Source organism: Streptomyces sp. NBC_00457 (assembly GCF_036014015.1).
GTDB lineage: Bacteria > Actinomycetota > Actinomycetes > Streptomycetales > Streptomycetaceae > Streptomyces.
This window is the reverse complement of the sequence record NZ_CP107905.1, coordinates 4015800-4131142: the sequence shown is the minus strand read 5'-3', so window position 1 is coordinate 4131142 and position 115343 is coordinate 4015800. Positions and strand designations below refer to the sequence as shown.

The 115343-nt window shown below is 69.9% G+C and carries 109 protein-coding genes (1 of these 109 only partly in view); 62 read left to right on the top strand and 47 right to left on the bottom strand.

What is annotated here, in order from left to right; genetic code table 11:
* Positions 1-137: 137 nt before the first annotated feature.
* Entirely contained in the window at positions 138-389 is a 252-nt protein-coding gene (locus OG828_RS18565) for an exodeoxyribonuclease VII small subunit (protein ID WP_328438752.1), read from the bottom strand.
* 9 nt (positions 390-398) lie between these two features.
* Positions 399-1619: an exodeoxyribonuclease VII large subunit gene (xseA, locus tag OG828_RS18560; RefSeq protein ID WP_328501754.1), complete on the bottom strand. Its 1221-nt coding sequence runs from the start codon at positions 1617-1619 to the stop codon at positions 399-401.
* 64 nt (positions 1620-1683) lie between these two features.
* Between xseA and OG828_RS18555 the strand changes: the two genes are divergently transcribed.
* Together OG828_RS18555 and ppgK are read left to right on the top strand one after the other, a co-directional pair.
* Positions 1684-2742: a 4-hydroxy-3-methylbut-2-enyl diphosphate reductase gene (locus OG828_RS18555; RefSeq protein WP_328357698.1), complete on the top strand. Its 1059-nt coding sequence runs from the start codon at positions 1684-1686 to the stop codon at positions 2740-2742.
* A gap of 29 nt (positions 2743-2771) precedes the next feature.
* Positions 2772-3518: a polyphosphate--glucose phosphotransferase gene (ppgK, locus tag OG828_RS18550; RefSeq protein ID WP_328501753.1), complete on the top strand. Its 747-nt coding sequence runs from the start codon at positions 2772-2774 to the stop codon at positions 3516-3518.
* Positions 3519-3534: 16 nt separating this feature from the next.
* On the opposite strand, the gene OG828_RS18545 is transcribed toward ppgK, so the two are convergent.
* The gene (locus tag OG828_RS18545; RefSeq protein WP_443060150.1) at positions 3535-3954 is read right to left on the bottom strand and encodes a DUF6542 domain-containing protein; all 420 of its coding nucleotides are present in this window, start codon (positions 3952-3954) and stop codon (positions 3535-3537) included.
* A 326-nt stretch (positions 3955-4280) separates the two neighbouring features.
* Here OG828_RS18545 and ychF point away from each other — a divergent pair, with 326 nt between their 5' ends.
* Both ychF and OG828_RS18535 read left to right on the top strand, forming a co-directional pair.
* Positions 4281-5369, top strand: coding sequence for a redox-regulated ATPase YchF (gene ychF / locus OG828_RS18540; protein ID WP_328357689.1), 1089 nt, complete (start codon positions 4281-4283; stop codon positions 5367-5369).
* A gap of 609 nt (positions 5370-5978) precedes the next feature.
* Positions 5979-6386, top strand: a complete 408-nt coding sequence (locus OG828_RS18535) for an ATP-binding protein (RefSeq protein ID WP_328438749.1) — start codon at positions 5979-5981, stop codon at positions 6384-6386.
* Positions 6387-6561: 175 nt separating this feature from the next.
* Here the strand turns inward: OG828_RS18535 and OG828_RS18530 are convergent, their stop codons facing one another.
* Genes OG828_RS18530 through OG828_RS18520 form a run of 3 tightly spaced genes read right to left on the bottom strand, consistent with a single transcriptional unit; the run spans position 6562 to position 9928 of the window.
* Positions 6562-8091 carry an acyl-CoA synthetase gene (locus OG828_RS18530; protein ID WP_328501752.1) on the bottom strand — a complete coding sequence of 510 codons (1530 nt, stop codon included), beginning with the start codon at positions 8089-8091 and terminating at the stop codon, positions 6562-6564.
* 26 nt (positions 8092-8117) lie between these two features.
* Positions 8118-8690: a flavin reductase family protein gene (locus tag OG828_RS18525; RefSeq protein ID WP_328501751.1), complete on the bottom strand. Its 573-nt coding sequence runs from the start codon at positions 8688-8690 to the stop codon at positions 8118-8120.
* On the bottom strand, positions 8687-9928 hold the full coding sequence (locus OG828_RS18520; RefSeq protein ID WP_328501750.1) for an acyl-CoA dehydrogenase family protein: 1242 nt from the start codon (positions 9926-9928) through the stop codon (positions 8687-8689). The genes OG828_RS18525 and OG828_RS18520 overlap by 4 nt, the downstream gene beginning before the upstream one ends.
* 228 nt (positions 9929-10156) lie before the next feature.
* On the opposite strand from OG828_RS18520, the gene OG828_RS18515 reads away from it, so the two are divergent.
* The gene (locus OG828_RS18515; protein WP_328357675.1) at positions 10157-11056 is read left to right on the top strand and encodes a LysR family transcriptional regulator; all 900 of its coding nucleotides are present in this window, start codon (positions 10157-10159) and stop codon (positions 11054-11056) included.
* A gap of 6 nt (positions 11057-11062) precedes the next feature.
* Here OG828_RS18515 and OG828_RS18510 read toward each other — a convergent pair whose 3' ends face one another.
* From OG828_RS18510 to OG828_RS18480, 7 genes are all read right to left on the bottom strand, one after another.
* A complete protein-coding gene (locus tag OG828_RS18510) occupies positions 11063-12100 on the bottom strand; it encodes a maleylacetate reductase (RefSeq protein ID WP_328504890.1) in 1038 nt (345 codons plus the stop codon).
* 38 nt (positions 12101-12138) lie between these two features.
* On the bottom strand, positions 12139-13017 hold the full coding sequence (locus OG828_RS18505; protein ID WP_328501749.1) for an intradiol ring-cleavage dioxygenase: 879 nt from the start codon (positions 13015-13017) through the stop codon (positions 12139-12141).
* A gap of 6 nt (positions 13018-13023) precedes the next feature.
* Positions 13024-14781: an FAD-dependent oxidoreductase gene (locus tag OG828_RS18500; protein WP_328501748.1), complete on the bottom strand. Its 1758-nt coding sequence runs from the start codon at positions 14779-14781 to the stop codon at positions 13024-13026.
* Positions 14778-15875 (bottom strand): alpha/beta hydrolase, encoded by a 1098-nt coding sequence (locus tag OG828_RS18495; protein ID WP_328501747.1) that lies wholly within the window; start codon positions 15873-15875, stop codon positions 14778-14780. Before OG828_RS18495 ends, OG828_RS18500 begins: the two co-directional genes overlap by 4 nt.
* 123 nt (positions 15876-15998) lie before the next feature.
* Positions 15999-16121, bottom strand: a complete 123-nt coding sequence (locus OG828_RS18490; RefSeq protein ID WP_328501746.1) for a hypothetical protein — start codon at positions 16119-16121, stop codon at positions 15999-16001.
* Positions 16122-16791: 670 nt separating this feature from the next.
* The gene (locus OG828_RS18485) at positions 16792-17184 is read right to left on the bottom strand and encodes a type II toxin-antitoxin system VapC family toxin (protein WP_328357660.1); all 393 of its coding nucleotides are present in this window, start codon (positions 17182-17184) and stop codon (positions 16792-16794) included.
* Positions 17184-17435 (bottom strand): hypothetical protein, encoded by a 252-nt coding sequence (locus OG828_RS18480; RefSeq protein WP_328357657.1) that lies wholly within the window; start codon positions 17433-17435, stop codon positions 17184-17186. The genes OG828_RS18485 and OG828_RS18480 overlap by 1 nt, the downstream gene beginning before the upstream one ends.
* 147 nt (positions 17436-17582) lie before the next feature.
* On the opposite strand from OG828_RS18480, the gene OG828_RS18475 reads away from it, so the two are divergent.
* Positions 17583-19763: a DEAD/DEAH box helicase gene (locus OG828_RS18475; protein ID WP_328442353.1), complete on the top strand. Its 2181-nt coding sequence runs from the start codon at positions 17583-17585 to the stop codon at positions 19761-19763.
* Positions 19764-20720: 957 nt separating this feature from the next.
* On the top strand, positions 20721-21131 hold the full coding sequence (locus OG828_RS18470) for a DUF1330 domain-containing protein (protein WP_328501745.1): 411 nt from the start codon (positions 20721-20723) through the stop codon (positions 21129-21131).
* A 149-nt stretch (positions 21132-21280) separates the two neighbouring features.
* On the opposite strand, the gene OG828_RS18465 is transcribed toward OG828_RS18470, so the two are convergent.
* The 5 genes from OG828_RS18465 to OG828_RS18445 are packed head-to-tail and all read right to left on the bottom strand — an operon-like array spanning position 21281 to position 26339.
* Positions 21281-22396: a PDR/VanB family oxidoreductase gene (locus OG828_RS18465; RefSeq protein ID WP_328501744.1), complete on the bottom strand. Its 1116-nt coding sequence runs from the start codon at positions 22394-22396 to the stop codon at positions 21281-21283.
* 32 nt (positions 22397-22428) lie between these two features.
* Positions 22429-23352, bottom strand: coding sequence for a metal-dependent hydrolase (locus OG828_RS18460; protein WP_328501743.1), 924 nt, complete (start codon positions 23350-23352; stop codon positions 22429-22431).
* A 17-nt stretch (positions 23353-23369) separates the two neighbouring features.
* A complete protein-coding gene (locus tag OG828_RS18455) occupies positions 23370-24287 on the bottom strand; it encodes an alpha/beta fold hydrolase (protein ID WP_328501742.1) in 918 nt (305 codons plus the stop codon).
* A complete protein-coding gene (locus tag OG828_RS18450; RefSeq protein WP_328501741.1) occupies positions 24284-25423 on the bottom strand; it encodes a hypothetical protein in 1140 nt (379 codons plus the stop codon). Before OG828_RS18450 ends, OG828_RS18455 begins: the two co-directional genes overlap by 4 nt.
* A 4-nt stretch (positions 25424-25427) precedes the next feature.
* Positions 25428-26339 (bottom strand): SDR family oxidoreductase, encoded by a 912-nt coding sequence (locus OG828_RS18445; RefSeq protein WP_328501740.1) that lies wholly within the window; start codon positions 26337-26339, stop codon positions 25428-25430.
* 155 nt (positions 26340-26494) lie between these two features.
* On the opposite strand from OG828_RS18445, the gene OG828_RS18440 reads away from it, so the two are divergent.
* The 5 genes from OG828_RS18440 to OG828_RS18420 all read left to right on the top strand — a co-directional run bounded on the left by OG828_RS18440 (position 26495) and on the right by OG828_RS18420 (position 30662).
* Complete coding sequence (locus OG828_RS18440; protein WP_328501739.1) at positions 26495-27136, top strand: TetR/AcrR family transcriptional regulator; 642 nt, start codon at positions 26495-26497, stop codon at positions 27134-27136.
* Positions 27137-27482: 346 nt separating this feature from the next.
* Positions 27483-27803 (top strand): hypothetical protein, encoded by a 321-nt coding sequence (locus OG828_RS49555; protein ID WP_443062415.1) that lies wholly within the window; start codon positions 27483-27485, stop codon positions 27801-27803.
* Positions 27804-27926: 123 nt separating this feature from the next.
* Entirely contained in the window at positions 27927-28739 is an 813-nt protein-coding gene (locus tag OG828_RS18430; RefSeq protein WP_328504889.1) for an oxidoreductase, read from the top strand.
* A gap of 65 nt (positions 28740-28804) precedes the next feature.
* Positions 28805-29317, top strand: coding sequence for a nuclear transport factor 2 family protein (locus OG828_RS18425; protein ID WP_328438730.1), 513 nt, complete (start codon positions 28805-28807; stop codon positions 29315-29317).
* Positions 29318-29510: 193 nt separating this feature from the next.
* On the top strand, positions 29511-30662 hold the full coding sequence (locus OG828_RS18420; RefSeq protein WP_328501738.1) for an L-dopachrome tautomerase-related protein: 1152 nt from the start codon (positions 29511-29513) through the stop codon (positions 30660-30662).
* 403 nt (positions 30663-31065) lie between these two features.
* On the opposite strand, the gene OG828_RS18415 is transcribed toward OG828_RS18420, so the two are convergent.
* Positions 31066-31665, bottom strand: coding sequence for a TetR/AcrR family transcriptional regulator (locus OG828_RS18415; protein WP_328438728.1), 600 nt, complete (start codon positions 31663-31665; stop codon positions 31066-31068).
* Positions 31666-31750: 85 nt separating this feature from the next.
* On the opposite strand from OG828_RS18415, the gene OG828_RS18410 reads away from it, so the two are divergent.
* The gene (locus OG828_RS18410) at positions 31751-32806 is read left to right on the top strand and encodes an aldo/keto reductase (RefSeq protein ID WP_328501737.1); all 1056 of its coding nucleotides are present in this window, start codon (positions 31751-31753) and stop codon (positions 32804-32806) included.
* 132 nt (positions 32807-32938) lie between these two features.
* Here OG828_RS18410 and OG828_RS18405 read toward each other — a convergent pair whose 3' ends face one another.
* Genes OG828_RS18405 through OG828_RS18390 form a run of 4 tightly spaced genes read right to left on the bottom strand, consistent with a single transcriptional unit; the run spans position 32939 to position 35105 of the window.
* Positions 32939-33109: an SDR family NAD(P)-dependent oxidoreductase gene (locus OG828_RS18405; protein ID WP_328357617.1), complete on the bottom strand. Its 171-nt coding sequence runs from the start codon at positions 33107-33109 to the stop codon at positions 32939-32941.
* Positions 33102-33302 carry a low temperature requirement protein A gene (locus tag OG828_RS18400; RefSeq protein ID WP_328357614.1) on the bottom strand — a complete coding sequence of 67 codons (201 nt, stop codon included), beginning with the start codon at positions 33300-33302 and terminating at the stop codon, positions 33102-33104. Before OG828_RS18400 ends, OG828_RS18405 begins: the two co-directional genes overlap by 8 nt.
* A gap of 58 nt (positions 33303-33360) precedes the next feature.
* A complete protein-coding gene (locus OG828_RS18395; protein WP_328501736.1) occupies positions 33361-34323 on the bottom strand; it encodes an LLM class F420-dependent oxidoreductase in 963 nt (320 codons plus the stop codon).
* A complete protein-coding gene (locus tag OG828_RS18390) occupies positions 34320-35105 on the bottom strand; it encodes an ABC transporter ATP-binding protein (protein ID WP_328501735.1) in 786 nt (261 codons plus the stop codon). Before OG828_RS18390 ends, OG828_RS18395 begins: the two co-directional genes overlap by 4 nt.
* Before the next feature lie 254 nt (positions 35106-35359).
* On the opposite strand from OG828_RS18390, the gene OG828_RS18385 reads away from it, so the two are divergent.
* The 4 genes from OG828_RS18385 to OG828_RS18370 all read left to right on the top strand — a co-directional run bounded on the left by OG828_RS18385 (position 35360) and on the right by OG828_RS18370 (position 38279).
* Positions 35360-36385: an ABC transporter substrate-binding protein gene (locus OG828_RS18385; protein ID WP_328501734.1), complete on the top strand. Its 1026-nt coding sequence runs from the start codon at positions 35360-35362 to the stop codon at positions 36383-36385.
* A 91-nt stretch (positions 36386-36476) separates the two neighbouring features.
* Positions 36477-37166 carry an ABC transporter permease gene (locus tag OG828_RS18380; protein WP_328501733.1) on the top strand — a complete coding sequence of 230 codons (690 nt, stop codon included), beginning with the start codon at positions 36477-36479 and terminating at the stop codon, positions 37164-37166.
* A gap of 58 nt (positions 37167-37224) precedes the next feature.
* On the top strand, positions 37225-37812 hold the full coding sequence (locus tag OG828_RS18375) for an ArsR family transcriptional regulator (protein WP_328501732.1): 588 nt from the start codon (positions 37225-37227) through the stop codon (positions 37810-37812).
* Positions 37812-38279: a hypothetical protein gene (locus OG828_RS18370; protein WP_328501731.1), complete on the top strand. Its 468-nt coding sequence runs from the start codon at positions 37812-37814 to the stop codon at positions 38277-38279. The genes OG828_RS18375 and OG828_RS18370 overlap by 1 nt, the downstream gene beginning before the upstream one ends.
* A 66-nt stretch (positions 38280-38345) precedes the next feature.
* Here OG828_RS18370 and OG828_RS18365 read toward each other — a convergent pair whose 3' ends face one another.
* A complete protein-coding gene (locus OG828_RS18365) occupies positions 38346-39251 on the bottom strand; it encodes a LysR family transcriptional regulator (protein WP_443062414.1) in 906 nt (301 codons plus the stop codon).
* 94 nt (positions 39252-39345) lie between these two features.
* On the opposite strand from OG828_RS18365, the gene OG828_RS18360 reads away from it, so the two are divergent.
* From OG828_RS18360 to OG828_RS18320, 9 genes are all read left to right on the top strand, one after another.
* Entirely contained in the window at positions 39346-40176 is an 831-nt protein-coding gene (locus OG828_RS18360; RefSeq protein ID WP_328501729.1) for an oxidoreductase, read from the top strand.
* A 228-nt stretch (positions 40177-40404) separates the two neighbouring features.
* A complete protein-coding gene (locus OG828_RS18355) occupies positions 40405-41967 on the top strand; it encodes a S8 family peptidase (protein WP_328501728.1) in 1563 nt (520 codons plus the stop codon).
* Between the two features lie 124 nt (positions 41968-42091).
* On the top strand, positions 42092-43276 hold the full coding sequence (locus OG828_RS18350) for a DUF4190 domain-containing protein (protein WP_328501727.1): 1185 nt from the start codon (positions 42092-42094) through the stop codon (positions 43274-43276).
* 147 nt (positions 43277-43423) lie between these two features.
* A complete protein-coding gene (locus OG828_RS18345; protein ID WP_328357584.1) occupies positions 43424-44176 on the top strand; it encodes a GntR family transcriptional regulator in 753 nt (250 codons plus the stop codon).
* A 368-nt stretch (positions 44177-44544) separates the two neighbouring features.
* Entirely contained in the window at positions 44545-44736 is a 192-nt protein-coding gene (locus tag OG828_RS18340) for an SPOR domain-containing protein (protein ID WP_301983744.1), read from the top strand.
* 27 nt (positions 44737-44763) lie between these two features.
* Positions 44764-45168 (top strand): (deoxy)nucleoside triphosphate pyrophosphohydrolase, encoded by a 405-nt coding sequence (locus OG828_RS18335; protein ID WP_328501726.1) that lies wholly within the window; start codon positions 44764-44766, stop codon positions 45166-45168.
* A 141-nt stretch (positions 45169-45309) separates the two neighbouring features.
* Positions 45310-45753 (top strand): ATP-binding protein, encoded by a 444-nt coding sequence (locus OG828_RS18330; protein WP_328357574.1) that lies wholly within the window; start codon positions 45310-45312, stop codon positions 45751-45753.
* 249 nt (positions 45754-46002) lie between these two features.
* Positions 46003-48678: a SpoIIE family protein phosphatase gene (locus tag OG828_RS18325; RefSeq protein ID WP_328501725.1), complete on the top strand. Its 2676-nt coding sequence runs from the start codon at positions 46003-46005 to the stop codon at positions 48676-48678.
* Positions 48679-49073: 395 nt separating this feature from the next.
* Positions 49074-50285 carry an RNA-guided endonuclease InsQ/TnpB family protein gene (locus tag OG828_RS18320; RefSeq protein WP_328438712.1) on the top strand — a complete coding sequence of 404 codons (1212 nt, stop codon included), beginning with the start codon at positions 49074-49076 and terminating at the stop codon, positions 50283-50285.
* 83 nt (positions 50286-50368) lie between these two features.
* Here OG828_RS18320 and OG828_RS18315 read toward each other — a convergent pair whose 3' ends face one another.
* A complete protein-coding gene (locus OG828_RS18315; protein WP_328501724.1) occupies positions 50369-52582 on the bottom strand; it encodes a hypothetical protein in 2214 nt (737 codons plus the stop codon).
* An 85-nt stretch (positions 52583-52667) separates the two neighbouring features.
* On the opposite strand from OG828_RS18315, the gene OG828_RS18310 reads away from it, so the two are divergent.
* Both OG828_RS18310 and OG828_RS18305 read left to right on the top strand, forming a co-directional pair.
* Positions 52668-53801 (top strand): hypothetical protein, encoded by a 1134-nt coding sequence (locus OG828_RS18310; protein WP_328501723.1) that lies wholly within the window; start codon positions 52668-52670, stop codon positions 53799-53801.
* 140 nt (positions 53802-53941) lie between these two features.
* Positions 53942-54868 (top strand): class I SAM-dependent methyltransferase, encoded by a 927-nt coding sequence (locus tag OG828_RS18305; RefSeq protein ID WP_328438708.1) that lies wholly within the window; start codon positions 53942-53944, stop codon positions 54866-54868.
* On the opposite strand, the gene OG828_RS18300 is transcribed toward OG828_RS18305, so the two are convergent.
* Genes OG828_RS18300 through OG828_RS18285 form a run of 4 tightly spaced genes read right to left on the bottom strand, consistent with a single transcriptional unit; the run spans position 54860 to position 58741 of the window.
* Complete coding sequence (locus OG828_RS18300; RefSeq protein ID WP_328357563.1) at positions 54860-55636, bottom strand: succinate dehydrogenase/fumarate reductase iron-sulfur subunit; 777 nt, start codon at positions 55634-55636, stop codon at positions 54860-54862. The genes OG828_RS18305 and OG828_RS18300 overlap by 9 nt on opposite strands.
* On the bottom strand, positions 55633-57561 hold the full coding sequence (locus OG828_RS18295) for a fumarate reductase/succinate dehydrogenase flavoprotein subunit (protein ID WP_328501722.1): 1929 nt from the start codon (positions 57559-57561) through the stop codon (positions 55633-55635). Before OG828_RS18295 ends, OG828_RS18300 begins: the two co-directional genes overlap by 4 nt.
* On the bottom strand, positions 57561-58397 hold the full coding sequence (locus OG828_RS18290; protein WP_328357557.1) for a hypothetical protein: 837 nt from the start codon (positions 58395-58397) through the stop codon (positions 57561-57563). Before OG828_RS18290 ends, OG828_RS18295 begins: the two co-directional genes overlap by 1 nt.
* Before the next feature lie 53 nt (positions 58398-58450).
* Positions 58451-58741: a hypothetical protein gene (locus tag OG828_RS18285; protein WP_328357554.1), complete on the bottom strand. Its 291-nt coding sequence runs from the start codon at positions 58739-58741 to the stop codon at positions 58451-58453.
* Positions 58742-59006: 265 nt separating this feature from the next.
* Here OG828_RS18285 and OG828_RS18280 point away from each other — a divergent pair, with 265 nt between their 5' ends.
* From OG828_RS18280 to OG828_RS18245, 8 genes are all read left to right on the top strand, one after another.
* Positions 59007-61154, top strand: coding sequence for an ABC transporter family substrate-binding protein (locus OG828_RS18280; RefSeq protein ID WP_328501721.1), 2148 nt, complete (start codon positions 59007-59009; stop codon positions 61152-61154).
* A 249-nt stretch (positions 61155-61403) separates the two neighbouring features.
* Positions 61404-63311 carry a translational GTPase TypA gene (gene typA / locus OG828_RS18275; protein WP_328357548.1) on the top strand — a complete coding sequence of 636 codons (1908 nt, stop codon included), beginning with the start codon at positions 61404-61406 and terminating at the stop codon, positions 63309-63311.
* A gap of 618 nt (positions 63312-63929) precedes the next feature.
* Positions 63930-65555: a peptide ABC transporter substrate-binding protein gene (locus OG828_RS18270; protein ID WP_328501720.1), complete on the top strand. Its 1626-nt coding sequence runs from the start codon at positions 63930-63932 to the stop codon at positions 65553-65555.
* A 138-nt stretch (positions 65556-65693) separates the two neighbouring features.
* Positions 65694-66626 carry an ABC transporter permease gene (locus OG828_RS18265; protein ID WP_328438703.1) on the top strand — a complete coding sequence of 311 codons (933 nt, stop codon included), beginning with the start codon at positions 65694-65696 and terminating at the stop codon, positions 66624-66626.
* A complete protein-coding gene (locus tag OG828_RS18260; protein ID WP_328501719.1) occupies positions 66619-67569 on the top strand; it encodes an ABC transporter permease in 951 nt (316 codons plus the stop codon). Before OG828_RS18265 ends, OG828_RS18260 begins: the two co-directional genes overlap by 8 nt.
* An 11-nt stretch (positions 67570-67580) precedes the next feature.
* Complete coding sequence (locus OG828_RS18255) at positions 67581-68630, top strand: ABC transporter ATP-binding protein (protein ID WP_210577176.1); 1050 nt, start codon at positions 67581-67583, stop codon at positions 68628-68630.
* Complete coding sequence (locus OG828_RS18250) at positions 68623-69771, top strand: ABC transporter ATP-binding protein (RefSeq protein ID WP_328357533.1); 1149 nt, start codon at positions 68623-68625, stop codon at positions 69769-69771. Before OG828_RS18255 ends, OG828_RS18250 begins: the two co-directional genes overlap by 8 nt.
* 70 nt (positions 69772-69841) lie before the next feature.
* A complete protein-coding gene (locus tag OG828_RS18245; RefSeq protein ID WP_328501718.1) occupies positions 69842-70225 on the top strand; it encodes a VOC family protein in 384 nt (127 codons plus the stop codon).
* Here OG828_RS18245 and OG828_RS18240 read toward each other — a convergent pair.
* From OG828_RS18240 to OG828_RS18220, 5 genes are read right to left on the bottom strand one after another with little or no spacing between them, the layout of a single operon-like run.
* The gene (locus OG828_RS18240; RefSeq protein ID WP_443062413.1) at positions 70218-71246 is read right to left on the bottom strand and encodes an oligopeptide/dipeptide ABC transporter ATP-binding protein; all 1029 of its coding nucleotides are present in this window, start codon (positions 71244-71246) and stop codon (positions 70218-70220) included. The two genes, OG828_RS18245 and OG828_RS18240, sit on opposite strands and share 8 nt — an antisense overlap.
* Complete coding sequence (locus tag OG828_RS18235) at positions 71210-72175, bottom strand: ABC transporter ATP-binding protein (protein WP_328501716.1); 966 nt, start codon at positions 72173-72175, stop codon at positions 71210-71212. Before OG828_RS18235 ends, OG828_RS18240 begins: the two co-directional genes overlap by 37 nt.
* A complete protein-coding gene (locus OG828_RS18230; RefSeq protein ID WP_328438698.1) occupies positions 72172-73065 on the bottom strand; it encodes an ABC transporter permease in 894 nt (297 codons plus the stop codon). The genes OG828_RS18235 and OG828_RS18230 overlap by 4 nt, the downstream gene beginning before the upstream one ends.
* The gene (locus OG828_RS18225) at positions 73062-74090 is read right to left on the bottom strand and encodes an ABC transporter permease (RefSeq protein WP_328438697.1); all 1029 of its coding nucleotides are present in this window, start codon (positions 74088-74090) and stop codon (positions 73062-73064) included. Before OG828_RS18225 ends, OG828_RS18230 begins: the two co-directional genes overlap by 4 nt.
* Positions 74091-74095: 5 nt before the next feature.
* Entirely contained in the window at positions 74096-75838 is a 1743-nt protein-coding gene (locus tag OG828_RS18220; RefSeq protein WP_328442352.1) for an ABC transporter substrate-binding protein, read from the bottom strand.
* A gap of 362 nt (positions 75839-76200) precedes the next feature.
* Between OG828_RS18220 and OG828_RS18215 the strand changes: the two genes are divergently transcribed.
* The 5 genes from OG828_RS18215 (at position 76201) to OG828_RS18195 (ending at position 81890) form a co-directional block, all read left to right on the top strand.
* Positions 76201-77832: a peptide ABC transporter substrate-binding protein gene (locus OG828_RS18215; protein ID WP_328438696.1), complete on the top strand. Its 1632-nt coding sequence runs from the start codon at positions 76201-76203 to the stop codon at positions 77830-77832.
* A gap of 6 nt (positions 77833-77838) precedes the next feature.
* On the top strand, positions 77839-78762 hold the full coding sequence (locus tag OG828_RS18210; RefSeq protein WP_210577185.1) for an ABC transporter permease: 924 nt from the start codon (positions 77839-77841) through the stop codon (positions 78760-78762).
* Complete coding sequence (locus OG828_RS18205) at positions 78755-79732, top strand: ABC transporter permease (RefSeq protein ID WP_328438693.1); 978 nt, start codon at positions 78755-78757, stop codon at positions 79730-79732. Before OG828_RS18210 ends, OG828_RS18205 begins: the two co-directional genes overlap by 8 nt.
* A 159-nt stretch (positions 79733-79891) precedes the next feature.
* The gene (locus tag OG828_RS18200) at positions 79892-80866 is read left to right on the top strand and encodes an ABC transporter ATP-binding protein (protein ID WP_328501715.1); all 975 of its coding nucleotides are present in this window, start codon (positions 79892-79894) and stop codon (positions 80864-80866) included.
* Positions 80859-81890: an ABC transporter ATP-binding protein gene (locus OG828_RS18195; RefSeq protein ID WP_328501714.1), complete on the top strand. Its 1032-nt coding sequence runs from the start codon at positions 80859-80861 to the stop codon at positions 81888-81890. The genes OG828_RS18200 and OG828_RS18195 overlap by 8 nt, the downstream gene beginning before the upstream one ends.
* Before the next feature lie 121 nt (positions 81891-82011).
* Here OG828_RS18195 and OG828_RS18190 read toward each other — a convergent pair whose 3' ends face one another.
* Positions 82012-84129 (bottom strand): S9 family peptidase, encoded by a 2118-nt coding sequence (locus tag OG828_RS18190; RefSeq protein ID WP_328501713.1) that lies wholly within the window; start codon positions 84127-84129, stop codon positions 82012-82014.
* A 156-nt stretch (positions 84130-84285) separates the two neighbouring features.
* Here OG828_RS18190 and OG828_RS18185 point away from each other — a divergent pair, with 156 nt between their 5' ends.
* The 8 genes from OG828_RS18185 to OG828_RS18150 all read left to right on the top strand — a co-directional run bounded on the left by OG828_RS18185 (position 84286) and on the right by OG828_RS18150 (position 92091).
* Complete coding sequence (locus OG828_RS18185; RefSeq protein WP_210577190.1) at positions 84286-84480, top strand: hypothetical protein; 195 nt, start codon at positions 84286-84288, stop codon at positions 84478-84480.
* A gap of 23 nt (positions 84481-84503) precedes the next feature.
* Positions 84504-85352, top strand: a complete 849-nt coding sequence (gene mshB, locus OG828_RS18180) for an N-acetyl-1-D-myo-inositol-2-amino-2-deoxy-alpha-D-glucopyranoside deacetylase (RefSeq protein ID WP_328501712.1) — start codon at positions 84504-84506, stop codon at positions 85350-85352.
* The gene (locus tag OG828_RS18175) at positions 85349-85765 is read left to right on the top strand and encodes a DUF6113 family protein (protein ID WP_328357489.1); all 417 of its coding nucleotides are present in this window, start codon (positions 85349-85351) and stop codon (positions 85763-85765) included. Before mshB ends, OG828_RS18175 begins: the two co-directional genes overlap by 4 nt.
* Positions 85766-85927: 162 nt before the next feature.
* Positions 85928-88546 (top strand): hypothetical protein, encoded by a 2619-nt coding sequence (locus OG828_RS18170; protein ID WP_328501711.1) that lies wholly within the window; start codon positions 85928-85930, stop codon positions 88544-88546.
* A 95-nt stretch (positions 88547-88641) separates the two neighbouring features.
* Positions 88642-89556, top strand: a complete 915-nt coding sequence (locus OG828_RS18165) for an ABC transporter ATP-binding protein (RefSeq protein ID WP_328501710.1) — start codon at positions 88642-88644, stop codon at positions 89554-89556.
* The gene (locus OG828_RS18160) at positions 89553-90293 is read left to right on the top strand and encodes an ABC transporter permease (RefSeq protein WP_328501709.1); all 741 of its coding nucleotides are present in this window, start codon (positions 89553-89555) and stop codon (positions 90291-90293) included. Before OG828_RS18165 ends, OG828_RS18160 begins: the two co-directional genes overlap by 4 nt.
* Entirely contained in the window at positions 90290-91480 is a 1191-nt protein-coding gene (locus tag OG828_RS18155) for a sensor histidine kinase (RefSeq protein ID WP_328501708.1), read from the top strand. The genes OG828_RS18160 and OG828_RS18155 overlap by 4 nt, the downstream gene beginning before the upstream one ends.
* Positions 91477-92091, top strand: a complete 615-nt coding sequence (locus tag OG828_RS18150; RefSeq protein WP_328501707.1) for a response regulator transcription factor — start codon at positions 91477-91479, stop codon at positions 92089-92091. The genes OG828_RS18155 and OG828_RS18150 overlap by 4 nt, the downstream gene beginning before the upstream one ends.
* A gap of 75 nt (positions 92092-92166) precedes the next feature.
* Here OG828_RS18150 and OG828_RS18145 read toward each other — a convergent pair whose 3' ends face one another.
* Together OG828_RS18145 and OG828_RS18140 are read right to left on the bottom strand one after the other, a co-directional pair.
* Positions 92167-93018, bottom strand: a complete 852-nt coding sequence (locus OG828_RS18145; protein ID WP_328357471.1) for a transglutaminase-like domain-containing protein — start codon at positions 93016-93018, stop codon at positions 92167-92169.
* 17 nt (positions 93019-93035) lie between these two features.
* Entirely contained in the window at positions 93036-94085 is a 1050-nt protein-coding gene (locus tag OG828_RS18140; protein ID WP_328438682.1) for a GNAT family N-acetyltransferase, read from the bottom strand.
* 140 nt (positions 94086-94225) lie between these two features.
* Between OG828_RS18140 and fdxA the strand changes: the two genes are divergently transcribed.
* Both fdxA and OG828_RS18130 read left to right on the top strand, forming a co-directional pair.
* Positions 94226-94546, top strand: coding sequence for a ferredoxin (gene fdxA / locus OG828_RS18135; RefSeq protein ID WP_003985062.1), 321 nt, complete (start codon positions 94226-94228; stop codon positions 94544-94546).
* Between the two features lie 107 nt (positions 94547-94653).
* Positions 94654-95796, top strand: a complete 1143-nt coding sequence (locus tag OG828_RS18130; RefSeq protein ID WP_328438681.1) for a bifunctional succinyldiaminopimelate transaminase/glutamate-prephenate aminotransferase — start codon at positions 94654-94656, stop codon at positions 95794-95796.
* 188 nt (positions 95797-95984) lie between these two features.
* On the opposite strand, the gene OG828_RS18125 is transcribed toward OG828_RS18130, so the two are convergent.
* Positions 95985-96434 (bottom strand): ATP-binding protein, encoded by a 450-nt coding sequence (locus OG828_RS18125; protein ID WP_210577201.1) that lies wholly within the window; start codon positions 96432-96434, stop codon positions 95985-95987.
* 354 nt (positions 96435-96788) lie between these two features.
* On the bottom strand, positions 96789-97778 hold the full coding sequence (locus OG828_RS18120) for a heavy metal transporter (protein ID WP_328501706.1): 990 nt from the start codon (positions 97776-97778) through the stop codon (positions 96789-96791).
* Positions 97779-97862: 84 nt separating this feature from the next.
* Here OG828_RS18120 and dapE point away from each other — a divergent pair, with 84 nt between their 5' ends.
* Together dapE and OG828_RS18110 are read left to right on the top strand one after the other, a co-directional pair.
* Positions 97863-98942, top strand: coding sequence for a succinyl-diaminopimelate desuccinylase (dapE, locus tag OG828_RS18115; protein ID WP_328501705.1), 1080 nt, complete (start codon positions 97863-97865; stop codon positions 98940-98942).
* Positions 98943-99042: 100 nt separating this feature from the next.
* A complete protein-coding gene (locus OG828_RS18110; protein WP_328357456.1) occupies positions 99043-99801 on the top strand; it encodes a TIGR00730 family Rossman fold protein in 759 nt (252 codons plus the stop codon).
* Between the two features lie 180 nt (positions 99802-99981).
* Here the strand turns inward: OG828_RS18110 and folP are convergent, their stop codons facing one another.
* On the bottom strand, positions 99982-100842 hold the full coding sequence (gene folP, locus OG828_RS18105) for a dihydropteroate synthase (protein WP_210577205.1): 861 nt from the start codon (positions 100840-100842) through the stop codon (positions 99982-99984).
* Between the two features lie 138 nt (positions 100843-100980).
* On the opposite strand from folP, the gene OG828_RS18100 reads away from it, so the two are divergent.
* Positions 100981-101328 (top strand): DivIVA domain-containing protein, encoded by a 348-nt coding sequence (locus OG828_RS18100; RefSeq protein ID WP_328501704.1) that lies wholly within the window; start codon positions 100981-100983, stop codon positions 101326-101328.
* Complete coding sequence (locus tag OG828_RS18095; protein WP_328501703.1) at positions 101325-101912, top strand: DNA-3-methyladenine glycosylase I; 588 nt, start codon at positions 101325-101327, stop codon at positions 101910-101912. The genes OG828_RS18100 and OG828_RS18095 overlap by 4 nt, the downstream gene beginning before the upstream one ends.
* A gap of 69 nt (positions 101913-101981) precedes the next feature.
* On the opposite strand, the gene OG828_RS18090 is transcribed toward OG828_RS18095, so the two are convergent.
* Entirely contained in the window at positions 101982-102785 is an 804-nt protein-coding gene (locus OG828_RS18090) for an enoyl-CoA hydratase/isomerase family protein (protein ID WP_210577208.1), read from the bottom strand.
* Between the two features lie 382 nt (positions 102786-103167).
* On the opposite strand from OG828_RS18090, the gene OG828_RS18085 reads away from it, so the two are divergent.
* Complete coding sequence (locus tag OG828_RS18085; protein ID WP_003966491.1) at positions 103168-103335, top strand: DUF3117 domain-containing protein; 168 nt, start codon at positions 103168-103170, stop codon at positions 103333-103335.
* A 123-nt stretch (positions 103336-103458) separates the two neighbouring features.
* Here the strand turns inward: OG828_RS18085 and OG828_RS18080 are convergent, their stop codons facing one another.
* A complete protein-coding gene (locus OG828_RS18080) occupies positions 103459-104157 on the bottom strand; it encodes an O-methyltransferase (protein WP_328371948.1) in 699 nt (232 codons plus the stop codon).
* A 235-nt stretch (positions 104158-104392) separates the two neighbouring features.
* Here OG828_RS18080 and sigE point away from each other — a divergent pair, with 235 nt between their 5' ends.
* The 5 genes from sigE to OG828_RS18055 all read left to right on the top strand — a co-directional run bounded on the left by sigE (position 104393) and on the right by OG828_RS18055 (position 110068).
* Positions 104393-105094, top strand: coding sequence for an RNA polymerase sigma factor SigE (sigE, locus tag OG828_RS18075; protein WP_328357438.1), 702 nt, complete (start codon positions 104393-104395; stop codon positions 105092-105094).
* Positions 105091-106071, top strand: a complete 981-nt coding sequence (locus OG828_RS18070) for an anti-sigma factor family protein (RefSeq protein ID WP_328357435.1) — start codon at positions 105091-105093, stop codon at positions 106069-106071. Before sigE ends, OG828_RS18070 begins: the two co-directional genes overlap by 4 nt.
* 470 nt (positions 106072-106541) lie before the next feature.
* Positions 106542-108413, top strand: coding sequence for a trypsin-like peptidase domain-containing protein (locus tag OG828_RS18065; RefSeq protein WP_443062506.1), 1872 nt, complete (start codon positions 106542-106544; stop codon positions 108411-108413).
* Positions 108414-108653: 240 nt separating this feature from the next.
* Positions 108654-109103, top strand: coding sequence for a sec-independent translocase (locus tag OG828_RS18060; RefSeq protein WP_328357429.1), 450 nt, complete (start codon positions 108654-108656; stop codon positions 109101-109103).
* Positions 109104-109405: 302 nt separating this feature from the next.
* Positions 109406-110068, top strand: a complete 663-nt coding sequence (locus tag OG828_RS18055; protein ID WP_210577253.1) for a hypothetical protein — start codon at positions 109406-109408, stop codon at positions 110066-110068.
* Positions 110069-110216: 148 nt separating this feature from the next.
* Here OG828_RS18055 and OG828_RS18050 read toward each other — a convergent pair whose 3' ends face one another.
* The 3 genes from OG828_RS18050 to OG828_RS18040 are packed head-to-tail and all read right to left on the bottom strand — an operon-like array spanning position 110217 to position 113260.
* A complete protein-coding gene (locus OG828_RS18050; RefSeq protein ID WP_210577213.1) occupies positions 110217-111350 on the bottom strand; it encodes an Mrp/NBP35 family ATP-binding protein in 1134 nt (377 codons plus the stop codon).
* A gap of 43 nt (positions 111351-111393) precedes the next feature.
* Positions 111394-111984, bottom strand: a complete 591-nt coding sequence (locus tag OG828_RS18045; protein WP_210577214.1) for a DUF1003 domain-containing protein — start codon at positions 111982-111984, stop codon at positions 111394-111396.
* Positions 111974-113260 carry a magnesium transporter MgtE N-terminal domain-containing protein gene (locus tag OG828_RS18040; RefSeq protein ID WP_328357421.1) on the bottom strand — a complete coding sequence of 429 codons (1287 nt, stop codon included), beginning with the start codon at positions 113258-113260 and terminating at the stop codon, positions 111974-111976. The genes OG828_RS18045 and OG828_RS18040 overlap by 11 nt, the downstream gene beginning before the upstream one ends.
* Before the next feature lie 226 nt (positions 113261-113486).
* Between OG828_RS18040 and OG828_RS18035 the strand changes: the two genes are divergently transcribed.
* Complete coding sequence (locus OG828_RS18035) at positions 113487-114248, top strand: hypothetical protein (RefSeq protein WP_328501702.1); 762 nt, start codon at positions 113487-113489, stop codon at positions 114246-114248.
* Between the two features lie 7 nt (positions 114249-114255).
* Here OG828_RS18035 and OG828_RS18030 read toward each other — a convergent pair whose 3' ends face one another.
* A complete protein-coding gene (locus tag OG828_RS18030) occupies positions 114256-114768 on the bottom strand; it encodes a hypothetical protein (RefSeq protein ID WP_328438673.1) in 513 nt (170 codons plus the stop codon).
* Between the two features lie 23 nt (positions 114769-114791).
* Positions 114792-115343: the 3' portion of a magnesium and cobalt transport protein CorA gene (locus OG828_RS18025; RefSeq protein WP_328501701.1), read on the bottom strand. Its footprint extends 564 nt past the window's final position; only the last 552 of its 1116 coding nucleotides appear in the window; its start codon lies off the right edge, out of view — the gene reads right to left on this strand; it ends in the stop codon at positions 114792-114794.

The window sequence follows — 115343 nt, the reverse complement described above, 5'->3', positions numbered from 1 at the left end:
GTGAACCTTCTGGGTGTGTGCGTCGGCCCCGGAAGCGGACCGTGGACCGGTTGACGTTCTCGACGGTACGCGAGTGAAGTTCAACGTTCAACAAAAAGCGGGGCGTGGTGATCCGCTTCACAGTTCACCCAGGCTTTTTACTTGGAGTCGCCCTCGGTCCCGGCCGCTTCCTCCTCGGCCAGCGCCGCGTCCAGCCGGGCCCGCGCGCCGTCCAGCCAGCGCCGGCAGACCTTCGCCAGCTCCTCGCCCCGCTCCCAGAGCGCGAGGGACTCCTCCAGCGTCGTACCGCCCGCCTCCAGCCGCCGTACGACCTCGATCAGCTCGTCCCGAGCCTGCTCGTACCCCAGCGCCTCGCCCGCGGCCACGCTCTCCTCCACCTTGCTGGTCATGCGCCCACCCTATGCATCGCTTCGTGCGTCGACTCGTACGGAGAACTCACCCTCGGCGACCCGCGCGCGCAGTGCCTCGTCCGCCGTCACCTCACCGGGATCCCGGACCACATGCCCGTCGGCCTTCTGCAGCACCGCATAGCCCCGCTGCAGGGTCGCCGCGGGGGAGAGGCCCACCACACGCGCGTGGGTGTGCGTCAGCTCCGAGTCGGCGCGGTCGAGGAGGTGGCCGAGGGTGCGCCGGCCGCGGTCGGTCAGGGACGCGACATGGTCGGCCCGCTCGTCGATCATGCGGTGCGGATCCTCTATCGACGGCCGGGCCAGCGCATGCGCCAGCCCCCGCTCCTCCCGCTCGATGAACGCCTCGACACACCGCCGGGCACGGTCACGCAGCAGCCGCACCCGCTCGTATTCCTCTCCCACGTCCGGTACGACCTTCTTGGCGGCGTCCGTGGGAGTGGAGGCGCGCACATCGGCGACGTAGTCGAGGAGCGGGTTGTCGGGCTCGTGTCCGATGGCGGACACCACGGGCGTACGACAAGCCGCGACCGCCCGTACGAGCTGCTCGTCGGAGAACGGCAGCAGATCCTCCACGCTGCCGCCGCCCCGCGCGACGATGATCACGTCCACGTCGTCGATCGCGTCCAGGTCCTTCACCGCCTGCACGACCTGCGGCACGGCGTGCACGCCCTGCACGGCGACGTTGCGCACCTCGAAGCGGACGGCCGGCCAGCGGTGCCGGGCGTTCTCCAGCACATCCCGTTCCGCGGCGGAGGCCCGCCCGCAGACCAGCCCGATGAGCTGCGGCAGAAAGGGCAACGGCTTCTTCCGCTCGGCAGCGAACAGCCCTTCCGCTGCGAGCGCCTTCTTCAACTGCTCGAGCCGCGCGAGCAGTTCCCCCACTCCCACGGGCTTTATCTCGGCGGCCCGCAGCGACAACTGCCCCCGCGGCGCGTACCACTCCGGTTTCGCCAGTACGACGACCCGGGCGCCCTCACTCACCACATCGGCGACGGCATCGAACACCTGGCGATAACACGTGACGCTCACGGAGATGTCGTACGACGGATCCCGCAACGTCAAGAACACGACCCCCGCCCCCGGCCGCCGCGACAACTGCGTGATCTGCCCCTCGACCCACACCGCCCCGAGCCGGTCGATCCAACCCCCGATGAGCCGCGACACCTCACCGACGGGCAGCGGCGTTTCCGCGGACGTGTTCAAGGCCATGCCGCGAGCGTAACGGCCACCGCTGACAGCACACCTCGCCAGTCGTGTCGAGCGCGGCCTTACGATGGGACGCATGACTGCTTCGCCTGGCCGCCGTGTCCTGCTCGCCGCCCCCCGGGGCTACTGCGCGGGTGTGGACCGCGCCGTGATCGCCGTCGAGAAAGCCCTGGAGCAGTACGGGGCTCCCGTCTATGTCCGGCACGAGATCGTCCACAACAAGTACGTCGTGCAGACCCTGGAGAAGAAGGGCGCCATCTTCGTCGAACGGACGGAAGAGGTCCCCCCGGGGAACATCGTGATGTTCTCCGCGCACGGCGTCGCCCCCGTCGTCCACGAAGAGGCGGAGCGCGGCCGGCTCGCCACCATCGACGCCACCTGCCCGCTCGTCACCAAGGTCCACAAGGAAGCCGTCCGCTTCGCCGGCGAGGACTACGACATCCTCCTGATCGGGCACGAGGGCCACGAAGAGGTCATCGGCACGTCCGGCGAGGCCCCCGAGCACATCCAGCTGGTCGACGGCCCCGAGGACGTCGCCAAGGTCGAGGTCCGCGACGAGTCGAAGGTCGTCTGGCTCTCCCAGACCACGCTCTCCGTCGACGAGACGATGGAGACCGTCGACGCCCTCAAGGAGAAGTTCCCGCAGCTCATCTCCCCGCCCAGCGACGACATCTGCTATGCCACGCAGAACCGTCAGCTCGCCGTGAAGGAGATGGGCGCGCAGGCCGAGCTGGTCATCGTGGTCGGCTCCCGGAACTCCTCCAACTCCAAGCGGCTCGTCGAGGTCGCCAAGCTCGCCGGCTCCCGCGAGGCCTATCTCGTGGACTACGCCGACGAGATCGACGAGGCGTGGCTCGAGGGCGTGTCCACGGTGGGTGTCACCTCCGGCGCCTCGGTGCCCGAGATCCTCGTCGAGCAGGTGCTGGAGTGGCTGGCCCAGCGTGGCTTCGAGGACGTCGAGTTGGTGAAGGCGGCCGAGGAGTCCATCACCTTCTCCCTGCCGAAGGAACTCCGCCGTGACCTGCGCGAGGAGGCGGCGACGCTGGTCGCGGAGCGCGGCGGGGCGGGCACGGAAACGGGCACCGGGACCGGCGCCGGCACCGGTTCCGGCACCTCCGGGGAGTGACCGTCAGTCCACCGTCGTAACGTAGGGCCATGCAGATCTTCGGCGTGGACATCGGTGGATCCGGGATCAAGGGCGCCCCTGTGGACCTGGACAGGGGCGACCTCGCTCAGGAGCGCCTGAAAGTGCTCACTCCCCATCCGGCGACGCCCGACACGGTGGCCGACGGGGTGAAGGAGGTCGTCGACCACTTCGGCTGGACGGGCCCGGTCGGCATCACCTTCCCGGGCGTGGTCACCGGCGGGGCGACGATCCGCACCGCGGCCAACGTGGACAAGAGCTGGATCGACACCGACGCGCGCGCACTGCTGGGCGAGCGGCTCGGCGGCCTCCCGGTGACCGTGATCAACGACGCGGACGCGGCGGGCGTCGCCGAGATGCAGTTCGGCGCCGGCCGCGACCGCCGGGGCACGGTGATCATGCTCACCTTCGGCACCGGCATCGGCAGCGCCCTCTTCATCGACGGCGTCCTCGTCCCGAACACCGAGCTGGGCCACCTGGAGCTGGACGGGCACGACGCGGAGAAGCGCGCCTCCAGCAAGGCCAAGGAAGACCACGACCTGTCCTGGGAGCACTGGGCGCACCGGGTCCAGGCGTATCTCGCCCATGTGGAGATGCTGTTCTCCCCGGAGCTGTTCATCATCGGCGGCGGTGTCAGCCGTAAGTCGGGCAAGTTCCTGCACTTCGTCGAGGGCATCAAGGCCGAGATAGTGCCGGCGCAGCTGCAGAACAACGCGGGGATCGTGGGAGCGGCGATGCGGGCGGCGAAGGAGGGCTAGGGCCGGCGGGAGGGCACTACACCCGTCGGCGGTGGCGCACCCAGCGGACCCTGCGCACCGTCACGATCACACCGGCGATCAGCGTCCCCCCGTACAGCCACCCCGCCTCCGTGGCGAGCGCCGTGACGAACCCCATCAGCCGCCCGTCGGCCCCGTCGCTCCCATCGGCGACGGGCAGCAGCCCCACGGCGAAGGCGATCGGCACCACGACCGGCGCCGTCACCAGGTCGGCCTTGCGGATCCATACCGCCGTCAGCACGCACACCGGCAGGAACAGCACGCCGTACACCGTCGTCGACGACCCGAACAGCAACGAGTCGAGACAGCCGGACGCCAGCATCAGCACCCCGCAGAACAGCCCGCCGCCGAGCCCGGTGAGCCGGGGGTTCGGCATCCGGCGCACGGCCCGGGCGATCCGCCGCACGGCCAGCACCACCGGCGGAGCGGGCCGCCGTACGCCCGCCCCCGGCGGCCGCCCCTGAGGCCGGCCACCCGGGCCCCGGCCCTGCGGGGGCAGCCGGGGTGTGCTGCGTGGCGTTCCGTCTCGGGGGGACCGCGTCCTGTGTTGCTCCACCGGACCAACCTAGGTCGGTTTATGTGCCGAATAGCCCGTCAGACACGCCGTTGGACAGACGTTGGCCAAGCGTTCGATACGACGCCGATACGGGGTGCGGCAGCCCGTAGACTGGTGGATCGGCCCAGGTCTCCACGCCTCAGTCCCCTCAGATCCCTCAGGTCCTCTCACGTACGGGAAGTCGCAACGTGTCGCTCACGATCGGAATCGTCGGTCTGCCGAATGTCGGCAAGTCGACCCTGTTCAACGCCCTGACCAAGAACGACGTGCTGGCGGCCAACTACCCGTTCGCCACGATCGAGCCGAACGTGGGCGTGGTCGGCGTCCCCGACGCCCGGCTCACCAAATTGGCCGAGATCTTCTCCTCCCAGCGCATCCTCCCGGCGACCGTCGACTTCGTCGACATCGCGGGCATCGTGCGCGGTGCGAGCGAGGGCGAGGGCCTGGGCAACAAGTTCCTCGCGAACATCCGTGAGTCCGACGCGATCTGCCAGGTCATCCGCGCCTTCAAGGACGAGAACGTCGTCCACGTCGACGGCAAGGTCTCGCCCAAGGACGACATCGAGACCATCAACACCGAGCTGATCCTGGCGGACCTCCAGACCATCGAGAAGGTCCTTCCCCGGCTCCAGAAGGAGTCGCGGATCAAGAAGGACGTAGCGCCGAAGGTCGCCGCGATCGAGGCCGCCAAGGAGATCCTGGACAAGGGCGACACCCTCTTCTCCCAGGGCATCGTCCAGGGCAGCGAGCGCGCGGAGCTCCTGCACGACCTGCACCTCCTGACCACCAAGCCTTTCCTCTACGTCTTCAACGTCGACGAGGACGAGCTGGTGGACGAGGACTTCAAGAACGAGCAGCGTGCCCTGGTCGCCCCCGCCGAGGCGATCTTCCTCAACGCCAAGCTGGAGGCGGACCTCGCCGAGCTGGACGAGGAGGACGCGATGGAGCTGCTGGAGTCGGTCGGCGCCGAGGAGCCCGGCCTCGCCACCCTCGCCCGCGTCGGCTTCAACACCCTCGGCCTGCAGACGTACTTGACGGCCGGCCCCAAGGAATCCCGCGCCTGGACCATCAAGAAGGGCGCCACCGCCCCCGAGGCCGCCGGCGTCATCCACACCGACTTCCAGAAGGGCTTCATCAAGGCCGAGGTCATCTCCTTCGCCGACCTGGTGGAGACGGGCTCGGTCGCGGAGGCCCGTGCCAAGGGGAAGGCGCGGATGGAGGGCAAGGACTACGTCATGCAGGACGGGGACGTGGTGGAGTTCCGCTTCAATGTCTAGCCGGTGGCTTAGCATCACTTCACTGATCTGGTAAACGTGCAGGTCAAATGGGTCTGGCTCTCGGGGTCAGGCCCCTTGATTTTTACCGTGCTGGATAGGTGCTGGATTTTCTGACCTCTCGTCACCTGTCATCACCCCTGCTCATCCCTACCGTGCTGGATTCGTGCTGGGGAGGATGAGAGCGCCCTGGGGCGAGCACTGTCCAGAGCCTGGCCTGCGGTCGAGAGGCGCCTCGTGGCCCGTGACGGCCTTCGTTCACGTGGCGGAGGCGATGGCGCTCCGTCTTGCGAGTGGCGAGGGTCCCGGCCGGGGCCATGGGTGCTGTGGTGGGTTGGCTCTTCTGCTGTTCTTGAGGAACGCTGACTGGAGGTCAGCCCGTTGAAGCCGTGATGGCGCGGAAGACGGTGGGCGTCTGGATGAAGTCGGACACGAGTGGCTTGCCTCGTGCTGTCATGCACGCGTGCATTCCCTGACTGTGCAGGTGGACGGAGATCACCTGGCCCACCTTGTCCGTGGTCCGCGCGCCGGCCTGACGGAACTCATCTGGAACGCCCTCGACACGGATGCTGACGTCGTCGATGGGGCCTTGAGTTCAGCACGCTGGGTGCTGTGGAACGCGTCCTCGTGGTGGACCGCGGTCACGGTATGTCGCCAGACGACGTGCAGCAGGGATTCGGCGCACTGGGGGGCTCATGGAAGAGGGCCACCAGGACTACGCGGCAGCAGGGGCGGCGCCTTCACGGAGAACAGGGCAAGGGGCGGTTCGCGGCATTCGGTAGCGGCGATGTCGTCGAATGGTGCACGGTGCATGAGGACGGCCCTGCCACCGAGACGAGAATCCGCGCGGAGCGTCACAATCTGCGCCGCTTCGAGATCACCACTGCTTCGGCCGAGAGGGAAAAGGGCACCACGGTCTCCATCGTCCCGGTCCATGAAGCGGCGGGTAAGCAGCTTGAGCAGGACTCGCTGATCGACACTCTCTCGGCAGAATTCGCGATCTATCTCCAGGTGCCGTAGTCGGTCCAGGTGTAGGTGACCTCGCCGGTGCGGCAGTCGGCGATGCGGGCGAAGTCGCGCCGGCGCCGTCCACCGGCTTTCGCGTGGGGCCCGCAGGGAGGCGAGGCCCCCGCCACGGTTGGCGAAAGACGTGGTGACCGTGTGGCGTGGAGTGTTCGGGTTCCCTGGCCTGGCGTCATGCCTCCTCGGCGCCGCGGTCTGGTACGGAGCCGTACTGGCTGCGCAGGCGGGCCTTGAGGATCTTGCCGGTGGCGTTGCGGGGGAGGGTGTCTACGAGGACGACCGACTTCGGGAGCTTGTACTTGGCGAGTCGGCCGGACAGGGAGTCCATGATGTCGTCGGGCGACACGGCGGAGCCCGCGCGGGGCACGACCAGCGCTCTGCCGACCTCGCCCCATCGTTCGTCGGGTACGCCGATCACCGCGCATTCGGCGACCGCGGGATGCTGGTAGAGGAGTTGCTCGACCTCTGCGGGGTAGACGTTCTCCCCGCCGGAGATGTACATGTCCTTGATTCGGTCGACGATCGTGACGTACCCCTCCTCGTCGACAGTGGCCGCGTCTCCGGAGCGGAACCAACTTCCTTGGATGAAGGCGTCCTTGGTCGCTTCGGGCCACTGCCAGTAGCCCTTCATCACGTTGAGGCCCTCGATGATCACCTCGCCGACCTCGCCCGGTGCGACATCGGTGAGGTCGGGCCGCACCACGCGTACGTCGGTGAAGAAGCAGGGTGTGCCGGCCGAGCCGGCCTTGCGGATGCTGTCCGGTGCGCGCAGGCCCAGCGCGGCGGGAGCGGTCTCGGTCAGGCCGTACGCCTGGAGGAAGGTCAGGCCACGGTCCTGGTATGTGTGGATGAGGGCCTTGGGTACGGGTGCCGCCGCGCACATCAGGATCCGGATCGACGACAGGTCGGCCGTCGCCCACCGCGACGACCGGGCCATGGCCTGGTACATCGCGGGTACGCCGAACATCCTTGTCACCCGGTGCTCGGCGATGACGTCGAGCACCCCTTCCGGGTCGAAACCGCGCATCAGCACCGACGTCCCTCCTTTGAGGAAGCCCGGCAGGAAGACGGTGTTGAGGGCGGCGGTGTGGAACATCGGTGCCACCACCAGAGCGACGTCGTCGGAGGCGATGTCCACGTCCAGCAGGATGTTGAAGCAGTTCCAGGCGATGTTGGCGTGGGTGAGCATGACGCCCTTGGGACGGCCGCTGGTGCCGGAGGTGTACTGGATCATGCACACCTCGTCGAGGCCGACCGTCTCGTCCAGGGGGTTGTCCGGCGCGCTCGCGAGTAGCTCCTCGTACGCCTTCCCCACCTCGACGTAGTGCTTCACCTCGACGTCGTCCCTGAACGCGTCGACGATGTCGGTGAGTTCGGCGTCGTACAGCAGTACCGGCGCCCCCGCGTCCCCCAGGATGAAGGCCAACTCAGGTGCCGCGAGGCGGGTGTTGAGCGGGACGAAGACGGCGCCCAGCGCGCTCGTGGCGAACAGGGTTTCCGCCAGGGCCGGATGGTTCGCGCCGAGGTAGGCCACCCGGTCACCGTGTCCGACCCCCAGGGCACGCAGGGCGTGAGCGAGCCGCGTCACGCGCGCGGCCAGCTCTCCGTAGGACAGGGATCCACCGTCGTGCACGACGGCGGTGGCCTCCGGTGCCATGCGGGCGCGCCGCGCGGGCCACGAGCCGAGCCCTTGATTGCGCATGGTGCGTCTCTCTTCTCTCAGAGCTCTCAGAGCCAGTCGGGCCATGTGTAGTCGGCCGATTCGTCGTGGTCCCGGCGGGGCGGCAACGGGGCGAGCCGCCCCCGGGAGAAGACCAGCGGCGCGGCGCCGTCCTTCTCCACCCCGAGTTCCCGGACCCGGCCGAGGACGAAGTAGTGGTCGCCGAGGGTCCACACGTCGGCGATGTCGCAGTCGATCCAGGCGACGACGCCCGCCAGGACGGGGCTGCCCGAGGGCGCGCCGCGCCACGGGTGGCGGTCGAAGACGTCGGGTGCCTTGGCGCTGACGTCCCGGCAGAGACCCTCCTGGCCGGCGGCCAGCACATTCACGCAGAAGGCGCCGCCGGCCATGATCCTTGGCCAGGTGGTGGAGGAGCGGCCGGGGAAGAACGCGACGAGCGGAGGGTTCAGGGACACCGAGACGAACGAGCCGATCACCATGCCGACCGGGGTGCCGTCGGGTTCCTTCGCGGTGACCACCGTGACACCCGTCGGGTAGTGGCCGAGCACGTGCCGGAACCGGCCGGGGTCGTCCGCCTGGCCGCCGCCGGGCGCCGTCGCGGCGGGCGTCGACCGGTTCACGACGGAGTCTCCACGCCGAGCAGAGAGCGGCCGTACCCCGTCGCCCACCAGCCGTGCTGCGCGTTGATGTGCGTCTTGTACGTGGCGACGTCGCGCAGGTACCGCTGCATGCGCTCGCCGTTCGCCAGCGCGCTGGAGCCACTGGCCGAGGCCAGCATCTCGACGGCCTGGCAGGCCAGTTGGCCGGACTGCCGGGCCGTGAGGGAGAGGGCCTGGTCGTCCAGTTCGGAGAAGGGCTCGCCCCCTGCCAGGCCCCGGGCCGCGTAGGCGGTGTAGTCGTCGGTGACCGACAGGATGATCCGCTGCGCGCTGTCGGCCAGGGCCGTGGCCAGTCCGAAGTTGCGCTGGTGTTCCGGGTCGTGGCTGCGCGGCTTGAACGGGGGCAGCGGGCTGTTCTTGGTGGTGATGATCCGCTGGTACTCGTCGGCCGCGGCCAAGGCGGTGCCCGCCACGATCGAACACAGCTGGATGTTGAAGAACGCCATCAGCCGGCCCGCGTACATCGGGTTGCCGTGCAGTTCGACACCTGGTCCGCCGGTGGCGTCGTTCGCCAGGAGGTGGGTCCTGGACACGTACTCGTACGGTACGAGGACGTCCTCGGCCACGACGCTGTTGGAGCCGCTGCCGCGGAAGCCCAGGATCTCGCCCCAGTTGTCGAGCATCCGCCAGCCGGAGGGGACGAGCACCAGGCCCGGCGTGGGCATGCCGCCCTGCTCGTCGACGATGCGCACACCGCCGAGGAAGTGCGTGGAGACGTTGACCCCGGAGGCGTAGTCCCAGCGGCCGTTGACCAGGTACCCGTCAGGGGTCCTCGTCGCTGTGGCGCTCGGGGCGATCGGCAACGGGGCCCGGAAGTCGCCGTCCGGCCCGAACACCTCGCGCTGGGTGCTCTCGGGGAAACGGCCGGCCACCACCAGGCTGTGGGAGGCGGCCAGACACAGGTTCCATCCGCTGGACGGGCAGCCGCGAGCCACCTCGGTGACCATCCGGGAGTAGGTCCGCAGGTCGAACTCGTAGCCGCCGAAGCGGCGTGGCTGAAGGGCCCGGTAAAAACCCGCCTCCAGAAACGCCTTGTGCGTGTCCTCGGAGATACCGGTCCGCTGTTCGGTCTCGTCCTGATGATCACGAAGCCAGGCCCTCATGCCGGCGGCCCGGCGCACCAGTTCCTCCGGTGTCAGGTCCGGCTCCGGCTGCGGAATCTCGATGATTTTCTCGGCTGCCTCGGTTGTCTCGGACAATTCGCACCCCATCCGCTGCTGTTCTGGGTCGGCCTGAAGGGAGTGTTGGCAGCGCGGCGAAGGACCGTCCAATGCCGGTAACTGTGGGCTTGATGAGTGCCGTGCATCACAGCAGGTCGGAGGGGGTGACGGGAATGCCGCACATTTCTGCCTGGTGACGTGCGGGGAAGCGCGCTGTAACCTGGCGCGGACCACAACGCCGTGGACCTCGCCTTTCTGGAGGGCTGAGTGGAACTCCGGAGCCTGCGCCATTTCTCGGCGCTCGCCGAGACCTTGAATTACCGGGTCGCCGCCGAGCGTCTGCACCTCACCCAGCCCGCGCTGACGCGATCGATCGCCGCCCTCGAGCGTGAGCTGGGCGTCCAGCTGTTCGACCGCGACAAACGGCATGTGGCGCTCACCGCCGACGGCGCGGAACTGCTCGAACGGGCGGGCGAGGTGCTGGCCGACGCCGAGCGGCTCTCCGCCACCGCGGGCGCCATCCGGGCCAGGCGACGGGACGAGGTGCGGGTCGCGCTCTACGGGGTGGCTCTCGCGGAGCTGACGCATCCGGTCATCGAGGCGTTCTGCGAGCGGTATCCCAGAGTCACGATCCGGGTACACGAAGCGGACTTCCACCAGGGGCTCGCCCCGCTGCTGGCCGGCGAGTACGACGTGGCGCTGTTGCCCCTGAACGTCGACATGCCGGGCCTGACACGAGTACCGATCTTCACCGAGCCCGCTTCCCTCGCGCTGTGGAAGGGGCATCCGCTGGCCTCGGCCGCCGCGGTGGACGTGACCGAGGTCTTCGATCAGCCCTGGGTCACCCCCGAGCCGGGCCTCGACTTCTGGGTGGGCAGACGAAACGGGGACGACGCCCCGACAGTCGGCTCCCACGCCCGCTCGGCCCTGGACGTGTCCTCGAAGATCGCCTACCAGCACATGGTGGGACTGATGCCGCTGTCGGCCACCCGGATGTTCCCGCACCCGGGAGTGGAGAACGTCGCTCCGAAGGAGCCCCTCGGCTTGGTGGCCGCCGTCGCCTTTCCGGAGGCCGGTCACTCGCCCGCCGCCCCGGCCTTCGCCGAGCTCGCACGCCGGGTGGCCCGACGTGCGAGCGGCGTTCCGTACGCCGAACTCGCCCGGTAGAAGCGGTCAGCCGCCGTACGGCGGCTCGCCCGCCCAGGCCGCGTGCAGGACGGCGCGCAGATCGTCGGCGGACGCCGGGCGGGGATTCGCGTACGGCGCCCCGAGAGCGACATCGACCGCACGGTCCACGTCGGCGGCGGTCAGGCCCAGGTCGGCGAGCGATCGCGGGATGCCCAGCCGCTCACCCAGCTCGTGCAACTCGCGTACCGGATCCGGGACATCGAGCGCCCGGCGCAGCGCCGCCAGTGCCTCGGGAACCGCCGGCGCGTTGAAGGCCAGCACATGGGGCAGGACGACGGCGTGTGTCTCGGCGTGCGGCAGGTCGAAGGTGCCGCCGAGCACATGGCAGAGCTTGTGGTGCAGCCCCATGGTGGTCGCGCCGAGACAGGCACCGCACAGCCACGCCCCGTACAGCGCGCGGCTGCGCGCGTCATGCCCCGAGGGGTCGGCGACGCTCTCGGGAAGGGCCGCGGCCAGCGCCCGCACACCCTCCTCCGCCATGAGGGAGACGATCGGAGTGGAGTCCGGGGCGTACAGAGCCTCGACGGCGTGCGCGATCGCGTTCATGCCACTCGTCGCGGACCCCACGGGCGGCATGGTGAGCGTGAGCAGCGGGTCGTACACGACGCTGCGCGGCAACACCTTCGGGTCGCGCCCGGTGCGCTTGACCGCGCCCTCGGTCAGGCCCCAGACGGGGGTCATCTCCGAGCCGGCGTACGTCGTCGGGACGGCGACGATCGGCACGCCGGTCCTGAGCGCGACGGCCTTGGCCAGGCCGGTCACGGAACCGCCGCCGACCGCCACGCAGCCGTCGGCCCGGGCTTCGCGAGCCGCTTCGACGGCCAGGTCGGCGACCTCCACCGGGACGTGCGTCACCGCCCCCGCGTACAGCCCGGCGCAGGCTTCGCCGAGAGACGCGGCGACGGCACGGGCCGTGTCCAGGCCATGGTCGTCGCACAGCACGAGGACGCGGCGCAGTCCGAGAAGCGCGGCCTCGTCGGGCACCGCTCGCGGCACCGCACCCGACCGGAAGACGACGCGCATCGGCTGTGCCTGGTAGGTGAAGTCCAGGGCCTCGTCCTTCACACGATCACCGGTTGCAGCACGATGTCGAAGCGAGCCCGGCGGAAGGGGTTGGCCAGGCCCAGCTCTGCGGCCTCCTCGGGGGAGTCCACCTCGACGAACTCCTCGACCAGGCCCTCCTTCACGGCGAAGACGGCGTCCGACTCCAGATAGTCGCTGCCCGCCACGAAGATGTGCGTCGTCACCGGGCTGTGCCCCTCGGCGCCCACGATGAAGTGGACATGGGCGGGACGGTAGGGGTGGCGGCCGGTCGCCTCCAGCAGGGAGCCGACAGGCCCGTCCGTCGGAATCGGATACGGGCTGGGAACGCACGAGCGGAACCAGAACCGCCCGTCCGCGTCCGCCGTGAACAGCCCGCGCCCATTGCCAGGCGGCTGCTTCTCCGGCTGCTGGACGTCGTAGAAGCCCTGGTCGTCGGCCTGCCACACGTCCAGCGTCGCGGCGGGCAGCGGGGTGCCGTCGACGGAGACGACCCGTCCGCTGATCACGCAGGGCTCGCCGGCGCCGACCAGGTCGATGGTGGCCCCGAGTTCCCGGATCGGGGACTCGGTCATGTGGAACGGGCCGAGCACCGTGGAGTCGGTCGCGGCGGCCGCCTTGTGGTCGTTGATCGTCTCGACGAGCATCGACACACCCAGGACGTCCGACAGCAGGATGAACTCCTGCCGGGTGTCGTCGCACATGTGCCCGGTGGCGGTGAGGAAGTCGATCGCCCGCTCCCACTCGGCCTGGGTCGGCTCGATGTCCCGTACGAAGTCGTGCAGGTGACGCGTCAGGGAGGCCAGCACCTCGCGCAGTCGGGGATCGGAGGTGTGGGCGAAGCTTTCGAGCACCGCCGTCGTCGTCGCGGTCTTCGCGGTCTTCGCGGTGAAGTCCATGGCCGCTCAGCCCCGTCCGAGAATCTGCCGGAGCGCGTCCCCCAGTGCGGCCGTGACGTCACCGGTGGCGTCCTGGCGGCGGAAGGCCACGTGGTTGTCCGGCCGCACCAGCAGCGCGCCCGAGTCGCCGATCTCCCGCAGCCGGGCCCAGTCTCCGTACGGGTCCTCGTACTCCTGGCCGGGGCCGATGACCGCCGTGGCGATCTCCAGGCCGAACTCCTTGCCGAGGATGCGGGCGGCCTCCGTCCAGGGCTCGCCGCCGATGCCGGTGATCAGGGTGAACCGGCCGTTTCCGCCCAGGTCCAGGGTGGACAGATTGCGGGTGCCGGAGCTGAGCCAGGCGTGCGGGAGCTTGGCGCCGGGGCGGGTGCTCGGCTGGAAGTGCAGCTCGGGGTCGCGTGCGAAGCCGGGGTCCGGTGTGCCGTCCGGGACGATCGCGGCGGAGGTGTAGCGCTGGTTGAGGTCCACGCCGTGGGCGTTGAACTCGTATGCCTTGAAGGCGATCGCCTCCCGCAGCCGCGCCCGCTGCTCCTCGGCCTCCGTAGTGGCGTCCTTGCGGGCGGCGATGTTCCGCCACAGCTGTTCGGGGGTCTGCGGCGCCAGGCCGCCGAGCGCCTCGAAGACGGGTGCCGTCTCACCGATGGACTGGTTGGCCCGGGTGACGACCTGCTTGCCGACCGGCGCGCGCTCGTCGCTGTAGGTGTCCAGCAGGGACGGGGACGCGATGCCGTCCAGGACCAGCTTCAGCTTCCACGCCAGGTTGTAGGAGTCCTGTGTGGAGGTGTTGGAGCCCAGCCCGTTGGACGGTGGGTGACGGTGGCAGGCGTCGCCCGCGCAGAACACCCGGCCGCTCGAGTAGGTCTCGGCGTACATCTCGTTGACCGTCCACGCGGAGGACGACTTGATGGTCACCGGGATCTCGTCGTCGCCGATCAGCTTGCGTACGACGGACAGGGCGTACTCCTCGGTGAGGTCCGGCGGCCCGGCATCGACGTCGTAGCCCCACACGATCAGCCACTCGTTCCACGTCCGTACGCAGCGCACCAGACCGGCGCCGATGCCGCCCACGGTCGCGCCGGGCGCCAGCACCCAGTAGAGGGTGGCGGGGCGGTGCGCCACGTACTTGGTGAGGTCCGCGTCGAAGACGATGTTGATGCTGCCGGCCACGCCCATCTGGCCGCCCATCGGCAGCCCGGCGTCCTCGGCCACCTTGCTGCGGCCGCCGTCCGCGCCGATCAGGTACTTGGCCCGGATAGTGTACGTGTCGCCGCGCAGCCGGTCGCGGACCGTGGCGGTCACGCCGTCGGCGTCCTGCTCGTGCGACAGGTACTCGGTGCCGAACCGTAGTTGGCTTCCGCGTGCTATGGCCGCGTTCACGAGCACCGGTTCCATGAGGTGCTGCGGCATGTCACACATCCGGGTGGGGCTGGCCAGCTCGTGCGCGGCCTGCACGAGCGGCTCGTTGCCCCAGGACCTCAGCCGGCCGAGCTCCTCGCCCGCGAGGGCGGTGCAGAAGACGGTGTTGCCCATCAGGTGCTGCGGGGTGGCCTGGGCGATCACGTCCTCTTCCACACCGAGGTCACGCAGCACTTCCATGGTGCGCTGGTTGGTGATGTGCGCCCGGGGCGTGTCCGCGAGGCGTGAGTAGCGGGTGACCATGACGTTCGGCACACCATAAGTGCTCAGTGCCAGTGCGGCGCTCGCTCCCGCGGGGCCGCTGCCCACGATGAGCACCTCGGTCTCGACGGTTGTCGCGGTTGTCATCGGGAGGTTTCCTCCACCGCCGCCAGCCGCTTGGTCAGCCAGGTCATCAGCGCCTCGGCCACGTCGTCGGAGTTCTTCTCACCCATGGGCAGGTGACCGTTGCCCGTGAGCCCCAGGTCCGCCAGGCGCAGCAACTCGACGTCCGCACCGGCCTGGGCGAGGTAGCCGGCGACACCGTGCTGGAACCCCGCGAACGGTGAGGCGTCGGCCGCGACCACGGCGATCGGGAAGCCCCGCAGCCCTGGCAGGGACCGCACGGGGCCGGCGTGTTCGTCCTGGACCAGGCAGTCCTGCGGCCCGTCGCCCCCGGCCTCGCGCAGCCGGGTGCGCAGTTCCTCCGGGGTCCGCACCGGCGGCTCGTAAGTGATCGGGGCCGCGGTGAGCCCCCACTCCAGCTTTCCGAGGCCGGGCAGTTCGACGAACGGGGGTCCTATCGGCTCGATGGAGACGACGGCCTTCACCAGCCCGGGCCGTGCATCGGCGACCAACCAGCCGAAGGGCGCCCCCATGGAGTGGGTGATCAGCACGGCCGGTCCGATCCGGTCCAGCAACTCGGCCCCGCAGCGCCGCATCTGCTCCTCGTTCGCGGTGAAGGTGGGCAGCGTCGGGCCCTGGCTCGCCATCAGCTGGTCCAGCGCGCAGTCGTCGCCGATTTCGCCGCTGCCGGGCCACTGGCTGACGGGTCGTCCCGCCCCGTCGCAGAACAGCCAGCGGATGAACTCGTACGTCGGCGCCGCGCCCTCGATGGGCCCGAGGACATCGGGGTGGTACGGGGAGCGCCCGTGCCCCGGACGGTCGACCACGTACACGGCGTAACCGGCCTCGACGAACCGGGTGGCCCAGCCGGGGCGGCCGTCAGGCGTCGACAGGTAGTCCGAGCCCTGGCCGCCGCCCCCGTGGACCATCACCACGGGCAGCGGATGCCGGAGATCGGCCGGGATCTGGTACTGGACGTACATCGCGGCCTCGGCGGCGGTCCCGGCCTCGGTCGGCTTGCGCCCGACACCGACCCAGAACGCGCCTTGCTCGCTGATCGTCAACGGCGAGGCGGCACGGGCCGGCTCGGTGGTTCCGGGTGGGGGGGAGCTGGTCATCGGTGAACCTCCGTCACGGCGTCTGCGCCCATGCCCAGCACTATTGGTGACCGGCTCCCGGGCGGTCCAATGCCGGTTGGGGACGCCGTGATGCATGGCGCTCATCAGCGTCCCGGAGGGCGGCTACTTCGGCGGGAGGGTGCGCGTGGGGGCGAGGGTGACCAGGGCGTCGGTGTAGAGCGCGGCCTCCAGCTGCTCGACGACCGGCAGTTTGTGCAGCGGGTCGCGGTCGGAGAGGCCGGTCACGTGGAAGCTGCCGGTGCCGACCCACCGCTTGGGCGTACCGGTAGCGGCGCTCGTGCGCGCAATGACCTGGGGACGGCATGCGGACTCCTCAGAACAGCGGCGCCGACCAGGCGTTCATCCGCGCGCAGAACGCCAAGGCGGCCCTGCGCGCCCTGCGCCATGCCGGTGCCCCCACCACGCTCAGTCAGCTGGCCAAGACCGCCGGACTCTCGCGCCCCACGGTCGAGTCCGACCTGACCGGCCGCGGCTGGGCGGAGGAACTCTTTCCCGACGACGGGGCGATGGGACGCCCGGCCCGCCGCTTCCGCTTCCACGCGGCAGCCGGCCATGTGGCCGGCGCGCTGGAGTTCGTCGAACCGTTGGCCGGCATCTGCACGGCCGACAACAGGAACTCCACGAAGGCGGAGTCGCTGGCGAAGGAGAATACGTCGGTGGTCGGGTTCGCCGCGGACGCCCGATTCGGGCGCGCGTACCTTGACCGAACGGACAAAGGCGTCCAGCGTCTTCCTCGCGGCCGGGTGTCTCTGCGGCTTGACGTGCTGGATGTGCTGGATCGGCTCAGACGGTGCTGGATGGGCGCTGGATACGATCATCCGAAGGGCGTTTCCGCAGGTGGGAGCGCCGTATTGAGTGTTCCGCTCAGGCCTGGTCAGCGGGGCAGTGAAACTTCTCAGACTTTGACGACTTCCACGGTAGGGCCGCACAGGAGTGTCAGGTCCTCGGGGTCAGAAGTGAGGACCGTGACCGGCTGGGGCACGCTGTGGGCGATGGCGGCGAGAGCGGCATCGATGGCGTACTTGTGGCCGTGGAGGTGATGGGTGCGAAGAAGGACGGCGGCCCGGTCGGCGATCTCCTTGGTGACGTCGTGAACGTCCACGCGGGAGAGGACCCACTTGATACGGGCCTGGTGGATGCGGTCGTAGTCGGCCTCAAGGGTGGTCATGGCACTGGTGGCCACACGGATGCCCTCTTCCGACGCCGCCTGGACCAGAGCCACGACGGTGCGGTCCTTGCGGTAGAGCTTCGAGAGCCCTTCGCTGTCGAGCAGCACGGTGCCGGGCATCAGGCGGCGGCCCCGCCGGCCTGTCGGTGGTCGTGGCGCAGCACCGCGCGTGCGGCCTCGATCTCTTCGCGGGTGAGTTCCTCGTTGTCGGTCTCGAAGTCGGCGACGATCTCCCGCAACTTGTCCATCGCAACCCGCTGTTCGAGAGCCTCGGCAACGTAGGCGGAGAAACCGCCGGGCCCGACGTGGGCGCGCACGGCCTCGGCGAGATCTTCAGGCAGACTGATCGAGTATTTCCTGCTACTACTCATGGTGCCAATCCTACCGGCGGTCGTAAGTCTTTGGGGTGTGAACAGCTCCTCGCGGGGTCCGATCGATCCGCCGGGCTGCGTGAACGCCTGTCGGGAGCCGGTGTGGCGGTGGGAGGATCCGGCGAGGGCGACGGAGGGGCGGGAAGCGTGGGGCGGGGTGAGCGGGACACGGTCGCGAGGGGAGCGCGACTGTGCGAGGCGGCGCAGGCAGTGGTCGGTGACCACGGGAGGGCCGTGGACGCGGCGCGGGCGGCACTGAAGCCGATTCACGACGCAGCGGTGAAGCGGGAGCTCGACGCCATCCCTGTCGTTCGGCTGCAGGACGTCACTGAAGGACGGCTGAGGCTGGGGATCGTTGAGAAGAGCGGACTGCGCACATTGGGCAGTGTCCTCGAAGCGGGCTCGTACAGGTTGCGGCAGATTCCCGGTGTCGGGCAGCGCACCGTTGACCATATGCTCGCCGCCGCCCGCCGACTCTCCGAGGCTGTGCACCAGACCGTTGCCGTCCACATCGACGTGGACCGGCCGGAACCGAGCACCACCGCGCTCGTCATGGCGTTGCACGTACTGGTGGAGGCCGGTCCGGACGCTCGGCGTGCGGTCGACAAGGCCGCCGTCCTGTCGGAACGGCTCGTTCCGTTGCTCGCCGACGCCAGGCCCGCCGCCGGACGCATCCGGATGTTCCTGGCGGGCCAGGAGAAGAAGGCTCGCGCGTTGGCGGCGGTCACCGAGATCCGGTCGCTGGTGGACGAGGCGGAGCGGGCGGGCCTGCCTGGGCTGCTGGCCCAGGCATCGGTAGACCTGCTCCGGGGGCCTTCGTCCGACATCGCGGCCTGGATGGACTTCGAACTCCGCTCTGCCGAGTACTACAGCGTGCTCGCCGAGATCTCCGGCCGGCTGCCGGACGCGGCCGCCGCCGAGGGGTTCCTGCCGGACGAGATTGCCGAGCGGGTACGGACCCAACACCTCGACGACGCGCACCGGCGGGTCTCCCTGCGCGGTTACCAGGCGTTCGGCGCGCGGTTCGCGCTTGCGCAACGCAAGGTGATACTCGGAGACGAGATGGGCCTCGGGAAGACCATCCAGGCGATCGCTGTGCTGGCACACCTGGTCGCCGAGGGACAGAGCCACTTCATGGTCGTTTGCCCGGCGAGTGTCCTGGTGAACTGGACACGAGAGGTCGAGGCCCGCAGTGCCATGCGTGTCATGGTGCTCCACGGCCCCGATCGGCACTACGCGTTCGCCGACTGGAAGGGGCGTGGTGGAGTCGCGGTGACCACGTTCGACGCACTGCGCGGGTTTCCCGTACCGGGCGGCGGGGAGGTTGGACTGCTCGTGGTCGACGAAGCGCACTTCGTGAAGAACCCGAAGGCCAAGCGGTCCCAGGCGGTCGCCCTGTGGGCGGAGCGTTGCGGGCACGCCCTGTTCATGACCGGAACCCCGATGGAGAACAGGGTTGTGGAGTTCCGCGACTTGGTCCGGATGCTCGACGGCGACGTCGCGGATTCCCTGAGCGAACGGGACGCGTTGGCCGGATCGGTCGCCTTCCGCAAGGCCGTGGCCCCGGTCTACCTGCGGCGCAACCAAGAGGATGTACTGACAGAACTCCCGAGTCTGCAGCAGACCGACGAGTGGGAGGAGCTGAGCGCATCGGACGAGGAGGTGTACCGCGAAGCCGTGCGCGCCGGCAACTTCATGGCGATGCGCAGGGCCGCGTACATGCGCCCCGAGGAGTCGACGAAGCTGGACCGGCTCCTGGAGATCGTTCAGGAGGCCGGCGAGAACGGGCAGAAGACGGTGGTCTTCTCCCATTTCAAGGACGTACTGGGCGTGGTGAAGGAAGCACTCGTGGCCGGAACCACCGACGGCACTCCAGTGTTCGGTTCGCTCACAGGAAGCGTCCCGGCCGGGCGGCGGCAGCAGATCGTCGACGACTTCGCTGGCGTCTCGGGCCCCGCGGTGCTCTTGGCGCAGATCCAGGCAGCGGGCGTCGGCCTCAACATGCAGGCTGCCTCCGTCGTCGTCATCTGTGAACCCCAGATCAAGCCGACCATCGAACATCAGGCGGTGGCCCGGGCCCACCGTATGGGGCAGGTCAGGCCGGTTCGCGTGTACCGTCTCCTCGCCACCGGGGGCGTGGACGAACGCATGGTGAAGATGCTGGAGGCCAAGACACGCCTGTTCGATGCATACGCCCGTCGCAGCGCCGTTGCCGAAGCCACCCCGGACGCGGTCGACGTGTCGGACACCGAGCTGGCACGCCGGATCGTCGAGGAGGAACAGGCGCGTCTGGGCATGGCGGACGAGAGGCTCACGGCAGCCGAGTGAATCGGGTTGGGGCAAGGCCAAGTACGCGCCCGTCAGCCTGTGGCACTTCTTCGCCTCGACCGCGTTGGCCAACGGCATACCGATCTGCAAGGTCTCTCGCTGGCTCGGCCACAAGTCGATCAAGACCACCGTGGACATCTACGGTCACCTTGTCCCGGAGGCGTGGGACCGTTGTCGGGACGTCATGCAGAACGCCATGCGCCCTGCGGTCGAGGGTCGGAGGAGTCTGTCTCTGCGGCTTGACGTGCTGGATGTGCTGGATCGGCCCAGACGGTGCTGGATGGGTGCTGGATACGATCACTCGAAGGGAGGTCTCTGCAGGTGGGAGCGCTGCGTTGAGAGTTCCGCTTCAACGTGTAGCGGGTGACGTATCACCACGTCGCTGATCTGGTAAACGTGCGGGTCAGAATGGGTCCGGCTCTTCGGGGTCGGGCCCTTGGTTTTTCCCGTGCTGGGGTGGTGCTGGGATACCTGACCTGTCGTCACCTGTCATCACCCCTGCTCATCCCTACCGTGCTGGATTCGTGCTGGGAGGAATGAGAGTGCCCGCCCTACCCACGCCTTATTCGAGACTCCGAGGCCGAAGCGGATCTGTATCCGTCCGACGTCTTCAATCTCCTGGCAGAGGAGGGGCGTCGGGTTTGAAGTTGTCCCGAGCCTTGATGACTCTCGCGCCGTTCGTCGCCGATGGCTTCGATGAGGTGCAGCGCGTGCAGGGTCTCCAACTCGTGGGCGGCGGTATGCGCCAGGTTGTAGACGGCCGGGGAGGAAGTGTCGCGCGGACATCGGGACACGCCGAACGGCGCCCCTCCGCTCGGACTTGCGCGTGAAAACCGATCGGTTTACGATGAGGAAACCGATCGGTTTCTCGTCGCGGAAGTGGGGTGAGTCCATGGCGCGGCGTACCTTCTTCGCGGCCAGTCTCCGAGATGGCGCAAATCGCGCCCGCCTAGAGCAGTGAACACCAGTTTCCTGATGCTGGAGAGGGTATTGGCAATGAGTGCGAATTCACAGAAGAAGAAGTTTTACGCCCTGAATATGTTTGACGTGGTCGACGTGGAGAAGTACCTCGCGTATTTCAGCCGTCTGCCCGAAGTGGCTCCGCAATATGGTGGTCGAATGGTGGCGTTTGGTCGTTTCCGGGACAACGTAGCCGGTGACCTCGCGCCACGGCAGGTTCTGTTTGTCGTTGAATGGGAGTCCGAAGAGGCTTTCAACAGCTTCCGGGACGATCCGGACTTGGCCGACTTGCATCCGCTGCGGGAGGACGGGACGGCGTCCTATACCTGGCAGACGTTCGATGGTCTCGATATGAGTGACCCCGCCGACGTTTCGCTCGACGATGTACTGGCGGTGCTCAAGCCTTAAAGCGACGGACGCCTCCGGCAAACGCGGAGTGGCAGTGGCGGGCGGCTTGATGGCGTCGGCGCCAGTGCGCTCGGTCCATTGTCGGAACACCTCGGTTACGCATGCGAGGGCGTCACACAAGACTTCCTCGACGGGCGCCCGGCCATCGCTCACACATCCAGCACCAACCGCTCTCCTTCCGGTGCACGCGAGACGCAGGGCAGCATGGCGCCGGCCGCGCGTTCGGTGGCGGTGAGTCGGCGGTCACGGTGATCGACCTGGCCCTGGGCCACCCGTACCCGGCAGGTGCCGCAAAACCCCTGGCGGCAGGAGAACGGCAGGTCCGGCAGGGCCTCGTGGAGAACATCCAGGGCGGAGCGGTCGTACGGCACCGGCAGAACCCGCCCGGTGTCGCCCAGCTGAAGTTCGAAGGGACGGCCGTCCGTGATCGGGGCCGGGGCGAACCGCTCGAAATGCAGGGCTGACGCGCGGCTGCCACCGAACGCGCGCCGCACGCCGTCGATCATGGGCGCGGGCCCGCAGCAGTACACCGCACCCGCCGCCGGGATCGAGCTCAAGAGATCGGCTGCTTCGGGCACGCCGGACTCGTCGTCAGGACGGATGGAGACCCGGTCAGGGGCTGCGGCCGCGAGTTCGGCCAGCTCTGCCGCGAAGGGCATCGAGCCGCGGCTGCGGCCGGTGTGCACGAGCCTCCAGTCCAGCCCGCGTCGGGCGGCTTCCCGAGCCATCGGCAGGATCGGGGTGATGCCGATGCCGCCCGCGATGAGCAGGATGGATGCTTCGGCGGCGAAGGGGAAGGCGTTCCGGGGCCGCCCGGTGATGGCGACCCGCATACCCTCTCCGAGGGTGTCGTGCACCTCGGCCGAACCGCCTCCGCCGTCGGCGATGCGGCGCACCGCGATGCGGTACCGGTACCGGTCGGCAGGGTCGCCGCACAGAGAGTACTGCCGCTTACGGCCGGAGGGCAGGCGCAGTTCGATGTGGGCGCCGGGCTGCCAGGGCGGGAGTATTCCTCCGTCGGATGCCCCCTCGGGTGCTGCCAGCCGCAGGGAGACGACATCCTCGGCCTCCTGGTGCTTGGCGGCGACCACCAGTTCCCGGATCGCGGGCGTCTCGGTGGCCGGCGGGCGCCGGGGAGGAGTGCTGCGCCGCGCGAGGCGCGTGACCGCGTGGTCGCCGAAAGCCGCCAGGTCCTGCATGAAAGAGTCGCCGCGCGGCCTGCCGTACAGGTCCGGCGGCCGGGTGACGGGTGCGCTGATGTCCATGGGATGCCTCACATGCCTCGCTGGTTGCCGGGTCATCGGGCAGCCGCTCGGGCAGCGGGGGACACCGCCAGGTAGGCGACAGCCTGCTGGGTCGAGCCCTCCTGGGTCGGGTGGTAGCCGGGGCGGAAGTAGCGCAGCACCGAGCGGGCGAACGAGACCGGTGGTGGCAACAGGTCCTTGCGGGTCGCGGCCAGGTAGTCGCGGAAGCGGACCTTGACCCGGTCGTCGAGTTCGGGGTCGGCGCTCATCAGGAAGCGGACTCCGCGGATCCACAGCCGGGTCAGCACCGGAGCGGTGACGAGCATGCCGGCCACTCGACGCCGGTACCGGGGGTCGAGGTGCGCCAGCAGGTCGAACGCGACCGAACGGTGTTCGACCTCCTCCGCGCCGTGCCAGCGGAACAGATCGAGCATCGCGGGGTCCGCACCAGCCCGGTCAAGGTGCCCGTTGCTGAGAATCCAGTGACCCATGTACGCGGTGAAGTGCTCGAAGGCCGCGATGAGGGCGAGCCGTTGGAGGAGGTGCGCGTGACGGGCGGCCGGCGTCAGCTCCGGCCGGTCTCCGAGCACCCTGCGGAAGATCCATTCGGACTGCAGGGTGTACGGAGCCGGGTCAAGACCCTTGGTGAGCAGGTGCTCCAGGACCTCCTGATGCGCCTCGGCGTGCATCGCTTCCTGGCCGATGAACCCGCGTACGTCCTCGCGCAGCCGGTCATCGGTGATCAGTGGCAGTGCCTGCTCGAAGGTGCGGACGAACCAGCGTTCTAGCTCGGGGAGCATGAGGTGGAGCACATCGAAGGTGTGGGTCGCGAAGGGCTCACCCGGCAGCCAGTGCAGCGGGGTGGCGCCCCAGTCGAAGGTGACGTCCCGGGGTTGTAGCACCAGGTCGTGGTGGTCGATGGGATGGTCGATGGGCTCGGACGGACGGTGCGGGTGGGCATGTGCGGCTCGGAACATGACAGGTTCGTCCTCCGTCAGTGGTCGGTGTGTGCGAGGGAGCCGTCCTCGACGCGGTGGGCGAATTCCGCGATCCGGGACGCGACCTCCTCGGGGTGGCTGAGCTGTACCCAGTGCCCGGCGTCGATCGGGCGCCGCTGTATCTGGCGCGTCCAGTGCTCCACTCCGTACGACAGCACCGGGGTGACGCAGAAATCGCGGGTGGGGATGATGAGTTGGATCGGGACGGTGGTCGGCCGGTCCCGGGGACGCAGCAGGCGGGGCAGCATGTTGGCGCGGTACAGCGCGGCGCCCGTCACGGCGTCGCGGGCCAGCGTCGGCGCGGGGTAGGGGGTGTCCCCGGGCACGCCTTGGGAGCCGGTGAGGAAGGCGCGCCAGCGGTGTCCCAGTGCTCGCCAGGTCAGGGCGGGCAGGAGCGGGACATGGAAGTAGGCGATGTACCAGGACCGTACGGCCTGCCGCAGCAGCTTCGGCAGATCCGGATGGCGCGGCCGAAGGCGGGCCCGGATCAAGTGGCCGACGTGGTCCAGGCAGGGTCCTGAGATGGACGTGAACGAGGCGATCCGCCCGGCCAGGCGGGTGCCGGTGACCGACTCCCAGGAGTGGATCGATCCCCAGTCGTGTCCGACCAGGTGCACCGGGCGGTCGGGGCTCACGGCGTCGAGAACCGCCGCCAAGTCGGCTTCCAGGCGGGACAGCCGGTAAGCGCGCAGCCCCCTGGGCCGCTGGGAGGCACCGGCTCCTCGCACATCGAAGGCGGTGACGTGAAAGCGGTCGGCCAGGCGCTCGGCGACGGGGTGCCACACGGCGCTGGTGTCCGGATAGCCGTGGACCAGCACCACCGGAGGAGCCGTGGGCGCTCCCCACTGGTAGGCGGCCAACTCCACACCGTCCACGCCGTCCACGGCGATCCGGCGGGCGGCCGGGCCGGTCACCGGCCACCACCGGCAGGGGTCAGTTCGCCGTAGTTCAGACCGCCGTGGACGAAGCTGGGCAGCACAGGCCACTGCCGCTTGAAGGGGGCCAGCTCCGAGGAGGGCAGGATCTGCAGCCAGCGCGGATCGCGTCGGCTGGGGTCGGCGAGGGTCTTCTCCTTGACCATGGAGTCGTACTGGTCGAGGGAGTCCTCCAGGGTGTTGGCGTTGGGCACCACCTCACGGCCGTAGAACGTGGCGTGGCGGCGCACCCCGGGGATGTGGGAGAGCTCGGGCTGCCAGTTGTCGGCCGAGATGCCGTTCTCGGAGGAGACCCACACCCCGTCGGGGGTGTTCAGCACCAGGGAGTGGTTGCCGTCCGTATGGCCGGGGGTCCACAGCAGGCTGACGCCGACACCGAGTTCGACATCGCCGTCGAAGGCGGTGATGCGCTCGTCCAGTACGCCGTCCATGCCTCCGTCGACGTACCAGGCCCACTGCATCGGGTGCGTCGACTCGAAGGTGCCCAGTTCCCTGCGGTGCACCAGCAGCCGGGCGCGCGGGAACAGCGCTTCGCGGGGCGCCCGTTCGCCGGGAATCGTGCTGGTACTTCCCATGATCATGCGCACGTCCTGGACGTGCAGGTGGTCGAAGCTGACGAAGTCCACGTCCTCGGGGCGCAGACCGCAGGAGGGCAGGACGGTGTTCGGGTCCTGGTAGTAGCGGGCGAAGACGTGCTCGGTGAGAAAGTCCCCCGCCAGCCGCTTGAGCTGGGCGTAGAACGGCGCTTGAGCCGTTCCGGCGGCGACGGTCGGCTCCCACACCAGTGTTTTCGGCTCACCGTCGAAGCCGTCGAACTGCACGACGAGCATCCGGTTGACGATGCTCACGAACGGGTTGACGGCGAGCGCGGCGCCGTGGAAGCCGAACCGGGTCGGGTACGGGGCGGCGGCGATGTCGAAACTGCGGACGGCGTGGATGCGGCCCTGCTGGACGAACCGCTCACGGTAGGTGGCCGCGGCGCTGCGCACCGCGCGCAGCCGGTCACCGCGGGGCCATACGTCGTGGACACCCTCGAATTCGGGGATGGGACGCGGAGCGGCGGCGTCCTGGGCCTTCTTCGCGTTGGACGTCGCCGGCGTGGGCGTGGTGGTCACGGGCTCATCCTTCGGGCAGTCGGGCGGTCCGGGTGCGCTGCTCGTAGGCCGCGCGGACCGACCGGTCGGACAGGGCGGCGAGCTGGTCGGGGACAAGGTGGTGATGCAGGGCGTCGCGGGCACGGCCCGGCAGCACCGCGGCCAGCCGGGTCAGGGCGGCCACCTGGCGGGGAACGAAGACCTCGAACCGCGGGCGCAGCACGACGTCGAGCACCGCGTCGGCCACCTGATCCGGCGTCAGGCGCCGGGTGGGGCCGGTCGCGGTGCCCACGGCCAGCTCGGTGTCCACGACGCCGGGCATCACCAAGGACACGTGCACGCCGGTGCCGCGCAGTTCGGCGCGGACGGCTGTGCTGTAGCCGTGGACGGCGTGCTTCGTCGCCGCGTAGGTCGCCTCGCCGGCCGGGGCGACCTTGCTGGCGGCGGAGGCGATGTTCACCACGTGGCCGCGACCGCGTTTCCGCATCCCCGGGATCACGAGTTTCATCCCCCGCTGTACGCCGTGGACGTTGACGTCGAACTGGCGCAGGGCGGCTTCCTCCGGTTCCTCCTCGAAGGGGCCCACCCACATGATTCCGGCGTTGTTGATCAGTACGTCGATCGGCCCCAGCTGGGTCTCGACAGTGCGCAGGAAGTCCTCGAAGGACGGTGTGTCGGTGACGTCGAGAGGCAGCCCGAGCGGTCGGCCACCGGGATGCGCGCCGATGGCGCCGGCCGTCTCCATGGCGAGCTCCGCGTCGAGATCGCCGATCGCCACGGCGGCTCCGGCCGCGGCGAGCCGGGCCGCGACGGCACGCCCGATTCCGCGGCCCGCACCGGTGACCGCGATCACTCGGCCGGTCAGCGGTTTCGTGCGGGGGAGCCTGTCGCGGTCTCTTCGGCTGGGCCTGTACGGGTACTTGGGCGGTGCTGCCACGGTCGTCGAGCCCCTTCCTTGCCCTGAGCACGAGGCGGAGCGCCGAACGACAAGCGACCCCACGCACTTCTGACACGAAGCCATGTCAGATGAACTGACAAGCTAGAGTGTCAGTTCAGAGCACACCGGTGTCAACACCTCTGCGAAGGGGAGAAATGACCAGCACGCAGACCACCGGGCGGCGCTACGGCGGACGCGACGCGGCGCAACGACAGCAGGAACGCCGCACCCGCCTCATCCAGGCGGGCCTCGACCTGTTCGGCACGGCCGGATACGCCTCGGTCTCCGTCAAGCAGGTGTGCTCGCATGCCGGACTGACCGAGCGCTACTTCTACGAGTCGTTCCGCGACCGCGAGGACCTTCTCGCCGGGGTCTACAACGAGCTGATCGCTACGATCGCAGCCGAAACCGCGCAGGCCGCAGCCGCTGCCGCACCCGATGTCGACGCCCAACTTCGCGCCGGACTCGAGGTGTTCATCCGCACACTGGCCGGCGACGCCCGCAAGGCCCGCCTGGTGCTCATCGAGGTCGTGGGCGCCAGCCCCCGCCTCGAAGTGCGCCGCCGTGAGGTGCTGCACGAATTCGCAGCACTGGTCGCCGCCGTCGTCGGACCGCCCCCCGGCCCGGCAGCCTCCTCCAACCGGCTCACCATGACCGCGATGAGCCTGGTCGGAGGAGTCAACGAACTCCTCGTGGACTGGACGCTCGGCCACCAGAACGCCACCGTCGAAGAACTGATCGACCTGTGCCACACCCTGTTCACCGCGGCCTATCGAGCCATCAGCGATCAGCCCTGACCCCGCAGGCCCGGACGCCTGCAGGAGCTTTCCGCATCGGACGATAGCCCGCGGCCCCTGTTTCAGCGGCCCGGCGCACTCGCCGACTGTCGGGCGGGTTTGCCTGACGATCATGGCTACGCGCAGCACTCGAGCCTGCCGAATGCGTCCCTCGCGCGAATACGGAAGTGACTGCAGTCGAGAGACACAGGGCACCTAGCGGGCCTGGGCATTTGCAGGCGCCCAGCGACAACGGCAGGGTCGGGTCCAGCGCGGGCCAGGTCCCGGGCGCGCCAGCGGGAGCGCAGGCAGTGAGTGATCCCCATCGTCCAGCAGCTCCCACGACGCAACGGGCCCGCCATGGTTCGTGGCCGCGCCCATCGACCATCCGGAAACGACGCAAGGCGATCGGGCTGAGCGGCCCGGTGGCGCCCATGCTCTCGACCGCCATTCGGGCGTCTTCCGTGCTCCGCGTCAAGGCGGCGATCGCCTTCTCGCCTGGGATGAGTCGGAAGGGGTACGGCTGCGTGGCACCGGCACGCTTGGCAATCGCCTCGGCAGGGGTGCCGTAGTAGCCGTTGAGCGCGAACTCGACGATCACAGCGCGCGGATGGTGCTGTCGCGTCTCTCCTGCCTGCTCATCCGGCGCGTGCCGCCATGCCGGCGCGTGCCGGTCAGCTCCACCTGAAGCCGAACGGCGGCGCGGCCTGGGATCGGTTCCGTGCTTGAGCTTGCGCAATGTAAACCGATCGCTTTACAGTAAGGCCAAGGGGAAACCAATCGGTTTCCCAGGTGAGTTCGGGAGTGCATGATGACGACAAATCGGCCGGTGGCCCTGGTGACGGGCGCCTCCTCCGGCATTGGCAAGCAGACCGCGCTCGCGCTGGTCGCAGCTGGTTTCGAGGTGGCCGGCACGGGCCGCGACACCTCGCGCGTCACCCCGCTCCGGGGTGTGACGTTCTTCGACCTCGACGTGGTCAGTGACAAGTCGGTCACCGCCGTGGTCCAGCAGGTGATCGACCGGTTCGGGCGGATCGACGTCCTGGTCAACAACGCAGGCGTCGGCTCGATCGGCGCGGCCGAGGAGACCTCCCTCGCGCAGGCCCAGGGCGTCTTCGACATCAACGTCTTCGGGGTCATGCGCATGGTGAAGGAGGTCCTGCCGCACATGCGCGCCCGGGGGCGCGGGCGCATCATCAACCTCTCGTCCGTGCAGGGGTTCATCCCCGCTCCCTACATGGCCGTCTACGGCGCGTCCAAGCACGCGATCGAGGGCTACTCCCAGTCCCTGGACCACGAGGTCCGGCAGTACGGCGTCCGCTCGCTCATCGTCGAACCCGCCTACACCGACACCGGGTTCGAGGCCAACAGCGCCAAGCCCGACACGCCCCTGCAGGTCTACGCGGACCAGCGGCACATCTTCGACCGCCTGATGGCGGAGGCGATCAAGGGCGGTGACGACCCCGCCGTGGTCGCCAAGGCGGTCGTCGCGGCAGTGACCGACGCGAAGCCGAAACTGCGCTACGCCGCCGGCCCCATGGCCGGACGCGCACGCATGCTCCGCTTCGTTCCCGCCTGGGTCCTGGACAAGCAGGTCCGCACGATGAACAAGCTCACCGGCTGACACCCGCCACCCGCGCACTCCGCCACCCACAAACCCGTTCGCGCCGTTGATTCCGGGAGAGACCCGTGTCCGAGATCCTGCACTCCGCCGCCGCTACCGTCGCGCGCTGGCGCTCCGCCGAGGAACGCGGTGATGTCGAAGCCGCGGTCGCGTGCCTGAGCCCGGACGTCGTGCTCAGCTCGCCGCTCACCGACCAGTTCCGATTCGAGGGATCTGACCAGCTGCGCGACTTCCTGACCGTGGCGTTCGCGGCGGTCAAGGACGTCCGCTACCACACCCAGACCGGCGAGGGCGACACGTACGCCCTGGTCTACCGGGCGCGAGTGGGTTCCCAGTCGTTCGAGGAGGTGCAGATGCTGCGGCTCGACGACGAGGCACGCATCACGGAGATCACACTCTTCGGGCGTCCGATGCCGGCCCTCACCTCCCTGATGCACCTCATGGGTCCGGCGCTCGCCCGCCAGCAGGGCCGCCGGGGCCTTGCGACGCTCATGAGCGTCAGCACCGTACCCATTCACGTGATGGTCTCCTCGGGGGACCGCAGCATGGTCGCGAAGACCCGCCCGGCAGCCCGGTAGACCCGAGAGCACCACTTCCGCCGGGCGTTTGGCCCCGTTCCCCTTCCAGGAGTTGGCGGCAGCCGCAGGCGATGTCCCCGGCGGACAGCGCTGCTCAAGGCGGCGGCCCCCACCGGCCGATCCCCTCACGCGCCGAGGTGATGCGGCAACTCGCCGTGCCCTCCGGCGACTTGACCCAGCAGGAGACGCTCGCATGAAACGACGTACGTTCCTTACGGCGACCACCGCGTCGCTGGCCGCCACCCAGCTCGCCGGACCCGCCTCCGCCTCCCCCTCCGGTTCAACAGCCGGTCACTACGAGGTCGTTGCCCGCTTCTGGGGCGCGATGCCGACGGGTGTCACCGTCTCGCGCCGCGGCCGGGTCTTCGTCAACTTTCCCCGCTGGGGCGACGACGTCCCGTTCACCGTCGCCGAACTGCGGGGCGGGAAGCCGGTGGCCTATCCCGATACCGAGGTGAACCGTCAGGACGCCTCGGACCTGGCCGGGCACTTCCAGTCGGTGCAGAGCGTCGTCGTCGACCCGGCCGACCGGCTGTGGATCCTCGACACCGGAAGCCCGGGGTTCGCCGGGTCCTCCTACGGCGGTCCCAAGCTCGTGGCGGTCGACCTGCGCACCGACCGGATCGTACGGAAGATCCTCTTCCCGCCCGAGGTGGTGCCGGCGAACAGCTACCCCAACGACGTGCGCTTCGACCTGCGGCGCGGCGCCGAGGGCATGGCGTTCATCACCGACTCGGGCGGCTCCAACGGCATCATCGTGGTCGACCTCGCCACGGGCCGCTCCTGGCGGCGGCTGACCGGGCACCCCTCGGCACTCCCGGACAAGCAGTTCCTTCCCGTCATCGAGGGCGAGCCCTTCATGGTCCGTCCCGCGGGCGGCGAGCCCACGTACTACGAGACCGGCTCCGACGGCATCGCTCTCAGCGCCGACGGCACGCGCCTCTACTACTGCCCGCTGTCCAGCCGCCGGCTGCACAGTGGGTCCACCGACGCCCTCGCCGATCCGGACGCCACGGACGGCGAGGTGGCGGCGACGGTCGAGGACCTGGGGTTCAAGCCGATGGCCGACGGCCTGGAGAGCGACGACAAGGGGCGGCTGTACGGCGGCGACCTGGAACACAACGCGATCTGGCGCAGGAGCCCGAACGGCACGTACCGGACCCTCGCCCAGGGGCGCGATCTGCTCTGGGTCGACACCCTGTCCGTCGCCTCGGACCGGCACCTGTACGCCATCGCCAACCAGCTCAACCGGCTGTCGCCCTTCCATGAAGGCAAGGACCTGCGCCGCAAGCCCTACCTCCTGGTCCGCCTGCCGATCGACGCCGGGCCGGTCAGGCTCGTGTGACCACACCAGCCCGCGTCAGACGGCCGCCTGTTCGCTGGATCGACGCACACCTCAGCCGTGCAGCGGGCGACCTCGACCTGGGCGCGGCGGCTGCGCCCGGTACAGCCTCGTCGGCGGCGCTCTCCGCTCCGGGACCGTCCTCGCTGTCCGCGCCGCCCTTCCCGTTCGTTTCTGCGGAGGGCACGGGCAGTGCGTGGTGGACGACGCCCAGAGTCTCGAACGCATCCAGTGGACGGTCGACGGCTTCAGATTCCCGCGACCTCAGTCTTCACCCGAGCGCCGGAAGCACGTTCTTCACAGTCAGTTTGAGGGGGGCGACTGGCAGCCCAAAAACAACGCTGACCGCTGCGGCCATTGATCCCGGGTCGCGTCGAAGATGCGGGGGGTGATCTTCAGCCGGGGGTCAGTTCGGGGCCGGCGGGATGGCCTGGTCGATCAGCATTTCCGCGACTTCGTGGGCGTCGCGGAAGGGCTGGGTGTCGTTGAGTGAGGTGGACAGCGCGCGGGCTCCGTCGAACAGCAGCGCCAGGCGGCGGGCGAGGGTTTCCGGATCGGGGGCGCCTGCTTCGGCGGCAAGTCCAGCCAGGCGGTGGGTGAATGCTTGCTTGTGCTGTTGGACCAGTTCCGCCACCTCGGGCATGGTGCCTGCACCCTCGACGACGGCGTTGTGGAACACGCATCCGCGATATACCGCGTCCGGGCTGGTCGGGGGTTCGCGGAACAAGGCGAGCAGGCGTTCCCGCGGATCGACGTCGTCGCGGGTCAGTTGCGCCACGGCGGGCACCGGCGGCTCGGCCCTGAAGCGTTCCAGATAGGCGGCGACGATGGCCTCCTTGCTGGGGAAGTGCTGGTACAGGGTGCGGCTGGACACGTGGGCCACCTCAGCGAGCCGGGCGACGCCGGTGGCGTGAATGCCGTCTCGTGAGAACAGTTCCGCCGCGGCGCGCAGGATGCGCTCCCGTGCGCCACGTCCACCCCGGTAGATCGTCTCGGTGCTGGTCATCGCTCAAGTATAGCGGCCGCTTTACTTCGGGTGGGTCGTCGGCTATGGTCAAGTGAAGTGATCGCTTTACTTTGGAGGCGGCATCATGCGGTACCTGACCCTCGGCCGCGGCAACGGCCTGCGCGTCTCGGAATACGCTCTGGGAACCGCAACCTTCGGCACCCGGTGGGGCGCCGGCAGCGAGCGGAGTGAGACGGCTCGGATGCTGGACCGGTTCGCTGACGCGGGCGGTACCTTCCTCGACACCGCCGAGAGCTATCAGGCCGGCGAGTCCGAAGAGATCCTCGGGGAGTTGCTGACCACCCGGCGCGACCGGTTCACCGTGGCCACGAAGTTCGCCGTCGGCATCAATCCCACCTCGGGCGTGCAAGGCACCGGCGACTCCCGTCGGAACATGATCCGGGCGGTCGAGGGCAGCCTGGCCCGGCTCCGCACCGATCGCATCGACCTGCTGTGGGTCCATTTCCCGGACCCGGTCACCCCGACGACGGAGATCGTGCGTGCGCTGGACGATCTGGTGCGCTCCGGGAAGATCCTCTACGCCGGGCTGTCGAACTTCCCGGCCTGGCGCACCGCGCGGGCCGTCACCCTCGCGGAGGTGCGCGGCTGGGCCCCGATCGTGGGCGTGCAGGTCGAGTACAGCCTCGTCGAACGCTCCGCCGACCGGGAAATCCTGCCGATGGCCGAAGCGCTCGGCTTGGGCGCGACGTTCTGGTCACCGCTGGGCGGCGGGCTGCTGACCGGCAAGTATCGCCACCGGTCGGAGGGGCGACTCACCACGCTGGGTCGACTGATCCACACCGAAGACACCGAACAGAAAAGCACCGTGCTCAACACCGTCCTGCGCATCGCCGACGAACTCGGCACCACCGCGGCGCAGGTCGCGATCGCGTGGCTACGGCACCGCGCGACAATCGCCACCACCGGACTCGTCCCGGTGATCGGCCCACGCACCGTGTCCCAGTTGGACACCTACCTCGCCGCCCTCGACGTCGAACTCAGCCACGAGCAATACCAGCAACTGGACAAAGCCAGCCGGATCCCGCTCGGCCAACCCCACGAATCCGTAGCCGCCCGCACCCCGACCCTGCTCGGCGGCTCCGACATCGACTTCCGGCAACCGACCGTCCCCGTCGCCTGAAAGAAGAGCTCGGATGAAACGACGTACGTTCCTCGCAGCGGCGACCGCATCGATGGCCGCCACCCAACTCGCTCGACCCGCCTATGCCGCCAGTTCAACCGCCGGGCACTAGGGCCTGGTTGGTGGCGGCGATCAAGGACGGCGACGGGTGATCGTCGCGGCAGCGTTCTGCAGTCGGTCCGCCCGGCGGGCGACGAGCACGAGGTTCGCGCCGCGGGCGGCCAGTTGCCTCGCGAACTCCGCGCCGAGGCCGGAGCCGGTGACGATGACGATGACGGTGTGCTGGTGATAGTCATCAAACAAGCATGACCCCTTCACGGGGTGTGTACGGCGCCCGTCCGGGCATGCCCCAGCACCGTCTCGGGTCGGCCGCCATCAGGGCGGTGACCTGGGTGATGGCGTACACGAAGACCAGGTCGAAGAAGAGCTCCGCCGGTGTCACTCGGTGGCCGCCCTCCGTCGCCACCAACCGGGCATGTTCGCTGTTCGTCGCCACGGCACCCCCAACTGCCCCAGCACAGCGCGCCCTTCGCCCGCTGCCCCCATGCGGAACCCTACACACGGGGCATGGGATCCAGCTGCGGGAGCACCTCACCCGCGATGAGTTCCAGGTGGTCGAGGTCGCTGAAGTCGGTCAGACGCAGATGGATCCGGTTCGCGCCGATCGCGGAGAACTCGCCGAGGCGGTCCACGAGTTGGGCCGGAGACCCGATCACCGGGTCCTCCGGCGGCAGCGCGCTCTTGACGTGCAGCGGGGCGGCCCGCCGCCGCGCCTCCGCGTCGGTACGGCCGATCGCGGCCACGACCCCCGCCGAGAGCACCAGCGGCGGCCGGCCGGCGTCGGCCCGGCCGGTCCGCTCGCAGGCCTCGGCGACCCGCCGGTACGCCCGCGCCGTCTCGGCCACCGACTTGAACGGCATGTTGAACTCGTCGGCGTACCGGGCGGCCAGCTCCGGCGTGCGCCGGGGGCCGCGGCCCCCGACGATGACCGGCGGGGCCGGCATCTGCACGGGCTTCGGCAGGGCGGGCGCGTCGAGCAGTTGGTAGTGGGTGCCGCGGTGAGTGAAGGTCTCGCCGACCGGTGTCCGCCACAGTCCGGTGATCACCGCCAGCTGCTCCTCCAGCCGGTCGAAGCGCTCCCGGACGGGCGGGAACGGGATGCCGTACGAGGTGTGCTCCCGTTCGTACCACCCGGCGCCGAGGCCGAGTTCGACCCGCCCGCCGCTCATCCGGTCGACCTGCGCCACCATCACGGCGAGCGGGCCGGGCAGCCGGAAGGTGGCCGAGGTGACCAGAGTGCCGAGCCGGATCCGGGAGGTCTCGCGGGCGAGCGCGGCCAGCGTGAGCCAGGCGTCGGTGGGGCCGGGCAGCCCGGGATCGGGGCCCATCGCCTGATAGTGGTCGGCCCGGAAGAAGCCCTCGAATCCGCCGGCCTCGACGAGCCGTACGAAGCGCAGCTGGTCGTCGTAGTCGGCGCCGCGGTGCGGCTCGGTGAAGACGCAGATCCGCAGGGTCATCGCCCCTCCGTTTCGGCCGGCGTGGGCACGTCCCGCTCCATCAGCAGCTCGTGCAGATCGGCGGTGCACCGGGCCACTTCGTCGAGATACGCGGTACGGCCCAGGGTCCTCGGCCGGGGGATGCCGATGTCGACGATCTTGCGGATATGGCCCGGACGCGGGGTGAGCACCACCACCCGGTCGGCGAGCAGCACGGCCTCGTCTATCGAGTGGGTGACGAAGACGACGGTGGCGGAGCTCTCGATGTGGACGCGTTGCAGCTCCACCGCGAGTTCCGCGCGGGTCAGCGCGTCCAGTGCGGAGAACGGCTCGTCCATCAGCAGCACCCGTGGCTCGCCCATCAACGACCGGCACAGCGACACACGTTGCTGCATCCCGCCGGAGAGCTCGTGCGGCCGGTGCTTCTCGAAGCCGCTCAGCCCGGCCGTCGCCAGCAGCCGGTACGCCCGGTCGCGGTGCTCGGCCTTGTTCCAGCCGAAGATCTCCACGGGCAGCAGGACGTTGTCGAGGACGGACCGCCAGGGCAGCAGGGCCGGCCGCTGGAACAGCATGGCAACATCCCGCCGGGCTCCGGTGACCCGCTCCCCGCCGATGGTGATCTCGCCCCCGGTGACCGGCAGCAGCCCGGCGATCAGCCGCAGCAGGGTGGACTTGCCGCACCCGGACCGCCCCACCACCGCCACGAACTCACCCTCGGCGATGTGCAGATCGATGCCTTGAAGCGCGACCGTCGAACCGGACCGGCTGGTGAAGCTCCGGGACACACCGGTGAGTCTGATCATCCGGCGGTCTCCCCATCCCTGGCGACCGCAACATCCCTGGCGATCGCAATGCCGGCCGGTTCGTGACGCCCGGTCAGGCTACCCGGGACGGGCCGCCCGGCGGTACCTGTCGTCCTGCCGGTGAATCCGGTTCGTTCCGCCGGTGAATCCGGTGAATTCCGCACGCCCGGTACCACAACTGCCCGGCTCTCGTACGCTGTTGCCCGCACGAAGTGTCATGCCCTCCGGCGGTCGGAAAGGACCTCACTGTGCGCATGAACAGCTTCGCCCGTACGACCTCCGCGGTGGCCCTGGCCACGGTTCTGGCCCTGGTGTCGGGGTGCGGCGGCTCCGACTCCGACGACGGTGACGACCCGGACGCCAAGGCGCCGCGGAAGGTGACCTACCTGACCTCGTTCGGCAACTTCGGCCGGGACGCGTACGCCTGGGTCGCCAAGGACAAGGGGTACTTCGAAGAGGCCGGCTTCGATGTGCAGATCAGGCCGGGCCAGGGCACCGGCGGTGTGATTCCGGCCGTGGTGAGCGGTCAGGCGCAGTTCGGCCCGATCGACCTGACGGGCGGTCTGCTGACCATGGGCAGCGGCCAGGCGAAGGACTTCGTCGCGGTGGCCGCCATCCAGCAGCGCACCATGGCCGCGATCGCCTCCACCGAGGGCAACGGCATCACCGCACCCAAGGACCTGGAGGGCAAGCGGCTCGCCGACACGCCCGGCTCGGTCGTGCGCAACCTCTTCCCGACGTACGCCCGGCTGGCCGGAGTGGACGCGGCCAAGGTGACCTGGGTCAACGGCGACGCACAGACCCTGATGGGCACGCTCGCCAGCGGCGCGGTGGACGGCATCGGCCAGTTCGTGGTGGGTGAGCCGACCATCGAGGCGGTGACCAAGAAGAAGCCCGTCCTGCTCCCGTACAGCGATGTGATCCCCGATCTCTACGGAAACGTGCTGATCACGTCCAAGAAGCTGGCCGAGCAGGAGCCGGAGATGGTGAAGAGGTTCGCCGCTGCGCTGCTCAAGGGCCTGGAGTACAGCCTGGCGAACTCGAAGGAGGCTGCCGAGATCCTGAAGCGGAACGTGGACGCCACGAATCCGGCCGCCGCGGCAGCCGAGTTGGAGCTGATGGCCGCGTACGTCAGGCCGGAGGGTTCCGGCGCGACGCTGGGGACGGTGGACTCCGGGCGGGTCGCGAAGAGCATCGCGCTCCTGGAGGACGCGGACGCGCTGCCGGAAGGGATGACCCCTGAACAGATCATCGACTTCGACCTCGTACCGAAAGCCTGATCGCACCGGCAGGGGGACGAGCGCCGGCGCCGTACTGCTCCCCTTCGCCGGGCTGCTGGTCGCGCTCGGCGCGTGGTGGCTGCTCACGTCGGTGCTGGAGGTGATCCACCCGGCCATCCTGCCTCCGCCCGGTGCCGTGCTCTCGGCGTTCACCGCGGCCCCGGCCCGGTTCCTGGACCACACCGGCGACACCACGGTGGAGACGGTGGTCGGGTTCGTGCTCTCCAGCGTCTGCGCGGTGGTCATCGGACTGTCGCTGGCCGCCTCGCGGGTGCTGGAGCGGATGTTCACGCCGCTGCTGGTCGCCGTCAACGCGGTGCCGAAGATCGCGCTCGGGCCGCTGCTGGTCGGTGCGCTCGGCTGGGGACAGAAGCCGGTCCTGACCATGGTCTTCCTGCTCTGCTTCTTCCCGATCGTGCTGTCCACCGCGACCGGCCTCACCTCGACCCCGGCGGACCTGGCCGAGCTGGCGCGCTCGCTGGACGCCTCGCGCTGGCAGGCGTTCCGCAAGGTACGGCTGCCGGCGGCGCTGCCGCAGATCTTCGTCGGGCTGAAGGTGGCCATGCCGCTCGCCGCGATCGGCGCGGTCATCGGCGAGTTCCAGGCCGGTGAGGCCGGGCTCGGCTATCTGATCGTGCAGGCCGGCGGGGTCGGCGACACCGCCACCGCCTGGGCGGCGATCATCCTGATCGGGCTGATGAGCATCCTGCTCTACTTCGCCCTGGTGCTGCTGGAGCGGTTCGCGCTGCCCTGGGTCAGGGAAACGACCTCGCGCGGCTGACCGAGCTCACCCTGTAACGGACTGTTACTTTCACTGGGCGCAGGATATGCTGCGTCCAATGAAAGTATCGCCGAGTCTGCTCCCCATCCTCCGCTCCCGGACGCAGGGCGAACTGCTCGCGCTCGTGCTGCTGCACCCGGAACGCGAGTACACCATCACCGAGCTGGCCGCCGACATCGGCGTGACGCCCACCGCCGTCCTGCGCGAGGTCGACCGGCTGACCGGCGGCGGGATCCTCGCCGAGCGGAAAGTGGGGCGCAGCCGCCTCGTCAGGGCCCGTACGGACACCCCGCTGTACCGCCCGCTGAGCGACCTCATGTCCGTCTCGTTCGGTCCCCTGCCCGTGCTCACCGAGGCGCTGGCGGGACTGGAAGGCGTCCGGCGGGCTTTCATCTACGGCTCCTGGGCCGCCCGGTACAGCGGCGAGCCGGGGCCGCCGCCCGCCGACGTGGACGTGCTCGTGGTGGGCGACCCCGACCCCGACGCCCTCTTCGATCTCGCCGAGGACGTCTCCCGTAGGCTCCGCCGCGAGGTCAACGTCCATCGGGTCTCCGCCGAGTCGTGGCACGCGCCCACGGACGATCCGTTCCTCACCAGCGTCCGCGAACGCCCGCTGGTCGAGCTGAACCTTGACGTGGAGGCGTAGTGGAGAGCTGGACTCAAGGGCGGTCGACGATCGACGCGCTCCTCGGCAGCGGTCGGCTCGAACGCGTCCCCGCGTCCCGGCAGGCCGCCGAAGCGGAACTGGTCCGCGCCCGTGTCCATGTCGGCTCCGCACGGCAGCTGGCGGCCCGGGACCCGGAGGGCGCGTACACCCTCGCCTACGACGCGGCCCGCCGAGCGCTGGCGGCGGTACTCCAGAACCAGGGGCTGCGCGCCACCAGCCGCGGCGGCCACCTCGTCATCTACGAGGCTCTGCGCGCGCAGCTCGATCCGCCGCTCGGATCCACGCTGCGGCCCTTCAACCGGATGCGGGCCCGGCGTAACGAAGTCGAGTACCGGTCCACGGAGGCTCCGACGGTGACGTCGGAGGAGGTCGATGCGGATCTGGCGAAGGTGGAGGCGCTGATCGAGTTGGCGGAGAAGACGGTCCCTGAGATGCCGCGTTACTGAGCGCCGCGCTGTGCCGTCTTTCGTCTGCGGCGCCGTCGTGGCTGGTCGCGCAGTTCCCCGCGCCCCTTAGGGGGTTGCCATTGCCCGGCATGCCTGTGCGTAGCCCCGTACCAGCGGCAGCTCGCCGTCCTCCCGTCGCCACGCCAGGGCGTAGCGGCTGGGGGGCAGTCCCCGCACCGGCCGAGTGATCACGCCGCCCAGGGTGATGAGAGGGGCGTTTCCCTCGGCGACCAGGCAGATGCCGAGGCCTGCGACCAGGGCCTCGTATGTCTCCTCGGTGCCGGCGATCTCCGCGCCGATGCGGGGTGGGCGGCCGGTGCGGGCGTCGAGGGCGAGGAAGTGGTCGCGCAGGACGCCGGCGCTGCGGGGGAGGGCGAGGAAGGGCTCGTCGAGGAGGTCGGTGAAGGTGAGGTCGGTGCGGGCGGCGAGCGGGTGGGTGTCGGGGAGGGCGACCAGGCGGGGTTCCTCCGCGAGCACCGTCCACCCGTAGCGCTCGGCGTCGGGCAGTGGCAGCCAGACGAAGGCGACGTCCACCGAGCCGTCCGCGAGGCCTGCGGTGGGGTCCTCCCAGCTGACCTGCCGCACCCGCAGGGCCGTTTCCGGGTGGGCGGCCGTGAAGCGGGAGCGGATCGCCGGGAGCAGACCGCCGCGGCCCGGACTGGTGCTCATCCCCACGGTCAGCGTGGCGCGCTGGACCGCCCTGGCCCGCTCCACCGCCGCCGCGGCCTCCTCCCACGCCGCGAGCACCCGCCGGGCCGGCGCGAGCAGCGCCTCGCCCGCCGCGGTCAGCGCCACGCCCTGCCGGTCCCGGCGCAGCAGCTCCACCCCCAACTGCCGTTCCAGCGCCCGGATCTGCTTGCTGAGCGCGGGCTGGGAGACGTAGAGCCGCTCGGCGGCGCGGGTGAAGTGCAGTTCCTCGGCCACCGTGACGAAATAGCGCAAGTCGCGGCCGTGTACGTCCGAAGTCGCCATAACCATCGGCTATCACGAAGGGTCTTGGACGCGCCACCGGGAGGGCGCACAAGCTGGAAGCAGAACGACGGACCGAGCAGAACCCGGAGGGGTCATGAACAAGGTGTGGCTGGTGACCGGCGCGACCAGTGGGTTCGGGCGGGCGATCGCCGAGGCGGCGGTGGCCGCGGGGGACGTGGTGGTGGGTGCGGCCCGGCGGCCCGAGGGCCTGGCCGACCTCGTCGCCGCGCACCCCGACCAGGTGGAGGCGCTCCGGCTCGACGTCGCCGACACGGGGGCCGCGGAAGCCGCCGTACAGGACGTGCTGGCGCGGCACGGTCGGATCGACGTCCTGGTCAACAACGCGGGGCGGACGCATGTCGGTGCCTTCGAGGAGACCACCGAGGACGAGCTGCGTGACCTGTTCGAGGTGCATGTCTTCGGGCCCGTCGCCCTCACGCGCGCGGTGCTGCCGGGCATGCGCGAGCGGCGCTCCGGGGCGATCGTGCAGATGAGCAGCATGGGCGGGCAGATGTCCTTCGCGGGCTTCTCGGCGTACAGCGGAACGAAGTTCGCGCTGGAGGGGCTGTCGGAGGGGCTCGCGGACGAGGTCGCGGAGTACGGCATCAAGGTGCTGATCGTCGAGCCGGGCTCCTTCCGCACCGCGCTGTTCGACCCGAGCCGGGCCGGCGTCAGCTCGGACACCGGCCTGTACTCCAAGGTGGGGCAGACCCGCGGTTTCATCGCCGGCGGTGACGGCACCCAGGCCGGCGACCCGGCGAAGGCGGCGGCCCTCATCCGCGCCGCCCTGGAAGCCGAGCCCACCCCGCTGCGGCTGCCCCTCGGCGACGACGGCGTCAGCGCGGTCCTGGACCACCTCGACCAGGTCCGGCAGGACGTCGCCGCCTGGGAGAAGCGGACCCGGGCCACGGCGTTCGACGACTGACGCGGACCGCCGGGCCGGCAGGGAGAGCCACGCTTCGTGTACGAAGCGTGGCTTACGTCTGTGCACAGGGGCTTGTGCAATTCCTGTGGAAGCCTCAATCTTTCGGCTGACGCACAGGCGCGGCATGGGAATTGACATGATCATGCCCATAGTCGCCAGCGCCTTGGCTTCGTGCACCCCCCGCACCACCCCCCACCAACGCACCACCGATTGAGGAGGACCCCTCAGATGGCAGTGATGCGTCAGACCCGGCGAAGATTTGCCGCGATCAGCGTGGCAGCGACCGCGGCACTCGCCGCCGGCCTCGTCTCCGCCCTCCCCGCCGCGGCCGCCCCCGAAGGCCGCATCCAGTACGAAGGCGCCGCGAACGCCGTCGCCGACAGCTACATCGTGACGCTGAAGGCGGACACCAAAGCGGGCTCCGCCCAGGGCAAGGCGCTCGCCCAGGAGTACGGCGCCGACATCGAGCGCACGTACACCAAGGCCCTGAACGGCTATGCGATCGAGGCCTCCGAGACCGAGGCGAAGCGTCTCGCCGCCGACTCGGCCGTCGCCTCCGTCGTCCAGAACCGCACCTTCAGCATCGAGGCGACCCAGCCCAACCCGCCCTCCTGGGGCCTGGACCGCATCGACCAGAAGACGCTTCCGCTGAACAGCAGCTACACCTACCCGGATTCGGCCGGGACCGGAGTGACGGCGTACGTCATCGACACCGGCGTCCGCATCACCCACAGCGACTTCGGCGGCCGTGCCTCCTACGGCTACGACGCCATCGACAACGACAACACCGCCCAGGACGGCCACGGCCACGGCACGCACGTCGCGGGCACGGTCGCGGGCAACGCGTACGGCGTCGCCAAGAAGGCCAAGGTCGTCGGCGTCCGCGTACTGAACAACTCAGGCTCCGGTACGACCGCCCAGGTCGTCGCCGGTATCGACTGGGTCGCCCAGAACGCGGTCAAGCCGGCCGTCGCCAACATGTCCCTCGGCGGCGGCGCCGACACCGCCCTCGACACGGCCGTACGCAATGCCGTCGCCTCCGGAATCACCTTCGCCGTCGCGGCCGGCAACGAGTCCGTCAACGCCTCCACCAGGTCCCCCGCGCGCGTGACGGAGGCCATCACCGTCGGCGCCACGACCTCGTCCGACGCCAAGGCGAGCTACTCCAACTTCGGCGCGGTCCTGGACCTGTTCGCCCCGGGCTCGTCCATCACCTCCGCCTGGAACACCGGCGACTCGGCCACCAACACCATCTCCGGTACGTCGATGGCGGCCCCGCACGTAGCCGGAGCGGCGGCGCTCCATCTGGCCGACAACCCCACGGCCACGCCCGCCCAGGTGTCCGCGGCCCTGGTGAGCGCCTCCTCGACCGGAGTCGTCACCAGTCCCGGCACGGGTTCGCCCAACCGCCTCCTCAATGTCGGCGGCGGTACGACGACTCCTCCGGGCCCGCGCTTCGACAACACCGGCGACTACGCGATCAGCGACAACTCCACCGTCGAATCCCCGCTGACCGTCTCAGGCGTCACCGGCAACGCGCCTTCGGCCCTCGCGGTCGAGGTCCACATCGTCCACACGTACATCGGCGACCTCCAGGTCCAGCTGATCGCCCCCGACGGCACGGCGTACACCCTCAAGGCGTACGGCACCGGCGGCAGTGCGGACAACATCGACACCACGTACTCCGTGAACGCCTCCTCCGAGGTCGCGAACGGCTCGTGGAAGCTGCGGGTCAGCGACAACGCGGCGAGGGACACCGGGCGGATCGACGCCTGGGCCCTGCAGTTCTGATCGACGTTCTGATCAACCGCTCCTGAAGCAGCAGGCGGCGGTGCGGTGTGCGGACGGCGTGCTTACGATGCGCGCAGCATCAGTCCCGCATCGCGCCGCCGCCTGAACCAGGAGCACGGTACCCGTGTCCATACCTCCGCCCCCCGGGCCCCACCAGCCGCAGGAGCCCTACGGGCAGTACCCGCAGGCGCCGCAGTACCAGCAGGGCCCGTACTACGGGATGCCGTACCAGCCCTGGGGGCAGGGCTACCACCCGTTCAACCAGCCGGCGCCGGTCAACGGTGTCGCCATCGGCTCGCTGGTCACCGGGCTGCTCTGCTTCATGCCGGGCGTGGGTCTGGTCCTCGGGCTGGTCGCGCTGAGCCAGATCAAACGGCGGGGCGAGCGCGGGAAGGGCATGGCGGTCGCCGGATCGGTGCTGTCCTCGGTCGGACTGGCGCTGTGGGCGCTGTCGTTGGCGACCGGGGCCGCGTCCGGGTTCTGGGAGGGCTTCAAGGAGGGCGCGCGCGACGACTCGAGCCTCTCGCTGGTGAAGGGGGACTGCTTCAACTCGCCCGGCGGTCTCGAGGGCTTCACCTACGACGTCGACTCCGTGCCCTGCGCAGGACGGCACGACGGCGAGGTGTTCGCGGCCGTGGAGATGCCCGGCGGCTCCTTCCCGGGCGACGACAAGGTCTCCCAGGTCGCGGACGACAAGTGCTATGCCCTCCAGGACAGTTACGCGATGGACGCCTGGGCCCTGCCCGACACCGTCGACATCTACTACCTCACCCCGACCCGGCAGAGCTGGCGGCTCGGCGACCACGAGATCACCTGCGTCTTCGGCCACACCGACGGCACGACCGGCCTGACGGGCTCGCTGCGCAACGACGCGACGACACTCGACGACGACCAGATCACGTATCTGAAGGCGGCGGACGTCCTCAACACCGCCATGGACGCCGCTCCCGCAGAGGAGTACGTCGAGGACGACCTGCCGGGCTACAAGGAGTGGGCGGACCGCGTCGCCGACGCGCTGACCAAGCAGGCCGGGATGCTCCGCGACCACCCGTGGCCCGCCGACGCCAAGACGCCGGTCGGCGAGCTCGTCAAGGACCTGGAGGCCGCCCGGAAGGAGTGGGCCGCTGCCGCCGAGGCCGCCGACGTGGACGCCTACTACGACCACTACGACAAGGGCTGGGCACTCACCGCCCCGGAGAAGTCGGTCACCGCGCGCGAGGCTCTGGGTCTGGCCACCACCGTGCCCTCGTACGACTACGACGACGGCGGCTCGGACAGCGGGGGAGGAGACACCGGCATCGAGGTGTGATCGCGGCCATAGCGGGGAGAAAGTGCCTGCGTAAAGCCCTCCCGGCGAGCACGTCATCACATCGAGTGATTCCCTGGCCTTCGCTTGCACCGGACAACCCACGGTTGCCACGCTGTTGCTGTCTGTACAACCTGATGGGAGCGGCCAGTGACATTCGGTGAGCAGCCGGCGTACCTGCGCGTCGCGGGTGATCTCCGCAAGAAGATCGTCGACGGCTCACTGCCCCCGCACACCCGCCTCCCGTCACAGGCCAGGATCCGCGAGGAGTACGGCGTCTCGGACACCGTCGCCCTGGAGGCGCGCAAGGTGCTGATGGCCGAGGGCCTGGTCGAGGGCCGCTCCGGCTCCGGGACGTATGTGCGCGAGCGGCCCGTGCCCCGCCGTATCGCCCGCTCCGGATTCCGTCCCGCCTCAGGTGCCACCCCGTTCCGGCAGGAGCAGGCCGACGGCGACGCGCGCGGCACCTGGGAGTCCAGCAGCCGGCAGGCCGAGGCGAGCCGTGCCGTCGCCGAGCGGCTCGCCATCCAGCCCGGGGACCGCGTGATGTGCACCAAGTACGTCTTCCGGGAGGCCGGCGAGGCGATGATGCTCTCCACCTCCTGGGAGCCGCTGGCCGTCACCGGCCGCACCCCCGTGATGCTGCCCGAGGAGGGCCCGCTCGGCGGCATGGGCGTCGTCGAGCGCATGGCCGCCATCGACGTGATCGTGGACAACGTGACGGAGGAGGTCGGCGCGCGTCCGGGCCTCGCCGAGGAACTGCTCGCTCTCGGCGGCGTCCCCGGCCATGTCGTCCTGGTCGTCTCACGTACGTACTACGCCTCGGGCCGCCCCGTGGAGACGGCCGACGTGGTCGTCCCGGCCGACCGCTACCGGGTCGCCTACCACCTTCCTGTGAAGTAGCGCACGCCGTCACGGCAGTTGGACCGGCCCCCGCCCAACGGGCGCCGGTCCACCCGGCGTTGGAATCCGGTCGTTCTCGCAGGTCGCCCCGGCAGGTGCGGCAAGTCGCTGACCGGATGCGCGAACACGTCCGCACGGCGCACTCGTCGTCGTGCGCCCCCTGCGTCTTGGCTGGTTGCGTACCTCTTTGTGAAAAGCCGTATTCGCTGCGTGAAGGTTAGGCGTAGGCTCAGGCATATGCGGATTGCGGTTTCCTCAGCGGGCGGGGCACGGCACAGGCCGCGAGCGAAGCGAGATGGGGGTCCCCCCGGCCGAAGGCTGGGGGACGGACTCGTGCGGTCGTGGGCGGGAAGGAGCGGTGGGGCGGAATGAACGACAGCACGATCACTCTTCCCTGGCTCGTCATACGGCAGGACGACAACGGCAACCGCTACCGCGTGGGCCGGTACGCGACCCGGGCCGAGGCCCAGAAGATCGCCGACAGCCTCGACACCCGCGGACACAAGCAGCTCTACTGGGTCGAGCGCATCGGGCAGAACGGATCGGGCGCGACCGACTGAACAGGCGCCTCCCGTAGGCTCCCGCCCATGACGCAACCGATCGTCGTCGTGGGCGCGGCACTCCTCGACACCGGCCGCCTCCTGGCCGCCCGCCGCAGCGCACCCCCCGAACTGGCCGGCCGCTGGGAACTGCCGGGCGGCAAGGTGGAGCCGGGAGAAACCCCGGAAGCGGCCCTGGTCAGGGAACTGCGCGAGGAGCTGGGCGTCGAGACGGAGATCACCGGACGCGTACCGGGCCAATGGCCACTGAAGCCCCCGTACGTGCTCCAGGTTTTCCTTGCAGGCCTGCTGCCCGGCTCCCCCGACCCCAAGCCCCTCCAGGACCACGACGAACTGCGCTGGCTGACTGCGGCGGAACTGTGGGACGTATCGTGGCTGGACCAGGACGTACCGGCGGTGCAGGAAATCAAGGCCCGACTGGAACTGACTTAAGGGGCGCGGGGAACTGCGCGACCAGCCCCCACAAACCCGCACCCGCACAACAACACATCACCCCCCGAGCTATTAGGCGCACCCAGCTGACCCACGGAGTGGTAACGCAGCCGCGATATCGGGTATGTGCCCATTAACCCCATGAAACCGGACGTGTGTGGGCTGCTGGCCTGGGAAGTGATCGGCGTGATCGACACCGATGGCGACTGCGCCGAGTGGACCTTCCCCGCGGACCCCGGCGCCGTACGCGCCGCCCGAGCCGCCGTCCGCGCCAGGCTGCACGCATGGGACCTGGAGAGCGTCGCCGACATCACCGCCCTGCTGGTCAGTGAACTGGTCACCAACTCCCTGCGGCATGCCACCGGCCCCATCGGCGTACGCCTGGTCCGCCCCGCGGACGTGGGGGACGTCCTGCTGGTCGAGGTCTCCGACCCGCTCCCCGACCCGCCGCGCGAGCGTGAGGCCCGGCCCGAGGACGAGAGCGGGCGCGGACTCCAGCTCGTCGCCCGCTCCTCGCACCGCTGGGGAACCCGGCCCGGCGAGGCGGGCAAGACGGTGTGGTTCGAACTGGCCGTACCGGGCTGACCGGGTGTACAGCCGCGGACGCACTGTCCGGTGACTGGTTCAGGCCAGTGGCGGTTGTCCCGTCGCGTGATTCGACGGCGTGTCCGCTGGTTAGAAGACTGGAAGTGTTGTCGCAGTGAGGACCGAAAACCGTCGGGACCGTGCTGTGATCGTGAACACCGTGTCAGGCGGCGTCGTAGTGCTGGATACTGCGGGCAGCCGCCCCCGGTGACCGGTGCCGGGCGCGGTGAGCTGGAGGGGACGGTTCGCGTGAGCGAGATACCAGCGAAGGCCACGGAGTCCAAGGACCCGTCGGGCGGCGCGAGGACGGGAGCCGCGGCTGCCGCCGCGGCCGACGCGACGAGAGCCTCCGGCGCCGGGCGGCCCGGCGAGGACGGGTCTTCCGGCGCTGTGCCGTCCGCCGACACACGCCCCGGTGACGCCATGTGGCAGAGCAGCCCGCCCGGCTCCATCTACGACTACATCAAGGTCGCGTCCTTCTCCATCGGCGCCGACGGCCTCGTCGACCAGTGGAGCCTGCGCGCCGAGCATCTCTTCGGCATCCCGGCCGAGCGGGCCCTCGGCATGGATCCCATCGAGGCGTTCGTCGACCCCGACCTGCATGAGCAGGGCCAGCGGAAGATGGCGGAGATCCTCGACGGCCGGGAGTGGACCGGTGTGATCCCCTTCCGGAAGCCGGACACGGCCGACGGGGAGGGCGGCGAGGCCCTCGCCGAGGTCTATGTCATGCCGACGCGCACCGAGGACGGTGAGAAGGCCGCGGTCTGCATCGTCGTCGACGTCCGCACGCTCCGCAGCATCGAGACCGACCTCGCCGCCTCGCAGGCCATTTTCGGCCAATCTCCGTTCGGCTTTCTGCTCATCGACTCCGACCTGCGGGTTCGCCGCGCCAATCAGCGGTTCGCCTCCACCTTCGGTGGCACCCCGGACGACCACCGCGGGCTCGGCGTCCACGACTATCTGACCCGGCCGGAGGCCGAACGGGTCACGGCGGTGCTGCGCCGAGTCCTGGAGACCGGCGAGACCATCACGGACATGCATGTCACGGGCTTTCTGCCGGGCTCCGACGAGCGCCGCCACTGGTCCATCAACCTCTATCGCGTACACAGCGGCACCGGCCGCCCCATCGGCATCGCCTGGCTCGGAACCGACATCACCGCCCGCCGCGCCGCCGCCCGCGAGGCCGCGGCCGCCCGGCGCAATCTCGCCCTTCTCAATGAAGCGGGCGCCCGGATCGGCAACTCCCTCGACCTGGAGACCACGGCCCGCGAACTCCTCGACGTCGTCGTCCCCGGCTTCTGCGACCTGGCGACCGTCGACCTCTACCAGGGCCTGCTGGCCGGCGACGAGACCCCGCCCGGGCTCGCCGACGGCAGCGCGGCGCTGCGCCGGGTCGCCTATGCCAGCGCGGTCTCCGACGCGCCGTTTCTCAGCGGCGGCACACAGGTCGCCGTCGGGGCCGTCCACCACTACCCCTTCAACTCCCCTTGTGCGGACGCCCTGCGCACCGCCAAGCCGCGGCGCGTCCCGCCCGAGGAGGGCGGCCTCGTCCAGTCCACGCTCGCCGTCCCGATGGTCGCCCACGACACCGTCGTAGGACTCGCGCAGTTCTCCCGTACGAAGGGCAGCGAGCCGTTCGGCGACCGGGACCGGGAGCTGGCGGTGGAGCTGGCGGCGCGGGCGGCGGTCTGCATCGACAACGCGCGGCTGTACCGCCGTGAGCACGAACGGGCCCTGATACTGCAGCGGTCCCTGCTCCCGCCGGGCGACCCCGTGGCCTCCGGCCTCGACATCGCCTGCCGCTATCTGCCCGGCAACTCCTCGGCCGACCGGCCCAGCGAGGTGGGCGGAGACTGGTTCGACGTGATCGAACTGCCGGGACACCGTACGGCGTTGGTGGTCGGGGACGTGATGGGACGCGGGCTCAGGGCGGCGGTGGCGATGGGTGAACTCCGCTCAGCCGTCCGCACCTTGGCCCTGCTGGACCTCGAACCGGCGGAGGTCCTCTCCGCGTTGGACGAGATCGCGCGGGGCCTGGGGGCGCCGGGCGGTGTCCAGCAGGCGACCCGCGCGGCCCGCCGCCCGCGTGAGGCGGATCTGTCCGAGGTGTATCTGGCGACGTGCGTGTACGCGGTCTACGACTCGGTGACCAGGCGCTGCACCTTCGCGAACGCGGGCCATCTGCCGCCCGTCCTGGTCGAGCCCGGTGAGGACGCGCTGATGCTGGACGTGCCGCCGGGCATGCCGCTGGGCGTCGGCGGGGAGCCCTTCGAGGAGGTGGAGGTCGAACTACCCGAAGGTGCGCTGTTGGCGCTCTACACGGATGGACTGGTCGAATCCCGCGATCATCCCCTCGACGAGGGGCTGCAAGCCTTCGTCGGCGCGCTGACGGACCCGTCCGCTCCCCTGGAGGACGTCTGCGACCACGTCCTCAACACCCTCGACACCCACCACGGCGAGGACGACATCGCGTTGCTGATGGCCCGGGTCCAGGGCCTGCCGGCCGATTCCGTGGGCGACTGGACGCTCCCCCGCGAGCCCCGCAGCGTCGGCCGCGCCCGTGAGTACGCGCGCGGGCAGCTGCTGAGCTGGGACCTGGAGCCGCTGGTCGACACGGCCGAGCTGCTGGTGAGCGAACTGGTCACCAACGCGCTGCGCTACGGCGAAGGGGAGATCAGGCTACGGCTCCTCCTGGACCGCACGCTCGTCTGCGAGGTCTGGGACGCCGGCCTGGTCCAGCCCCGCCGCCGCCGCGCCCGCGACACGGACGAGGGAGGCCGGGGGCTGCAACTGGTCGGCCTGCTGTCGGCGGCTTGGGGCTCGCGGCGGACGCCACGCGGGAAGACGGTGTGGTTCGAACTCCCGCTGCCGGACGGGGAGACGGGGCTGGCGGATCCGGCGGAGGCGTTGCTGAGTCTGTTCTGAGGGGTCGGCTCGGCTCGGGTCGGGTTGGCCGGGTCGGGTCGGGTTGGCTGGGCCGGCTCGGCTGGGCTCGGCTCGGGTCGGCTGGGTTCGGGTTGGCTGGGTTCGGGTTGGCTGGGCCGGCTCGGCTGGGTTCGGGTCGGCTGGGCTCGGCTCGGGTCGGCTGGGCTCGGGTTGGCCGGGTCGGCTCGGCGTTCAGCTTGTTCTTGCGAGGAACCCCGGGCGTTCACGCCCGGGAGGAATCGCATCTGGTGGTGGCGGTGCGGAGCGCCGCGGAATCGGGCCGGAGGCGACAGGGCCGTGAAGCGGCCAGGTGACTTCCCGGCGGAGCCGGGCCGCGTTGGTGCTGTGGCCGTGAGACGGGGGCTGGTCGCTCGTTCGGGTGAGGGGAGGGGAACATGCGGTGGCTGCTCGTACGGGTGTGTACGTTCATGGTCGTGAAGCTGGTGGTGCGGGTCAAACTCCTGCCGACGCCCGTACAGGCGGCGGCACTTGAAGCGACCCTGCATGCCTGCAACGAGGCCGCCACCTGGGCCGCCCACGTCGCCTTCCAGGAGAAGGCGGCCAAACCCCTGGCCCTGCGCAAGCACACCTACCAGCAGATCAAGACCCGGTGGAATCTGGGTGCGCAGGCCGCCCAGCACGCGATCAAGAAGACCTGCGACGCTTACACCACGCTGCGCGCCAACCTCCGTAACGGAAACCACGGCAAGCCCGGCTCCAAGCGGTACGAGAAGGCGGCCGGCAAGCCGGTCACCTTCCGCGCGGACGCCGCGCAGCCCTATGACGACCGGATGCTGTCCTGGCAGCACAAGCAGCGCACGGTGTCGATCTGGACCACGGCCGGGCGGATGAAGAACGTCGCGTTCACCGGCGAGCCGGGGCACCTGGCGGTAGTAGCCGCGCACCGCAAAGGTGAGTCCGATCTGCTGTGCCGGGGCGGGCAGTGGTATCTGCTGGTGACCTGCGACATCGCCGAGGCCGAGGGGAACGCACACCCGGTGGGGTTCGTCGGGGTGGACCTGGGCATCGTCAACATCGCCACCACCTCCACCGGCAAGCGGCACAGCGGGCGCCGCCTGAACCGGCGCCGTGAAGCAGACCGGAAACTGCGCACCAAGCTGCAGAAGAAGAACACCAAGTCCGCCAAACGGCGGGCGAAGAAGCACGCGGGCAAGGAGAAACGCCGGGCCCGCGACATCAACCACAAGATCAGCAAGCAGATCGTGGCGGAGGCTCAACGCACCGGTCGCGGAATCGCCCTGGAAGACCTGACGGGCATCCGCGGACGGGCACGGCTGAGAAAGCCCCAGCGCGTCACGCTGCACTCCTGGTCGTTTCACCAGCTCGGCGCGTTCATCGCCTACAAGGCGAAACGCGCCGGGGTCCCGGTGGTGTACGCCGATCCGGCGTACACCAGCCGGGAATGCTCCCGCTGTCACCACATCGAGAAAGCCAACCGGCCCTCTCAGGCCGTGTTCGTCTGCCGGTCGTGCGGCTTCGCTGAGCACGCAGACCGCAACGCGTCCCACAACATCAGCCACCGCGGCTGGTACGCGTGGGTTCGCGGGGCCGAGTCACAGGCCCCTGCCCTCACCCTCATCGCCTGACCGGCGACACCATCGAGTGTGAGAGCTGGACGCAGCCGGGACCACCGAAGCCATCGGCGAACCCGAGCAGCAAGCCCGTCGCTTCAGCGACGGGTAGTTGACGTGGCTGTGCTGCCGCCTCGGCGGGCCCGGGTGCGAGGTCCGCCGAAGCTTGCGGGCGGGCCGCAGTCCGGGGCGCCGCCCAGCAGAATCCCGCCGAGGAGGGCCCCGCCGACGCCCAGTTCGCGCTCCGCGGCCCCGGCGACCGGGTTGCCGTGCACACGGACGTCCTGCTCGGCGAGTGCGTGGGCGTGCCGGGCGAGGGTGTCGGCCGTGACGCGATCGCCGGTCATGGTGCGCGCGGCCGCCGGCATTCGCCCCAGGCCAGGCGCACGCCGCTGGTCCACGCCGGCCCGCGCCCGCAGCCCGGCCGCCACCCGCTCCTCCGGCCCCGCCGCGAGCAACCGCACCGCCTCCGCCAGCCGCGTCCGCGCCTCACCGCCCACCGCACCCCGGTGCGTCACCACGAACCCGTCCGCAAGCCCGACCGACTCCCGCGCGGCGAGCAGGGCAGCCGCCGCCAGAACCCCCACCCGCCCCGACTCCACCGCCACAACCGCCCGCACGATCCGCCGCAGAGCATCGAGCGGATCGTACGACCCACCGACCACCTCTTCCCGTACGCCGGCCAGCACCCCGTCAGCATGCCGAATCCGCGCCCGCAACTCCCCGACACCCATCCCCGAAACCCCACCCACGGGCCCAACGGAACCCCCCGAAATCACCCCCGGCACGCTGCCGCCGGACGCCCCGCCCGCCCCGTAACCGGTTGACGTGCCCACCCCGCCCACCCCGCCCACCCCGCCCGCCTCGCCGCCGGTGGCCGAGCCCGGGCTGCCGGTTCCGACGTCGCTCCGCGTGCCTGGGCTGCCCGGTGCGTGTTCCCGCCTCCTGCCGCCCGCCCCGTGATCGGCCGGCGAGCTTGGCCCGCCCGCCTCACCGCCCTCCGCCTCGCCGTCACTCGGTGTGCTGCCGCCGCCTTCCCCGCCGCCCGGTGCCCCCGCCCCGTCGTCGGCGGGCGTGCCCACCCCGCCCGCCCCGCGCCCAGGCGCCCTGCCGACCTCGCCATCGGACGCCAAGCCCGGTCCGCTCGCCCCGTCATTCGCCCACGTACTGATGCCGACTGCCCAGCTGCCAGGCGTCCAGTCCGCCCCGTCGCCCGGCTCAGTCTCCGTCCCGCTCATGCCCCTGTCTCCGCCCGTTGGCTCCATCCCGGCCTCCGCTTCCGCCAGCCACCCCCGCGCCCCCGCAAGCTCCACCTCCGCGCCGGTGAGGGTGGCTGGGACGATGGTCGCGGCCTCGGTGAGGGACTGGGCCAGGCGGTCGGTGGTGTTGAGGAAGGCCGTGGCCTGGGCGATGGCGCTCTCGGCGGCGCGTAGGTGCTGTGCCGCGCGGTCGTTCTCGTCGGAGTCGGCGGCCTGGTGGGCCTCGTTGAGGCGGGACGTGGCGAAGACGAGGCGGTCCTTGGCCTGTTCGACGTGGCCGGTGACGGTGGCGGTCGCGGACGGGGCGTACCGCTTGCCGAGGTCCGCGAGGGTGGCCTGCACGGCAGCCGTGCGGGACGTCAGTTCCCGGAACCGGGTCTCCGCGACCTCCAGCGCCTCGCCCACACCCCGCTCCAGGCCACGCAGTTGATCGAACCCGGCCGCCTCCGCGTCCAGCCGCCGCCCCGCCTCCTGGCACCGCCCGACGATCCCGGCGAGCGCATGCCGCCGGGACGCACCGTCGGCCGGGACTCCGTCGTCGTACTGCTGCCGCATCCGGAAGGCGGCGGACAGTTCACCCTCCGCGTCCCGCACGGCCCGCGCGAAGGGCGCAACGGCCGCCGTACCGAACAGTGCCTCCGCGAACCCCAGTTCCTCACGGCTGGTGCGGACCCAGTCATCGGCCTCGACCAGCAACGCCCGGGCCTGCTCGTCGAGTTCGGCGAGGGGCGGCGGCGGGACGACGACGGGAACGCCGCCGGGCGTCGTCCGTGTACGCGCCCGCCTTGTCCGCCGTAGATACGCGTACCCGGCCAGTCCGACCGCCGCACTGGCTGCAACGAGCGGCAGCACGAGGTCGGCGGTGGACGTCTCGTCCACTTCCTGCGATACCTGCACGACCGTCCCCGCCCGGGCCGCCGGAACCGGATCATCGGCACTGATCGTCATCCCCGGCAGCACAAACCACACCAGCCCGGTCGCACCGCCCAGCCCGGCACGCGCCACCCGCACGGCGGCACGCCGCTGCCGGTTCCGGATCAAGGATGACGTCACATTTCGGAGCGTATGACCGGGTATGCGGGCGCGCGAGCGGGGGACGTCGGGTGGGGTGGGGCTTCGATGGGGGAGGGGATACGGGATGGACGAACCGACGGCTGACGCAGAAGGCAAAGACGAACCGAAAGCCGCCGACGGTGAGAACCCCCCACAGGGGCCACCCGCACCCGACGACGAAAGCCGCACGGGTGGTGCGGGTGGGAACAAATGGCTCCGCCGGACCCGCCGCACCGTCCTAGCCGCCCTCCTGCTCATCCTCCTCCCCACCCTCACCGCCGAAGCAGCCCTCTACATCAACCACACCGGCGACATGGCCCCCGGCACCCACACCCGCAACCGCGACGCGATCTGGCTCGGCCACGCCTGGGTGGACGGCCGTAAGAAGGATGCCGACGTGACCGCACTCGCCCGGCAACTCGACACCACCGGCATCAGGGACCTCTACGTCCACGCGGGCCCCCTGGAACACGACGGAACGCTGCCGGAGTCGTCGTATCCGAGGGCCCGTTGGTTCATCGACGCGGTGCACCAGGAGATGCCCGGCATCCGGGTGCAGGCCTGGCTCGGTGACGTGCTGGCCACCGAGAGCCCGGGCGGCATGCGGCTGGAGCGGCCGGAGACGCGCGCGGCGGTCGTCGGCTCGACCCGTCAGATCCTCGCGGCCGGCTTCGACGGCGTCCACTTCGACCTGGAGCCCCTCCACTCGGACGACGGCGACTACCTCACGCTCCTCGACGCCCTGCACCGCGTCACGAGCGCCCAGAATGCGCCACTCTCCGTCGCCGCCCACCAGATCGACCCGCTCCCCGGCTTCCACTCCTTCTGGGGCACGACCACCGGCCACCCGAAGTGGTGGTCGCAGAAGTTCTTCGGCCAGGTGGCCCGCCGCGTCGACCAGATCGCCGTCATGTCGTACGACACCATGCAGCCGCTGGAGAGCACCTACGGCGGCTATGTCGCCCAGCAGGCCTCTCTCGCTCTGGAGGTCACCCCGCCCACCACCGACCTCCTGATGGGCTTGCCGTTCTTCCACGAGAACCGGTTCGGACACTGGGCGCACGCCGAGACCGCGCCCGCCGCCGTCCGCGGTGTCCGCCTCGGTCTGTCCCGCACGGACGCGGACCGCCGCAACTTCGGTGTGGCGCTCTACGTCGACTTCGCGGCGACCGCGGATGACTGGACGGCGTACCGGGTTGCCTGGGTCAACAAGCCTTGACCAGCATCTTCCTTCAACGTGACCGTTCCGTTATCGATTCGTCATGCGAACTTTCCCCACAGGGGTCCTTTAGTTTGTTGTGGACGTGCTGTGACCGCCCCTAGGGTCCACATCTCCTATCCCTGTGAGGTCGCACATTCATGCGAGCGCTAATCACCAGCAAGGCCGCCCGGCGCGCGCTGCGCCCGATCGCCGAACTCATCGACCAGCGCATCGAACGTCAAGTCCGCCGTGTGGTCCAGGAGTCCGCCCGGGCCGACGTGACGCAGGAGGAACTGAAGAAGCTGCGTAACCGTCAGCGGCCACTGGAGCTGTTCTTCGACGGGACCGGACGGGGCGCGTCGCGGCTGCCGTCGGCGCCTCATCTCAACCGCACCATCGCGGAGTTGGTGGAGGTGTCCGGCGTGGACAGGGATGCCGCCGAGCGCAATGTGGCCCAGGCGTTCCGGCTGCTCATCGCGTTGGAGGCGCTCGGCGTCGGCCGTATCGCGGGCGGCACGATGAACATCGTCGGCAAGCTGTCCGCCGTACCGCTCCTCGATCCGTCGAACGACGAGATCCTTGAAATCGGCACGTTGTACGGGATGTTCGGCGCCGCTCTCATCCGGATGATGGAGCGGGCCGGGCGTGCGCCCAGTCTGACCATCGTCGATCCGCTCGCCGGTACGCAGCTGCAGCCCGGCGCCACCATGGGCACCGACGCCTCCGGCACCCCGGTGAACGGCGCCGCCGTACGCACCAATCTGGCCCTCGCGGGCGCGGCCGGTGCCGCCGCCCGGATCCAGCAGGGCTTCTCGGAGGACCCCGAGGTGCGCGCCCTGGTCGCCGACCGCGCCTACGGAGTGGTCATCGTCGACGGTGACCACTCCGCCGCCGGTGTCGCCGCCGACCTGGAGTGGGCCGAGCAGATCGTCGCGCCCGGCGGCATCGTCGTACTCGACGATTTCGGGCACCCCAAGTGGCCCGGGATCAAGGAGGCTTTCGAGAAGCACATGACCACGGACACCCGGTTCACCTACCTGGGGCAGGTGGCCCACTCGGGGTATCTGCGCGCGGCCTCAGCCTGACGAGGGCCGTCGGCGGATCTTCGACCCCAGCCACACCAGGGGGTCGTACTTGCGGTCGACCGCGCGTTCCTTCAAGGGGATCAGCGCATTGTCCGTGATCTTGATGCCCTCGGGGCAGACCTCCGTGCAGCACTTGGTGATGTTGCAGTAGCCGAGACCGTGTTCGTCCTGGGCGGTGCGTTTGCGGTCCAGGCCGGACTCGGTGGCGGCGTCCAGCGGGTGCATGTCGAGCTCCGCGACCCGCATGAGGAAGCGGGGCCCGGCGAACGCCGTCTTGTTCTCCTCGTGGTCGCGGACGACATGGCAGGTGTCCTGGCACAGGAAGCACTCGATGCACTTGCGGAACTCCTGCGAGCGGTCCACGTCCTCCTGCATCATCCGGTACTCGCCCGGTCCGAGACCGTCGGGCGGTACGAAGGCGGGCACTTCGCGCGCCTTGGTGTAGTTGAAGCCGACGTCCGTGACGAGGTCGCGGACGACCGGGAAGGCGCGCAGGGGCGTGACCGTGATCGTCTCGTCCGGCGTGAAGACGGACATGCGCGTCATGCACAGCAGCCTCGGCCGGCCGTTGATCTCCGCCGAGCACGAACCGCACTTGCCCGCCTTGCAGTTCCAGCGGACGGCCAGGTCGGGCGCTTGCGTGGCCTGGAGGCGGTGGATGATGTCCAGGACCACCTCGCCCTCGTTGACCTCGACCTTGAAGTCCTCCAGGCCGCCGCCCTTGATGTCACCCCGCCACACCTTGAAGCGGGCCTCGTAGCTGCTCACTCGTAGAGCTCCTCTTCGGCGAGGTACTTGACCAGCTCCTCCTTGTCGAAGAGGGCGAGCAGGTCGGAGCGGATGGGTTCGGTGGTCTCGCGCAGCAGGTCGATCTGGCCGCGCACCGGGTCCGTGGCCGCCAACCCACCGGTGGGGTCGGCCAGTTGGCACAGCAGGTTGATGTTGCGCCACTTGCGGTCCATCGCCGGATGGTCCTCGCGGGTGTGGCCGCCGCGTGACTCCGTGCGCTCCAGCGCCGCCCGTGCCACGCATTCGCTGACCAGCAGCATGTTCCGCAGGTCCAGGGCGAGATGCCAGCCCGGGTTGAACTGGCGGTGCCCCTCGACACCGGCCCGCCGGGCCCGTACGCGCAACTCGGCGAGCTTGTCCAGCGCGTGCTGCATCTCGCCCTCGCGGCGGATGATGCCGACCAGGTCGTTCATGGTCTGCTGGAGTTCCTGGTGGAGGGTGTACGGGTTCTCCGGCGTGCCCTCTTCCGGGCCCTCCGCGGAGAACGGGCGCAGCGCCTCCGCCGCCGCCGCGTCGATCTGGACGTCGTCCACCGGCGGACGCTCGAAGGCATGCGCCGCCGCGTACTCCGCCGCGTGCCAGCCCGCCCGGCGTCCGAACACCAGCAGGTCGGAGAGCGAGTTGCCGCCCAGCCGGTTGGAGCCGTGCATACCGCCGGCCACCTCACCGGACGCGTACAGCCCCGGCACCCCGCGCGCGGCCGCCGTGTCGGACTCCACCGCGATGCCGCCCATCACGTAGTGACAGGTCGGCCCGACCTCCATCGCCTCCGCCGTGATGTCGACGTCGGCCAGCTCCTTGAACTGGTGGTACATGGACGGCAGCCGTCGCTTGATCACCTCGGCGGGCATCCGCGTCGACACGTCCAGGAACACGCCGCCGTGCGGGGAGCCGCGGCCGGCCTTGACCTCGGAGTTGATCGCACGGGCGACTTCGTCGCGCGGAAGCAGCTCGGGCGGGCGCCGGTTGTTGTCCGGGTCCTCGTACCAGCGGTCGCCCTCCTCCTCCGACTCGGCGTACTTCTCCTTGAAGACGTCGGGGATGTAGTCGAACATGAACCGCTTGCCGTCGGAGTTGCGCAGCACCCCTCCGTCGCCGCGCACCGACTCCGTGACGAGGATGCCCTTCACGGACGGCGGCCAGACCATGCCCGTCGGGTGGAACTGCACGAACTCCATGTTCAGCAGGGGTGCGCCCGCGAGCAATGCCAGTGCATGCCCGTCGCCCGTGTACTCCCACGAGTTCGACGTCACCTTGAAGGACTTGCCGATCCCGCCCGTCGCGATCACGACAGCGGGCGCTTCCAGGACGAAGAAGCGGCCGGTCTCACGGTCGTAGGCGAAGACTCCGGAGACTCGATTGCCGTCTTTCAAGACCCGGGTGACCGTGCACTCCTGGAAGACCTTCAGGCGTGACTCGTAGTCCCCCGTCTCCTTCTTGTCCTGCTGCTGCAAGGAGACGATCTTCTGCTGGAGCGTCCTGATCAGCTCCAGGCCGGTGCGGTCGCCGACGTGGGCGAGGCGCGGGTACTCGTGGCCGCCGAAGTTGCGCTGGGAGATCCGGCCGTCCTTCGTACGGTCGAACAGGGCGCCCCAGGTCTCCAGCTCCCACACGCGGTCCGGCGCCTCCTGGGCGTGCAGCTCGGCCATCCGCCACTGGTTGAGGAACTTGCCGCCGCGCAGGGTGTCACGGAAGTGCACCTGCCAGTTGTCGTGCGGGTTCGCGTTGGCCATCGCGGCGGCGATGCCGCCCTCCGCCATCACCGTGTGCGCCTTGCCGAACAGCGACTTGCAGATCACGGCCGTACGGGCGCCCCGCTCGCGCGCCTCGATCGCGGCCCTCAGGCCCGCGCCCCCGGCGCCGACCACGACGACGTCCCACTCCTGCCGGTCCACCACGGACATCAGAAAAACCTCGGATCGTCGAAGGCCCCGGACGCGACGAGATACACGTAGAAGTCGGCGAGCGCGACGCTCACCAACGACGCCCAGGCGAGCAGCATGTGACGGTTGTTCAGCTTCCCCACCCACTGCCACATGCGATAGCGCACGGGGTGCTTGGAGAAGTGCTTGAGCTTGCCGCCGACGATGTGCCGGCAGGAGTGGCAGGAGATCGTGTACGCCCAGATCAGCACGATGTTGACCAGGAAGACGAGCGTGCCGAGGCCCATGTGGCCCCACTCGTAGTTCTCGTCGCGGAAGGCGAGCACGGTGTCGTACGTCAGGATCCCGGCGACCAGGATCGCGGCGTAGAAGAAGTACCGGTGGATGTTCTGCAGGATCAGCGGGAAGCGGGTCTCACCGGAGTACTTCTTGTGCGGCTCCGCCACCGCGCAGGCCGGGGGCGAGGCCCAGAAGCCCCGGTAGTAGGCCTTGCGGTAGTAGTAGCAGGTCAGGCGGAAGCCGAGCGGGAAGATCAGGATGATGATCGCGGGGGAGATACCCCACCAGCTCCCGAAGATCTCCCAGTTGGGTCCGGCGTGCATCGGCTCGCAGCGCTCCGCCAGACAGGGGGAGTAGAACGGCGAGACATACGGCGCCGCGTAGTAGTGCGTGTCGGCGAAGGCCCGCCACGTCGAGTAGACGATGAACGCGAGCAGACCGGCCGTGGTGACGGCGGGCGCCAGCCACCAGCGGTCGGTCCGCAAATGCGGGGCGTCGATCGCGGCGCGCGTACGGGTGCGTACGCCGCCGCCGACGGGATGGGGTTCAGTTGTCGGTGGTTCCGTACCAGTGGCCAACTCAGGACTCCGGTCGGTTCGATCGGCTCGAACGGTTCGATCGGTTCGAGGGTTCAGGGGGCGTGGCGGTCACGGGCGCCGAGTCCCTCGTCGTCCGTGTCGATCCACAGAGCGTTGTCGTACGGGGTGTCGGGGATGGTGACGAGATCGGGGCGCTTGGGCGCCGCGGGGGCGGAGGCCGCCGCCTTCAGCAGCGCGGCGCTCTCACGCAGGTGATCGCAGTCGGTGCGGACCCGGCGGATGTCCAGCCCGCCGCTGCCCATCTGCTGTTCCAGGCGGCTGACGGACCTGGACAGGTCGTCGAGGCTGCGCTGGATGGACGTCAGTTCGTCGTGCACGGACATGACGTTTCCTCACTTCCGTAGGCCGGGCGGCCTTGGGCGGCAACGTTCATGCGCCTGCGAGTGTTGCGCGTCACACCTGCCGGTGGGAAGGCGTGTGCATCGATTGGCTGAGGTCCATTGGGCCGAGTGGGTGGGCTTCCATCCCCACGTCGCCGTGTCGCACCGCGTTGCCGAACCCTTTCCTCTTCAGTGGCCGCATACGTGTGATCAGCTCCATATACCGCCAAAAGTGATCATAACGCCCTGTGGCCCCCGGAGGTAAGAGATGTCCTACTCTCAGCTGCGTGTGGGCAGCGCCCCGCAGGGGCGCGGGGAACTGCGCGACCAGCCACGATGCGCCGGCAGACGATCGACGGCCGTTCGCAGCACCACCGCCCTCCTCAGCGCCGGCGCCCTCGCGCTGACCGGCTGCAGCTCCAAGGACCCGGCCGGCAAGCCGCTCGCCCGGCAGGACATCGTGCCCGCCGCCCGCGCCCAGGTCGCCGACGGCGGCACCCTGCGCTGGGCCGTGGACTCCGTACCGGAGACCCTGAACACCTTCCAGGCCGACGCCGACGCCACCACCAGCCGTGTCGCCCAGGCCGTGCTGCCATCGATGTTCCGGCTGGACGCGAAGGGGAGCCCGGAGATCAACCCGGGGTACCTGGAGTCCGCGAAGGTCGTCGACACCGAGCCCAAGCAGGTCGTCCTCTACAAGCTCAGCCAGCAGGCGGTGTGGAGCAACGGCCGGGAGATCGGCGCCGCCGACTTCGCTGCCCAGTGGCGTGCCCTGTCCGGGAAGGACAGCTCCTACTGGACCGCCCGCAACGCCGGCTACGACCGCATCGAGCGGATCCAGCGCGGCGCCAACGACCTCGAGGTCAAGGTCACCTTCGCCCGGCCCTACGCGGACTGGCGGTCGCTGTTCACACCGCTGTATCCGAAGGAGGTCATGGGCACGCCGGACTCCTTCAACGACGGAGCGCGGCGCAAGCTCAAGGTCACGGCGGGTCCCTTCCTGGTGAAGAAGATCGACCGCAAGGCCGACCGGATCACCCTCACCCGCAATCCGCGCTGGTGGGGACGGCCCGCCAAGCTCTCCCAGCTCGAGCTGCGTGCCGTACCGCGCGACGAGCGGGCCGACGAGCTGGCCGCGGGCAAGCTGGACCTGGCCGAGATCGAGCCCGGCCTGGCGCACCGCATCGTCCTCGCGGCCCGTCCGCAGGGCACCGCCACCCCGCTCCAGGGCCCCGACGGCTCGGACGACGCGGCGGCCCTGCGCGGCTTCGAGGTCCGTAAGTCCTTCGAGCCCGCCTACACCCAGCTCGCCCTCAACGGCGCCGACGGCCCGCTCGCCGACGAGCGCGTCCGCCGCGCAGTGGCCCGCGCCCTCGACCGCGAGGAACTGGCCAAGGCCGTCCTCAAGCCGCTGGGCCTGCCCGCCGTCCCCGTCGGCAGCCACCTCGCCCTCTCCGGCCAGCCCGCCTACGCCGACAACAGCGACGCCCTCGGCGGCCAGGACACCAAGGAGGCCCAGGCGCTGCTCGCGGACGCCGGGTGGGTGCGGGGCGGTCCCGTCACGGAGCCGCAGGAGAAGGGCGAGAAGGCGGCCGGCTCCAAGGGAAGGAAGTCCGAGGACGAGTCGCAGGGCGGCGACGACGGGACGTACATCGTCGGCGACGACAACAAGGCGCGGGCGGCGGACCACAAGGCGCCGGGCGAGGCCGACCGGGAGAAGAAGCAGCCCGAGAAGCGCAAGGAGCACTTCGCCCAGGACGGCGGACAGCAGCTGAAGCAGGGCGGTGCGCCCGGCGCGTACGCCCCCATGGGCACCGCCGCTCCCGCCGTCGCGCCGGCCGGCCCGCTCGCCAAGAACGGCAAGCCGCTCACCTTGACCTTCGTCCTGCCGACGGGCGACGGCGCGGAGACCCTCCGCACGGTGGCCGACCGGATCCGGCGGATGCTGGACCGGGTGGGCATCCGTACGAAGCTGAAGAAGGTCTCCGACGACAGCTACTTCAAGGACCACATCGCCTCCGGCGAGTACGACCTCGCCCTCTACTCCTGGCCCTCCTCCGCCTTCCCCGCCACCGACGCCCGCCCCATCTACGCCAAGCCCGTCCCCGCCGCCGACGGCTCCCTCAACGTCGAGCAGAACTACACCCGCGTAGGCACCGACCAGGTCGACCAGCTCTTCGACCAGGCCCTCTCCACACTCGACGAGTCCGAGTCCCGCTCCCTGATCCGCAAGGCCGACTCCCGCATCTGGGCCACCGCCGCCTCCATCCCCCTCTACCAGCGCCCCCAACTGACAGCAGCGAAGAAGAACCTGGTCAACGCAGGCGCCTTCGGCTTCCAGACGCCGGGGTATGAGGACATGGGCTTCTTGAAGAAGGGGGCGAAGGCGTCGGCGAGCGCAAAGCCCCGCAGCTGAACGGCTCAGCATCGGGCACGCGGAAAGCTGGACCGTCCGCCTCGGTCGCGGGGCGGACTCGGTAGCCGCCAAAGGGGCCTGACCAGGAGTGGAGGCATTCCGCTGCTCAGGTCACACCGTCCCGCGGAGGCCCGCACCGTGGGACCCCCGTACGATGGGGTAAGGCCGTGGCATGTTCAGCCCGGCAGGGCCCGCGTGACACAGACGTACGCGTAGGCCGTCCTCACCACTCCGGGAGTACGCCACATCATGGCCACGCGCCACGACATCCGTAACGTAGCCATCGTCGCCCACGTCGACCACGGCAAGACGACCATCGTCGACGCCATGCTCAAGCAGGCCGGCTCCTTCGCCGCGCACGCCGCCGAGTCCCTCGACGACCGCATGATGGACTCGAACGACCTGGAGCGTGAGAAGGGCATCACGATCCTGGCCAAGAACACGGCCGTGAAGTACCACCCGAAGGCCGGCGGCGACGTCATCACCATCAACATCATCGACACCCCCGGCCACGCCGACTTCGGCGGCGAGGTCGAGCGCGGTCTGTCGATGGTGGACGGGGTCGTTCTTCTCGTCGACGCCTCCGAGGGGCCCCTCCCGCAGACCCGTTTCGTGCTGCGCAAGGCCCTGCAGGCCCGCCTCCCCGTCATCCTCTGCATCAACAAGACGGACCGGCCGGACGCCCGTATCGACGAGGTCGTCAACGAGACGTACGACCTCTTCCTCGACTTGGACGCGGACGAGGAGCAGATCGAGTTCCCGATCGTCTACGCCTGCGGCCGTGACGGCATCGCCTCGCTGACCAAGCCGGACAACGGCACGGTCCCGGCCGACTCCACCAGCCTGGAGCCGTTCTTCTCGACGATCCTGGACCACATCCCGGCGCCGACCTACGACGAGGCCGCCCCGCTCCAGGCCCACGTCACCAACCTCGACGCCGACAACTTCCTCGGCCGTATCGCGCTGCTCCGTGTCGAGCAGGGCGAGCTGCGGAAGGGCCAGACGGTCGCGTGGATCAAGCGTGACGGGAACATCAGCAACGTCCGCATCACCGAGCTGATGATGACCGAGGCGCTGACGCGGAAGCCGGCCGAGAAGGCCGGTCCCGGTGACATCTGCGCCGTCGCCGGTATCCCGGAGATCATGATCGGCGAGACCCTCGCCGACCCCGAGAACCCGATCCCGCTCCCGCTGATCACGGTCGACGAGCCCGCGATCTCCATGACCATCGGCACCAACACCTCGCCGCTGGTCGGCCGCGGCGGCACCGGCAAGGGCGCCGACAACAAGGCGGCCGTCAAGGACCGCAAGGTCACCGCCCGCCAGGTCAAGGACCGCCTCGACCGCGAGCTGATCGGTAACGTCTCGCTCCGCGTCCTCGACACCGAGCGTCCCGACGCCTGGGAGGTCCAGGGCCGTGGTGAGCTCGCGCTCGCCATCCTGGTCGAGCAGATGCGCCGCGAGGGCTTCGAGCTGACCATCGGCAAGCCGCAGGTCGTCACCAAGGACGTCGACGGCAAGACGTACGAGCCGGTCGAGCGCATGACCATCGACGTCCCCGAGGAGCACATGGGCGCGGTCACGCAGCTCATGGGCGTCCGCAAGGGCCGGATGGACAACATGTCCAACCACGGCTCGGGTTGGGTCCGCATGGAGTTCGTGGTCCCCTCCCGCGGTCTCATCGGGTTCCGGACCGAGTTCCTGACCCAGACCCGCGGCACCGGCATCGGCCACTCCATCCACGAGGGCTTCGAGCCCTGGTTCGGCACCCTGCAGACCCGTAACAACGGCTCGCTGGTCGCCGACCGCGCCGGTTCCGTCACCGCCTTCGCGATGACGAACCTCCAGGAGCGCGGCGTGCTGTTCACCGACCCGGGTACCGAGGTGTACGAGGGCATGATCGTCGGCGAGAACTCGCGCTCCGACGACATGGACGTGAACATCACCAAGGAGAAGAAGCTCACGAACATGCGGTCGTCCTCGGCCGACTCGTTCGAGGCGATCGTGCCACCCCGCAAGCTCTCCCTGGAGCAGTCCCTGGAGTTCTGCCGCGACGACGAGTGCGTCGAGGTCACCCCGGAGGCCGTGCGCATCCGCAAGGTGAACCTGGACGCCCGCGAGCGCGCCCGCGCCGCGAGCCGCGCCAAGCACGGCTGACCCTCCGCGTCGTACGACCGCGCCGGGCCCCTCCGCCAAGAGGAGCCCGGCGCGGTGGCGTTCGAGCGGACGTAGAGAGAAGACAGGCGTAAAGAGAAGACAGGCGTAGAGAAAAGACATAGGGAAAACCCTGCGTCTTCACTCAGGAAGCTCACAGGCCGCGTGAAACGGATTACCCTGCTGCCGACGCGCCTTCTCTCTCGTCCTGACGTCTCGTCAAGGGCCGCGCGTCCGGCCTCGCGGGCATGCCGATGGCACCCCGCGCATGGATCACCGTAGTCGCAACTGGTTTTCTCCTCCGGATCGTCCGGTATACGGACGCCTGCGACCGATAGATGTGTAACAAGTCCGTTTCGCAGGGATCTTTCGGCAAACCCTTTGTCCGGATTTTGGAAGATGTACGCACGAGGTGTGATCGAACCGAGACCTTGAGGGTGTGGTTCGTCCATCAGCCCATGGCAGATAGTTAGGCGCGTAGAGCTCGGATTGACGGGTCACGCGCTGCAGGCGGCGCCGACTCACGAGCCTGGGGGCACCTGACTATTTCCGGCACCGGTGACGGTGGCGTGTCGTGTGCTCCCCCTTGCGGTGAACCAATGGACTCATGAGGAGGAACCCATGCGTGGTGCCAAGAGCGCCAAGTGGGTCGCGATAGCCGCGGTTGTGGCGCTGGCCGCGACCGCCTGTGGTGGCAGTGACAGCGACAGCGGCGATGACAGCAACGCCGCGATCGATCCGAACGGCAAGTTCTCGATCGAGGTCGGCGAGCCGCAGAACCCGCTGCAGCCGGCCAACACCATGGAGTCCAACGGCAGCATCGTCACCAAGGCGCTGTTCACGGGTCTCGTGGACTACGACTCCACCGGCAAGATCGAGATGATGAACGCCCAGTCGGTCGACACCACCGACAACAAGACGTTCACGGTCAAGCTGAAGCCCGGCTGGAAGTTCCACGACGGCACCCCGGTGACCGCCGAGTCCTACGTCAAGGCGTGGAACTGGGCCGCCGCCCCGGCGAACAAGCAGACCAACAGCTTCTGGTTCTCCGACATCGACGGCTACGCCGATGTCGCGCCCGAGAAGGGCAAGGCGAAGGCCACGGAGATGAAGGGCCTGAAGGTCGTCGACGACAACACCTTCACCATCACCCTCTCCACCCCGCTGCCCTACTTCGTCTACAAGCTGGGCTACGAGGTCTTCTCGCCGCTGCCCGAGTCCTTCTTCAAGGACCCGAAGGCCGCCGGTGAGAAGCCGGTCGGCAACGGCCCCTACAAGTTCGTCAGCTGGGACCACAAGAAGCAGATCGAGGTCGCCCGCAACGACGACTACCAGGGTCCGAACAAGGCCAAGAACGGTGGTGTGATCTTCAAGAACTACACCAACCTGGAGACGGCCTACGAGGACCTGAAGTCCGGCAACGTCGACGTCCTGCGCCAGCTCGCCCCGCGCGACCTGCCCGTGTACAAGCAGGACCTCGGAGACCGCGCCGTCGACCAGGCCTACTCCGCGGTCCAGACGATCGCCCCGGCCTTCTACACCAAGCAGTGGAAGGGCATCGACCCGAAGGTCATCCAGGGCCTGTCGATGGCGATCGACCGCAAGACGATCACCACCACCGTGCTCCAGGGCACCCGCGAGCCCGCCACCGGCTGGGTCGCCAAGGGCGTCCTCGGCTACCAGCCGGACCTGGGCACGGACATCTTCACCTACGACCCGGCCAAGGCCAAGGCGCTCATCAAGGAGGGCGGCGGCGTTCCGGGCAACAAGATCTCCATCCAGTTCAACGCGGACGGCGGTCACAAGGAGTGGGTGGAGGCCGTCTGCGGCTCCATCACCAAGGCCACCGGCGTCGCCTGCACCGGCGACTCCAAGGCGGACTTCCAGGCCGACCTCGACGCGCGTGACGCGCAGGAGGTCAAGTCGATGTACCGCTCCGGCTGGGTGCTCGACTACCCGTTCAACGCGAACTTCCTGCGCGACCTGTTCGGCACCAACTCGTCCGGCAACCAGAGCGGCTTCTCCAACCCGGAGGTCGACAAGCTGATCAAGGAAGCCGACGCCGCCAAGACGCAGGACGAGTCGGAGAAGCTGTACCAGGAGCTCGAGAAGAAGCTCCCCGAGTACATGCCGAGCATTCCGCTCTGGTACTACAAGGTCAACGCGGGCTTCTCGGAGAAGGTCACCGGCGTCAAGTACGCCCAGGACGGAGACCCGATCCTGACCGGCGTTCAGGTCAAGAAGTAACCGCAACGACCGTTGTCCCGGGCGCGGCCTGACCCGCCCGGGGAACGGCAGCGGCCGGGGGGCCCTTTCCACCGCATCTTCAGGTGATGCGCGGGGAAAGGGCCCGTCGGCTGCCGCCGTGACTGACATGGAGGCACGATGGGGCGCTACGTCGCACGACGACTGCTCCAGATGATCCCGGTGTTCATCGGGACAACTCTGCTGATCTTCCTCATGGTCTACGCCCTGCCCGGTGACCCCGTGCGCGGGCTCTTCGGCGACAAGGCCGGCAGCCCGCAGGTCATCGCGGCGCTGAGACATGAGTACGGCCTGGACCAGCCGATCCTGGTGCAGTACTGGAATTACATGAAGGACATGATCCTGCATGGCGACTTCGGCACCCAGATCGCCAGCGGACGGCCCGTCACGGACGTACTGGGCGATGCCTTCCCGGTGACCTTCCGCCTCGCCTCGCTGGCCTTCGCCATCGAGGTCGTCCTGGGTATCGCCCTGGGCGTGGCCGCGGGTCTGCGCGCCGGGCGCTTCACCGACAACGCGGTCCTCGCGGTCGCCCTGCTGTTCATCTCGATCCCGGTCTTCGTGCTCGGTTTCATCTGCAAGCTGGTCTTCGCCGAGCAGCTGGGGTGGCTGGAACCGAACGTCAACGACTCGTCGGACTACGGTCAGTTGCTGATGCCGGCGATTGTGCTGGCGACCGCCTCACTGGCGTATGTGACGCGGCTGACCCGGACCTCGATCGCCGAGAACCGGCGTGCCGACTACGTCCGTACGGCGATCGCCAAGGGTCTGCCCAAGAGCCGTGTGGTGGGCGTCCACCTCATGCGCAACTCGATGATCCCCGTGATCACCTATCTGGGTACCGACATCGGTGCGCTGATGGGCGGCGCGGTCGTCACCGAGGGCCTGTTCAACATCCAGGGTGTCGGTCTCACGATCTATCAGTCGATCGTGCGCCGCGAGGGAACCACCCTGGTCGGCCTGGTGACGGTCCTGGTGCTCATCTACCTCCTCGCCAACCTGCTCGTCGACCTGCTCTACGCGGTCCTTGACCCGAGGATTCGCTATGCCTGATGTGACCAAGACCGACGTCAAGGACGGTGCGGTGAATCCGGCGGACCCCACGTATCCGGATCTGACGCCACAGTCCAAACCGGAGAAGACCCGCAGCCTGTGGGGCGACGCCTGGGCCGACCTGCGCCGCAGCTGGATTTTCATCATCTCCAGCGTGCTGATCTTCATCCTGCTGCTGATCACCTTCTTCCCGGGATGGTTCACCAGCGCACAGCCGTACCTCGGCGACCTGTCCAAGCACTACCTGCAGAAGCCCAAGCTGGGTGAGGTCGGTTCGGCCGACTGGCTCGGCTACGACCAGCAGGGCCGCAGCGTGTTCGCCCGTGTCATCTACGGCACCCGGGCCTCCATAGCTGTCGGTTTCGGCACCACCCTGGTCGTCACGCTGGTGGGCGGGACGGTCGGCATGATCGCCGGTTACTTCGGCGGCGTCGTCGACTCGATCCTGTCGCGGCTGACGGATGTGTTCTTCGGTATTCCGTTCCTGCTCGGCACCATGGTCTTCCTCAACTCCTTCGCGGAGCGCACGACCTGGATCGTCATCGGCGCACTGGGCTTCTTCGGCTGGACGCAGATCTCCCGGGTGATGCGCGGTGCGGTGATCACCACCAAGCAGTCCGACTACGTGCAGGCGGCCAAGGCCCTCGGCGCGAGCACTCCGCGGATCATGTTCCGGCACATCCTGCCGAACACCCTCGCCCCGGTGATCGTCGTCGCCACCATCTCGCTCGGCGTCTACATCACGGCCGAGGCGACGCTGTCCTTCCTGGGACTGGGGCTCAGCGGCGTCTCGTGGGGCAACGACATTTCCGACGGCGGCAACCAGATCCGCGTGGCCCAGTGGATCATGATTTACCCGTCGATCATGCTCAGCATCACGGTGCTGGCGTTCATCATGCTCGGTGAGGCCGTACGCAACGCCCTCGACCCGAAGATGCGCTGAGGGAGGCGTACGTGACCGTCATCGAAGAAACATCCGTGCCCTCGCCCCGCGACGGCGACGGCTCCCCGTTGCTCGAAGTGCGTGACCTGCACGTCGAGTTCCACACCCGCGAGGGCCTGGCCAAGGCCGTCAACGGCGTCAACTACAGCGTCAGCGCGGGCGAGACCCTCGCCGTGCTCGGCGAGTCCGGCTCCGGCAAGTCCGTGACCGCGCAGGCCATCATGGGCATCCTCGACATGCCTCCGGCGCGGATCCCGAAGGGCGAGATCCTCTTCCGCGGCCAGGACATGCTGACCATGTCGGGCGAGGAGCGCCGCAAGATCCGCGGACAGAAGATCGCCATGATCTTCCAGGACGCGCTCAGCTCGCTGAACCCGGTGCTCAGCGTCGGCTACCAGCTCGGTGAGATGTTCCGCGTCCACCAGGGCCTGTCCAAGAAGGACGCCAAGGCCAAGGCGATCGAGCTGATGGACCGGGTGAAGATCCCGGCCGCCGCGGCGCGGGTGGGCGACTACCCGCACCAGTTCTCCGGCGGTATGCGCCAGCGCATCATGATCGCCATGGCGCTTGCCCTGGAGCCGGACCTGATCATCGCCGACGAGCCGACCACGGCCCTCGACGTGACCGTTCAGGCCCAGGTCATGGATCTGCTCGCGGAGTTGCAGCGCGAGTACAACATGGGCCTGATCCTGATCACCCACGACCTCGGTGTGGTCGCCGACGTCGCGGACAAGATCGCCGTGATGTACGCGGGCCGGATCGTGGAGCGTGCCCCGGTGCACGAGCTGTACAAGCGCCCCGCGCACCCGTACACACGGGGTCTGCTGGACTCGATCCCGCGCCTGGACCAGAAGGGCCAGGAGCTCTACGCGATCAAGGGTCTGCCGCCCAACCTGCTGCGCATTCCGTCCGGTTGCGCCTTCAACCCGCGCTGCCCCAAGGCGACGGACCTGTGCCGTACGGAGATCCCGGACCTCAAGCCGGTCACCGAGCAGGACGGCACCGAACTGGTCGGCCGCGGTTCGGCCTGCCACTTCTGGAAGGAGACGATCCATGGCTGAGATCGGCAAGAAAGACGAGCCGCAGGACGCCACGCCGAACGTCTCCGAGGTGGAGACCGTGGCCGCCGACACCGAGTCGGAGGCCGTCGCGGCCATCGAGGCTCCGGTCGAACGCGGTGAGCCGATCCTCCAGGTGCGCAACCTGGTGAAGCACTTCCCGCTCACCCAGGGCATCCTGTTCAAGCGGCAGATCGGCGCCGTCAAGGCCGTCGACGGCATCTCCTTCGACCTGTACCAGGGCGAGACCCTGGGCATCGTGGGCGAGTCCGGCTGCGGCAAGTCCACGGTCGCCAAGCTCCTGATGAATCTGGAGAAGGCGACCGCCGGCGAGATCTTCTACAAGGGCCAGGACATCACCAGGCTGTCCGGCCGCGCGCTGAAGGCGGTCCGCCGGAACATCCAGATGGTGTTCCAGGACCCGTACACCTCGCTCAACCCGCGTATGACGGTCGGCGACATCATCGGGGAGCCCTTCGACATCCACCCCGAGGTGGCCCCGAAGGGCGACCGGCGCAAGCGCGTCCAGGACCTCTTGGACGTCGTAGGCCTGAACCCGGAGTACATCAACCGCTACCCGCACCAGTTCTCGGGCGGCCAGCGTCAGCGCATCGGCATCGCGAGGGGGTTGGCGCTCAACCCGGAGATCATCATCTGCGACGAGCCGGTGTCGGCCCTCGACGTGTCCGTCCAGGCGCAGGTCATCAACCTGATGGAGGGACTGCAGGACGAGTTCAACCTCTCCTACATCTTCATCGCGCACGACCTGTCGATCGTCCGGCACATCTCGGACCGGGTCGGGGTGATGTACCTCGGGAAGATGGCCGAGATCGGCACGGACGAGCAGATCTACGACCACCCGACGCACCCCTACACCCAGGCGCTGCTCTCCGCGGTCCCCGTCCCGGACCCGGACGCCCGCGACCACCGCGAGCGGATCATCCTGACCGGCGACGTCCCGTCCCCGGCCAACCCGCCCTCCGGCTGCCGCTTCCGCACCCGCTGCTGGAAGGCGCAGGACAAGTGCGCCGAGGAGGTCCCCCTCCTCGCCGTCCCCGAGCGGTTCCGCACCGAGGACACCCCGGCCGCCCACGAGTCGGCCTGCCACTTCGCTGAGGAGAAGGACGTCGTCCACGCGGCGTGACGAACCTCCACACCGGTTCCCGGCACCTCACACCAGGTGCCGGGAACCGGCATTTTCACGGGAGAGGCGGATGCTCCATCACATCGAGCTGTGGGTACCCGAGTTGCCGCGCGCGGTACGCGAGTGGGGCTGGCTGCTCGGCAGGCTCGGCTACGACCCGTACCAGGAATGGGAGCACGGCCGCAGCTGGCGGCACGGGGCGACGTATCTCGTCGTCGAGCAGTCGTCGGCCATGACCGACGGTGCGCACGACCGGATGCGTCCGGGGCTCAACCACCTCGCGTTCCACGCCGGAAGCCGGGATCAGGTCGACGCGCTCGCGGCCGAAGCCCCCGCCCACGGCTGGACGCCGCTCTTCGCGGACCGCTACCCGCATGCGGGCGGTCCGGAGCACTACGCGGCCTACCTCGCCAACACGGACGGGTTCGAGGTCGAGTTGGTGGCCATCACGTAGCGACCCGCGCCCGCGCCCAATGGCACGCCACCTGCGCCCCGCCACCCCCGTCGAGGATCTCCAGGTCCCGTGTTCGGCAGGCGTCCGCGACGCCCGCTGCCGCTGCCTCGCCGCCGGCCAGGATCTGGCAGCGGGCGTGGAAGCGGCAGCCGGAGGGGATGCGGGAGGGGTCGGGGGGTTCGCCGGTGAGGACCACCGGGGTGCCGGGGGACTCGGGGACCACCGACAACAGGGCTTGCGTGTACGGGTGTTGAGGTGCCGTCAGGACGTCCTCGACGGCGCCTGTCTCGACGATCCGGCCCAGGTACATCACCGCGACCCGGTCGGCGATGTTCCACGCCAGGCCGAGGTCGTGGGTCACCACCAGGGCCGCCAGGCCCAGTTCGTCGCGGAGCCGTAGGAGCAGGGCGAGGATCTCGCCGCGTACGGAGGCGTCGAGGGAGGCCACCGGTTCGTCCGCGATGATCAGCTCGGGGTCGAGGACCAGCGCTCCCGCGATCACCACGCGCTGCCGCTGGCCGCCGGACAATTCGTGCGGGTAGCGCAGGAAGAAGCGCTCGGGTGGGCGCAGTCCGGCGCGGGAGAGGGCCTGCGCCACCGCCTCCCGCTCGTCACCGTCGTAGCCGTGGATCCGCAGGCCCTCCGCCACCGCGTCGTACACGGTGTGCCGTGGGTTCAGCGAGCCGGACGGGTCCTGGAGCACCAACTGCACACGCCGGCGGTAGGACTTGAGCGCCCGGGAGGTGTACGACAGCGGCTCCCCGGCGAAACCGACGCGCCCCGCCGTCGGAGTCACCAGCCCGAGCAGCGCCCGCGCCAGCGTCGTCTTGCCGCACCCCGACTCGCCGACCAGCGCCACGATCTCCCCGGCCCGGATGTCGAGGTCGACCCCGTCCACGGCCCGGGCGGAAGCGGCACCGTGGCGGCCGGGGAAGGTGACGTGCAGGCCCTCGGCGGTGAGCAGGGGCGGGGATGTACTCGTCTTCACGTGCGGCTCCTCACGTCCGTCACATGCACACACGCCGCCCTCCGACCCTGCCCCGCTTCCCGCAGCACCTGGTCCTCCGACGCGCACTCCGCCAGTGCCACCCCGCACCGGGGATGGAACGCGCACCCGGAAGGGAGGTCCGAAGGATCCGGTGGGTCGCCCGCGAGGCCGCGTGGCGCGAACCGGGACGACGGGTCGCCGATGCGTGGGAACGCGGAGGACAGGGCCTCGGCGTACGGGTGGCGCGCGTTCTCGTAGACCTCCTGGGCCGGCCCCTCCTCGACGACGCGGCCCGCGTACATCACGGCGAGCCGGTCGCAGGTGTCGGCGAGGACGGCCAGGTCGTGGCTGATCATGATGAGGCCGAGGTCCTGTTCGGCGACGAGGCCCTCGATGAGCCGCAGGATCTGCGCCTGGATCATCACGTCGAGGGCGGTGGTCGGCTCGTCGGCGACGACCAGCAGGGGGTCGCAGGCCAGGGCCATGGCGATCATCACGCGCTGCCGTTGGCCACCCGAGAGCTCGTGCGGGTACGCCCTCGCCCGGGCCGCCGGAAGGCCCACGTGCTCCAGCAGCTCACCCGTCCTCTTCCGCGCCGCCGCCGCCGTACCGCCGCCGTGCAGCAGGATCGGCTCGGCGATCTGGTCGCCGATGCGGTGGACGGCGTTGAGGGAGTGCATCGCCCCCTGGAAGACGATCGAGGCGCCCGCCCAGCGCACGGCCCGCACGCGCCCCCACTTCATGGTGAGCACGTCCTCACCATCCAGCAGTACCGATCCGCCGATCCTGGTCCCGGCCGGCAGCAGCCTCAGCAGCGCCAGCGCCAGCGTCGACTTCCCGCACCCGGACTCGCCCGCGATGCCGAGCTTCTGCCCGGCGGCCACCGTCAGGTCGACGCCCCGCACCGCGGCCGCCCCGCCGGGGTAGGTCACCTCCAGGTTCCGGACCTCCAGCAGCGTCAACGGGACACCCCCAGCCTCGGGTTGAGCACGGTCTCCACCGCGCGCCCGCACAGCGTGAACGCCAGCGCGACCACCGCGATCGCGATGCCCGGCGGCACCAGGTACCACCAGTCGCCGGAGCTGACCGCGCCGGCCTCACGCGCCTCCTGGAGCATGCCGCCCCAGGACACAACCGTCGGATCGCCCAGGCCCAGGAAGGCGAGTGTGGCCTCGGCGAGGATGGAGGTGGAGATCATCAAGGTCGTCTGGGCCAGGATCAGTGGCATCACGTTCGGCAGGACGTGCCTCGACATGATGTGCCAGTGCCCGCCGCCGAGCGCCTTCGCGCGTTCGATGTACGGCCGTGATTCGACGGCCAGGGTCTGCGCCCGCACCAGCCTCGCCGTCGTCGGCCAGATCGTCACGCCGATCGCCAGCACGACCGTACCCAGCGACCGGGACATCACCGTGGCCAGCGCGATCGCCAGGACCAGGGTCGGCATCACCAGGAACCAGTCCGTGATCCGCATGACCACGGTGGCGTACGGTCCGCGGAAGTGCCCGGCCGTGATGCCGACCAGCCCGCCGATCAGCACCGACAGCACCGCCGCCAGCAGGCCCACCAGCAGTGAGACGCGCGAGCCCCACACCAGCAGGCCCAGCAGATCGCGCCCGAACCGGTCGGTGCCCAGCGGGAATTCGGCGCTCGGGCTCTCCATCGGGTTGCCCGGCGCGTCCGTCACGCTCGCGACGTCGGAGCCGACCGTCAGCGGCGCGGTCAGCGCGACCAGCACGAAGAGGGCGAGGGCGGCCATGCCCACCAGGCCCGCGCGGTGCGTGCGGTACTGCTTCCAGAAGCGGGCGGCGGAGTCCCGGCGCCGCTGCCAGGCAAGCGTCGCAGCCGTCGTCATCGGCCCACCCTCGGGTCGAGCAGCGGATAGATCAGGTCGGCCAGCGTGTTCATCACGATCACCGCCGCCGCGAAGACGAAGAACAGGCCCTGGACCAGGGGGAGATCGGGCACGCTCAGCGCCTGGTAGAAGAGCCCGCCCAGGCCCGGCCACGAGAACACGGTCTCCACCAGGATCACGCCCGCGACCGTCCGGCCCAGGTTCACGAAGATCAGCGTCACCGTCGGCAGCATCGCGTTGGGCACGGCATGCCGCCGCCGGACCAGGTCGTCCCTCAGGCCCTTGGCACGCGCGGTCGTCAGATAGTCGCTGCCCATCTCGTCCAGCAGCGCCGAGCGGGTGACGAGCAGCGTCTGGCCGTACTCGACCGCGACCAGGGTGATCACCGGCAGTACGAGATGGTGGGCGACGTCGATGACGTACGCGAAGCCCTCCTCGCTCCCCGACTCCATGCCGCCGGTCGGGAACAGGCCCGGGATCGGGCCGATGCCCACCGCGAACACGATGATGAGCAGCAGCCCGAGCCAGAAGGACGGGATGGAGTACAGGGTCAGCGCCAGGCCGGTGTTCAGACGGTCGCCGAGCCCGCCGTGCCGCCAGGCCGAGCGGGTGCCGAGGAAGATGCCCAGCACCGTGTAGAGGACGAATGCCGTACCGGTGAGGATCAGCGTGTTCGGCAGCGCCTCGGTGATCTTGTCGATCACCGGGGCCCGGAACTGGTACGACGTGCCCAGGTCGCCGGTGAGCGCCTTGCCGCAGTAGTCGAGGAACTGCTCCCACATCGGCAGGTCGAGGCCGAACTCGCGGCGGTACGCGGCCAGTTGCTCGTTCGACACCTGACGGCCGCCGGTCATGTACTTCACCGGGTCACCGGGGATCAGCCGGAACAGGAAGAAGCTGGTGACCAGGACGGCGAAGAGCGAGACGACGGCGCCGCCGACCTTGCCCGCCCCGTAGCGGAGATACCCCGTGCCCGGGCGTTCGGTCTTCTTCGGCGCCGCCGCGGCGGCCGTGTCAGTGGCCATGGACGCTACTCACGGTCGTCGGCGGTGGCCCGCCGCCGCAGCCCGAAGAACACGCCCGCAGCCACGAGGACCACGGCTCCGGCCGCGATGCCCACGACCACGCCCGTCGAGCTCGACGAGTCGTCGGAACCGGACGCGGCCGGTACCGCCGACCACCAGCTCCAGTAGCCGTCCTGGCCGAAGATGTTGCCCGCCTTCTCCGGCATGGTGGTGATCGACTCGATCTGGTCCGTGCGGTACGCCTCGACCGCGTTCGGGTACGCCATGACGTTCATGTACCCGAGGTCGTACAGCCGCGACTCCATCTGCTTGACGAGGCCGGCCCGTTTGGCCGGGTCGTACTCGGCGAGCTGCTGGGCGTAGAGCTTGTCGTAGGGCTTGTCGCAGATGAAGTTGTCGGTCGCGCCCACGTCGTCCGGGGTCGCGGGCAGGGCGCCGCAGGTGTGGATCGACAGCACGAAGTCCGGGTCGGGGTTGACGGACCAGCCGTCGAAGGCGAGGTCGTACTCGCCGGCGAGCCAGGGGTCGCTCACGTTGTCCAGGCAGTCGAGCGTGATGCCGATGCCGAGGTCGGCCCACCACTCCTTGAGGTACTGGCCGACGGCCTTGTCCTCGGGGTCGGTGGCATGGCACAGGACGCGGTAGGTGATCGGCTTTCCGTCCTTGCCGACCCGCTTGCCGTCGCCGTTCTTCTTGTAGCCCGCCTGGTCGAGGAGCTGAGCCGCCTTGGCGGGGTCGTAGCCGATCTCCTGGTCGGCCGACGGCTTCCAGTGGTACGTCGAGAAGCGCGGCGGGATGTAGCCGTCGCCCATCACGGCGTGGCCCTGGAAGACCTTGTCGATGATGGTCGTACGGTCGACCGCCATGAACAGCGCGTGCCGTACCCGCTGGTCCAGCAGGGAGGGGTCGCCGTTGCCGAACTTCTCGCCGTTGGCGGCGCGGGCGCCCGGGTTGGTGGCGAGGGCGTAGAAGCGGCGGCCGGGCGCGTCGTTGACCTTGATGTTCTGCTGGCCCTCGAGCGCGGACGCCTGAGCGGGGGTGAGGTCGGCGACGAAGGACACCTCGCCCTTCTGCAGGGCCGCGACGGCCGCGTCACCGTCCTTGTAGTACTTGAAGAGCAGCTCGTCGAACTTCGGGGCGCCGCGCCAGAAGCTCTTGTTGGGCTCCAGGCGTACATAGCTGTCGGCCTTGTAGCCGGTGAGGACGTACGGGCCGTTGCCGACGACGGGGAAGTCCTTGTCGTTGTTGAACTTGGAGAAGTCCTTGACCTTTTCCCAGATGTGCTTGGGCACGATCGGCACATCGAGGGCGGCCATCGTGGCCTGCGGCTTGTTCAGCTCTATGACGAGCTGGGTGGGGCTGGTGGCCGTCACCTTCTTGAAGTTGGAGACGAAACTGCCGTTCGCGGTCGCGGCGTTCTCGTCGGTCATCATCTTGTTGAACGTCCAGGCCGCGTCCTCGGCCGTGACCGGCTTGCCGTCCGACCACTTGGTGCCGGAGCGGATCGTGTACGTCCAGGTGAGCTTGTCCGCGGACGGTGTCCACTTGGTGGCGAGACCCGGGATCGCGTGGGCGTCCTTGGGGTCGTAGTTGGTGAGGTACTCGTACATCAGCCGGTGGATGCTGGTGCTGAGCAGACGGCTCGCCAGGAAGGGGCTCAGCGAGTCCACGCTCTGCGAGACGGCGACGGTGAGGACCTTCTTGTCGTCCGCGGCGGTGGCGGGCCGGGGGACCAGGACCGCCGACATCGTGAGGAGTGCGGCGACCACCAGGAGAATGCGGGTCCGGAGTCTGACATGTGTCTTCAGCTGCATGGAACCTGACCTCGCGTCATCGCTCGCACCGGCGGACAGTTTTCCGGTGTCTATCAGCGCCGCTCCGGGGCCGTCAATGGCGCCTGCACCCCTGGTGGCCTGCGGAAATAACAAGTTGATACGACAGATACCCTCAGAGGTCCAGACCGGTGAAGCGTCCCTGGTGAGGGGCTGACGGCCTGTTCGGGCCGGTCCGCACCCGGACGGGTGGCGCCGACGTGCGAGTGATCGATTTCGGCCCGATATTGGCCGATAACGAACGGATCTTCACTCGGACCCGCACCGGGAGGCACTCCATGCGCAGAGCCACGCACGCCAAGTGGGCCGCATGCGCGGCGGCGGCAGCGCTCGCGGCGACGGCCTGCGGAGGTGAGGACAGCGGCGGCGGCAGCGACACCGGCGCGGTGCTCTCCTCCTCCTGGGGCGACCCGCAGAACCCGCTGGAGCCCGCCAACACCAACGAGGTGCAGGGCGGCAAGGTCCTCGACATGATCTTCCGGGGACTGAAGCGCTACGACCCCGAGACCGGCGAGGCGAACGACATGCTCGCCGAGAAGATCGAGACCACCGACTCGCAGAACTTCACCATCACCATCAAGGACGGCTGGACCTTCAGCAACGGCGAGAAGGTCACCGCGAAGTCCTTCGTCGACGCCTGGAACTACGGCGCCAGCCTGAAGAACAACCAGAAGAACGCGTACTTCTTCGGCTATATCGAGGGCTACGACAAGACGCACCCGGAGGACGGCAGCAAGCAGTCCGCGGACACCCTCTCCGGCCTGAAGGTCGTCGACGACAAGACCTTCACCGTCAAGCTCAGCCAGAAGTTCTCGACCTTCCCGGACACCCTCGGCTACCCCGCCTTCGCCCCGCTTCCGCAGGCGTTCTTCGACGACCACGACGCCTGGCTGAGCAAGCCGGTCGGCAACGGCCCGTACAGCATCGACTCGTACACCAAGGGCTCGCAGATGTCGCTGCGGGCCTGGGACGCCTATCCCGGCACCGACAAGGCGCAGAACGGCGGCGTCGACCTCAAGGTCTACACCGACAACAACACCGCCTACACCGACCTGATGGCCGGCAACCTCGACCTCGTCGACGACGTTCCGGCGTCCCAGCTGAAGAACGTCAAGGCCGACCTCGGCGACCGCTACCTCAATACGCCCGCCGGCATCATCCAGACCCTCGCCTTCCCGTTCTATGACAAGAACTGGAACAAGCCCGGGATGGAGAAGGTCCGCACGGGCCTGTCCCGGGCCATCGACCGGGACCAGATCACCGACACCATCTTCCAGAAGACCCGCACACCGGCCACCGACTGGACCTCACCGGTCCTCGGCGAGGACGGCGGCTTCAAGGAAGGCCTGTGCGGCGACGCCTGCGAGTACGACGCCGCCGAGGCGAAGAAGCTCATCGAGGAGGGCGGCGGGCTTCCCGGCGGGCAGGTCAAGATCACGTACAACGCGGACACCGGCTCCCACAAGCAGTGGGTCGACGCCGTCTGCAACTCCATCAACAACGCCCTCGGCAACGACCGGGCCTGCGTCGGCAACCCGGTCGGCACCTTCGCCGACTTCCGCAGCCAGATCACCGACCTGAAGATGAGCGGCCCGTTCCGGGCGGGCTGGCAGATGGACTACCCGCTCATCCAGAACTTCCTCCAGCCGCTCTACTACACCAACGCCTCCTCCAACGACGGCAAGTGGTCCAACAAGGAGTTCGACAAGCTCGTCGACCAGGCCAACGCCGAGACCGACACCGCCAAGGCCGTCGGACTCTTCCAGGACGCCGAGGAAGTCGTACGGGACAACATGGCCGCCATTCCGCTCTGGTACCAGAACGGCAGCGCGGGCTTCTCCGAGCGGCTGTCGGACGTGAAGCTCAATCCGTTCAGCGTCCCCGTCTACAACGAGATCAAGGTCAGCTGACCCGCCGTGGGACGGTACGTCGCCCGGCGGCTGCTCCAGATGATCCCGGTCTTCATCGGGGCCACGCTGCTGATCTTCCTGATGGTGAACGTGATGGGCGACCCCATCGCGGGCCTGTGCGGCGACCGGCAGTGCGACCCGGCGACAGCGGCCCAGCTGCGGAAGGAGTTCGGTCTCGATAAGCCGGTCGTGCAGCAGTACCTGACGTACATGGGCAATGTGTTCACCGGCGACTTCGGCACCGCCTTCAACGGCCAGCCCGTCACCGAGCTGATGGCGTCGGCGTTCCCGGTGACCATCCGCCTGACGGTCGTCGCCATCCTCTTCGAGATCGTCATCGGCATCACCCTGGGCGTGGTGACGGGTCTGCGCCGCGGCCGCCCGATCGACACGTCCGTCCTCCTGGTCACCCTCGTCGTGATCTCCGTCCCCACCTTCGTCACCGGTCTGCTGCTCCAACTGCTCCTCGGCGTCGAGTGGGGCTGGATCAAGCCGTCGGTCTCCACGGACGCCACCTTCGGCGAGCTGATCGTGCCCGGCCTGGTCCTCGCCTCGGTCTCCCTCGCGTACGTCACCCGGCTGACCCGCACCTCCATCGCGGAGAACAAGCGGTCCGACTACGTCCGTACGGCGATCGCCAAGGGCCTGCCCCGGCGCCGCGTCATCACGAAGCACCTGCTGCGCAACTCGCTCATCCCCGTCGTCACCTTCATCGGCACCGACATCGGCGCGCTGATGGGCGGCGCGATCGTCACCGAGCGGATCTTCAACATCCATGGCGTCGGCTACCAGCTCTACCAGGGCATCCTCCGCCAGAACACCCAGACCGTCGTCGGCTTCGTGACCGTCCTCGTCCTGGTCTTCCTGGTGGCCAACCTGCTCGTGGACCTGCTGTACGCCGTACTCGACCCGAGGATCCGCTATGCCTGAACCGAAGGAGCCCGAGGGCGTCATCGCAGGCACCGGCGCGGGAGGCGCGATGGACCTGGCGGCAAGCGAGGCGGAGACCCTGGAGAAGACCCCTGGGGGCCCGGAAGGCACCGGCCCTCAGGGCAAACCCCGCTCCCTCTGGTCCGACGCCTGGCGCGACCTGCGCGGCAACCCCGTCTTCATCATCTCCGGGCTGGTGATCCTCTTCCTGGTCGTCATCTCGATCTGGCCGTCCCTGATCGCGTCCGGCAGTCCGCTCAAGTGCGACCTCGCCAAGGCCCAGGAGGGCTCCCAGCCCGGCGCGCCCTTCGGCTACGACGGCCAGGGCTGCAACGTCTACACCCGTGTCGTCTACGGCGCCCGTACGTCCGTCTCGGTCGGCGTCTGCGCCACGCTCGGGGTCGCGCTCCTCGGCTCGGTCCTGGGCGGGCTGGCCGGGTTCTTCGGCGGGCTCTCGGACTCGTTCCTGTCCCGGATCACCGACATCTTCTTCGCGATCCCGGTCGTGCTGGGCGGCCTGGTGCTGCTGTCGGTGGTCACCAGCAGCACCATCTGGCCGGTCATCGGGTTCATGGTGCTGCTCGGCTGGCCGCAGATCTCCCGCATCGCCCGCGGCTCCGTCATCACCGCCAAGCAGAACGACTACGTCCAGGCGGCCCGCGCCCTCGGCGCCTCCAACTCCCGCCTTCTCCTCCGCCACATCACGCCCAACGCCGTGGCACCGGTCATCGTCGTCGCGACCATCGCGCTCGGCACGTACATCGCGCTGGAGGCGACCCTGTCGTACCTGGGCGTAGGCCTGAAGCCGCCCACGGTCAGCTGGGGCATCGACATCTCCGCCGCGTCCCCGTACATCCGCAACGCCCCCCACGCCCTCCTGTGGCCCTCCGGCGCCCTCGCCCTCACCGTCCTCGCGTTCATCATGCTCGGCGACGCGGTACGGGATGCGCTTGATCCGAAGCTGAGGTGACGCGGGTGATGGCGCAGGGTGCTCTGCGGGCCGGTGGGGGCTGGTCGCGCCCACGCGGCGGTAGCCGCAGATTCAACACAGCCCCGCGCCCCTACGGGGCGCCGTTGCGCACCCGACCTTGTCCAGACCGCCCAGACGCGAAGCCGAGGTGACGCCGCCATGCTGCTCGAAGTGCGGGATCTGCACGTGGAGTTCAGGACGCGGGACGGGATCGCCAAGGCGGTCAACGGGGTCAGCTACGGCGTGGACGCGGGTGAGACGCTGGCCGTGCTCGGGGAGTCCGGGTCCGGGAAGTCCGTGACCGCGCAGACGATCATGGGGATCCTCGACATGCCGCCGGGGCGGATCACCGGCGGTGAGGTTCTTTTCCAGGGCAGGGACCTGCTCACGCTGAAGGAAGAAGCGCGGCGGAAGGTCCGCGGCGCCGAGATGGCGATGATCTTCCAGGACGCGCTGTCGTCGTTGAACCCCGTGCTCTCCGTGGGTGACCAGCTCGGCGAGATGTTCGTCGTCCACCGGGGCATGTCGCGCAAGGACGCGCGGGCCAAGTCGATCGAGCTGATGGACCGGGTCCGTATCCCCGGCGCCGGCCAGCGCGTCCGCGACTACCCCCACCAGTTCTCCGGCGGTATGCGCCAGCGCATCATGATCGCGATGGCGCTCGCCCTGGAGCCCGCGCTGATCATCGCCGACGAACCGACCACTGCCCTCGACGTCACCGTCCAGGCCCAGGTCATGGATCTGCTCGCCGAGTTGCAGCGCGAGTACAACATGGGGCTCATCCTGATCACGCACGACCTCGGCGTGGTCGCCGACGTCGCCGACCGCATCGCGGTGATGTACGCGGGCCGGATCGTCGAGTCGGCGCCGGTCCACGACATCTACAAGGCGCCCGCCCACCCGTACACCCGCGGCCTGCTCGACTCCATCCCGCGCCTGGACCAGAAGGGCCAGGAGCTCTACGCCATCAAGGGCCTGCCGCCGAACCTCATGAACATCCCGCCGGGCTGCGCCTTCCACCCCCGCTGCCCCCTGGCCCAGGACGTGTGCCGCACGGACGAGCCCCCGCTGTACGAGGTCTCCGAAGACCGGGGCAGCGCCTGCCACTTCTGGAGGGAGTGTCTGCATGGCTGAGCCGATCCTGGAAGTGCGCGGGCTCGTCAAGCACTACCCGCTCACCCAGGGCATCCTCTTCAAGAAGCAGGTCGGCGCCGTCAAAGCCGTGGACGGCGTGGACTTCGAACTCACCCGCGGCGAAACCCTCGGCATCGTCGGCGAGTCCGGCTGCGGCAAGTCGACGGTCGCCAAGATGCTGGTCAACCTGGAGAGACCGACGTCCGGGTCGATCAAGTACAAGGGCGAGGACATCACCAAGCTGTCGGGCAAGGCCCTCAAGACCGTCCGCCGCAACATCCAGATGGTGTTCCAGGACCCGTACACCTCCCTCAACCCGCGGATGACGGTCGGCGACATCATCGGAGAGCCGTACGACATCCACCCCGAGGTGGCCCCGAAGGGCGACCGGCGCCGGCGCGTCCAGGATCTGCTGGACGTCGTCGGTCTCAACCCCGAGTACATCAACCGCTACCCGCACCAGTTCTCCGGCGGCCAGCGCCAACGCATTGGTATCGCACGCGGATTGGCGCTGCGACCCGAGGTGATCGTCGCCGACGAGCCGGTATCGGCGCTGGACGTGTCCGTCCAGGCGCAGGTGATCAACCTGATGGAGCGCTTGCAGGACGAGTTCGACCTCTCCTACATCTTCATCGCGCACGACCTGTCGATCGTCCGGCACATCTCGGACCGGGTCGGGGTGATGTACCTCGGGCGGATCGTGGAGACCGGACGGGACGCCGAGATCTACGACCATCCGACGCACCCCTACACCCAGGCGCTGCTCTCCGCGGTGCCCGTCCCGGACCCCGAGGCGCGCAAGCACCGGGAGCGGATCATCCTCGCCGGCGATGTCCCGTCCCCGACGAACATCCCCTCCGGCTGCCGCTTCCGCACCCGCTGCTGGAAGGCACGGGAGCGCTGCGAACTGGAGGTGCCGCCGCTCGCGGTGCCCCCGGAGTTCACGGCGGGCCCGGCGGCGCACGACTCCGCGTGCCACTTCGCCGAAGAGAAGCAGGTCGTACCGGCCGAGAACGCGGAGTAACAAAGAGGCAACTCGGCTGACCCGTTTCCGATATACGGACGCGTCAGTCTCTACAACGTACGGCCGTGCGGGTGCCGTAAACGGGCCGGGGTTCGCCATGTAACCCCGGCCCGTTGCCGTCTCAGCGCAGGCCCAGCGAGCGCTTCAGGAAGTCCACCTGAAGCAGCAGCAGATTCTCGGCGACCTGTTCCTGCGGGGTCATGTGTGTGACTCCTGACAGCGGCAGCACCTCGTGCGGGCGGCCGGCGGACAGCAGGGCCGAGGAGAGGCGGAGGGCGTGGGCGACGACCACGTTGTCGTCGGCCAGGCCGTGCACGATCATCAGCGGGCGGTGCGGCTCGGCGGGTGCGGACAGACCGTCGTCCGTCACCAGGGAACTCTTCGCGTACGACTCCGGGTGCGTGGCCGGGTCGCCCAGGTACCGCTCCGTGTAGTGCGTGTCGTACAGCCGCCAGTCGGTGACCGGGGCGCCCGCGATGCCCGCGTGGAAGACGTCCGGGCGGCGCAGCACCGCGAGCCCGGCAAGCCAGCCGCCGTAGGACCAGCCGCGGATCGCCACCCGGGTCAGGTCCAGCGGGTGGCTCTTCGCGAGGTCGTGCAACGCCTCGATCTGGTCGTCGAGGGAGACGGTGAGGTCGTGGTGGATGGCCTTCTCCCAGGCAGGGGAGCGGCCGGGGGTGCCACGGCCGTCGGCGACGACCACCGCGAAGCCCTGGTCGGCGAACCACTGCGAGGTGAGGTGCGCGTTGTGCGCGGCTACCACGCGGGGCCCGTGCGGACCGCCGTACGGATCCAGCAAAACCGGAAGAGGGGCATCCCCTTGGTGGTCCTGAGGCAACAGCACGGCGCACGGGATGCGCCGTGCGCCCCCTTGGGTGAGGGTCATGCGCGGCGACATTCCGGGATCTTCGGCGTACGAGGGGATGATCGCCGCCCTCTTCCCGTCCCGCAGCACCTGCACCTGGGCGCCCGGTTTGTCCGGCACCGCCGACACGAGGACTGTCACGCCCCCGGAGCGCACGGCCGAGTGCACGCCGGGCTCCTGGGAGACGCGCTCCATGCCGAGTTCGTTGACCCGGTAGACGTGCACTTCGCCGGTCTCCGGGACGGCCGCGTCCTCGCCCGCCGACGCCGAGACCAGCACGTCGTCGTCGGAGACGTCGAGCACGGCGCGCAGGTGCAACTGCGGTCCCGTCAGCGGGCGTTCACCGACCCCGAGGACCCGGGCGCCGCCCTCGTCGGCGATCCGCACGAGCTGTCCGGAAGGGCTCCAGCAGGGCACACCGGGGAAAAGTTCAAGCCATGTTGGATCTTCGTCCGCGTGCACCATACGGGTCGCCCCGGTGTCCGGGTCCACGGCCAGGAAGAGCTGGCTGCGCTGGTCCCGGGCCTGGACGAGCAGCAGCGGTGCACCCGCCGCTGACCAGTGCACATGCGCCAGATACGGGTAGCGCGCCCGGTCCCAGACGACCTCCGTGCGCGTCCCGTCGAGGCCGATCACGAACAGCCGGACCTCCGCGTTGGCGCTGCCCGCCACCGGATACGCGACGTGGTTCGGGTCACGTTCCGGATGGGCCGGGTCGGAGATCCACCAGCGCCGCACCGGCGTGTCGTCCGCGCGCGCGACCAGCAGGCGGTCAGCCTCCGGCGCCCACCAGAAGCCCCGTGACCGGCCCATCTCCTCGGCCGCGATGAACTCGGCCAGTCCGTACGTCACTTGCTCCGATTCCGGCTCCGCGAGCGCGCGGTCACCTTCGCCCTCGGCCCCCACGACCCGCAGGGCGCCCCGGACGACGTAGGCGATATGCCGTCCGTCGGGGGCGGGGCGCGGGTCGATCACCGGGCCCGGGACGGGGAGTTCGCGTGCTGTGCCGGCCCGCAGCTCGGCCGTGAAAAGCCGCCCTGACAACGTGAAAGAGGCCAACTCGACGGCCGTGTCGGTGGCGTAGCCGACGATGCCGGCGCCGGACTCGCGGCTGCGCTCACGGCGCGCGCGTTCCTCGGGCGACAGGTTCTCCGACGTGCCGCCGAGCAGGGCGCGCGGCTCGGCCGCCACGCGCTCCCCGGCGTCCGGCAGGTCCAGCACCCAGAGTGAATTCGCCCGGTCTGTACCGGAACCCGAGCGCAGGAACACGACACGGGAACCGTCGGGCGCCACGGTGAACGAACGCGGCGCGCCGAGCGTGAATCGCTGGGTGCGGGCGTGCCGTCGGGGGAAGGAGTCGGGCTCTGTCGTCATGCCCCGACCATATTGGCCATGCGCCCCCTTGTGCGGCCGTGCGCCGACGGATGCGCATGCGTCGATAGTTATGATCACTGGCGTCGCGTGGGTATGAACCTGCTGGCTGTCGTATGGATTTACAAGGTGCCCTGCTCTGACTGGAGGTGAGCCGCCGTGGCACTCTCGATCTCGGCGGTGGTGCTGCTGGCGATCATCGTCTTCCTGCTGGTCAAGAAATCAGGCCTCAAGGCGGGACACGCGGTCGTCTGCGTGCTGCTGGGCTTCTATCTCGCCTCCTCGACCGTCGCTCCCACCATCGACGAGCTGACGACGAACCTTGCCGGGATGATCAGCAGCATCAAGTTCTGATCCACACCTTTAGGGTGGGTGCCATGACGGACCTGCCCGCTCGACGTCTGCTGCTGGTGCACGCGCACCCGGACGACGAGTCGATCAACAACGGCGCGACCATGGCCAAGTACGCCGCCGAGGGCGCGCGGGTGACTCTGGTCACCTGCACCCTCGGTGAACTCGGCGAGGTCATCCCACCCGAACTGCGCCACCTGACCGGCACCGCCCTCGGTGAGTACCGGCAGCGCGAGCTCGCCGCCGCCATGGGCGAGCTCGGCGTCGAGGACTTCCGTCTCCTCGGCGGCCCCGGCCGCTACCGCGACTCCGGGATGATGGGCCTGGCCGACAACGACGACCCCGCCTGCTTCTGGCAGGCCGACGTCGACGAGGCCGCCGCCCATCTCGTCGAGGTGATCCGCGAGGTACGGCCCCAGGTCCTCGTCACCTACGACTCCGACGGCGGCTACGGACACCCCGATCACATCCAGGCCCACCGGGTGGCCATGCGTGCCGCCGAGCAGACCGGCCTCGGCATCCGGAAGGTCTACTGGAACCGCGTGCCGCGCCCCGTCGCCGAGGCCGCCTTCGCCCGGCTCCAGGACGACCTGCCCGGCCTGCCCTTCGACAAGTCGGCCGCCGTCGACGACGTACCGGGTGTGGTGGACGAGACTGAGGTCACCACCGCGATCGACGGCACCCCGTACGCTGCCGCCAAGGCCGCCGCGATGCGCGCGCACGCCACGCAGATCGACGTGGCCGAGCCCTACTTCGCGCTCTCCAACGAACTCGCGCAGCCCCTCTTCACCACGGAGTACTACCAACTGGTCCAGGGGGAACCCGCCGTTCCGGGAGAGACCGACCTGTTCGCCGGAATCGAGGAGGCGTCATGAGCTCGGCCGACCGGACCTCGATGCTCGCCCAGCCCCTGCACCGCCCGTCCGCCGTGCGGGCCGCCGCCTATCTGGGCCTCTTCGTGCTCGGCGCGGTCGTCGGCGTGGCCGGGGCGCTGGTGCAGTCCGCGTGGATGCCGGGCGGGCTGCTGCTCGCGCTCGCCGGTGAGGCCGGGGCCTGTCTCGGCGGGGCGCTCGCCGCGCGCAGCAGAGGCGGGGCCGTCGCGCCGGCCGGCGGCTGGATGCTCGCCGTCATCCTGCTCACCGCCAGCCGTCCCGAGGGCGACTTCGTGTTCGCCGCAGAAGGCGGCTCCTATCTCTTCCTGCTCGGCGGTATGGCTGTAGCTGTGATCTGCGCCACCCTTGGCCCGGGGCGGCAACCGGGCGGAGGCCCCGCCCGACTTGGGAAATGACGTAACACTTCGCCGTTTCTTGCTCGTGTTGGTCCCGTGTGGGTTTCCGAGGCGGTCGTGGGATACGGGCCGGAAGTGGCCAGTATGGTGGTGGCCGCCGCCGAGCCGCCCGAACTGTGTTGAGGTCGAAACGGGCGGCGGAGCCAACCGGGAGAACCTGCCTTGAGTCGTGAAACTGACAGTCCGTCCTCCGGGCCCAACGGGCGCGGAGCCGCCTACCCCTCGGGCACGCCGCCGTACGGGACCCCCGCGGTCTCCGGCGACGGTCCGGACACGGGCCGCGCGGCCACGCAGCCGGAGGAACGCAAGACCGAGACCACGCTGACGACCCGGGTGCGGATCAACATCCCCGGGTCACGGCCCATTCCGCCGGTCGTCGTGCGCACACCCGTCGCGGACTCCGGCACCGCGGACGACACCGACGCCCCCGCGCCGGGGCCCGGTTCCGCCACGTCGATGGGCACGGGCACCGTCGAGGCTTCCGCCGAGCCCACGGCCCCCCAGCCGGGCGCCGAGGAGAAGACGAGCGACTGGTTCGCGCCACGCCCGACCTCCAAGGGCAAGGGCGGACCAAGCGGCCCTTCCTCCAACGGAGGCGCACCGTCCGGTGGTTCGGGCGCGGGTGCGTCCGGTGGCGGTGCGGGTGCGGGCGCTCCCGGTCGTACGGGCGCTCCCGGCGGCCCCCGTCCGGGCGGTGCCGGTACCGGTCGGCCCGGTGGTGTGGTCGGCTCCATGGGCGTGCCGGGCGGGTCCCGGCCCGGCTCCACGAACGGCGCCGGGCTGCCCGGCGCCACCGGTGGACCCGTCGCCCCCGGCCACGGCGGCGGCACCGGTTCCTTCGACGTGACCGAGGCGCTGGCGGCCGGGCCGCGGGGCAACGGGGCGCGTCCGGGTGCGGGCGACGGCGAACCGACCCGCGACGACCTGCCGTACTTCTCGGAGAACGACCGCACCGGCCAAGGCGGTTCGGGCGGCTACGGCGCCCAGAACGGTCAGGCCGGCCCCGCGGGTCCCGGCGGGCCGAGCGGCTTCAACGGACCGGGCGGCCGTGGCGGCTCCGGCGGACCCCAGGGCCCCGCGGGCCCGACCGGCGGTCCGGTAACCGGCGACGGCCCGATGGTGCCGCCGATCGGCGTCGGACCGGGCGGTGGCCCGGACGGCTTCGGTGGCGGGCCCGGCAACGGTCCCGACGGATTCGGTGGGGGTCCCGGCAACGGTCCGGACGGCTTCGGTGGAGCGCCGGGCGGCTCAGGACGTGACTTCGGCGCTCCGGGCGGCCGGGGCGGCGACTTCGGCGGCCCGGGCGACGGGCGCGGCGGTCGGGGCGGCGCGGGCAATGCGTCCGGTGGGTACGGCGGCCCGGGCGGCGCGTCCGGTCCTCCGGGCGTGTTCAACGGCCCCGGCGGTCCCGGCGGTTCTGGCGGTCCCGGTGGTCCTGGCGGCCCTGGTTCCGGCGGCCTCGGTGGTCCTGGCGGTCCCGGCGGCGGCCACGCTGGCCCCGGCGGTCCCGGTACGCCCCCTCACGGCGTCCCCCAGGCCGGCATCGGCGCTCCGGGTTCCGGCCCCGGCGGGCTCGGGCCCGGCGGCGGTCTGAGTGACGACACGGCGATCCTCACCCCGCAGAAGCACGTTCCCGAGCCGGGTCCGCAGGGCTACCCCGCCCCGGACAACGTCTCCGGACACACCGTCACCAGCGGCATCCCCGTGGTGCCGCCCGGCGCCGCGAACTCCCCGTTCGCGCCCGGCACGCACCCCGACGGGCCGCTGCCGCACACGCCCCCGAAGCTGCCCGAGCCGGACGAGAAGAAGGCCGCGCCCGCGGCGGCGCCCAGGAAGAAGAAGGGCCGCAACAAGTTGGCCCTGGTCGGCGTCGGCGTGTTCGTCGTCGCCGGTGTCGCCTACGGCGCCGGCCTGCTGATGAACCACTCGGACGTACCCAAGGGCACCTCCGTGCTCGGCGTCGAGATCGGCGGCGGCACGCGCGACGACGCCGTCAAGAAGCTCGACGACGCCTTCGGCGACCGTACGAACCAGGCGCTCAAGCTGTCCGTCGACGGCAAGACCGTGTCGCTCAAGCCGGACCAGGCAGGCCTCCAGTTCGACGAGCAGGCCACCGTCCGCGCGGCCGCCGGGAGCGACTACAACCCGGTCTCCGTCATCGGCTCGCTCTTCGGCAACCACCGCGTCGTCGACCCGGTCATGCCGGTCGACGAGGAGAAGCTGAAGGCGGCCCTGGAGGACGCCGCGGGCGGCGCCGGCTCGGTGACCGAGGGCACGATCAAGTTCGAGTCCGGCAAGGCCGTCCCCGTCTACGGCAAGGCGGGCAAGGGCATCGCCGTCGGCCAGTCGACCGACGCGGTCGAGGAGGCGTACCGCGACCAGGTGGAGACGGGCAAGGCCACTCCGGTCGAGCTGCCGACCACGACCCAGCAGCCGACGGTGTCGAACGCCGAGGTCGACCGTGAGATGAAGGCCTTCGCCACGCCCGCGATGTCGGCCAACGTCATCGTGCGGACGGACGCCGCCCGCTTCATCGAGTTCAGCCCGCAGAACTCCCTCTGGAAGTTCCTCCGGGTGAAGGCCGTGGACGGCAAGCTCGTCGACAGCCCCGACCTGAACGCGCTCCAGGAGCTCTACGGCCAGACCTTCGACGGCGTGCTGATCACCCGGGGCACCGGCGAGAAGACGCCCGTCACGCCCCAGGACGTCTACAGCGCCCTGCGCCAGGCCCTGCTGAGCAAGACCGACCGGGACGTCACCATCGAGACGAACCCGAGCTGACCCGCCGGGAGTGCCGCCTGACATGACATCCGTCATGCGGCACTCCGGACGGCCGACACTGCCCAGGTCCGCACGCCCGAAGCCACCATGGCCGTATGACTACGACAGCCTCGGTGGTCGCATTCGACCAGGTGAGCAAGGTATACGGCACCGTACGGGCCGTGGACGGACTGAGCCTTACCCTGCGCCCGGGGGAGACCGTGGCGCTGCTGGGGCCCAACGGAGCCGGTAAGTCGACGACGCTCGATCTGCTGCTCGGCCTCAAGCAGCCCGACAGCGGCACGGTCCGGGTGTTCGGGACGCTGCCGCGTGAGGCCATCGTCGCCGGGCGGGTGGGGGCGATGCTGCAGAGCGGCGGGCTGATGGACGAGGTCACGGTCGCGGAGCTGGTGCGGCTGGCCTGCGCGCTGCACCCGAAGCCGTACCCGGCGAACGACGTCCTCGCCCGCGCCGGGATCGCGCAGATCGCCGACCGCAAGGTCAACAAACTCTCCGGCGGCCAGGCCCAGCGCGTCCGCTTCGCCCTCGCGACCGCCGGCGACAGCGACCTGATCGTCCTGGACGAGCCGACCACCGGCATGGACGTCACCACCCGCCAGGCCTTCTGGGCGACCATGCGCGAGCAGGCCGACCAGGGGCGGACCGTGCTCTTCGCCACGCACTACCTGGAAGAGGCCGACGCCATCGCCGACCGGGTGCTGGTGCTGCACCGGGGCCGGCTGCTGGCCGACGGCACGGCGGCCGAGATCAAGGCGAAGGCGGGAGCACGGAGGATCTCCTTCGACCTCTCCGACGGCACCCTCGACGAGGCCGCACTGCGGGCGCTGCCCTTCATCACACGTCTCGACGTGTCCGGCCACACCGTCCGCATCCAGTCCGCCGACGCCGACGCCACCGTCCACGCCCTCTACGGCCTCGGCGCCTACCCCCGCAACCTCGAAGTCGCCGGACTCGGCCTGGAGCAGGCGTTCGTGGCCATCACCGAGGCCGAGGAGGCCCGTATCTCATGAACGATCTCATCCGGCTGGAGCTGACCCGCGCCCTGCGCAACCGCAAGTTCCTGTTCTTCTCGGTGCTCTACCCGTCGGTCCTCTTCCTGCTCATCGCGGGCAGCGCCGACAGCACCACGAAGATCGACGGGACGGGCCTGACGCTCCCGACGTACATGATGGTCTCCATGGCCTCCTTCGGCGCTCTCACCGCCGTCCTGATGGGCAACAGCGAGCGCATCGCCAAGGAACGGGAGAGCGGCTGGGTACGGCAGTTGCGGCTGACGCCGTTGCCGGGCCGCGGCTATGTCCTGGCGAAGACGGCGAGCGCGGCCGTGGTGAGCCTGCCGTCGATCGTGATCGTCTTCGTGGTCGCCGCTGTGGTGAAGGGCGTACGGCTGGACGCCTGGCAGTGGCTCGCTCTGACCGGCGCGATCTGGGCCGGCAGCCTCGTCTTCGCGGCGCTCGGCGTGGCCATCGGCTATCTCGCGAGCGGGGACGCGGTCCGCCCGATCACGATGATCACGTACTTCGGGCTGTCCATCCTCGGCGGTCTGTGGATGCCGACGACGACCTTCCCGGACTGGCTGCAGGACATCGCCAAGTGGGCGCCCACGCACGCGTACGCTGCCCTGGGGCAGGCGATCGAGCAGAGCCAGGCGCCGCACGCCGAGGACATCGCCGTCCTCGCCGTCTTCTTCGCCCTGTTCACCGGCGGTGCGGCCTGGCTGTACCGGAAGGACACGCTGAAGGCGTGAGCGGCATCGGCATCGGGCAGCGCCCGCAGAACCGCCGGCAGAAGGCCGTCAAGCTGCTGTGGATCGGCATCTGGCTCGCCTATCTGAGCGCGCCCGTCTCCGACCTGCTGCACGGCGGCCACAGCGACGGCGTCCGCGTCCTCGGCTGGATCGGCCTGGTCGCCTTCGTCGCCTGGTACTTCGCCCTGATCTTCCGCACCGGACGCGGCGAGACCAACGGCGTCGTCCTCGGCTCGGTGGCCGTGCTGGCCACCCAGTCGACCGTCCTCTCCCTCACCCTGGGCCGCGAGTGGCTCGTCCTGTTCGTGTACGTCGCGATCTCGTCCGGCGCGGCGCTCCCGTTCCACCTCGCCCGCTGGACCATCCCGGCCGTGTCCGCGCTGCTGACCGGCGTCGCCCTCGCCGTCCCGGGCGGCACGTCCTACCTGGCCGGACTGCTCTTCCCGGCCCTCCTCGGCGGCTTCTCCATGACCGGCATCCGCGAACTCGTCCGTACGAGCATCGAGTTGCGCGAGGCCCGCACCACGGTCGCCCAACTCGCCGCCAACGAGGAACGCCTGCGCCTCGCCCGCGACCTGCACGACCTGCTGGGCCACTCCCTGTCGCTGATCACGCTGAAAAGCGAACTCGCCGGCCGCATGCTCCCCGCCCACCCCGACAAGGCGGCCCAGCAGGTCGCCGACATCGAACACGTCAGCCGCCAGGCCCTCGTCGACGTACGCGAGGCGGTGTCGGGCTACCGCCGCCCCCGCCTCTCCGCCGAACTGGCAGGCGCCCAGGTCGCGTTGGCCACCGCCGGAATCACCGCCGACCTGCCGCCCGCCGACCCCGGCGTCACCGGCGTCACCGGCCTCACCGACCTCACCGGCGTCCCGGAGGACAGCGAGACCGCCGTCGCCTGGGCCCTGCGCGAGGCGGTCACCAACGTCGTACGGCACAGCGGCGCCCACCGCTGCACGGTGGAACTCCAGCGCCGCCAGACTCTCGACGGGCCCGTACTGGAACTCCGCGTCGAGGACGACGGCTCCGGCGGTGAGGGAAGCGGTCCCGGGCACGGCCTGACGGGCCTCACGGAACGCCTGACGAAAGCCGGCGGCACCCTGGAGGCGGGTGGGACCCGGCACGGCTTCCGCCTCACAGCCCGTGTCCCGGTGGCGCCTTCGGCCCACATAGGATCCGCGACATGAGCCTCACGATCAAGGTCCTCCTCGCCGAGGACCAGTCGATGGTCCGCGAGGCCCTTGCCGCCCTGCTCGGCCTGGAGGACGACATCGAGGTCGTCGCTCAGGTGGCCCGCGGCGACGAGGTCCTGGCGGCGGCCCGCGAGCACGACGTGGACGTGGCCCTCCTCGACATCGAGATGCCGGGCGCGACCGGCATCGAGGCGGCGGCGCTCCTGCACACGGAACTGCCGACCGTGAAGCTGGTCATCCTCACCACCTTCGGCCGCCCCGGCTACCTCCGCAGCGCCATGGAGTCCGGCGCCGACGCCTTCCTCGTCAAGGACGCCCCGGCAGCCCAGTTGGCGAAGGCGATCCGCAAGGTACTGGCGGGGGAGCGCGTCATCGACCCGACCCTGGCGGCAGCGGCACTGGCGGAGGGCGCGAACCCCCTGACGGACCGCGAGCGAGAGGTGCTGCGAGCGGCGGAGGACGGCTCGACGAACGCGGAGCTGGCGGCAGCCTTGCATCTGTCGCAGGGCACGGTCCGCAACTACCTGTCGACGGCGATCCAGAAACTGGCGGTACGGAACAGGGCGGAGGCGGCGAGGCTGGCAAGGGAGAAAGGCTGGCTATGAACGCAGGCTAGGTGCAGCGCCCTCAGGGGCGCGGGGAACTGCGCGACCAGCCCCCACGCACCCGCACCCGCCCACTCAGTTCAACATCGCCCGAGCCGCATGCGCCTGCCCCCGCACCTTCACAGCCGCCCCCTCATCAACCGCCCCCACCACCTCCGCATACGCCTCCAACTCGGCCGCACCCCGGACAAACTCCCCCCGCCGCACCAGCAACTGCGCCCGCTCATACCGCAACCGAGCCGGATGCGAAGGCAGCAGCAACGACAACTCCACCCCCCACAACGCCACATCCGACCGCTCAGGCCGAGCCGCAGCCCAGGCCCGCACGTTGTTGAGGATCCGCACCACCACCTCCAACGGATCGGCCGGCGCCAACATCGACGGATGCAGCGCGGCCCCCGTCGCCCCCGCGACCATCAACTCCACATCACCCCCGCTCAACACCCGCCCCCCGTCAAAGGGATCGGCGAGCACCTGCTCCTCCGCGTCCCCCACCCCGACCACGAAGTGCCCCGGCAACGCGACGCCGTACACATGCGCCCCCGCCCGCCGAGCCACCTCCATCCACACCACCGACAGCAGAATCGGCAACCCACGCCGCCGCCGAAGCACCTCATGCAGCAACGACGACTCAAGGCGCCGATAGTCCGCGGCGGAGCCGCGAAACCCGCACCGGTCCCCGAGCAGCTCCCGCAACGCCACCGCCCATGCCCGCGGCCCCCCGGGCCGGAACGGCAGCCGCCCCGCCAACTCGTCCAGCTCGATCTGCGCCGCGTCGATCCCGGCCTCGTCCAGCGCCCCGTCCGCCTCCGCGCCGACCAGCAGGCACAGCGTCGACAGATCGGGCCGTTCGGAACGTGCCTCTTCGGCGAACCGCCGCCGCAGCTCGGCGGACCGTTCCGGCGGGGGAGGGTAGGGGGGACGCATAGCTGGCTCGTGCCCTCTCACGGCGATCCGTACCGGCCGGTGTCGTTCGCCTCGTCCGTCGCGACCTCGTCCGAGGCCGGCTCGCGGTAGTGGTGGTACGAGTGATGCGCACCGAAGCCCATCCCGCCGTACAACGCCCGCGCCCCCTCATTGTCCGCCTCGACCTGCAGCCACGCAGCCGACGCGCCCTCGTCGAGGGCCTGCCGGGCCAGGGCGGCCATGACCTCGGTGGCCAGCCCCTCCCGCCGCCGCTCGGGATCCACCTCGACGGCGGCGAACCCGGCCCACCGCCCGTCCACGACCAACCGCCCGATGGCGGCGGGCGCGGCCCCGCCCGCACCGGGCACCGTCGCGAACCACACCGACGGCCCGCTTCCCAGCACCTTCAGCGCCACCTCACTCACGCCCTTGCGCTGATAACGCCCCAGCCACTGAGCATCGGCGGCCCTGGACAGCACGACCCCGGCCCCCGTCGCCCGGTCGGCGACCGGCGCAAGCCCGCCGATCCACATCTCGGCCGTCACCTCCCGGACCCACCCGCGCCGCTCCAGCTCGGCGCACAGCAGCTCCTGCGTGCCCTCGGCCCCGGTCGCGGTCTGGATGTACGCGGGCAGCCCACGATCGCCGTACCACCGCCGTACGACGGTGAGCGCCTCGTCGAGCGGGAGGCCGGGGTCGCCGAGGGGCAGGACGGAGTTGGCCCGCCGGGTGAACCCGGACGCGGCCCGCAGCTCCCACTCGCCGAGCCGCTCGCTCTCCACCGGCCGCCAGGCCCGGGCGGCGACCCGGGCCAGCTCCTCGTACGAGGCGGCGGGACCGCGTCGGCGGGCGGGCGCGGAGGGCACCACCTTGCCCGCCACCAGCGAGGACTCCGGAATCCGGACGGACTGCCCGTCCCGCCGCGTGATCACCAGTTCACCGGTGTCCCATGATGTGAGAACACCCACCGTGTCGGTGAATTTCTCATGTGTGCTTCCGGGTGTGGTCAAGCACCGCACCGATACGCGTTTGCCCACGTCAGCAGTGGTGATACGGATCTCAAGGCGCCCGGCCGCGGAGATTTCCACAGGTCAGTTCACCCCTCCTGTTCGGATCATGCCCAAGAACGGAGATACTAGGTGCGGGCATCGACGACGCCGCGCTCCCGCGCGCCAGGCGGCGGAGCCTGAGGAGGCCCGCCAGCGCCCTATCGAGGAGGAACGACAGCGTGACCTACGTCATCGCGCAGCCTTGTGTCGACGTCAAGGACAAGGCGTGCATCGAGGAGTGCCCGGTCGACTGCATCTACGAGGGCTCCCGGTCCTTGTACATCCACCCGGACGAATGCGTCGACTGTGGTGCCTGTGAACCGGTCTGCCCGGTCGAGGCGATCTTCTACGAAGACGACACTCCTGAGGAGTGGAAGGACTACTACAAGGCGAACGTCGAGTTCTTCGACGAGCTCGGCTCCCCCGGCGGCGCCAGCAAGCTGGGCCTGATCGAGCGCGATCACCCCTTCATCGCCGCGCTGCCGCCGCAGAACGGCTGAGAGCGGCCCGCGTCACTCGCGCCGCCTCGGTCCCGTACGGCCTGATCGCCTTGATCGCCGTACGGGGCCGAGGCGTTTGCCGTACCGAAGAAAGTGAGCCGAGCACCGTGTCCGCAGTCTCCGACCCCCCGCCCGTCGCCCGCCACCGCCCTTCCAACGAGTCGCTTCGCGACCGCCTTCCTGACTTCCCGTGGGACAAGCTGGCGCCGTACAAGAAGACGGCCGCCGCCCACCCGGACGGCATCGTCGACCTGTCGGTCGGCACCCCGGTCGACCCGGTCCCCGAGCTGATCCAGAAAGCGCTGATCGCCGCGGCCGACTCCCCGGGCTATCCGACCGTCTGGGGCACGCCCGAGCTGCGCGACGCGATCACCGGCTGGGTGGAGCGCCGGCTGGGCGCCCGCGAGGTCACCCACCACCACGTCCTGCCGATCGTCGGCTCCAAGGAACTGGTCGCCTGGCTCCCGACCCAGCTGGGCCTCGGCCCCGGCGACCGGGTCGCCTACCCGCGCCTGGCGTACCCGACGTACGAGGTCGGCGCCCGCCTGGCGAGGGCGGAGTACGAGGTGTACGACGACCCGACGACGCTGGACCCGGCGAACCTGAAGCTCCTCTGGCTCAACTCGCCCTCCAACCCGACGGGCAAGGTGCTGTCCAAGGCCGAACTGACCCGGATCGTCGCCTGGGCCCGCGAGCACGGCATCCTGCTCTTCTCCGACGAGTGCTACCTGGAGCTGGGCTGGGAGGCCGACCCGGTCTCGGTCCTGCACCCGGACGTGAACGGCGGTTGGTACGAGGGCATCGTCGCCGTCCACTCCCTCTCCAAGCGCTCCAACCTGGCGGGCTACCGCGCGGCCTTCCTCGCCGGCGACCCGGAGGTCCTCGGCCCTCTCCTGGAGATCCGCAAGCACGGCGGCATGATGACCTCCGCGCCCACCCAGGCCGCTGTGATCGCCGCCCTCTCCGACGACGAGCACGTCCGCATCCAGCGCGACCGCTACGCCGCCCGCCGCGAGTCCCTCCGCACGGCCCTCCTCACCCACGGCTTCCGCATCGAACACAGCGAGGCCAGCCTCTACCTCTGGGCCACCAGAGACGAGTCCTGCTGGGACACCCTCGCCCACCTCGCCACCCGCGGCATCCTGGTCGCACCGGGCGACTTCTACGGCCAGGCAGGCAAAAACTTCGTACGAGTGGCTCTGACAGCGACGGACGAAAGGGTGCGGGCGGCGGCAGAACGCCTGGCGTGACGGCTGCCCGCTACCGCTGTCGCTCCCGCTGTGGGCAGTCGTTCCGCAGGGCGGAACGGGTGGGCACAGCCTGCAGCGCCGGGCACCGGCTGAACACGCCCCAGCCCTTGCCGACGTAGACACGCAAAAGCGACGGGGCCCAGGAAGCAACCTGGACCCCGTCGCCGTACAAGACACGCAGTGAACCGTCAGCCGATCGGCAGACCCTTCACAGGCACGGACGGCGCAGCCGGCAGCCCACCCTGCGTGAGGGACCCCGTCGACACGCCACTGTCCGCCGCCGCGGCGGTCGCGTCACCGAGAAGGGCCCCGGCAGAACCGGCCGCGTCCCCGGCGGTCTTCTGCGCCGCCGGCGTCGCCTTCTTGACCGCCTTGCCGCCGGTCTTGCCCGCGGCCGGCACCGCGTTCTTGACCGCGTTGCTGCCGGCTTCACCCGCGAGCCCGGTGACGTGCTGCGCCGCACCGTCCACGCTGTCGCCGACGCTCGCCCCGTCCAGGGCGGTCAGCCCGCCGAGGTTCGGGGTGGCCGGCAGTTCGGGGGCCGCGCTGGCGGAGCCGGCCGCACCGACCCCGGCTGCCGCTCCCGCTGCGACGAGCAGCGCGGTACGGGCGATCCGGCGGGTCAGGGGGAGGGACATAATGCTCCTTTGACGGGAGAGAACGTTGGAGTGTCCGACTTTGCCCGGCAGTTGATCCCCCTCCGCGACCGACTGGCCGTCGGCCTGCGGTGGTTGACCGAGCGGGCTCGGACGCAGTGACTACCGCTCGAAGCCCGCGAAGGTTGCGGCGGGACAACGTAAAGAGTTGGCAATGCGTCGCATTATCGGCTGCGGATAAAAACGGGCAAACGGGTGCCCCGCTCAAAACTCTGCCGAATCCTTACAGCCCTTTGCCCTCAAGGGATTTGGCGGATACGAGGGTGACGGCGCGAAAACCTGAGCACACCGTCGCCCGGGCGTGCCGCGCATAACTCCCGCGGGTGACCTGCCGTACTACTGCGCGGTCACGACTCGGACCGAGTCGGCCGTGTCCGCCGTGTCCTTCTCCGCACCGGCGGTGCCCGCGCCGGCCTCCGGCCGCCACCGGCTGTCCGTGTTCCCGGCGGTCCACACCCGCCCGGCATAGGAGACGCGTTCGATATGCAGGTCGGAGGCGTTGGCCACGGCCCAGTGCGCCAGCTGCCAGCCGCGCTGCGTCAGGCTGCGCCGGGTGCCGTCGTCGGAGTCGTCGGTCACGGGCAGTGTCAGGGTCCGTCCGCTGCTCTCGACGCTCGGGGAGGGCGTGGGCGTCGACGCCGCCGCGTCGCTCACCACCGCGCCGGCCGGCTCCAGCCCGTCGCCGCCGAAGTCCCGGGCGAACGCGGACCGTACCGCCTCGGTCCCTTCCGCGGGGGTGGCCCCCGGGCGTCCCGCGCAGGTCAGGGTGGCCGCCGAGCGTCCGGTGAGAGCGGCGGCGAGCAGCACGGCGTCCGGCTCGTGCTTGGCGTAGGCCTCCGGAAAGCCGCTGCGCTGCACGCGCTGCGCGGCCACGGTGAGCGGGAGGCGGGTGTAGTCGGGGACCTTGAGCAGATGCTCGTAGAAGATGTCCGCCGCGTACGTCGGGTCCATGATCTGCTTCTGCGTGCCCCAGCCCTGCGAGGGCCGCTGCTGGAACAGGCCGAGCGAGTCCCGGTCGCCGTGGTCGATGTTGCGCAGCGCCGACTCCTGGATCGCGGTCGCCAGCGCGATCGCCACCGCCCGCTCGGGCACGCCGCGCGCGGTGCCGACGGCGGTGATCGTCGCCGCGTTCACCGCCTGCTCGGGCGTGAACTCGTACGCCGTCCCGTCGCCTTGGTCCGACACCACCCTGCAACCCGGTGTGCCGGTACCGCCGGTGATGTACTGCATCACGAGATAACCGGCGAGGGACATCAGGACCACGAAGGCCGCCCCGAAACGGAAGAGGCGGCCGCGGCGTCGTCGAGTAGGGGATGGCGCTGGCATTCCTACAAGGTAGCTGAGGTTACTGGGGGGTATGGGTCCGGTGGGAAAAGTGGGCCGAAGGCCTGGCGCGTTAGGGTCGACTCCATGGCCGATACCCCGCTTGACCTCACGTTGGACGCCGCGCGGCTGACCGCGCAGCTCGTCGACTTCCCCTCGGAGAGCGGCACCGAGAAGCCCCTCGCCGACGCGATCGAGACCGCCCTGCGCGCCCTGCCGCACCTGACGGTCGAGCGGTACGGCAACAACGTCGTCGCCCGTACGAACCTGGGCCGCGCCGAGCGCGTGATCCTCGCCGGCCACATCGACACGGTCCCGATCGCCGAGAACGTCCCGTCGCGCCTCGACGAGGACGGTGTCCTGTGGGGCTGCGGCACCTGTGACATGAAGTCGGGCGTCGCGGTCCAGCTGCGCATCGCGGCCACCGTCCCCGCGCCCAACCGCGACCTGACCTTCGTCTTCTACGACAACGAAGAGGTGGCGGCGGAGCTCAACGGCCTCAAGCATGTGGCCGAGGCGCGCCCCGATTGGCTGGAGGGCGACTTCGCGGTGCTGCTTGAGCCGTCGGACGGCCAGGTCGAGGGCGGCTGCCAGGGCACCCTGCGGATGCTGCTCAGGACGAGCGGCGAGCGCTCCCACTCCGCGCGCAGCTGGATGGGCTCGAACGCGATCCACGCGGCGGCCCCGATCCTGGCGCGGCTGGCGGCCTACGAGCCGCGCTACCCGGTGATCGACGGCCTGGAGTACCGCGAGGGCCTGAACGCGGTGGGCATCTCGGGCGGCGTCGCCGGAAACGTCATTCCGGACGAATGCGTCGTCACCGTCAATTTCCGCTACGCACCGGACCGTACGGAGGAGGAGGCGATCGCCCACGTCCACGAGGTGTTCGCGGACTGCGGGGTGACCGAATTCGTGGTGGACGACCACAGCGGCGGCGCCCTCCCCGGCCTCTCCCACCCGGCGGCCGCGGCTTTCATCGAGGCGGTCGGCGGCACCCCGATGCCCAAGTACGGCTGGACGGATGTCTCCCGTTTCAGCGCGCTGGGCGTCCCCGCGGTGAACTACGGCCCGGGCAACCCGCACTTGGCCCACAAGCGTGACGAGCGCGTGGAGACGGCGAAGATCCTGGCGGGGGAGAAGCGTCTGAAGGCCTGGCTGACGGCGTGACGACGCGGCGGATGCGGGCGGCGGACATGCCGATGTCCCCCGTCCGTAACCAGCCTGGATCTACGCTGAGGTGGAAAGACCGCAAGCGGAGGGAGCGCACATGGCTACCGGGAACCCCGAGGGCAAGAAGCAGCCACCGGAGGAGCAGCGCCTGGGACCGGTCCTCCGACGGCGGAGTCAGGTCACGGCGAGCACGACCGACCAGCGGCTGCTGGACGCCGGCGGCCCCTCGGACTGGGTCCACACCGACCCCTGGCGCGTCCTGCGCATCCAGTCGGAGTTCATCGAAGGCTTCGGCACCCTCGCCGAACTCCCGCCCGCGATCAGCGTCTTCGGCTCCGCCCGTACGCCGGTGGACTCACCGGAGTACGACGCGGGCGTCCGCCTGGGTCGCGGCCTGGTGGAGGCCGGCTGGGCAGTGATCACGGGCGGCGGCCCCGGCGCCATGGAGGCAGCCAACAAGGGCGCCTGTGAGGCCAAGGGCATCTCCGTCGGCCTGGGCATCGAGCTCCCCTTCGAACAGGGCCTCAACCCCTACGTCGACATCGGCCTCAACTTCCGCTACTTCTTCGTCCGGAAGATGATGTTCGTCAAGTACGCCCAGGGCTTCGTGGTCCTCCCCGGCGGCCTCGGCACCCTCGACGAACTCTTCGAGGCCCTCACCCTCGTCCAGACCCAGAAGGTCACCCGCTTCCCCATCGTCCTCTTCGGCAGCGCCTACTGGGGCGGCCTCATCGACTGGCTCACCAACACCCTCATCGCCCAGGGAAAGGCCTCCGAAAAGGACCTCATGCTCTTCCACGTGACGGACGACGTGGACGAGGCGGTGGCACTGGTGTCGAAGGAGGCGGGACGGTAGCTGGGGCTGATTGTCTGAGCCCCTCCGGCGTTTGATCCTTTTCAGCCCCTCCGGCGTTTGAGGAGCGGGGGTCCGGGGGCTGGCCCCCGAACGGGGTCGAAGGGGCGGAGCCCCTTCAGGATGGGACGGGTAGGGGCGGCGGGGGCGAAACAGCATCCATTAGCGGCTCCGCCGCGGGCCCTACGCCAGCCCCCGCCGGGCAACAGCCGGCGCCCGATGCCCAGCGATGGCCGCAACCATGTCCAGCACCTGCCGAGTCTCGCCGACCTCATGCACCCGATACACCTGCGCCCCGAGCCACGCGGACACCGCGGTCGTCGCCAACGTCCCCACCACCCGCTCCTTCACGGGCCGATCCAACGTCTCCCCCACAAAGTCCTTGTTGGACAGGGACACCAACACCGGCCACCCCGTCCCGACCATCTCCCCGAGCCGCCGCGTCGCCTCAAGACTGTGCCGCGTGTTCTTCCCGAAGTCATGCCCAGGATCGATCATCACCGACTCCCGAGGCACCCCCAGCGACACCGCCCGCTCAGCCAGCCCCACGGTCACCCGCAGAATGTCGGCCATGACATCGTCGTACGTCACCCGATGCGGCCGCGTCCGCGGCTGAGCCCCACCCGCGTGCGTGCACACCAGCCCCACCCGGTACCGCGCCGCAACCTCCGCAAGCCGCGGATCGACCCCGCCCCACGCGTCGTTCAGCACATCCGCCCCGGCCTCGCACACCGCCTCCCCGACGTCGTGCCGCCACGTGTCCACGCTGATGATCACGTCCGGGAAGCGCCGCCGCACCTCCGCCACGAAGCCGACCGTCCGCCGCGCCTCCTCCTCGGCCGACACCTCTTCGCCCGGCCCCGCCTTGACCCCGCCGATGTCGATGATCGCAGCACCCTCTGACACCGCCTGCTCCACGCGCGCGAGGGCGGGCTCGTCACGGAAGGTGGCCCCCTGGTCGTAGAAGGAGTCCGGGGTCCGGTTCACGATCGCCATGATCACCGGCTCGTGCGGCCCGAATTCCCGCCTGCCCAGCCTGAGCATCCCCTGTGACCTCTCTTAGTGCTTCCCTGGTACATCCAGGCTTTGGGCCGCCTGCGACCCTGACTGTCAGACTCGCATGGCACGATCGGACCCTGATACACCCGACACATCCGACCGATCTCGTGGGGACCCTCAGCGATGGTTATGTTCTTGTTCCTGGTCGTCGCGCTCGCCGTGGTCGTCGCCGCGGTGACCCTCGCCGTGCTGGGCGGCGGCGCGAACGGCCCGCTGCCCGAGGTCGCCCCCGAGCGCCTCCAGGACCCGCTGCCGCTGGACCGCCCGGTCAGCCGCGGCGACGTGGAGAGCCTCCGCTTCCCGCTCGCCGCCCGCGGCTACCGCATGGCCGACGTGGACGACGCCCTCAGCCGCCTCGGCGCGGAGCTGGCCGAGCGCGACGCCCGTATCGCCGACCTGGAGTCCGCACTGGCCGGCGCGCAGGCCGCCCGCCACTCCATGGACAAACACCCCGAGGGGGACCAGCAGTGAGCGAGGGCCAGGCCGTCGCCGGCCCGGACGGCGCCCTGCGCTGCCCCTGGGCCCTGTCCACGCCGGACTACGTGACGTACCACGACGAGGAGTGGGGCCGCCCGGTCCACGGCGACGACGCCCTCTTCGAACGCCTCAGCCTGGAAGCCTTCCAGTCCGGCCTGTCCTGGATCACCATCCTGCGCCGCCGCCCCGGCTTCCGCACCGCCTTCGCCGGCTTCGAGATCGCCAAGGTGGCCACCTTCACGGACACCGACAGAGACCGCCTCCTCACCGACCCCGGCATCATCCGCAACCGCGCCAAGATCGACGCAACACTCTCCAACGCACGCGTGCTGTCCGACTGGCCCCCGGGCGACCTGGACACCCTCATCTGGTCCCACGCCCCGAACCCGACGACCCGCCCGGTCCCGAAAGCACTCGGCGACGTCCCGGCAGTCACTCCGGAGTCGACAGCCCTGTCAAAGGCCCTGAAGAAGAGGGGCCTGCGCTTCGTAGGCCCCACAACGGCCTACGCCCTGATGCAGGCATGCGGATTGGTGGACGACCACTTGGAATCATGCGTTGCCAGAAGCGCCCCGTAAGGGGCGCGGGGAACTGCGCGACCAGCCCCCACGAACCCGCACCCCCCGACGGCGCCACGGCCCCGAGCTCTACCGGCCCAAGTACTTCGGCTGTTCCTTATTGACGAAAGCCTGCACAGCAATCGCATGGTCCTCAGAAGACCCCGCCCGAGTCTGCAACTCGTCCTCCTTCTCCAACGTCTCCGCAAGAGAGTGCGACATGCCGAAGGCCACCGCCTCCTTGATCGCCCCATAAGCCACCGTCGGCCCCGCCGCCAACGCCCGAGCCGTCTTCTCGGCCTCCGCCCGCAGCTCGGCGGCCGGCACGACCCGGTTAGCGATCCCCAGCTCGTACGCCTCCTGCGCCTTGATGCTCCGCGGGAACAGGAGCAGATCGGCGGCCCGCCCGGGCCCGACGACACGCGGCAGCGTCCACGAGATCCCGGAGTCGGCGGTCAGCGCCACGCCCGCGAACGACGTATTGAAGGCGGCCGAGTCGGCCACGACTCGATAGTCCGCGGCCAGCGCGAACCCGAACCCGGCCCCCGCCGCGACGCCGTTCACCCCGGCCACCACGGGCTTGCGCATCTCCGTCAGCGCCCGCGCGATGGGGTTGTAGTGTTCCCGCACCGTCGTCATGGTCTGCCGCGAGCCGGTCTCCCGGTCGGCCGCCAGCAGGCCGATGTGCTCCTTGAGGTCCTGGCCCACGCAGAACGCCCGGTCACCGGCGGAGGTCAGCAGCACGGCCCGTACGGCGTCGTCGGCGGCTGCCGCCAGCACCGCGTCGCGCAGTGCGACCTTCGTCGCGATGTTCAGCGCGTTCATCGCCTCGGGGCGGTTCAGGGTGATCGTCGCGAGCCCGTCGCTGACCTCGTAGAGCACGGTGTCGGCCATGGCGTATCCCCTCCGGTTGCGGCTCCGGCGTACTCGTCGGTACGTCACTGTCTGAGGACAGCATGGCGTAGATCACCGAAGACGGACCGGAACGGACGTGTGACCTGCGTCAAAGAATTCGTGACACGATTTGTACGGCGGCGGTGGCAGCGGCGGCGCAGTATCGCAGTCACATCGCCGAATTGAGTGGTTTTGCTCGCGCGCGTTGCCCAAGCGATGCCGACTGATGTTGGTCATCGGGTCCTGAGATGCGGGATAATGGCTTGGAAGCAATGTGTTCGATGCCGGTGTCGCGTGTCCTGCGCCTTTTGGGCAGGGGCCGCGCATGCCCTCCAGGGCCGTCGGCTTTGACTATGAGCTGGTTTCAGGAAGGGGAACGAGCATGGCGGCCATGAAGCCGCGGACGGGCGATGGCCCGCTCGAGGTGACCAAGGAGGGGCGGGGCATCGTCATGCGCGTTCCGCTCGAAGGCGGCGGTCGGCTCGTCGTCGAGCTGACCCCTGACGAGGCCGACGCGCTGGGCGATGCCCTCAAGAAGGTCGTCGGCTGAGGCGCTAGCGACCATACCCTTTCAGCCGCCCCGGCATCGTATGAGATGCCGGGGCGGCTGTTTGCCGTACGGCCGTAAGGGCCGGACCGGGTTATGGCTGTCAGGGCGGACCAGGATGTCGGGTCAGCGCTTGACCGCGCAGAGCAGCCCGTCGCCCACCGGCAGCAGCGACGGCACCAGCTCCTGGCTCTCGCGCACCGCACGCAGCAGTTCCCGCAGCCGCAGCACCTCGGTCGGCTGCGGTCCGGAGTCCACCGTCCGGCCGTTGGCGAAGACGCCCTCGAAGACGACCAGGCCGCCGGGGCGCAGCAGGCGCAACGATTCAGCGAGGTAGTCCATGACCTCCTGCCGGTCACCGTCGCAGAAGACGAGGTCGTAGCCGACATCGGCGAGACGGGGCAGGACGTCGAGGGCGCGGCCGGGGATGAAGCGGGCCCGGTTGCTGGCGAAGCCGGAGGCGCGGAAGGCCTGGCGGGCGAACTGCTGGTGCTCCGGCTCGGGGTCGACGGTGGTCAGCACGCCGTCCGGCCGCATACCGTGCAGCAGATGGATCCCGGAGACGCCGGTGCCGGTGCCGATCTCCGCGACCGCCTTGGCGTCCACGGTGGCGGCGAGCATCCGCAGCGCGGCGCCCGCGCCGGGCGACACCGAGCGCAGCCCCGCCTCGCGGGCCCGGTCACGGGCCCAGCGCAGGGCTTCGTCCTCGGCGAGATAGGCGTCGGCGAACGCCCAGCTCGTCTGCCGGTTGCCGGTAATGACCCTCTCCTGTCCCCGTGTATGCCTGGGCGCGACTGTATCCGTTGCGCCCGGGAACCCGCAGATGGGACCGGGCGTTTAAGGGGGTGGGAGACAAGAGCGGGGGACACGGATGGATCACGAAGAGATGCGGGACGGCGAGCAAGTGCTGACGCAGCCGCATGAGCCGTATCAGCCCAGATCAATTTCTCGTAAAACCGCTTATCCGGAGCTAACGGGCGAGGTGGCTATGGTAGGGGCTCCACTGGACACCACCAGAGCCGACAGGGGAGGTGCGGCTGCGCCTGGGGATCGGGGAGGAGTGCTGCGGCGCTTCCTCGGATCGGCAGGCAAGCCGAAATCCGTGAACGACACCGCTGCTGACCACCACCACGCCGGCGACTACGCCCAGACCGCGACCTTCTCCAGCGACGCGGACGGGCAGGCGTGGACTCCGCCCACCTGGGAGGAGATCGTCAGCACCCACAGCGGCCGGGTCTACCGCCTGGCCTACCGCCTCACCGGCAACCAGCACGACGCCGAGGACCTCACCCAGGAGGTCTTCGTCCGCGTCTTCCGCTCCCTGTCGACCTATACGCCGGGCACCTTCGAGGGCTGGCTGCACCGCATCACCACGAACCTGTTCCTGGACATGGTCCGCCGCAAGCAGCGCATCCGTTTCGACGCGCTCGGCGACGACGCGGCGGAGCGCCTGCCCAGCCGCGAGCCCAACCCGCAGCAGATCTTCAACGACGCGCACTTCGACGCGGACGTCCAGCAGGCCCTCGACACCCTCGCGCCCGAGTTCCGCGCCGCGGTCGTCCTGTGCGACATCGAAGGCCTGTCGTACGAGGAGATCGCCGCGACCCTCGGGGTCAAGCTCGGCACGGTCCGGTCCCGTATTCACCGCGGCCGCTCGCAGCTGCGCAAGGCCCTGGCGCACAGGTCGCCCGAGGCCCGGGCCGAGCGCCGCTCCTTCGCGGCCCGTGTCCCGGTACTGGGGGGAGGGGGCGCGTCCGCGTGAGTGGATCACGGCCCAAACCCGCCGAGGGGCACCTCGCAGAACAGCACCTGGGAGACCGACTCGCCGCGCTGGTCGACGGCGAGCTCGGTCATGAGGCGCGCGAGCGCGTGCTCGCGCATCTGGCCACCTGCTCGAAGTGCAAGGCAGAGGCCGACGCGCAGCGCCGTCTGAAGAACGTCTTCGCGGAAGCGGCCCCGCCGCCCCCTTCCGAGAGCTTCCTGGCCCGCCTCCAGGGGCTGCCGGGGGGAGGTGACGGCGACGGTGGCTCTCCGCTGGACGGGTTCGGTGACGGACTCTCCGGACGGCCAGCGGCCGCCGGCGTCTTCGGGATGAAGCGGAGCGAGCGCTTCGAGTTCGGCTACGTCCCCGCCCGCGCGCATGACTCCATGCTTCCGTCGGCGGGCCGCGGCTTCCGTATACATGACGTCAGCCGTCATGAGGCCGAGCGGTCGGCCTCACGCGGCATGCGGTTCGCCTTCGTCGCGGCCGGGGCGGTGTCGCTGGCCGCGATCGCGCTCGGCGGGGTCACCGCCGGCACCGGCGAGACCACGAACGCCGCGCGGGACGGCTCCGGCGGCAGCAATGTGACCCCGATGCGGACACAGGGCTCGGGAGCCGCTACGGCGCCCGAGAGCCAGCGCCGCCGGGGTGTGGGCGTCGGCCCGCTGCTGGCCCAGGGCGGTCAGCAGACGCCGCTCGGTCAGACCCCGGTCGCCCCGACCGCCGTCTCGGCCCCCCTGCTGCCCGGCGTTCCGGCCCCCGGCGGCGGGCACGTCCAGCAGGCCGCGGCACATCCGCTGACCACGCCGGTGGTCGCCGGTGCGGCCGCCATGTCTCCGCTGATACGTCCGCTGAACTCCACCCCGCCGCTCACCCTCACCTCGTGGTCCACCGACCCGGAGATCACGCACCCCGGCCTGTTCGCCGCGCCCGTCCCTGACGCGACCTCGTCCGGCTCCGCCGGCACGGGCCGCTGACCCGCCCTCTGCGCCACGGCGCGTGAACCTGGTTGAATCCAGGGAGGGTCGCGCCCAGGCAGGCAGCCGGGCGCGGAGTAGACGATCTGCGGCCACCGCCGACGAGCCGTGCCGCGGCCAGCTGTGGGGAGCGCATGAACGAGGGGAAGCCCACGAAGGCGAAGTGGTGGAGCCGACCTCGCCCGCAACCCCCTGCGGGCGCGGTGGCCCAGGACGCTTCCCCGACGCAGGCCGAGGCGACACTGGCCGAGGTGACACCGGCCGAGGCGGCGGCTGAAGGCGACTTCGAGTTGGGTCGGCCTGTGGGGGGTCGGGGTGGTGACGCGGTTTCGGCTGAGGGCGACTTCGAGTTGGAGCGGCCTGCGGGACGTCGCGGCGGTGACAGGGGCTCGGGGGATGGGGACTTCGAGCTGGGTCGGCCTGTGGGGGGTCGGGGTGGCGACGTGGCTTCGGCTGGGGGCGACTTCGAGTTGGAGCGGCCTGCGGGACGTCGCGGGGGTGACGGGGGCTCGGGGGATGGGGACTTCGAGCTGGGTCGGCCTGTGGGAGCTCGTGGTGGTGACGCGGTTTCGGCTGAGGGCGACTTCGAGTTGGAGCGGCCTGCGGGAGGTCGGGGCGATGCGGGCTCGTCCGAGGGGGACTTCGAGCTGCGGCTTCCTGAGGAGGCGGGGGGCGAGGACGACTTCGTGCGGGCTCAGCCCTCTGTGACGCCGGTTTCGCAGGCGGACAGCGAGCCGGAGTCGGCCACCGAACGCCCCAGACCCCTGCATGACCCTGACCCGTACAGCACCCCTCCGTACGGCGAGCCCGGCCCCTGGGCACCCGCCCCGCCGGTCCAGCACCCGGCGACCACACCGGCCGAGGGCACGCCGACGCTTGCGGCTCCGCAGGACGCGTCGGCGCCAACGCCTGTGTCGACGCCGACGCCAGCGCCGACGAACGGCACGTCCGCGTCCGAGCCCGCGCCCACGACGATGCCGGCTCACGGCACATCGGCGCCGGTGCCGACGCCGACCCATGGATCCTCAGTCCCGCCCGTGCCGACGCCGACGCAGCCCCCTGCCCCGCCTCCTCCCGCGTCAGCCCTCACCGTGCCCCCCGCCGCCCCCGCTCCGCCCGCAGCCCCCTTCCCACCCCCCGCCAACCCCTGGCAGAACTACGACCCCTGGGCCCCGGTCACCGCCCCCCTCCAGCAGAACGGCGCGGCCGTACCCACCGCCACCCAGCGCCGTAAGCTCACGCGTAACGCTCTGCTCGGCGGTGCCCTGCTGCTGGCGCTGGTTTCCGGGGGCGTCGGGGGTGCCGTAGGGGCGTACCTCGAGCGGAATGGTGGCGTGGGGAGTGTGGAGTTGCCGCAGGCCGAAGCGGAGCCCACCGGGCGGCCGGTGGACAGTGTCGCGGGGATCGCCGCGCGGGCGCTGCCCAGCGTGGTCACCCTGCATGTCAGCGGCAGCGAAGCACAGGGCACCGGCACCGGCTTCGTACTGGACGACCGCGGCCACATCCTCACCAACAACCACGTCGTGGAACCGGCCGGAACAGGCGGCGAGATCTCCGTGACGTTCCACAGCGGCGACACCGCCAAGGCCACGGTCGTAGGCCGGGACGGCGGCTATGACCTCGCCGTCGTCAAGATCAGCGGCGTCACAGGCCTGAGGCCCCTGACGCTCGGCAACTCCGACAACGTCCAGGTCGGTGACCCCGTCGTCGCCATCGGCGCCCCCTTCGACCTGGCCGGCACGGTCACCTCCGGCATCATCAGCGCCAAGGAGCGGCCCATCACCGCGGGCGGCGAGAGCGGCGACGGCAGTGACGTGTCGTACGTCGACGCCTTGCAGACCGACGCGCCCATCAACCCCGGCAACTCCGGTGGCCCTCTCCTCGACGCCGAAGCCCGCGTCATCGGCATCAACTCCGCCATCCGCTCCGCCGGCGACGGCTCCGACCTGGACGGCGGCCAGGCCGGTTCGATAGGGCTCGGCTTCGCCATCCCCGTCAACCAGGCCAAGCGCGTCGCCGAGGAGCTGATCAACACCGGCAAGGCGACCCATCCGGTCATCGGCGTCACCCTCGACATGGAGTACGCCGGCGACGGCGCCCGCGTCGGCACGCAGGAAACCGGCGGCGGCCCCGCGGTCAACGCGGGCGGCCCCGGCGACAAGGCCGGCATCAAGGCGGGCGACGTCATCACCGAGGTCGACGGCCAGCGCATCCACTCCGGCGAGGAGCTGATCGTCAAGACCCGCGCCCACCGCCCCGGCGACCGTCTGGAGCTGACGCTGGAGCGCGACGGCAAGGAGATCCGGATCGCGCTGGTGCTCGGTTCCTCCGACGCCGACTGAAACACTCCGAAAACCGTGATCCGCCGAGACTCACAGAAATGTCACAGTCCGGACCCGCCAACCCGCCCATCAGCGCCCCCACAAGGCAAACAACTCCGAAAACCGCACTCCCACCCGCTTCGGAGGCCTCGGGACAGTACCGGTCGTACGGCATCGCCGGGTACCGTGGACCCGGCCCGGACCACGGACGACCACAGACCACCGAGGGCTGAGGACCGAGGGACTCGCGAGGAGCTTCAGGTGTTCAATGACATAGGACCGCTCGAGCTGATCACGCTCGTTGTCCTCGCCGTGCTCGTCTTCGGTCCGGAAAAGCTTCCGAAGGTCATTCAGGACGTCATGCGGACCGTCCGCAAGATCCGGGAGTTCTCGGAGAGCGCCAAAGAGGACATCCGCAGCGAACTCGGCCCGGAGTTCAAGGACTTCGAGTTCGAGGACCTCAATCCCAAGACGTTCATCCGCAAGCAGATGGACAACGACGAACTGGGGCTCAAGGAGATCCGCAACGGCTTCGACCTGAAGAAGGAGATGGCCGAGGTCACGGACGCGGTCCACAGCCGCGACGCCGACTCCTCGTCGTCTTCGTCCTCCGCCGCGTCGTCGGGTTCGTCCGGCTCCCGCATCGACATGACGAAGAAGCCGGAGAGCACGCCCGACGAGCGCCCGCCCTTCGACTACGACGCCACCTGAGCGTTCGTACGACGCCCTCTGAGCAGTGCGTACGACGCCGCCAGAGCCGTACGACCGCGGCGCCCGCCGGCGTCGTACGTGACGCGTTTCATACTCCGCCCCTGCGCCCCGCGGCCTGAAGACGGCCTCCGAGCGGCCCACGCGCCGGGCGATTTCCCGGCTGCCCCGAGCGCTGTGGATATGCTGCCGAGTTGTTGTGGGACCGGATGACTGCGCCCGAGGGGGGCGGGCCGTCCCGGGCCGACGAGAGCAAGGGGGGCGGGCCGCACCGGCCCGACACGAGCGAGGAGGCGTCCGGGCATATGGAGACGACGAGTCGAGTCGCGCAGCCGGCAGCCGCGGAGGGTGGACAACAGGTCCCCTCTGCCCGGCGTACGGTCGACGGCTACCTGCTGGCGCCCTTCCCGTGGTACGGCCTCGATGAGGCCTTCACGGGGCCGCGCTGGCTGATGCAGGTGGGGACGGCGGCCGACGGGGCCGTGGAGCACGGGTCGATCGGGCACGGCGACGAGCCCTCCGTCCGCAATGAGGCCGTTGCCGCGGCGGATGCCAAGGAGAAGTTCGCGGTCGTGGTGACCGTCGCGGCGAATCCGTCCCGGCGGAGCGCCGACGGTACGGGGCTGCTGGAGGCCACGTCGGTGTCCTCGGCGGCGTGGCTGGCGGGGGTGGGGCTGCTGTCCTTCACCTGGCCCGGGCAGATGGACCACACCCTGCGGGACGACTGGGTGGAGCAGCAGACGGAGACGGCGTGGGCGCTGGCCGACGATCTCGACGGGGCGGCGTGGTCGACGTTGTCCCTACCTGTGGACGGTGTGCCTACGCCGTTCCACTACCGGGAGTCCGAGTTCGGGTGGGTGCTGGCCGGGTCCACGCCGGAACGGGTGCATGTGGGGGCGTATGGGCGCGGGATGAGTGCGTATGGGCTGGGGTTCGCTGTGATCAAGGACGTTGCCGCGTACGCGTGAGAGTGGGGCGCCGGTGGGTTTCGGCGCCCCTTCGCCGTAGGGCCTCAGATGTGTCGCGGGTGCGGGTTCGCTGTGGCTTGTCGCGCCCACGCGGCGGAGCCGCATATCGATACAGCCCCGCGCCCTGAAGGCGTTTCCCCGCCGTCTCTTAAAACTTGTTCCTCGGCGTGATTCCCAGCGCCATGCCCGACAGGCCCCTCTGCCGTCCCCCCAGCTTCCCCGCGATCGCGCGCAGTGCGGAGCCGGAGGGGGAGTCCGGGTCGGTCAGGACGACCGGCTTGCCTTCGTCGCTGCCCTCGCGGAGGCGGACGTCGATGGGGATGTTGCCGAGGACGGGGACGTTCGTGCCGGTGGTGCGGGTGAGGCCGTCGGCGACGACCTGGCCGCCGCCCGTGCCGAAGACGTCGACCATCTCGCCGCAGTGGGGGCAGGGGAGGCCGGACATGTTCTCGACGACGCCGACGATCTTCTGGTGGGTCTGGACGGCGATGGAGCCGGCGCGCTCGGCGACCTCGGCAGCGGCCTGCTGGGGCGTGGTGACTACGAGGATCTCCGCGTTCGGCACCAGCTGGGCCACCGAGATGGCGATGTCGCCCGTGCCGGGCGGGAGGTCAAGCAGCAGGACGTCCAGGTCGCCCCAGTAGACGTCCGCGAGGAACTGCTGCAGTGCCCTGTGGAGCATCGGGCCGCGCCAGACCACCGGGGCGTTGCCCGGCGTGAACATGCCGATGGAGATGACCTTCACGCCGTTGGCGGAGGGCGGCATGATCATGTTCTCGACCTGGGTGGGAAGGCCGTCGGCGCCCAGCATGCGGGGCACGGAGTGGCCGTAGATGTCGGCGTCGACGACGCCCACCTTGAGGCCGTCCGCCGCCATCGCCGCCGCGAGGTTGACGGTGACGGAGGACTTCCCGACGCCGCCCTTGCCGGAGGCGATCGCGTACACGCGGGTGAGGGAGCCGGGCTTGGCGAAGGGGACCTCGCGCTCGGCCGTGCCGCCGCGCAGGGCGGAGGCCAGCTCCTTGCGCTGTTCGTCGCTCATCACGTCCAGTTCGACGTCGACGCGGGTGACGCCTTCGACCCGCGCCACCGCCTCCGTCACACGCTGCGTGATCGTGTCGCGCATCGGACAGCCGGAAACCGTCAGGTACACGGCAACCGCGACCGCTCCGTCCGCACCGATCTGAACCGACTTGACCATCCCGAGTTCGGTGATGGGGCGGTTGATCTCGGGGTCGTTCACCGTCGACAGTGCTTCGCGCACCGCGTCTTCCGTAGCCATAAGGACGATGGTACGGCGCCTCACAAGTACCCCGGAAAGCCCGTCAGCGGTCGTCTACGTCACGTCCGCGCGGCCGATCTGCCGGGAATACGCCGTGTCCGTCCTGCCGGTCCTCCAGTTCCTTGACCAGGTCCTGCAGTTCCGAGCGGATCCAGTCCCGGGTCGCGACCTCGCCGAGGCCGATGCGCAGGGCGGCGATCTCCCGGGTCAGATACTCGGTGTCGGCGATCGACCGCTCGTTCTGCCTGCGGTCCTGTTCGAGGTTGACCCGGTCGCGGTCGTCCTGCCGGTTCTGCGCGAGCAGGATCAGCGGCGCGGCATAGCTGGCCTGCAGCGACAGCATCAGCGTCAGGAAGATGAACGGGTACTCGTCGAAGCGCAGCACGCTGGGCGCGGCCACGTTCCACAGCACCCACATGATGATGGCGAACGTCATCCAGACGAGGAACCGCCCGGTGCCGAGGAAGCGCGCGATGCGCTCGCTCAGCCGCCCGAAGGCCTCCGGGTCCCACTCCGGCAGGACCCGGCGCCGGGGCGGGGCGGGCTGGTCGAGCCGGGGGTGGCGCGGCCGGGCGGCGGCCGTCGCGCCGGCGGGCGTCCGCTCACGGGTCGCGGTCTCGCGCTCAGGCACCACTCGTCCCCACCCCCTCGTCGAGGTCGTCGAACTCCGACTCCCGCCAGTCGTCGGGCAGCATGTGGTCGAGTACGTCGTCCACGGTCACCGCCCCGAGCAGCGACCCCGACTCGTCGACGACGGGCGCCGCGACCATGTCGTACGTCGCGAAGAACCCGGCGACGAGGGGCAGCGCCGCGTCCGGGGCGAGCGGTAGCAGGTCGTCGTCGACGAGCGAGCTGACCAGGGTGTACGGCGGATCGCGCAGCAGGCGTTGGAAGTGCACCGTGCCGAGGTACTTGCCGGTCGGGGTCTCGTCGGGCGGGCGGCAGACGTAGACCTGGGCGGCGAGCGCGGGGGACAGGTCGGGGTTGCGGACGCGGGCGAGGGCGTCGGCGACGGTGGAGTCGGGACGGAGGATGATCGGCTCGGTGGTCATCAGGCCGCCCGCGGTGCGCTCCTCGTACGCCATCAGACGCCGTACGTCGGCCGCTTCGGCGGGCTGCATCAGACCCAGCAGCCGCTCCTTCTCCTCCTCCGGCAGTTCGCCCAGCAGGTCGGCCGCGTCGTCCGGGTCCATGGCCTCCAGGACGTCGGCCGCGCGCTCCTCCTTCAGCTTGCCGAGGATCTCGATCTGGTCGTCCTCGGGGAGTTCTTCGAGTACGTCGGCGAGGCGGTCGTCGTCGAGGGCGGCGGCGACCTCCGCGCGCCGTTTGGGGGAGAGATGGTGGAGCACATTCGCGAGGTCGGCGGGGCGCAGCTGCTCGAAGGTGGCGAGGAGGCTCTCGGCGCCCTGTCCGTGCTCCTCCAGGGAGAATCCGGTGACGTGGGACCACTCGACGGTCAGCGTCTCGCCCTTGGCCCGCCGGAAGGCGCCGCCCTTCCTTCCCTTGCGCACGAACACCCGGTCGATCTCCCAGTCCCGACGCGCCGGCAACTGCTGCACCGACACGTCGAGCACCGTGACCTCCTCGCCGGTCTCCGCCAGCGTCACGCGCCGGTCGAGCAACTCCCCGAAGACCAGCCGCTCGGTGGGCCGCTGCTCGAAGCGCCGGACGTTGAGCACACCGGTGGTGATGACCTGTCCGGACTCGATGCCGGTCACCCGGGTCATGGGCAGGAAGATCCGGCGGCGGGTGGCGAGTTCGACGACCAGTCCGAGCACCCGGGGCGGACGCCGCCCGACACGCAGCACGACGACGAGATCGCGTACCCGCCCGACCTGATCACCGGCCGGATCGAACACGGCGACGCCGGAGAGGTGCGAGACGAAGATCCGGGGGGCGCCGGCTGCCATGGCTGCGCCTCCTTCTCGTACGGGTTGCTGCGTCTGTTCCGAAGTGTCGTACAGGTTGCTCACACATGTTCTGAATTGCCCGCTCGAACGGCCTTCAGGCTAGCCCGTCCCGATCGGGTCCGCCCTGGTGAGCGGTCCGGACGGACTGGCTCCGCCGGCCCCGCCCGGCCCCGGTACTCTGCGGTACGCCGCTGAAGGAACCCTCGTCAGAAAGGCAGCCGCACCTGTGACTGCGATTCCCCAGGGCCGTACCCGCAGGGCCACGCTGGTGGGCGCGATGTGCGCCCTGGCCGTGACGGGCACGGCGGCACTGACGGGATGCAGCGAGGACCCCGACGCGGGCACGAACGGGGTCGGCAAGCTGCCGGCCGACAAGATCCAGAGCAGAACCCGCACGGCCGCCGAGTCCGCCACCGCGGTGCACCTCTCCGGAACAGTGGTCACCAGCGGGCGCACTTACAAACTCGACATGCGTCTGAAGTCCGACGGCGGCTCGGGCGAGGTCACCGCCGAGGGGACGACGTTCCGCCTGCTGCGGATCGGTGAGCAGCTGTTCCTGAAGGCGGACGCGGAGTTCTGGCATCCCGAGCACGCCAAGGGCGACGCGTCCGAAGACACCGACACGGCCGCCGCCGACAAGCTCGAGGGCAAGTATGTGAAGGTGCCCCAGGGAGACCCCTCGTACAAGAAGTTCAGCGGCTTCACCGACAAGGACGTCCTCCTCGACGGCCTGCTGACCCTGCACGGCACCCTGGAGACCGACGGTCACCACGAGGAGTCCGGCACCCGCACCATCCGCATCGCCGGCGACAAGGGCTCCGGCGGCACGCTCGACGTCTCCCTGGAGGGCCGGCCGTATCCCCTCCGCCTGGTCCGCGCGGGCAGCGCCGGCACCCTGCTCTTCACGGAATGGGGCAAGGACTTCAAGATCGAGGAACCGAAGCAGGACGAGACGGTGGACTACGGCAAGGCGTTGCCGACGTCCTGACCCATGCCTACTTCTTCTTCCGCTTCTTCATGAGCAGACGCGGCAGGCCCGCCGGCATCGGATGACGCGTGGTCGCCGAGGTCGGCAGCGGCGCCGCCGCCTGGTTGTCGTCGGGCAGCGACGCCGTCGTCCCCGTCGGCTCCAGCCGCACCACGCGACATTCCCGAGCCCACCGCTGAGGCATCGCCTCTCCGTCGGGCGCGTTCAGCCGCTTGCCCTTGAGTTCGGCGACCGTGGCGTCCCACTGCTCGGACCCCGGCGACAGCTCGACGACCTTCGCCGCCCAGGAGATCAGCCGACCGCCCTTGTCCTTGCTGCGGACGGTCACTTCGGCGGCGGCCCCGTCGGCCAGCCCCGGCAACGGCTGCTCGCCCGGCCCGTCGCCGACCAGACACGCCGCACCCTCGTGCCACACATGCCACAGCGCCCGGACCGGCCCGCCGGGCCCCTTGACCCAGACGAGCCCGGACTTCTTGGTGGCCTCCTCGACGAGGGCCTGCTCCAGCAGCTCAGGTGTCATGAGCCCAGCGTAGCCAGCAACGCTCACAGCCAGCCGTTGCGCTTCAGGGTGCGGTGGATGCCGAAGCAGATGGCGACGGTGATGGTCAGGACCATCGGGTAGCCGAACTTCCAGCGCAGCTCGGGCATGTAGTCGAAGTTCATGCCGTACACACCACACACCATCGTCGGTACGGCGATGATGGCCGCCCAGGACGTGATCTTGCGCATGTCCTCGTTCTGCGCGACGGACGCCTGCGCGAGGTTGGCCTGGAGGATCGAGTTGAGCAGCTCGTCGAAGCCGACGACCTGCTCCTGCACCCGGGCCAGGTGGTCGGCGACGTCCCGGAAGTACTTCTGGATGTCGGGGTCGATCAGCCGCATCGGGCGCTCGGAGAGCAGCAGCATGGGACGCAGCAGCGGCGCGACGGCCCGCTTGAACTCCAGCACCTCACGCTTGAGTTGGTAGATCCGCCCGGCGTCCGTGCCGCGCGGGCTGCCTTTGCGGCCCGGCGAGAAGACCTCGGTCTCGACCTCGTCGATGTCGTCCTGCACGGCGTCGGCGACCGCGACATACCCGTCGACCACATGGTCGGC

Bases quoted from the DNA above. Each gene is read 5' to 3' on its own strand.
- OG828_RS18175 (WP_328357489.1), top strand. From the start codon at position 85,349: ATGAGCTCGGCCGACCGGACCTCGATGCTCGCCCAGCCCCTGCACCGC.
- OG828_RS18125 (WP_210577201.1), bottom strand. From the start codon at position 96,434: ATGTCCCTCCCCCTGACCCGCCGGATCGCCCGTACCGCGCTGCTCGTC.
- OG828_RS18410 (WP_328501737.1), top strand. From the start codon at position 31,751: ATGCGGTACCTGACCCTCGGCCGCGGCAACGGCCTGCGCGTCTCGGAA.
- OG828_RS18165 (WP_328501710.1), top strand. From the start codon at position 88,642: ATGACTACGACAGCCTCGGTGGTCGCATTCGACCAGGTGAGCAAGGTA.
- OG828_RS18030 (WP_328438673.1), bottom strand. From the start codon at position 114,768: ATGACACCTGAGCTGCTGGAGCAGGCCCTCGTCGAGGAGGCCACCAAG.
- OG828_RS18120 (WP_328501706.1), bottom strand. From the start codon at position 97,778: ATGCCAGCGCCATCCCCTACTCGACGACGCCGCGGCCGCCTCTTCCGT.
- OG828_RS18555 (WP_328357698.1), top strand. From the start codon at position 1,684: ATGGGACGCATGACTGCTTCGCCTGGCCGCCGTGTCCTGCTCGCCGCC.
- OG828_RS18270 (WP_328501720.1), top strand. From the start codon at position 63,930: ATGCGTGGTGCCAAGAGCGCCAAGTGGGTCGCGATAGCCGCGGTTGTG.
- OG828_RS18390 (WP_328501735.1), bottom strand. From the start codon at position 35,105: ATGATCAGACTCACCGGTGTGTCCCGGAGCTTCACCAGCCGGTCCGGT.
- OG828_RS18505 (WP_328501749.1), bottom strand. From the start codon at position 13,017: ATGGACTTCACCGCGAAGACCGCGAAGACCGCGACGACGACGGCGGTG.
- OG828_RS18285 (WP_328357554.1), bottom strand. From the start codon at position 58,741: ATGTCCGTGCACGACGAACTGACGTCCATCCAGCGCAGCCTCGACGAC.
- OG828_RS18530 (WP_328501752.1), bottom strand. From the start codon at position 8,091: ATGCGCAATCAAGGGCTCGGCTCGTGGCCCGCGCGGCGCGCCCGCATG.
- OG828_RS18145 (WP_328357471.1), bottom strand. From the start codon at position 93,018: ATGCGTCCCCCCTACCCTCCCCCGCCGGAACGGTCCGCCGAGCTGCGG.
- OG828_RS18480 (WP_328357657.1), bottom strand. From the start codon at position 17,435: ATGAGTAGTAGCAGGAAATACTCGATCAGTCTGCCTGAAGATCTCGCC.
- OG828_RS18310 (WP_328501723.1), top strand. From the start codon at position 52,668: ATGGACGAACCGACGGCTGACGCAGAAGGCAAAGACGAACCGAAAGCC.
- OG828_RS18485 (WP_328357660.1), bottom strand. From the start codon at position 17,184: ATGCCCGGCACCGTGCTGCTCGACAGCGAAGGGCTCTCGAAGCTCTAC.
- OG828_RS18190 (WP_328501713.1), bottom strand. From the start codon at position 84,129: ATGACGACAGAGCCCGACTCCTTCCCCCGACGGCACGCCCGCACCCAG.
- OG828_RS18090 (WP_210577208.1), bottom strand. From the start codon at position 102,785: ATGGCCGACACCGTGCTCTACGAGGTCAGCGACGGGCTCGCGACGATC.
- OG828_RS18150 (WP_328501707.1), top strand. From the start codon at position 91,477: ATGAGCCTCACGATCAAGGTCCTCCTCGCCGAGGACCAGTCGATGGTC.
- OG828_RS18200 (WP_328501715.1), top strand. From the start codon at position 79,892: ATGCTGCTCGAAGTGCGGGATCTGCACGTGGAGTTCAGGACGCGGGAC.
- mshB (WP_328501712.1), top strand. From the start codon at position 84,504: ATGACGGACCTGCCCGCTCGACGTCTGCTGCTGGTGCACGCGCACCCG.
- OG828_RS18245 (WP_328501718.1), top strand. From the start codon at position 69,842: ATGCTCCATCACATCGAGCTGTGGGTACCCGAGTTGCCGCGCGCGGTA.
- OG828_RS18055 (WP_210577253.1), top strand. From the start codon at position 109,406: ATGGAGACGACGAGTCGAGTCGCGCAGCCGGCAGCCGCGGAGGGTGGA.
- OG828_RS18365 (WP_443062414.1), bottom strand. From the start codon at position 39,251: ATGGCGACTTCGGACGTACACGGCCGCGACTTGCGCTATTTCGTCACG.
- OG828_RS18495 (WP_328501747.1), bottom strand. From the start codon at position 15,875: ATGACCAGCTCCCCCCCACCCGGAACCACCGAGCCGGCCCGTGCCGCC.
- OG828_RS18510 (WP_328504890.1), bottom strand. From the start codon at position 12,100: ATGCGCGTCGTCTTCCGGTCGGGTGCGGTGCCGCGAGCGGTGCCCGAC.
- OG828_RS18160 (WP_328501709.1), top strand. From the start codon at position 89,553: ATGAACGATCTCATCCGGCTGGAGCTGACCCGCGCCCTGCGCAACCGC.
- OG828_RS18420 (WP_328501738.1), top strand. From the start codon at position 29,511: ATGAAACGACGTACGTTCCTTACGGCGACCACCGCGTCGCTGGCCGCC.
- OG828_RS18465 (WP_328501744.1), bottom strand. From the start codon at position 22,396: ATGGACATCAGCGCACCCGTCACCCGGCCGCCGGACCTGTACGGCAGG.
- OG828_RS18265 (WP_328438703.1), top strand. From the start codon at position 65,694: ATGGGGCGCTACGTCGCACGACGACTGCTCCAGATGATCCCGGTGTTC.
- OG828_RS18360 (WP_328501729.1), top strand. From the start codon at position 39,346: ATGAACAAGGTGTGGCTGGTGACCGGCGCGACCAGTGGGTTCGGGCGG.
- dapE (WP_328501705.1), top strand. From the start codon at position 97,863: ATGGCCGATACCCCGCTTGACCTCACGTTGGACGCCGCGCGGCTGACC.
- OG828_RS18335 (WP_328501726.1), top strand. From the start codon at position 44,764: ATGACGCAACCGATCGTCGTCGTGGGCGCGGCACTCCTCGACACCGGC.
- OG828_RS18230 (WP_328438698.1), bottom strand. From the start codon at position 73,065: ATGACGACGGCTGCGACGCTTGCCTGGCAGCGGCGCCGGGACTCCGCC.
- OG828_RS18215 (WP_328438696.1), top strand. From the start codon at position 76,201: ATGCGCAGAGCCACGCACGCCAAGTGGGCCGCATGCGCGGCGGCGGCA.
- OG828_RS18205 (WP_328438693.1), top strand. From the start codon at position 78,755: ATGCCTGAACCGAAGGAGCCCGAGGGCGTCATCGCAGGCACCGGCGCG.
- OG828_RS18340 (WP_301983744.1), top strand. From the start codon at position 44,545: ATGAACGACAGCACGATCACTCTTCCCTGGCTCGTCATACGGCAGGAC.
- OG828_RS18220 (WP_328442352.1), bottom strand. From the start codon at position 75,838: ATGTCGGCGGTCCTGGTCCCCCGGCCCGCCACCGCCGCGGACGACAAG.
- OG828_RS18385 (WP_328501734.1), top strand. From the start codon at position 35,360: ATGAACAGCTTCGCCCGTACGACCTCCGCGGTGGCCCTGGCCACGGTT.
- OG828_RS18415 (WP_328438728.1), bottom strand. From the start codon at position 31,665: ATGACCAGCACCGAGACGATCTACCGGGGTGGACGTGGCGCACGGGAG.
- OG828_RS18305 (WP_328438708.1), top strand. From the start codon at position 53,942: ATGCGAGCGCTAATCACCAGCAAGGCCGCCCGGCGCGCGCTGCGCCCG.
- OG828_RS18460 (WP_328501743.1), bottom strand. From the start codon at position 23,352: ATGTTCCGAGCCGCACATGCCCACCCGCACCGTCCGTCCGAGCCCATC.
- OG828_RS18295 (WP_328501722.1), bottom strand. From the start codon at position 57,561: ATGTCCGTGGTGGACCGGCAGGAGTGGGACGTCGTCGTGGTCGGCGCC.
- OG828_RS18375 (WP_328501732.1), top strand. From the start codon at position 37,225: ATGAAAGTATCGCCGAGTCTGCTCCCCATCCTCCGCTCCCGGACGCAG.
- OG828_RS18260 (WP_328501719.1), top strand. From the start codon at position 66,619: ATGCCTGATGTGACCAAGACCGACGTCAAGGACGGTGCGGTGAATCCG.
- OG828_RS18320 (WP_328438712.1), top strand. From the start codon at position 49,074: ATGCGGTGGCTGCTCGTACGGGTGTGTACGTTCATGGTCGTGAAGCTG.
- OG828_RS18330 (WP_328357574.1), top strand. From the start codon at position 45,310: ATGAAACCGGACGTGTGTGGGCTGCTGGCCTGGGAAGTGATCGGCGTG.
- OG828_RS18040 (WP_328357421.1), bottom strand. From the start codon at position 113,260: ATGGCAGCCGGCGCCCCCCGGATCTTCGTCTCGCACCTCTCCGGCGTC.
- OG828_RS18050 (WP_210577213.1), bottom strand. From the start codon at position 111,350: ATGGCTACGGAAGACGCGGTGCGCGAAGCACTGTCGACGGTGAACGAC.
- OG828_RS18250 (WP_328357533.1), top strand. From the start codon at position 68,623: ATGGCTGAGATCGGCAAGAAAGACGAGCCGCAGGACGCCACGCCGAAC.
- OG828_RS18100 (WP_328501704.1), top strand. From the start codon at position 100,981: ATGGTTATGTTCTTGTTCCTGGTCGTCGCGCTCGCCGTGGTCGTCGCC.
- OG828_RS18355 (WP_328501728.1), top strand. From the start codon at position 40,405: ATGGCAGTGATGCGTCAGACCCGGCGAAGATTTGCCGCGATCAGCGTG.
- xseA (WP_328501754.1), bottom strand. From the start codon at position 1,619: ATGGCCTTGAACACGTCCGCGGAAACGCCGCTGCCCGTCGGTGAGGTG.
- OG828_RS18085 (WP_003966491.1), top strand. From the start codon at position 103,168: ATGGCGGCCATGAAGCCGCGGACGGGCGATGGCCCGCTCGAGGTGACC.
- OG828_RS18500 (WP_328501748.1), bottom strand. From the start codon at position 14,781: ATGACAACCGCGACAACCGTCGAGACCGAGGTGCTCATCGTGGGCAGC.
- OG828_RS18430 (WP_328504889.1), top strand. From the start codon at position 27,927: ATGACGACAAATCGGCCGGTGGCCCTGGTGACGGGCGCCTCCTCCGGC.
- OG828_RS18440 (WP_328501739.1), top strand. From the start codon at position 26,495: ATGACCAGCACGCAGACCACCGGGCGGCGCTACGGCGGACGCGACGCG.
- typA (WP_328357548.1), top strand. From the start codon at position 61,404: ATGGCCACGCGCCACGACATCCGTAACGTAGCCATCGTCGCCCACGTC.
- ppgK (WP_328501753.1), top strand. From the start codon at position 2,772: ATGCAGATCTTCGGCGTGGACATCGGTGGATCCGGGATCAAGGGCGCC.
- OG828_RS18395 (WP_328501736.1), bottom strand. From the start codon at position 34,323: ATGACCCTGCGGATCTGCGTCTTCACCGAGCCGCACCGCGGCGCCGAC.
- folP (WP_210577205.1), bottom strand. From the start codon at position 100,842: ATGCTCAGGCTGGGCAGGCGGGAATTCGGGCCGCACGAGCCGGTGATC.
- OG828_RS18280 (WP_328501721.1), top strand. From the start codon at position 59,007: ATGTCCTACTCTCAGCTGCGTGTGGGCAGCGCCCCGCAGGGGCGCGGG.
- OG828_RS18225 (WP_328438697.1), bottom strand. From the start codon at position 74,090: ATGGCCACTGACACGGCCGCCGCGGCGGCGCCGAAGAAGACCGAACGC.
- OG828_RS18110 (WP_328357456.1), top strand. From the start codon at position 99,043: ATGGCTACCGGGAACCCCGAGGGCAAGAAGCAGCCACCGGAGGAGCAG.
- OG828_RS18565 (WP_328438752.1), bottom strand. From the start codon at position 389: ATGACCAGCAAGGTGGAGGAGAGCGTGGCCGCGGGCGAGGCGCTGGGG.
- OG828_RS18195 (WP_328501714.1), top strand. From the start codon at position 80,859: ATGGCTGAGCCGATCCTGGAAGTGCGCGGGCTCGTCAAGCACTACCCG.